Genomic DNA, 115,343 nt, shown 5'->3' with positions numbered 1-115,343 from the left:
GCCGTAAACACCGCTCTGTTCCTGTAACATTGTATGAGAATGGTACCAATAGGTGCCGTTTTGCTTTATTGCAAATTCATATTTTAGTGTTTTACCGGGTTCTATGGGCGGTGTAGAAAGGTAGGGTACCCCATCATAAAAATTGGGCAACAACAAGCCGTGCCAATGGATGGATGTCTCCACGCTCATTTCATTTTTTACATAGATTACTGCGTACTCCCCTTCGGTAAATTCGAGCGTTGGCCCTGGAATACCTCCGTTTACCGTCATCCCTTTAACTTCTTTACCTGCTTTGTTAACCATTTCTTCCTTTAGAGTTAATGTGTATTCGTGAACGGGTAGATTATCGACATTACCTTCCACGGACTGTGCAGATGCTGTATAGGTACACAGTAACAAAAGAATAAATGCATAGTTTATTTTTTTCATAAGATTACTTTTTTTTAAAATTAATATTGATTACGAGAAGTTTGTGTCATAATTATGGTTGTTATCTACCTTATTTGATCTAAAGGGTTTCTAATACTTTTTTGATTATTCTTATAATTAGTCAGACTCATACCAGTTTCACTTTTAAACAGCCTACTTAAATGATTTACATTACTGTAATCAAGCAGCTGACTTATCTCCGTAAAATTACCCTCTTGTAATTGAATCAGCTCTTTCACTTTTTCTATCTTGAGTTTTATAAAGTATTTTTCTATGGTAATATGCTCCGTAACAGAAAATATTTTACTGATTTTTGAGTACTCAAGGTTTAATTTACTTTCCAAATGCTTGGACAGCGTTTTATTTAATTGAAGTGGTAATTTTTGTAATAATTTAATAAGTTCAATTTTAACTTGCTCTACTAATTGCTGGTCTTGCGCCAGTAAAATTTCGAAACCATTGTTTTCTAAAACATTTTTTATATTTTCAAAATCATCTATAGATTTCTCTTCGTAAATAATAGAACCCAATTCAATATGCTTTAAGTGAATCCCTAAAGTTTCAAGATCACTCTGGATTGTTTTAATACAGCGATTACACACCATATTTTTTATAAATAATTTCTTTTCCATCCGGTTAGTTGATTAGGTAATTAACAATTGCAGATTGTGTGTAATACTTCTGTATCGATTCCACTTGATTTAACTGAAATTTGAGCTGTAACTCTTGGATATCCAGCACATCATTAAAATCAATGGTGCCCGTTTCATAGTTTTTAATGAGAATTTCTTCAGCATCTTCTGCTTGTTTCAGATTGTTCTCTTGTGTATTATATGCTATTCGTGCTTGGTTGCGTTGCGATATTGCTTTTGCGAAAGCGGATTCCAAAACATTCAATCGTTGTGCTTTTTGAGTCTCGATTTCTTGTTGGCGCAAGTCATTTTGCCTTGAAATAGATTTATACCGATTATTAAAAATGGGAATGGAAACTGAAACCATAGGCATTAGTATATCCTTTCCATTGTCTATTGGATTCATATCCGCTCGCTCGCTCACTGGTAGATAATCAACGCCAAAACCAAACATAGGTAATGCCTCACGCTGGTTGAGCAATTCAGATTGTGCTATAGATTCGTAGAGTTTATCATATTTAAGCAGTTCAGGATTAAGTGATAGTGCATCTCTACCAGATACGGCGTTTTCACTTGGAATTTCCATTAATGTGACCACATCAACCATCATAGTTCCATCACGATTGAGTAGCTTATTGAAGGTGATTTGTTCTGACCCAAATTCCTCTTCGAGCACCTCTTTTTGCTGTTGCAATTCATTTTGACGAATCTGTAATCTCAAAACGTCAACAGAAGATGCCTTGCCTACTTCAACCGATGTAAGGGCAAGACGCTCATAGGTTTCTAATAATTTAATGTTCTTATCGAGCACCCTTTGCTTTGCTTGTATTTCATACAAACGATAATAGGATTGAGCTACAGAAAGTGCCAGTTTTCTTTTGGCAATTATGATTTCCACATATTCAGCTTCAGCCATTGAGGCTGCATAATTTTCCCTTGCCGTTATGGTCCCGAACCAAGGCAACATTTGCTTAAAGCCAATACGTGCTCTCTGCGCCCCAACACGGGTCTCGGGCTCACTGACAAAGTACCCAGCACTCACTTCAGTATTAGGCAGCCAGTTTGCTTCGTTCACTTTTTCTTCGGCGATGTTATAGCGCAGTTCAAAGGCTTGAATCTCGGGGTTGTTAGATTGTGCCTCTTCAATGTATGATTGTAGTTGTTGCGCTTTCGCGAAAGCGGAAACAAACAAAAGACAGGTAATAATTTTTATATTTTTCATTTGTTTGCTCGTTTAAGTTGGTACTCTTTTTTCCAGCTATATAATACTGGTACTAAAAAGTAGGATGTAATATCTATAATCATCCCACCGAAAATGGGGATTGCCATAGGTATCATAATATCGCTTCCTTTTCCCGTAGAAGTAAGTACAGGTAAGAGTGCAAGCACGGTGGTAACAGTAGTCATCAAACACGGACGAATTCGCTTTCCAGCAGCTTCTAATGTGGCAAGTCGGATTCCTTTTTTATCATTGGGATTCTCTCTGTCAAAAGTTTGTGTGAGGTAGGTAGCCATAACTACACCATCATCTGTTGCGATACCAAAAAGCGCAATAAAGCCAACCCAGACAGCAACACTTAGATTGATGGTTTTCATATTGAACAAATCCCGCATATTCTCACCAAAAAAGCTGAAATTGAAGAACCAGTCCTGACCGTAAAGCCAAATCATTATAAAGCCACCTGCAAAGGCAACTGCGATTCCTGTAAATACCATTAACGAGGTGGAAACAGAACGGAACTGGAAATACAGAATCAAGAAAATAATAAGCAATGCCAAAGGCACAACTACGGAAAGTGTTTTTTCTGCGCGCAGCTGATTTTCATACGTACCCGTAAAACGGTAATTAATACCTTGTGGCACAATCAAATCACCATTGTCTATTTTTTGTTGAATGAGCGCTTGGGCATTTTCGACCACATCAACTTCGGCAAAACCATCGAGTTTATCAAACAGTACATACCCTATCAAGAAGGTGTCCTCACTTTTTATGACCTGTGGACCTTGTTCATAACGTATGTCTACCAATTCGCTCAGTGGAACCGGACTTCCTTTCTCAACCGGAACATAAATATCTTTTAAATCTTCTGGGTTTGCTCGCAACTCACGCGGATAGCGCACTCTTACTCCATACCGCTCACGACCTTCTACCGTTTGAGTAAGCGGCATACCGCCCACAGCTACCTGAAGTACTTCCTGAACATCCATTATGGAAATTCCGTACCGCGCCAATTGCTCTCTTTTTATATCAATTAACAAATAAGGTTTACCTACAATACGGTCTGCAAAGACAGCTTGCTCCTTTACACCTTCGGCTTGTTTTAAAATGTCTTCGAGCTGTAGGCCAAAAGCTTCTATTGTTTTCAAGTCTGGCCCTTTAACTTTTATACCCATAGGCGCACGCATACCTGTTTGAAGCATTACGAGCCTTGTCTCGATAGGTTGTAGTTTTGGTGCAGAAGTCACCCCTGGAAATTTGGTCACTTTCACAATCTCATTCCAGATATCGTCTGGGCTGTCGATTTCTGGCCGCCAGTTTCGGTAATATTCACCGCTGCCGTCTTCAATTAAATCGCTATGGGTTGCATTTGTTTTTAGTTGCGACGCCTCATAATTAGCGTCATCATCGATTTCATTATTTGGATTAATAATGAATTTATCATTTTTCAGAACAAATAAACCATCATCGTTTACGCGGTAGCGTTGTCTCTCACCATTCTTGTTTCGCATATATTCAGACTTATACTGAATCACATTTTCATACATCGAGAGTGGCGCAGGGTCAAGAGCAGATTCTGTTCTACCCGATTTACCTACTACCGTCTCAATTTCAGGAATACTGGCTACGGCCATATCAAGCTGCTGTAACACACGCTTGTTTTCTTCAACACCTGCGTGTGGCAAAGAGGTAGGCATCAAAAGAAATGAACCTTCGTTGAGCGATGGCATAAATTCTTTACCCGTGTTGCGCATTATTATGGTCCCTAAAATCAACACTGTGGTCGGAATTATTAAAAACAGTAATCGGTTTTGAAGTGCCCAACGTAATATAGTGTCGTAATATTTTTGGAAAATTGAAAACGCCCCCAGTAATCCGAAACAGATAATCGCAACAAAAATCAAGTTCATTATAATACCGCGGTCAAAACCTAGTGGTCGCCAGTATTCGGCTAGAAGGAAAACAATAGCAATACAAGAAATAACGATATGTATTAGATTGGCTCTTTTTGCCGTGATAATATCGCGTACACTCAAAATTGCAACGATTCCATAGGCAATTAATATAATACCCAACCAATAACCATAGAAGATGGCTGTGATACCAAGGACGATGAGAACAGCATTAATAATATATTTAGCGTGCTCCCTAATAGTACTCTTTTTGAAAAGGAATGCGGCAAATGGTGGTATCAAGAAAAGGGCGATAACCAAAGACGCCGTGAGCGCCATTGTCTTTGTAAATGCGAGTGGACGAAACAACTTTCCTTCAGCACCTATCATAGTGAATACAGGAATAAAACTGATAATGGTTGTTAATACTGCCGTTAAAATTGCACCAGAAACTTCAGCAGTTGCATTGTAGATGATTTCATTTGTGGTGTACTCGATTCCGCTTTCGCGAAAGCGTAATTTTTCATCTTCCAAATGCCGAATCATATTTTCGGCCAGTATAACGCCCACATCCACCATTGTACCTATAGCAATGGCAATCCCTGACAATGCTACAATATTTGCATCTACATCAAAAAGTTTCATTGCAATGAAAACCATTAATACTGCAACGGGTAACAAACCTGAAATTAAGATGGATGCGCGTAGGTTGAACACCATTACGATAATGACCAGAATGGTTATTAAGATTTCAAGCGTGAGTGCTTCATTAAGCGTGTGTAGGGTCTCTTGAATAAGCTGGGTACGGTCGTAAAAGGGGACAATGGTCACTTGTGAGGTGCGGCCATCTGCCAGAACTTTTGTTGGAAGCCCAGATGACAGTTCAGCGATTTGCTCTTTTACATTATTGATAACTTCCATAGGGTTGGCGCCATATCGCGCTACCACAACACCACCAACAACTTCGGCACCTTCTTTATCTAAAATACCACGACGAGTTTGCGGTCCCAAATGAACAGTTGCGATGTCTTTTATTCGGATAGACGTAAAATTCTCTGAAGTGACCACGGCATTTTCAATATCTGCAACGGATTTTACATAGCCCAAACCACGAACCAGATATTCGGCCTGATTGATTTCCAATGTTTGTGCACCAATATCTTGGTTGCTCTGCTTAACGGCTTTGACAATGGCACTTAATCCAATATTGTATTGGCGCATTTTCTCCGGGTCCACATCTACTTGATATTCCTGAACATAACCGCCGATAGACGCTACTTCGGAAACACCACTTGCTGATGACAATCCGTATTTCACATAATAATCCTGTATACTACGCAGTTCCTGTAAATCCCAACCACCGGTTACATTACCATCCTTGTCACGACCTTCTAGGGTGTACCAGAATATTTGTCCTAAACCTGTGGCATCAGGGCCCAAAGCTGGGTTAACGCCATCTGGCAGCAAGTTGGAAGGAAGCGAATTGAGTTTTTCGAGAATGCGACTACGTGACCAGTAAAACTCCACATCTTCTTCAAAAATGATATAGATACTGGAAAACCCAAACATAGAGGAACTACGAATAGTTTTCACGCCTGGAATACCTAGAAGCGAAGTTGTAAGTGGATACGTAATTTGGTCTTCAATATCCTGTGGCGAGCGCCCTTGCCATTTGGTAAAAACAATTTGTTGGTTTTCACCAATATCGGGAATGGCATCCACAGCTACAGGGTCAGTAGGCAAAATACCGGTCTCCCAATTAAAAGGTGCGTTTACAACGCCCCAACCGACGAACAAAGCTAATAGTAAAACAGCTACTAATTTATTTTCTATTAGAAATTTGATGCTTTTATTCAGCATAGAAATGATTATTAAGTAATTATAAATCTTGTTTAAAAGTGACAAACAAGCAGAAATGTCCAAAACAAATTAATGCAGGACTACAGTTCTAATTACTTAAAAATCAAATAAGGAAAGTCTGGTCTAAAACTTGAATATCCCTGACCAAGGGAGGAGGCGTATAATCTCTGTATGAATTTAAATCTTCTTGAGATTCGAAAAATAAGTGTATATAGGTATGGATAAAAGCAGCAACAAATAGTTGTTGGTCTTTATCTAATTTGTCGAACGATGTTTTTAAAGTATCTTGCCCTTCAACAATCACTTGTTCATCACTACAGCAATCTTTTTTAGAAATATCACACTCTGATGACTGCGATTGCTGTTGAACATCCATACCGCAAGTTTGAGCGTGACCAAATAATGAAGAGTCCACAAAAATATCTCCACAATAATGACTATCTACCGTAAATGATACGGTTGACAACAACACTAACAGTGCCATAGAGAATGTTGATATTTTAAAAAAGATTTTCTTCATTAAGCTTACAAAAATACAAAATTTCAAGTAAATTTTCTTTATTTAACAAATAATTTTGATTTCATATGCAACATATTCTCCTAAATCTATATGAAAGATTATCGAATTTCTAGAAAAATGCCGAATACAAACCTGTTTTAAATTTATTATTAAGAATTGTTCTAAATAAGTTTGTTTTTTAAATTTTCATTTCTATTTTTGTCGCTGAAATAATCACTTACTTATATTAAGTCTAAATAAATTTAATGATGAAAAAAATGTTTTTTACCGCAATTATAGGAAGCCTTATTTTTGCCTCGTGTTCTTCTGATGATGAGCCGATTACTGAAACCTCAAACATTGAGGTGCCTTCAAACTACACCTTCGAAAGAGATGGACAATCCACAGTGGATTTTAGTGGCCAGACCACCCGAATTTTAATGGCTGAAGAAATCCTGAATTCCTTTACAGATTTCGAAAACACGACTGTGATATCCTTGCAGGCAATGTATGCACATCAGGAAGGGGACCTAGATTTTTCAGACCCCGCTTTAAATACATCGGATAAAAGCGTACGCAGCAAAACAGCAGCGTCCCAAGATTATTTTAGTGCGAATACCACAGAAGCGGCAGCTATTAGAAACCTATTCGATAGCTATATTACCGGTCAGATCAATGAGGTATTCCCTAACAAGGATGTCCTAGCAGTCGCTGGCAGTGCCGGTCAACTTGCCGATGGCACCAAAACGCGTTACGTTAACGGCAAAGGGCTTGTGTACAACCAAATGTTTGCAAAAAGTCTTATAGGCGCCTTAATGGCAGATCAGATGCTCAACAACTATTTAAGTGTTTCTGTTCTTGACGATGCTAATAAAGTAGCGGACAACGACAATGGAATTACAGAAGATGGAGAGACATTTACCACGATGGAACATAATTGGGACGAGGCCTATGGATACCTCTACGGAACATCCGTTAATGCGGCCAACCCGAATGCAACCATTGGGAGCGATGATAGTTTTTTGAACAATTATTTAGGCTCGGTAAACGCAGACCCGGATTTTTCTACCATTGCCGCCGATATTTTTAATGCATTCAAATTGGGCCGTGCCGCGATAGTGGCAAAAGATTATGCCGTGCGGGATGCCCAGGCTGCCATTATACGTCAAAAAATATCGGAAGTCATTGCCATCCGTTCCATATATTATCTGCAACAAGGTAAAAACAGACTTGCAAATGCCGAGTATGGGGCCGCTTTCCAAAACCTTTCCGAAGGCTATGGGTTTGTTTCCAGTTTACGCTTCACTAGAAATCAAGACACAGGTAGTTCTTTCTTCAGCCGAAGCGAGGTCGATGGTTTTACATCTGCTCTCTTGGCGGATGGACCCAATGGTTTTTGGGACCTTGAACCTTCAACACTGGACAGTATTGCCGAAGCTATTGCCGCTAAGTTCGACTTCACGGTCGCACAGGCAGCCAGCGCAAATTAAATAAAAATTGAATTAGCCACATCAACCGATTTACCGCCGATGGACAAATCGGTTGATTTTAAAAAAAATAGTTATGAAACACTGGAAACTTTGGAGTTTTATTAGTATCGGACTGCTGATTGTAGCGTGTTCAAAAGATAATGGGAACGAAAACTTGCCACCGGCTAACAATAATTTTGATCGTGGCGCAATGCTTGTAAATTGGGCAGATAATATCATTGTCCCTGCATATACTTCTTTTAAAACAGAGGCCGAAAACCTGAACACTGCTGCAACGGTCTTTGCAAATGAGCCTACAGAGGCAAACCTTCAGGATTTGCGAGCTTCGTGGGCCGCATCCTATATTGCCTTTCAAAAGGTCTCTATGTTTGAAATTGGCAAAGCCGAAGAAGTAAGGTATAGGAACCGACTGAATATTTACCCCTCTGACACCCAAAGAATAGAAAATTTTATAGAAACTGGCAGTTATGACCTGGCTTTGCCATCTAAAATAGATGTACAGGGTTTCCCTGCTATAGATTATCTGATCAACGGCCTTGGCGCAACAGATACCGAAATTGTAAGCTTCTATACCGTCAACGGCAATGCCCAGGGATATAAAAATTATCTCGGCACCCTTACGGAAACTATCCTGCAATTGACCACAACAGTACTCGACGATTGGAATGCCAACTTTAGGGATGTTTTTGTTGCAAATACCAGTTCTTCGGCTACTGGATCTGTTGACAAACTAACGAACGACTATATATTCTATTTTGAAAAATCGTTGCGGGCGGGCAAAGTAGGGATACCCGCAGGTGTTTTCTCTGAACAACCACTACCCGAAAATGTAGAGGCGCGCTATAAAAAAGATTTTTCCAAACAATTGCTGCTAACAGCAGTTAAGGCAAGCCAGGATTTTTTCAATGGAAAATATTTTAACAACAATGCGACTGGAGAAAGTTTTAATACTTACCTCAATTTTTTGAATAGCATTAAAAATGGGGAAGACCTTAGCAGTCTTATCAACGCTCAATTCAATGCTGCAGAAACCCAGGCAAATGAACTGAACAATAATTTTGCTCTACAGATTGAAACTGACAATACCAAAATGCTAAGTACCTATGATGAGCTACAACGCAACGTTATCCTCTTAAAAGTGGATATGTTGCAGGCATTGGGCATAAATGTGGATTATGTAGATGCCGATGGCGATTAGTCAATGGTTTCGCGTTTAAATACATATCGAAATAAAACTACCGAGGCCGCCCCGTTGGCGGTCTTTCGTATTTTTTTCGGTCTTATGATGTTTATTAGTATTGTCCGTTTTTGGAGCAATGGCTGGATTGACAAATTGTATATTCAGCCTAAATTATTTTTTTCATACTATGGATTTGAATGGGTGCAGCCTTTGGGCGTTTATACCTATTTATTATTCTTTATTTGTGCTATGGCGGCAATCTGTATTGCGTTGGGGTATCGATACAGGATAGCGATCATAATTTTTTTTTTAAGCTTTACCTATATCGAATTGATGGATAAGACCACCTATCTTAACCATTATTATTTTATTAGCTGCCTTAGTTTTTTAATGATCTTCCTCCCGGCAAATGCCTATTATTCAATGGATGCCCAAAGGGATAGGGATAAGGCCTATAAACAGATCCCCAAATGGACCGTTGATGCCATAAAATTATTGATCGCACTAGTCTATCTCTACGCCGGTCTGGCAAAGCTCAACAGCGACTGGCTCGTTGCGGCAATGCCGCTTAAGATATGGTTGCCGGCCCAATATGACCTGCCACTCCTAGGGAATTTAATGCAGCAACAATGGCTTCACTATGCCTTTAGCTGGGGTGGTGCTGCCTATGATCTGGCGATACCGTTTTTGTTGTTTTATAGACCCACCCGTTGGGCAGCTTTCGGTCTGGTGGTGATTTTTCATTTGATGACCCGAATCCTCTTTCCCATAGGGATGTTCCCCTATGTGATGATCGTGAGCGCACTCGTTTTTTTCGATGCGGGAGTCCACCATAAAATATTGAAAACGATTTCGACTATTTTTAGGATTAAAAAGGAAAAGACAGATGCTGGGATACGCCATAAAACCTATCGCAACAAAACCGTCGCCCCAATGCTTATCGTGGGTTTGTTTATTGCCTTTCAGTTACTTTTTCCTTGGCGTTATCTGCTCTATAAAAATGAGCTTTTTTGGACCGAGGAGGGATACCGCTTTTCTTGGCGGGTAATGCTAATGGAAAAAGCCGGATATGCACAATTTAAGATTGTGGATAAAAAAAAGGGAACGGCTTTCCTTGTTGACAATACCGATTTTCTGTCAACATTTCAGGAAAAACAGATGAGCACCCAACCCGACTTTATCCTTCAGTACGCCCAGTTCCTCGGAAAACATTTTACAGCCCAAGGCCATAAAAATATAGCGGTCTATGTAGAAAGTTATGTGGCCCTGAATGGCAGGTTGAGCCAACCTTATATTGACCCAAAAGTAAATTTACTGGAGCAGGAAGAGTCGTTTGGGACCAAGGACTGGATATTGGAATTTAAGGATGAAATCAAAGGTTTTTAAACAAAAAAATGTATTTAAAAAAAGAACATATAATCGCAACCCTATTTTTTGCCTTCACAAGTTCTGCAATGTTTGCACAATATGTGGTTCAGGGAAAAGTAGTTTCTGCAGCTTCCAACGAACCTGTCCCAAATGCCGAAGTGTTTCTCACTACTCTAAGAAAATCAACCATCACGAATGATTATGGGGATTTCAAATTTCTGGACATTCCAAAAGGGACCTATAATTTTACCGTATTTGCCTACGAGTATGCTATACTGGATCACGAGGTTAGCATTTCCGATGATACGTCACTGAACTTAGAACTTGAATCTTTGGGCATAGAACTTTCTGAAGTAGTGGTAACCCAAAGAAAAGAACGCCTTTTCGCCCTAAAACGATTAAGGGACGTTGAGGGAACTGCCATTTATGCGGGCAAGAAGAGCGAAGTGGTATTGGTAAGCAACCTTACCGCTAACCTTGCCGGCGGTAATGCCAGGCAGATATACTCCCAAGTAGTCGGGCTCAATATCTACGAAAACAACGATGCCGGACTGCAATTGAATATTGGTGGGCGTGGCCTCAATCCCAACCGCAGTGCAAACTTCAATACAAGACAAAATGGTTATGACATCTCCGCAGATGTACTGGGATATCCCGAAAGTTACTATACACCGCCGGCTGAATCCATTTCAGAGATCGAAGTGGTACGCGGTGCGGCATCTTTGCAGTATGGGACACAATTTGGAGGCCTTATCAATTTTAAACTGAAACAACCCGATCCCAACAAGAAAATAGAGTGGATATCCCGGCAATCCTTGGGTTCTTACAACTTGTTCACCAGTTTTAACAGTTTAGGCGGGACCTTGGGCAAGGTAGGTTATTATACTTTTTTCAACTATAAAAAAGGAAATAGTTTTCGTCCCAACTCCCAGTTTGAATCCTTCAATGGCTACGTACATTTGGATTATTCGCCTACAGAAAGGACCAAAATTTCCTTTGAGGTAAGCTATTTAAACTATTTGGCACAGCAACCGGGCGGTCTTACCGATGAACAGTTTGAGGAAGACCCCACGTTTAGCAACCGAACCCGAAACTGGTTTAATGTAGATTGGAAATTATATGCTATGCGATTGGAACACGCTTTGAGCAATAAAACCGATTTTAGCCTCAACCTCTTTGCCTTGGATGCCTATAGGAAATCGGTTGGTTTTCGCGAAAACAGGGTTTCACAGGAGGATGATCTGGAGGCTCCAAGGGAATTGATAGTAGGTGATTTTAACAACTGGGGGGCAGAGGCCCGTTTGTTGACGCGGTATAATTTCTTCGGAAAAGAGAATACGGTGCTTTTTGGCGGAAAATACTATCAATCCAATAATACAGAACGGCAAGGACCCGGCAGCAACGGCAGCAATGCCAATTTTAACTTTGAAGAACAGACCTATCCCAACTACCCAAGGCAAAGCGATTTTAGGTTTCCGAACTTGAACCTTGCCCTGTTTTCCGAAAATGTCTTTAAGTTCTCCGAAAAATTTTCGGTAACTCCTGGGCTACGGTTTGAATATATAAAGACTAGAAGTAGGGGCGCATTTAAACGAATCAACTTTGATATTGCAGGTAACCCCATCTTAAACGAAGATGTGGCGGATAACCGTGATCTTGAACGATCTTTTATTTTATTGGGTGTTGGGTTAAGTTATAAACCTCATAAAACGGTTGAACTATATGGGAATATAAGCCAGAATTACCGCTCGGTTACTTTTAATGATATTAGAATTACCAATCCGTCATTGACCGTAGATCCCAACATCAAAGATGAGCAAGGATATGCTTTTGATATAGGGGCTCGCGGGCGGATAAAGAAATACATTTCCTATGATGTGGGAGCATTCTTTTTAAGTTACAAAGACCGTTTGGGAGTGATATTACGGGAAGTAAGTGATATCCAACAGGAGCGGTTTAGAGGGAACATAGGGAATGCCATTACCTATGGCGTTGAAAGTTTTGTGGACTGGAATATATGGGAAACCCTATCCACAGAAAAAAACGATATCAAGCTCGGTACTTTTGTCAATCTGGCCCTAACAGATTCAAAATATACCTCTTCCCAAGAAAACAATGTGAAGGGCAAAAAAGTGGAGTTCATTCCCGGCATTAACCTAAAAACAGGATTAAATTTTGGGTATAAAGACTTTTTGGGGAGTCTGCAATATACTTATTTGGGCCAACAGTTTACCGATGCCACCAATTCGCCCAGGGATTTTCAAAGCCAGAGTGGTATTGTAGGTGAAATACCTGCCTATAATATTATGGATCTTTCTTTTTCCTATACCTATAATCGGTTTAAACTGGAAGCGGGGGTCAACAATGTTTTGAACGAAAGTTATTTTACACGCCGTGCGACGGGCTATCCGGGCCCAGGGATCATACCAAGTTTACCACGAACCATATATGTGCTCTTACAACTTAAATTTTGAGTTAATCTGCATTAATGACAAAAATCATATTTCTGTTGAACCTTTAAAATTATCTTCGCATTAATTAATTTTGCTGTTAATTCATAAAAATTTGATAACAAGCTTGTTAAACAGCAGCATTTAATTTACGAAAACATTTAATGTTAGACAAAATTTATTAATACTGTGAAATCTTTTTTTTACCAAAATACTATCTTTTTTTTTAGCAGTTTTTATACTGTTTTCTACTTCTTCTTTCACGGTGGATATGCACTTTTGCTGTAATAAATTGGTGGATATGGCTTTTTTTAGTAAGGCAGAATCCTGTATGGAGATTGTACAAAAAAAAGATAATAATTCCAAGCAATGTACTTCCATACAAGAGAAAAGTTGTTGCGATAATCAAACCATTGTAAAAGAAGGAGATGACACCTTTAAGAAGTCCAATACAATTTTAGAGATTGATACTTTAGTTTTCATAAATACTTTTTTTAATACTTATATTAATCTGTTCGAGGGGCTAGAAGAAAACGTCATTTCTTTTAAAACCTACAGGTCGCCTTTATTATCTACAGATATTATAATTCTCAACGAGACCTTCTTAATTTGATTTTCTACATCGCAGATTGACTTTAATCTGCATTCCCTCTATAGCCAAAGTTTCACTTCTGGCTAACATTTGTTGTACTCTATTTTCAGCATCACAAAATATTATTAACCCTGTAAGATATAGACTTTTCAAACCATTAACTTAAAACTCAATGATAATTTTATTTACTATAAGCAATTAAAAAGCATTTTGGATTATGAGTATGGTACGTAATCGCTGCCTAAAAGTAATTAAGCAGAAGTCACAGGAGCATCAAAGTGACTGTTCTTCCTTAATATTAGGAAGATCATTGGTTGAGCACTTATAAAACCCGTGAATAAAATTGTAGGTATCTTGAAAAAAGTACCTGACCTACGGTAGCAAAAATCAACATTAAGGCCTATGCCTTGGGAATTCGCATTAAGCAACTCAATTATACTGTTAACGAGAAATTAAATGCACAAGGTCTATTGACCTTTCAAAAATTTACCGAAGAAGACAACAGTTATTTTACAATGACTTATAAATAAAAATAAATGAAAAATTATGACACCCTTTCAGAAGCTATTAACGATTTACAGGCAAACGAATACCCTTATGATTTCAACTTAAAACCTGAATGTCTGGAATGTGCTTCCCTGAAAATTGAGATTCGACCAGAAGATTTTAATGTGGATAAAATATATCGCTTTGAAGGAATGAGCAGTACCGATGATAACAGCATTTTATATGCAATATCTTCCAAAAAAGGGCTTAAAGGTCTTTTAGTTGATGCTTATGGCGTCTATGCCGAAAACATATCGGAAGCAATGAGAAAAAAATTACGATAACACTTAAACAATACTATAATGGAAAATCACGAGCAGCACAAAAACAACGAAATGGACCATTCGAAAATGGATCATTCTAAAATGAACCACGAAAAAGAAGATCATTCCAAAATGGATCATTCCAAAATGAAAAATGGAGATGGAGACCATTCGGGTCATAATCCGGGTCACGGACAAATGGGTCACGACCATCATAAAATGATGATTGCAGACTTTAGAAAACGGTTTTGGGTAACGCTAGTACTTACTATTCCAATATTGTTCTTCTCGCCAATGATTCAAGATTTTTTTGGGTATGAATTTTTACTTCCCGGAAATTCTTATATTCTTTTTGCGCTTTCTACCATTGTATATTTCTATGGCGGATGGCCTTTTCTTAAAGGATTTGTTTCCGAAATAAAGAATGGTGCACCTGGGATGATGACACTTATATCTATGGCAATAAGTGTCGCCTATTTCTACAGTTCTGCAACTGTCTTTGGTTTACGAGGAGTTGACTTTTTCTGGGAGCTGTCAACCCTAATTGCTATTATGCTTGTTGGTCATTGGATAGAAATGAAAAGTGTATTAGGCGCTTCAAAAGCATTACAACTTTTAGTTAGTATGATGCCTGCCGAAGCTCACAGGGTAAAAGGCGACACTATTGAAGATATACCACTTGAAGATTTGTTAAAAAATGACGTGATTTTGGTAAAGCCTGGAGAGAAAGTTCCAGCTGATGGTATCATAGTAGAAGGTTCAAGTTATTTAAACGAATCAATGCTTACAGGGGAGTCCAAGCCTGTGAAAAAAGAAGAAAAGGATAAGGTAATAGGTGGTTCAGTAAATGGCAATAGCACTTTGAAGGTAAAGGTGGAACATACAGGAAAAGACAGCTATCTCAATAAGGTTATTACGATGGTTGAGGAAGCACAAAAGACCAAATCTAAAATGCAAAACCTTTCCGATAGGGCAGCAAAATGGTTGACTTATATAGCTTTGGCTATTGGTTTTGGTACGTTGGCAGTTTGGCTGATTTTAGGCTTTCCGTTTGTGTATGCATTAGAAAGAATGGTTACCGTTATGGTCATCGCTTGTCCACACGCATTGGGTCTTGCAATTCCTCTTGTAGTTGCCATTTCTACTGCTGTATCTGCACAAAATGGATTATTAATCCGTAATAGAACTGCCTTTGAAGAATCACGTAAGATATCCGCCTTACTATTTGACAAAACAGGGACTTTGACCAAAGGGGACTTTGGCGTTACTCGAATCAAATCTGTAAATGCGTCCTATTCAAACGATGAAATCTTAAGACTGTCAAGTGCGTTGGAACAAAGTTCAGAACATCCAATTGCTGTTGGGATTATTAAAAAAGTTAAAGAAGACAATATTACAATCCCAAAGCCTGAAAACTTTAATGCGATCACTGGTAAAGGTGTAGAGGCAAATGTAGAAGGAAAGCAAGTAAAAGTGGTTAGTCCTGGTTATTTAAGGGATGAAAAAATAACTATTCCTGAAGATGCTTATAGTGACGCTGCTGAAACTGTTGTATTTGTATTAATTGAAGGACAACTAGCAGGATACATTGCGCTTGCTGATGAAATAAGACCTGAATCTGCGGAAGCTATAAAAATATTTAAAAAGAATAATATCAAAGTTTTGATGGCAACTGGGGATAACGAAAAAACAGCCAAAGCTGTGAGTGAAAAATTAGGGTTGGATGGCTATTATGCCGAAGTGCTACCACACCAAAAAGTAGAAATTGTAGAAGAGTTGCAAAACAAAGGAGAGTTTGTGGCTATGACTGGAGATGGCGTAAACGATGCGCCCGCACTTGCCAAAGCTGATGTAGGAATCGCTGTTGGTTCTGGTACTGATGTAGCCGCCGAAACAGCCGATATTATATTGGTAAATAGCAATCCACAAGATATTGCAAACCTAATTTTGTTCGGAAAGGCTACATACAATAAAATGATTCAGAACCTAATATGGGCAACTGGGTATAATGTGGTGGCCATTCCATTAGCTGCAGGTGTTCTATACTCTTCCGGCTTTGTTTTGGGACCAGCTGTAGGAGCGGTATTTATGAGTTTGAGTACAATTATAGTGGCTATTAATGCGCAATTATTGAAGCGAAAAATCGGTAAAAAATAAATGGATAGAAAAGAAAAACTCAACAGGATATTTTTAATTCTATTGAGTTTGTTTGTAGTGATGTTGGGCTATGGCATTTTATTACCTACCCTTCCCTATTATACCGAACGATTAGCGTTAAAGGACAATCTTGATACTGTGACCTTATCAATTTCCATATTGGATTGCTTACGAGCATTTATCCATTTTTTCAGTTATTATTTGTGGTGGTTTGGGGAAAGCTTTCAGACAAATACGGTCGTAAACCCATTATTATTTGTGGACTAATCGGTTTTGTAATTATGCAATTACTTACTGGTCTGGCCACATCCTTGACAATGCTCTATATCGCTCGAATCTTTGGTGGTATTTTCACGTCTTCAGTTATTCCAGTTAACAACGCATATTTAAGCGATATTACTTCTGAAAAACGGAGAACAAAAATAATGGCTTGGTCTGGCGTTGCCATTAGCTCTGGGGTTATTTTCGGCCCTGTCATTGGTGGCTTTTTATCCCAAACTGACATTCATATAAGATATTCTATAGGTCTGCTGCATTTAGACCGATTTTCAGTCCCCTTTTTATTCGTTGCCATACTAGGATTAATTGTCCTTTTCGTTGTGATGAAATGGCTAAAGAACACCGCTCGTGTAGATAAGTTCACTACAAAAAAAGTAAGCTTGCGTTTCACATTTACTAAATATTTTATCGTATTACTGGTATTATCCTTTGTCATTCAATTTGTAGTGACTTTGTTTGAAACTGCTTTTTCAATCTATGGTAAAGATGAATTAGGGTTTAACAGTAATCAAGTCGGTATTGGTTTTATGCTATGTGGTTCAATAATGGCTGTTTTACAACCCGTGTTCGCTACTTACGGAGAGAGGTTTTTATCCACAAAGAAACAAATTGCTCTAGGGCTATTTATATCTGGATTATCCTTAATAGCCTTTCCATTTTTTAATAATGAAATTTTGGTATATGCATTAATCATTGTATTTGCTGCTGGAGGTGCTATGGTAACACCAAATTTGCTATCGGCCGTATCACTGATATCAAACAAAGATACTGGCAGGAACATATCTATCCAGAGCTCGACCAATAGCATTGGTCAGATTCTAGGCCCCGTTTTAGGAACGTGGCTGATTACAGGTGGTTTTTACTATCCTTTCATTATTGCCGGAATCATTGTTTTGGTTGCTATTAGCACTCTATTTTTTCTTAAAAATCCGCCATAAAATACATACGTATTACTTATAGATGTTTAACCCAAATCCAAAGCCCCAATAATACTATGCACAAGCTAATTCATATAATACTAGACAATTATAAAGAGGAAATAAAAATAGTTGAGGAATCTAACCTTGGCGATTTCAATAATGTTGAAAAAGGTATTTCCATTTCAAGACGATATTTACAAAAGTTACGAATATGTGTTAGGGAAAATGAATTCGTGGATCAACAGAACGAAATAATATTCTTTAAAAAACATAAGCCTTACATCTACAGCAGATTAAAATTTTATGCCCAACTCTATAATTTTTTAATAAATAGGCCTGCGGGAACAATAAAATCCCAAGAAGAATTTATAGATTCAGAAATAAATAGGCTTCAAGAAAGCAATAGACGAAATATAGACTTTATCAAATATTACAGAGAGGATTCTGAACTTTTAGATGAATTTTATTTTTTACGCGGACACGACAAAATTAGCTTGGTTTCTGACACATCACACTTTTATACTGATGCAGAATTTTCTACAAGCCACGATAGCGCTATTGCAAAAATTATGGCATATGACCTTCTAATTAGCCACTACGTTGGGGAATTAAGTTATTTAAGAGACCTCTCCTACAGTAAACCCAATAAATTGAACACTTTATCAAATGGTGAGCGACTTGGTTGGACAGCCTCAAAAACAGACCTCATTGAATTGATTTATGCCTTACAGGCATCTGGGGCAATAAAAAGTGGTACCGCTGGCATTAAAGAAATGGCTTCAGCTTGTGAGGATATATTTGAACTCAAACTCGGAAATGTATATAGAACTTTTCTAGAAATTAGAGAACGAAAAATTGACCAAACCAAGTTTATCGATAGACTAAAATCAACACTTTTAAGGCGAATGGAAGAAACGGACGGATAATTTTTTTAAAATTCAAAACGTTAAAATTTTTCCCAAGTTGGGTTGAACTTGGGAAAAAGTAAAATTAATTTTATTTATCGTCATTTGGTATAGATGATTTAAAGAACAAACCCCAAATAGAACTAATCTAAACCATTGAAAATGAACAAATAAAAACACCCTACTTGGGTGCAACTTGGGATTAAAATCCAATAAACCATCCCAAATTTGTAGAACGAAAGTCAAATCAGATCAGGGGCTATCAAATTAGTTGAAATCGAAACGATAGTCCCTTTCTTTAAAATCGTTCTATTATGCCAGCAAATATTATTACCACCGACGACCTTCGAGAATTCAAAATGGAATTGCTTGATGACATTAAGAATCTTCTATCTAAACAAGCAACTGGAAAACTTAAGAAATATCTAAAATCTTCCGAAGTAATGGATTTGCTTCAAGTCAGTCCAGGGACATTACAGAATCTTCGCATAAACGGAACATTGCCATACACAAAAGTTGGGGGTATTATCTACTACGATGCCGAGGAAATTCAAGGCGTGATGACATCAAATCGTGTACAGCACGGTTTAAATTCTTAAGCGATGAACTACATAAAGCTACTTAATGCGGCATTTGAAAAATTCTATTTCGATGACCGCCTAAATCCCACGCACATAACCCTTTATATGGCGCTATTTCAGGAATGGAATAGTAGTCGGTTTGCAGATGAATTTTATGTGAATCGAAGGGATTTGATGCGAGCTGCCAAAATAGGCTCAAAATCTACGTATCATCGATGCGTTACAAATTTAGACTCGTGGCTTTACCTATGCTATTTCCCATCCAACAATCCATACAAGGGCAGTAAAATCAAGATGTCCATAATTGGGACTAGTGATGAACCTGTTTCGGGACAGTACAATCCCATATTAGAACAACTTGCGGAACAGTACCATCCCAGAGTTGTACCGCTTGAGGGACACCACCATCCCAAAAATGGACAAGTTGTGGACTTGCACCATCCCACCAGTGGACAAGCATTGGTATCTACTATAAACAATACCAAACAAATAAACAATATAAAACAACCAAAGGGCTGGCAGGTCGTTATTGATTTTTTTATTGAAAAAGGTTTTATTGCCGATGAAGGAAAAAAATTCTTCGAGCATTACGAAACTCGGAACTGGAAAACGAGTGATGGAAATGAAATTAGAGATTGGCGTGCTTTGGCCACGAACTGGATGGACAGAACAGAGCTATATACCGAGGAAAACAAACCAAACAAAAAACAACCGTCCCAAATCAAGGACAACTTGCGAACCACTAAAAACAAAGATTATGGACAACCCCTCTAAAATTACCGAAGGTGGCGTGGAATACTCGCTCGGAAAGTTTGATGGTAAAAGCGTTCTCTACGATTTTGACAAAATCTTGATTTACTTGGATGCAAAGGGAAAGTTGCTCTTTGGCAAACAATTTAGAATCTATGATGAGGACACGGTTATCATCCGCAAACTATGCCATTATTTCATCAATGATGAAGAAAATTGTCTGAAAGATGATATCGATCCTGACAAGGGCATACTTCTTTCAGGGCCTGTAGGGTGTGGAAAGACCACTTTGATGAAACTACTGCGATACATTGTGCCAATGCAACGACCATATGAAATGATTCCCTGCCGAAATGTAGCGTTTAGTTTTAATCACTTGGGATTTAAGACTATCGAGGAATATGGTAATACAAAATTTTTCTGCTTTGATGATTTAGGCGTCGAGCCTGCTGGAAGGTTTTATGGCAAGGATCTGAACGTAATGGGCGAAGTGCTCTTGTCTCGTTACGAATTATATCTGCAAACCAAAAAGAAAATTAAAACCCACGCCACCACTAATCTGAACGCTGAAGAACTGGAAGAACGCTACGGAAATCGTGTTCGAAGCAGAATGCGTGAGCTGTTTAATTTGATTGCTTTTGATAAGCGGGCTAGGGATAAAAGGAAATAATCGCAGTAATAGTTAAACATTGGCAAATATTTGGTATTCTGCCAAAACTTAATTTAAATAATTAGAAGCAACACTTATCATCCAGACTAGATTTACGAGTTTAATAATAGGGAATAACTCAACCTCTGAAAGATTTATATAATAAAATCACTTCTGAAATAAACTGCTCTATTATAGCTTTCAAGCTTTTGGTCAACTCTAAAAAAATATCTTTCATAATTCTAATGATTTTGAATGGATAACAGAATGGATAATGCGATGCGCTGAATATTTATGAAATCTGAAATATAGCTGCCTTCATCTATATTACTCAAAAACCCCAATTCAAAAAGGACAGAGGGACAATATCCAACCGTTTCCCGTAGAACTTGAAAATTTGCAAACTTCACACCCCTACTTTCAAAACCCAATTCTTTATTAAGCACAGCTTGCAATTGAAAAGCTAACCAAGTGGCATCTTTTGTATATTGTGAATTAGCTTTTGCTACATATACTTCCACTCCTCTAGCGTTCGGATTATCGGAATGATTGGAATGCAACGAAATAAATACATCTGCTTCCAAAACTTTGGACAATTTGCTTCTATCGGTTAAAGAAATAAGCGTATCGCTATATCTCGTCAAGTAAATATCCATTGGATTTTTAGACTGTTCATTGAGCTTCAAAAGTTCCAATGCAATATCCAGTACAACATCCTTTTCTTTGACGCCATTTATTCCAATAGCACCAGAATCTTTTCCACCGTGTCCAACATCAATTACAATTTGTTTTTGAGTAGAAATTTCCTGCCCAAAAATGATGCGCATTTTTGAGAGCAAAAACACAAAACTGACGTTTTTGAGCACTTTTTTCATTTTCAATTTTCAGGTTATCAACAACCTCCTTGCAAAAATCCATAGAATTTGATGCTAAATAATAACAACGGAATTCAAACTAAATCAAATAATATTTTATTCACAAATATTTGATTATCAGTTATTTATGTTCAAATATATGTAAATTTCCAATAACGAAAATGAACTAAAAATTTAAACTTTTCCGTTATGAAAAAATCACACTATTTAGCATCCATTCTTTCGCTCTTATCCACTTCGCTTTTTGCTCAAATTGGTGGCATAGAAGATTCAGTTAACGATGTGGGCGACACTATCCGAATTATTTTTCCAATACTACTCGGTGTAATCTTCCTTGTAGGTTTCCTGTTCAACGCAGGACATTTTTTTGGGGAAAATGCAGATTTAAAAAAGGGGATTACCCGAGTTTTAGTATTTGTATTGATTGCAGGTGCCGTCGTAGGCATATTTACTTACCTCATAGGAATTGTTGTATAACGATGAAGAAGTTTGAGGTCTATAAAAACATCAGGAAAAGGGCGGTCATTTTTGGGCTGCCCATTTCCCTGTTTGCCTTAATGATGGTTTCCGTTTTGGCTTCCTTGCTCATCATCATCTTCTCTTTCAGCTTTGGGATAATAATAGGTGTACTGGTATTCAATGCTGCATTATATGTCGCCTTGACTCGAATAAACCACAATCCGCAGCTTTTCCAAATGGCAAAAGCATTTCCACAAATCATCAGTAACAAAAGAAATTCAGGCTTCGATTATGAACAAGATTAATCTTTCGGCATATCAACCCATTACGGATATTCAAGATAATATCGTATTTGCCAATAATGGCAATGTGGTATTATGTTTTGAAGGAAACCTACCCGAAATCTATTCTTTGTCCGAAAAGGATTTTGAAGATATGCACGGTGCTTGGTTTCAGGCTTTAAAATCTTTGCCTGTTGGAACAGTGGTTCACAAACAGGATATCTACCTGAAAAAATCCTATTCCTCGGAACAGCTTCCGAATAAAACCTTTTTAGAAAAAGCAACCCACGAACATTTTAAAGGCCGTACACACATAGAGCATAAATGTTATCTGTTCTTCATCCTGACCAAAAACAAGGCCCTCAACAATCCAAAATACGTCAATCCCTTCCGAAAGGTTTCAAAAGGAATTGTACAAGAACTGGATGACAATATCAAAAGCTTCGTCAATTCGGTAAGCGACTCTGTTTCCTTTATAAACAATAGCAGAAAAATGGCGTTCCTTCCGCTTAAAGCGGAAGAGATTCAGAAGCTCACTAGTTCCTATTTCAATGGATTCAACGAAGGCTTTGATACTGACATAATACTGGAAAAGAAAAGCGTCAATATTGGCGAAAACCATTTTGATGCCCTTGCCATCAATAGCGAACTGTGCTTTGGCGAAAGTGTACAGAGTAGCAAAACCAATGAGAAATTCACATCAGATGATTTTGTGTTTCATCAAGGGTTTATTGATGGTCTTGGGCTTACGCTTAATGAAAATCATATCGTCAACCAGATAATCTATCTCGATGATAAACAAAAGTGGCGCAAGCTGCTCGACAAGAAGATTGAGGAACTGAACAAGAGTTCCAATTTTGGTTCTCAAAACAAAGTGGTACTAGGCAAAATTCAGCATATTCTAGACCAAATCAATGCGGATGACAATGCACGGATTATACGTGGTCATCTCAATATTGTTTATTGGGCAAAAGAAGGCAAAGAGCTCGACAAGATAACCTCAAAAATAAAGACCGAATTTAAGGAATTGGATATCATCCCGTATTATCCAAGAGGCGAAGAACGTAAGAATTACATCCTAAATAGTTACTGCTGTTTCTCTTCCAACTTCTCAAATAATGATTTGTATGTGACAGATTTGAAGCACGCACTTTGCCTGTTCATCAACAATACAAACTATAAATCTGATAACACCGGAATCATCTTTAATGACCGTGAACATAACATTCCTGTCCTGAAGGATGTTTGGGATGAAAAGAAGAAACGCATCAAGGCAAGAAACTTTGCCATTTTTGCGCCAACAGGCGAAGGCAAATCCTTTTTGGCCAATAACATCCTGCGCCAATATTTTGAAAGTGGTGTTCGTCTCGTTATTATCGACTTGGGTGGCTCATACACCAAGTTTGCTAAACTCTATCCTGAAAAATATACAGTACTGCGTTATGAGAGCGGGAAGAATTTGGGCATTAATCCATTTTACATTAGTCATCAAGATGACCTCACTCCAGAACGTTTGGAAGATTTATCAGTTTTCCTATTCGAGCTGTTTGCTTCAGATTTAAAAGTTACAAAAGCTCAATCAGTTTCGGTCAAAAAGATACTGCGTCATTATTACGATAACATTCCAGAAAATCACTCTTTAGATGGTTTTTACAGCTTTATAGAAAGGAATCAGAAAGACCTTCTGGACACCTTAAAAATCCATCCCGATTACTTTAACGTCACGAGTTTTTTGCACGTAATGTCCGAGTATGTCGGTGATGGTCTATATAGTTTCCTTTTTGAAGTGAGCGAAGACCAGACGTACAAAATCGAGGACAAACGCTTGATAGTTTTTGAACTGGATGAAGTAAAGGACAATAAGGAAATCTTGTCTGTAATGTTGAAGCTGATAAAGTCAGCCATCCAAAGAACTATTTGGAAAAACCGTGCTGAAAAAGGTATCATCCTTTTCGACGAGTTTGCCAAGCAACTGAAGTTTGAAAATGTTCTGGAAAGCGTAGAATTCTACTATCAAGCCATACGTAAACAAAACGGTGCGATTGGGATTATTCTACAATCCATTAATCAATTGCCTAACAATTCAACTTCAGCCAGCATATTGGAAAATACGCAGGTCATTTACAGCCTTAACAATGAAAAAGGTTATGACGAACTGGTTAAAAGACTCAACCTTTCAAGCCACGATTTAAACCAATTAAAGTCCATCAAAAACAACCTTTCCGGACCACGGAAGTACACCGAAATGTTTATTAAAATCGGTAGGGAAAGTAACATATTCCGTCTTGAAGTTCCGAAGGAAGTCTATGCGGCTTACTTAACCGATGGTCAGGAAAACGAAGAAATAATGAAGCTCTACAACGAGCATCACGATATGGAAAAAGCAATAATTCAATTCACATCTAAAACATAATATTATGAAGACAAAAATCAAAATTTTACTAATGACAGTAGCATTGACCTTATTTATGTCGGGTAACGCTACTGCACAGGGAATGCCCACTTATGACAATACCAATTTTATCAGCTTGGTAAAACAACTCTTAGAATCTGGCAAGCAGACAGCTCAAATGATTAAGTCTGTAAAATTTTTAAAAGATGCAAAAGAGGCCATCGAAAAGGTTTCAAGTGTGGTTCAGCAACTTAGAGCAGTTCAAGAAATTGCAGACAACAATCAACGCCTTATCAATGTAATGCAAAATGATTTACAGGATATTTTAAACTCGCCTTACATCAAACCAGATGAAGTTTCAAGAGTTGTGGAATCATTCGATGCCATAGTTCAAAATTCATTGGACACGGTGGATTTTATTGATAAAATCCTGTCCAGCGACTATCTAAAAATGAGCGATGCCGAACGTGCCGAAATTCTTAAAGCAAAAGAGTTGGAATCAAAGCAAATGGTTTCCAGCATAACCACTAAAACAAAACGCTATCGTGATATCATTTCCTTCAGAAAAATGCAGGATAAGGTAAATAACCGCGAAACAGGATATTAAAATGACCGCAACTATACTTTTAGGGATTGGGTTGGAATACATAGATGCGGTGTTCCAGACCATACAGAGCAGCAACTTCTCGCAATACACTATTGCAGGGATGAAAACACTTGCTGTTCTGTTTTTTCTGGTCAACATTCTTAAAAAATACAATGAGGGTATTGCAGACAAAGACGGTTACACTTGGGGATTGAGTCCGGGCGAATTGGCCAAGAATTTTGCGGTCATTCTCTTGGTCATTTTCTCTACACAGGTTTTAGGTTTCTTCGATGGTATTTTGGTTGCTATCGAAGGTCAGTATCGAGGTACTGCACCAACATTATTGCCTTTACAAATGCAGGATATTCCCATTGAAGAAGATGTAAGCCTTATTGATGCTGCAAAAAACGCAATGACATTGCTTTACGAAGCATTGGTTACACCGCTCTATGGATTCAAGATATTTTCATTCATCATCGGTATCTTCCTTTGGATTCTTGACCTTTTTATTTATCCGTTGTTTTTGGCTGAACGCTTTTTCCTTTTGGGAATTATGCAGGCATTTTTTCCATTAATCATCAGTCTGGCAGTATTCGAAAAATTCCGTTCGCTCGCCTATAATTTTTTCAAATTGTATGCAGCGGTCTATATGCTCGTTCCTGCTTTTTTTCTGGTCAACGTTTTTGTAAATGCACTCTACACGGAAATAGACACAAACTTTTGGAATAATCTTTTTGGCACCGATGTGGGCGAAGGATTCTTCGCTCCTGTTGTACAGCTTGGTTCGGTTGGCTTTATCGTATTTCTGAAATTTAAACTATACAGACGTGCAACATCTTTCACATTAAGGCTATTTACCAATTAATCCAATCGAAATGAAAACACCTTATAAGAATATTTACAATGTCCTAAAGTTGAATAGGTTTATCGTTTTAGCAGTCGTGGTATGTGCCTTTTTGGCTAGCACATTTTCCGTTTGGATGGCATTTACTACTCATAAAAGTGCGATAAACAGTGCCTTTGCCATCAATACCGACGGTAGTATAATTCCGCTTAAACTCGTTACCCAAAAAGAAAATTTCAGGGTTGAAGCTTTGGCACATTTAGAACTATTCCATAACTATTTCTACAATATCGATGCGAGCAACTATGAACGTAATTTGGAAAAAGCGCTTTGGTTGGGCAATAGTTCAGTTGACAACCTTTATCGCCAAAAGAAAGCGGATGGTGTTTATAACCGATTGTTGCAATATTCCTTGGTTCAGAAAGTGTTGAGTATTGATTCAAAGATAATTGAAAATAATGGTTCATATAGTTTCACTACGACCACCATTTTTGAAATCAATAGAGGTTCCATTATTGACACCTACGAACTGGTTTCAACTGGAAACCTCATAATGGTCAATCGGAACTTCCCAAACAATCCACACGGATTATTGATAACCGATTATTTTGAAAACACCTTAAAAAAACTTAACAATGAAAATTGAGCCGATAATCGGCATTTATAAACCACGATTATGAAATGAGCCATAACTGTTTTTGATACTAATCGAAATATTGGTTGGCGAATTACATCTGACCTTTAAAAACAAATAAATATCAACAGATGAGAGTAGAAAAGAACAAAATAGTATTTGCAGCGGTTTTGGCAGTAATCTTCATTTTCCTGATATCATACTCTATAATGGTTATGGGCGATGATGAAAGTGAAAATGAAAACCTTGAACAGACCTTGATACCCGATTTGGAAGAAAATCAAAAAGAATACGATTCCAAACTGGATGCCATCAATGATTTAAAGGAAGTACGTGAAAACAATGCACCGAGCATCTATGATGAAAAACTGATTGATTCCTTGGGATTCTACGACCCAGATTTACCAGAACGCGAAAAAGAGCGTATTGTAGATAGCATCTATGAAGCTGGCAAAATTCAATATTCATCGAAACGATACCAAAACTTAGGACATAAAAGAACTGTTCGCAAAGCGGTATCAAAAATTGATTCTACTGAAGTAAAAAGAGAACAAAAAATTGAAGCCAAAGAATTAGGCTTAGAACATCAATTGTTCTTTGCCGCATCGCCAAAACCCAACGAGTTTTCAATCATCGGTAATACTGATGAAACCATATATGTAGTTGTCGATGGCGACCAAGTTGTGAAAGTAAATACCAGATTACGAATGCGCCTTACCAAACCTGCAACAATAAACGGTAAGCAGATGCCTAAAAACACACCAATTTTTGGTTTTATAAGCTTTCAGCCCAACCGTGCATTGATAGATATTGAGAACATTAAACATCATCCTACTAAACTCAAAGCATTCGATTTGTCAGATGGTAGTGAGGGCATTTATGTCGAGAACAATTTTAGAGCTGAAGCCACCACCGAAGTCTTGGACGATATTATTGGCGACATCAACATTCCAACCGTACCACAAGTTGGTGGTATATCCAAAGTACTCAGACGTAACAACCGAAACGTAAAAGTTACGGTATTGAATAATTATAAATTAATTCTAAAACCTAAATTATGAGCCCATAATGGGCATTTAAAAACACATTCTTATGAAAAAGTATATCATAATTTCCACTCTTGTTTTAAGTTTCGCTTTCGCGAAAGCGCAAACAACTACAATCCTCGATACCATATATGCTAACGACACCAAAAACGTTGCATTATTCTTCCCTGAACCTATTCGGCAAGGTATAACCGGTTCAGATAATTTTGTTTTTACCTACAATCGTGAAAAAGAACAGTATTTTGGACTTCTACAAGCAAAGCCTGGTAAAGAAAGTAATCTACTGGTAGTCAATAGAAATGGTTCAATTTTTTCGTATATTGTAAGATATAAAAAACAGCTGTCTAAGCTCAATTATTTCATTTCGTTATCCAATAGTATAGGGAATGAGAAACCGATTAAAGTCGATTCTATTCTTGCTGAATCCTCTGAAGAACGTGTAGATAATAGAACATATTACTATCAAAAATTCTGCTCGTATCTTCTTAACAGAAACCAGCGTATAGGTCGAATTAAAAAGCGAAATGAAGGTATCGTTTTGAGTGTTGAGAATATTGTTTTTGATAAGGAAGAACTCTACTTCGTTATCCAGATTGAGAATAATTCTACGTTGGATTATGATTTGAATTTCTTAAAACTCTCTGTTGAAACAAGACAGAAGGGGAAAAAGAAATCGTTACAACGACTGTATCAAGAACCGATTTTCAAACATAATATGCCTTCTAAAATCACAGAAAACGAAACGGTTCGGTTTGTTTATGTCTTGCCGAAGTTTTCGCTATCCAATGACCGCAGAGCAATTTTTGAACTGCACGAAAAAGATGGCGAACGTAATATTGAACTGAAAATATCACATAGTTATATCAATAACCCAAATTAGTAACGTTATGAAAAATTTAGTCATTTGCTCGCTCGTATTGTTGTTCTTCTCGTGTTCAGAAAAAAAGAACCTTTCCCCTTCTGAAACCGCTAAAGTTGTTGCCGAAAGTTTTTATCAAGGTGATGAAGCTACCTTGAAAAAATTTACCACTTCGGAAGGCTATGCAAACCTTTCAAGCATTCAAGCAATGTTTACTGAAGATAAAGATTCAGAAGCTAATTTTAAAGTGGTGGATGAGGCTATGGATGGCGAGGTGGCTTGGGTAAAATATGCAACAGCTTATGACCCAAAACCGGGTGTTTTTAAACTGGTTCAAAAAGATGGCCAATGGAAGGTAACCCATAATGGACCGAGGGATAAAGGGCCTTTTTAAGATAAACAGACTATTTTCGGAATTTATGTGGCTTAAATAAAACATCATTCTGTTCCGCTTGACAAAACAAATACAATTTATCTTATGGATGGTCTATTAAAACTTCTATTTTTGTGTAAATAAATTTTTGATTTCTAATCGAGCCATTAAATAACATATTAAATCAATTAGGGCTAATTGAGCACCGAGCTGTCTATTTTATGGATAGAGCAGATGGTATTTCCTATGATGGATTTGCCCCTGAAGTTAAGCAGAAATTAGAAATAATTAATCCTGATGCTTATTACGTTTTTAATCAGCAACCCTTATTGCTTTTTTTTTATCTTGATGAAAATCATCTGTCAACTCGTGAATTAGATATTCATAAACAAGTATGGTCGTTTGACAATTCGCCTGTGATTTTTATTGTTAAAAATCAAGATGTAAAAGTTTACAATGCTCTTAATTACCATAAAAAAGAAAGAACTCTGGAAGAAATTCCCTTAAATGCAGAGGAAAGACAATCAAAATTTTCTTTTTGGAATTTACAAAGCGGACTTACTTGGAAATGGTTGCAATATGAATATTTCGAAAATACAAAGAAAAATAATTTTCGGAAACGGGTAAATGATCGATTGTTTCAAAATATAAGCTCTGTTAGACAAATTTTAATAAGTAAGCCTGATGGACTTACTGAAAACGAAGCAAATTCCTTAATCCTCCGATTAATTTTTATTCGTTATTTGATTGATAGAGGGGTTAAAATTGACGATGATGAAATCACAGGAAATAGCATTGATGAGAAAAGATTTAGCTTTAGTAAAATAATTCAGGATCCTGCCAAATTGGACAGCTTGTTTATTAAGTTAAATAAAAATTTCAATGGGGTTCTATTTAAAGAATTCGATATAAAATTAACCTCAAGCCAATCTCAATTTCTAGCAGATGTTTTTAAAGGAGAAGTCCAAGAACAAGGAACCTTGTTTGATGGATATTATTTTCACATATTTGACTTTTCAATTATTCCTGTAGAAGTAATTTCTGGTATTTATGAGTCATTAATTGATGAGGAAAAAAGAAAGTTAGATGCTGCGGTATATACACCTCCTTTTTTGGTGGAATATATTTTAAATGATACCATAGATAAGTATTTAGAAAACAGTCATACATCTTCCTGCAAGATTTTTGAGGTTGCGGTGGGTTCTGGAATATTTTTAGTCCAGTCTTTAAGAAAGATGATTGAAAAAGAAATTAACTTAAATGGCAAAGAGAACAATAAGGATTTCAGTACATCTATCAGGAATATAGCTAAAAACAATCTTTTTGGTATTGATATTAATCCGGAGGCTTTAAAAGTAACTTGCTTTTCAATATATATCGCTCTCTTAGATTACCAAAATCCAAAGGATATAGAAAAATATCCTTTCCCGAATTTCTTAGGAGAAAATTTATTTGAAGCAGATTTTTTTGATCTTGACCACAAATTCAACGAGATTGTTATAGGACAAAAACCTAATTTTATTTTAGGAAATCCGCCTTGGAAAAAAGATAAATCGTATAAACACTTAGAATGGGTCAATTCCAGTAATACTTATAGCAAAAAAATTAAGGGCAAATTAGAAATTGCACAATCCTTTTTATTGCGTTCGAATGATTTTATGCAAGTTGATACTGTTACAGCCTTAATAGTAACCAGCACCGTTTTTTATAATGTTTCAACTACAACCAGAGAATTTAAGCATAAATTTTTAACTTCCTTCTGCTTAAATAAGTTTTTAGATTTATCAGCTGTCAAACAATCTCTTTTCGAGCAGCAAGAGAGCCCAACTTCGATAGTCTTTTATCGCCAAGCGAAAAGTGAAAATCATCTCGAAAATTCTGTCGAACATTTGAGTATAAAGGTGAACTCATTTTTAAAGTATTTTAAAATGTTGGTCATTGAAAAATACGACAACAAGAAAATTGCTCAAAAACATTTTGTTGAAAATGATTGGATGTTTAAAGTCGCATTATATGGAAATATTTTAGATTTTGGATTTATAAAAAGGTTAGAGTCTCAAAATACATTAAAAATATTAGATTTAATAGATGAGAAAACTACTTTCAAAGGAGCTGGTATAGAAAGGGGGCTGGATGCAAAACCATATCCAAACTTAATTGGACTGCCAATAGTTGAAAATAGTGAAATAAATGAATACTATACACAGGTAAATAAGGCCAAAACTTTAGGAGAAGCAGATGTCAAACTCTCAAGAGGGAGAAAAATAGAGATTTTTAAAGGGAGTAAAATTCTATTAAAGGAGCAGAGTAAGAATTGGAATAAACCAGTCATTTCTTATTGCGAATCGGACTCGGTATTTAGAAAGGGTACTTTTGCAATCTCTTCATTTAATAAAAATATAATCAAGCCTATTTATGGTTTATTGATTTCAGAAATGGCTACTTATTATATGTTTTTAATTGCGAGCGCTTGGGGTGTTGGTACAAGGCCCGCTATTCGATTTGTAGACGAATTTTTGAACATTCCTTTTAATAAGCCAGATAATTCATTGAATGAGGAGCTTATTAAATTGGTAGATGAATTTTTGAATTCTTTCCGAAAGCATTATTCAGATTTTAATCTAGGAGAGCCTGAATTTGATGACAAGATTTTCTTAAAAATAAATGGGTTAATTGCTGAAATTTACGAAATTAAAGACTATGAAAAAGATTTAATAGATTATGCCCTTAATGTCTCGAGATACCAATTCCAAGAAAGCAAGCAAGATTTGGTTACGGATTTCACTCACTTTAATTTTAATCATTACAGAAACCAAGATTTCGTTCTACAAAAATATGCAGAAGTTTACCTAAATGAAATTGGGAACCTTTACGAGGATGAATTTATTCAAATAGAGATTTACATTTTAGATTATTTCATTGCAATGAACTTTGTTCTTTTAAATGTAGAACCGGAAGAAAAAATTATATACCCAAAAGATAAATTTGATGAAAAAGAAGTATTGCAAAGGTTGGCAGACAATTTAAGTATATCTCAAATTACAAATACGCGTGATCCTCTAAAAAACTTGTATCTACAAAAGGACATTAAGGGATTTGAAAATAATTCATTTTATATAATTAAACCAAATGAGTATAAATGTTGGCATCGCGCCATCGCTTGGTATGACGCAGCAGAATTTAGAAACACTATTGAGCAAGCAGAGTTTAATGACTTAAGTAATGAAGTTAATGATTTCTGATGCATCCCAATTCATACAACATAGGAAAAATACTTTTTCTATAACTAATAAAAGAATACAGCAAATAATTTCTTACGTATGCGAATGTTACGGGATTTGTCTAAAGGAAAAAACAAAAAATCCATACTCTATTAATGCAGTCAAAGAGAATAGTACATTATCATTTGAGGGCTATTTGAAATTTGATTTAGTAGATAATTATCTCAACGTTAAAAAACACCTATTAAAAGATAAAATCTCAAAATTAGAAGATATTCATTTTGCTGCTGAAACCCAAGAAAGATATATAGACCTTGTTGATTCTAAACAGAAACCCGATAAAATTGATATATACGTGGATAGATTAGGACTTCAAAGCGAATGGATGTCCAAAAATAATCAGGTCTATTTTGCAATAGAATGTAAACGAATCAGAATTTTATCGGACACAAAAGCTTATATAGGTGACATTAGAAAAGTAGCAAATAGAAATCACACCAATTTAAGGCTTCCTTTTGAGGGACAAATAGCCTTCATTGAGAATTTGAATATAGACCATCACAAAGTAATGACAAAAGCCAATAGTATTTTAAAAAAAGATATAGAAATCAATACTCTTCAATATTTAAAATTCCAAAGTTTTCACAGTTTTTTTCAAAATACCTACAGTTCAGTTCACACAAAAAATTTTGGGGGAAAAGAATCATTTTATGTTTACCATCTACTATTTGACTATAGTCAGATAGTAATGAATTAATCGGCGAATAAGTTTTAATGATACGGTTTTTGGAATACTATAGATGATTCATTCCATCCTTTTTCTCAATATAGATGCAGAAAAGCTCAATGATATTTAGGTTAACGAAGAAAGTGAGGTCTTTTTTCCTTACTATTCAAATATAGACCTCGCTTCCTCAAAAATCCTCTCAAAATTAGCCTCCAAATCCGCCTGAGAATATTGCTTCGATTCTTTTGGAAACTCTCTTTTTATGTTGGCCAATTTAAACTGCACCTTCTTATCTTTCCCATCAGCATACGTGATAAACTCGCCCTGTTTTAATCTGAAAAACACATCTGCTCTAATTTCGGGATTTCCTTTTCGCCTGTAGTAATACGTGTATCAAAATCCAAGTTATGCCCACGACTTATACTTTTTGTTGGGTCTTTGATAATCTCAAAAAAGCGTTCATAGTATTTGGCTGTATCTGGGTCGTTGACCTTGCCAAAAAACTGATAGGAAAGATTGCTCAAAATTGCCTTGCTTGCCTTATCGCCATACATCATATCGTTTTGGATTTTGTCCTGCATTACGTAAATCGTAGAAATGTTATAGCTCCGCAGGGTTGCTGGGATGCGGTGCATATTCAAAAGACGAATAGTGGGGGCTTCTTCCATCATAAGAAATGAAGGGTTTGCATTGCGCACACTCATTTGTTTTGTAATGGTATGGATAATGGTGGCGATTACAGGCGAATACGAAGTTTCAAATTTGGGATTGTTCACAACCGAAATCACGGTAGGATTTTCAGGACTATTTATATTGAGTGGTACTTCATCCGCAGACAATGCCATAAAAATCCGTTGGGTGCTGATTCTTTTAAGCGCATTTGCCAAGGTGCTTTTCACACCTGCAGTTTGCCTTTCGGAATCCTTTCCGCTAATAAATGCATCCGCCATTGCCCTCGATGTGGTATTGGTTTCCAAAAACTGGATAAGGCTTTCTGTATCCAGATATTGATAAATGGCAATCAAGTGTGGAAGGGTACAGAATTGTGGATAGGTAGTTTTTAATTTCCAAATCAATCCACCAATCAAGCCTTCCGCAGCATCATTAAAAAATTTTGTAGTTCCAGTTGTTCCTGATTCCCTTTGTTCCAGAAGGTTTTCAATTAACACCCTTGAAACCTCATTTACGCTTTCCTCGTTCTCTAAATAGCGTGGCGCAATAGGATTTACCCTATGTATGATTTTATCAAAGGAAATGACCTTAAATGGGATATCGCCATCCTTAAAGAGTGGATAAGCCATTTCGGTCAGTTCAAAATCTTTGTAATCGTGAATAATTCCGCAAAATCCTTCTTTTTGAAAGTGTTTCAGGAATCCATACACAACACTCTCGGTCTTTCCACTTCCGGCAGAACCTATTATGGATGCACCTCGTTTGATGTTATCCAGTTTAAAATTTCCTTTCGTGGTGGCAAAATTGACTTGATATTTGGCATTTCCACTTTTAGGCTCGTCCGTTTTATGCAAGAATACATACATTCCTATATTAATTAATGTCAGAGGACAAACCAAATAAAGTGCTATTTGAAACAATGGTAATTGTTCATTTAAATAATACACAAAAGCACCAATCAATAGAAAATTGACGACAAATGCATATCTGCTTATCCGAAATATTCCATAAAAAACACTACTGGCCAAACCAATAATAAAAAGTACCGTTACGAGATTGTCCATTTGCATAATTTTAAATTAGATTCCTATGGAACTTGATTTAATGGCCACCTCTGCACCACGTCGTAGCCTATTAAAAATTTTCATCGCCAATTGTACCTTCGTAACAGGAATACTCGGCATCATAGGAATGCCACTTTTTTCCATTATTTTGAACGCTAATGCTTTTTCATTGGTGGGCAGTTTCATCAATGATGCAAAATAGATTTTCGGATTCTTAATGAAATCCTTTCTTGCCTTATAAGTTTCAGCGAAGTTCCTTTGATAGCCAAAAGTCTTATCAAAAGTCTTTTCTGCTTTCTCAAAAAACCCATCTCTATCAAATCCCCGTTTTACCGTTTTACCATTTAATTCAACGTCGGAAGCTTTATATTTACTTCCAGGTGACAAACTGAATCGGTTTGATGCATCCTTGCGGCTAACGATAATATGTATATGGCTTTGGTCTCCTGCTTTTGGCATTCCTTGTACTATTCGTTTTCCGTTCTGTTGGTGCGGTGCTTCTCTTTCTAGTTTCCCGATTTCTTTTTCCAATTTTTTCACATTTCCTTCTGCTCGCCCCTCTTGCACATTTCGGACTTCAGTTTTTAATTGAAGTATTTTTGTGGCAAAAGGCTGGTTTTCCTGCACCTGTTTATCTGTTCCTTTAAAGGTTCTTTGGTGTTCAATTTTTGCGTAGTATTTTATATCATCGATATTGACCGGTCGCCCATTTATTTCACGGTTGAATGAAGCCACATAATCCTTCATAATCTCCCGGGTATATTTTTGCAAATCTTTACTATGGTTTTGCAACCGTTTTAGTTCGTATTTTGAAGGGCTTACGGTAATGGAATAAAACCGTGGCTCGTGCTTTTCGAGTTTTGCCGTATTGCCATCAATTTCCCTGACCACTTCCTCTGCTGAAATCTCGTCGCCATTTTGATTAAAAAAATGCTCCATATCCTGCTGTTCCAGTCCTTGGTTTTCCTTCTCCAGATAACCCACAAAATCAGCCGAACTTTTAGAATAATTGCCACCCATTTTTTGGGGTGTAATTGTTATATACATAGCTTAAAATTTTAGAGGTCGTTATTAAGATTTTGCTTTTCTCGAAAGCGTACTTCCTTTTTTTCTTCGGCATATTTCTTTTCCACTATCAAAGGTTTTTTGCTTGGCTGTTCTGTCTCAAATAGAGATTGAATCATTGCAACTGTAGGCTTGGTTTGGGTCTTTTCAACGTCCCTCATTATAGCGATTACGGCATTGATTCTTTTTAATAGTTTGGCTTCGATGGTTCGCCCTGTCGGACCTAATTTTTCTTTTGGCGATATCTCGTTGTAGAAGAAAAAATCAAGTATAGCTTCCATCGTTTCGGTATGCGTCTTGAAGTGCTTTTTTGAAAATTCTTGAAAACGTTTGGCGGTTTTCCTTTTGAACCTGATAGTGATGAATGAATCCATTTTCTTTCGCTTTTTTGTGTGTTTGACGTAAATCCATCCCTATTTACAAGCTGTTTGGGGGCATTTGACGCAAATCGAAGAAACTTATATAATCCATTAATTTTCAATTACTTGAAATTCAATGGTTTATGCGCTAAAAGGAATATGTAACGTGGCTCTGCCCGTTACCCTCTTGCTATTCCTTTTCGTCACGCCAAAGCGTGACAAAAATTTCATACAATCTGGCTAAAAAGCCAATTGCCCTTTTAGGAATTCGGAAATTCCAATATGTAAAATATAGATGGATACAGCTACCAGCGAAAGTTAAAAATGGGATAACTATATGAATTTATGTGTGCTGAATTTCAGCGAAATAAAGATACGCTTTTTTCTCGACTTGAAATTAATTGCATACAAAAACACCTCCAAAAATTTAGAGGTGCTTGACTATAAAGTTTAGAAAATTAGATGTTGAAAATAAACGTATAGGAATATAAATTTCGCAATGCTTCTTCCTCTATCATCGTTTCAAAACAGGTATAATTTTCTCTTACGTATTTGCGAATATCATCGCCAAATTTTCGTTCCACATCCTTTTTGGAATCTTCCAAAAGACGGTTTTGAGTTTCCTCGCTCAAGTCTGTAAAATTCAGATAAACCATAGCTTTAAAATTTAGTATTCGCTTGGTAACATCAGCGTATCATTTACAAAAAATAACCGCAGTTCATCGAGTGGAAAATCGGTTGCCCGATAACCGTGTTTTTCCAAAATATTATCATTGCCATCGCTGTAAATTATCTCGGCTTCATAACCCGAATAATCCTGTTTTTCTTCGGGCAATCTTTTGAAGTCTATGGTTATAAATTCGCTTCGGTTCATCAGACTTTTTGCAATCACGGAAGTGTCCGTAATGAGCCAAAAACAATCTGCCACATTAGCAAGATATTTTAGTCCGTCCGTAAAACGTGTTCTTAATAATGGGATTTGATAGAACATTTCCGTTCCGTGAAAATGTTGCAATCCTTCTTTGATTTCGTTAACTTGTGCTTTCATTGTTCATTTATTTTAAGTGAATAATTAAAAGAGGGCACGAACTAATTGAAAACTGGTATCTGTGCCCTCTTGGATTTTTATGGTTACTTACCATTTTTAGACCCGAGCAAAAGAATTTCTCTTGCTACAACTTCGGTATAGTATCGTTTTTCGCCTTCCTTGGTTTCATAAGAGCGTTGCGCCAATTTGCCCGCAATGGCAATTTGTTTTCCTACTACTGCATATTTCTCAATGATTGAAGCAAGTTTTCCCCAAGCCACAATACTATGCCAATGGGTTTCCGATTGCTTCTGCCCTTTTGAGTCTTCGTAATTTTCATTTGTAGCCATTGAGAACTGCGCCACAATTTTTCCATTTTCAAGATTTGTAACCTGTGGGTCTTGCCCAATGTTTCCAATTAACTGAACGTGATTTTTAATAGTTTTCATAATAAAAGTTTTAAAGATTATTAATAAAAAAAGGGCGCAACGTTTGAGAGGTACGCCCTCTAAAATTTCAATGATTACTTATCATTTTTGCTTCCAAGCAAAAGGATTTCATTTGCTTCGATTTCGGTAACATATCGCTTGATACCCTCTTTATCCTCGTAGCTTCGGGATTTCAGTTTTCCCGTAACACCTACTTCCTTGCCTTTATCAACATATTTTTTAATAATTTCGGCAGTCTTGCCCCAAGCTACAACGGTATGCCAATTAGTTTCGGTTTGCTTTTCGCCTTTGGCATCCTTGTAATACTCGTTTGTTGCGATTGAAAAACGGGCTACTTTTTTTCCGCTTTCAAGGTTCGTGATTGTTGGCTCTTGTCCAACGTTTCCGATTAACTGTACGTGATTTTTTAAAGTACTCATAATAAAATATTTAAAGATTAATTAAAATGCTATCTGAACCATTCAGACAGTTTGCGTTTATATTTTTTTGAAGTGATTTACTTATTATATCTTGAGCGTTTTCCTTTTTTGTTTTTTTTGGTGTCGCTTCCCTTTGTATGTTTTTGTAAGATTTCATAAGTTTTATTTTAGATTTACTTCCCATAGCGCCCTCGCTGTTACCTTTTTTTGTTGCTGATACAGTTTCAAGATTTTGAAATGATAAGGACTTATAAAAAGTGAAGCGCAGCGTAACGGTTTATGCAGTCTGTTCAAGTTCAAAATGTTGGTATTTTGCTGGCAAAAAAAGGTTAGGGCAGCGAGGGTGCGGAAGTATTTCTAAAGACTTTGTGAAGTACAATAACATAGGAAGTGGCACCAAATGATTAAATGGAATTCCGATTTGGCGGACTCCGTTCACGATTTTGGATTGGGAATGAAGCGTTCCGCTCCAGCGCAGCGGATCGGGTTAGCGGAATGGAAAGTAGAAATTGGGGATGGTGTCCAAGACCTATTTAGAGAAGCTCTTTTCCCGCAATGTAGCTTTTCGCGAAATGCAGGGGAATGTGCTGAACGGGTTATGAAATTCGTATTCAATAAAAGGTTAATATTACTTTGGTGAGTAGTTATCTCATTCTACAAAAGGTTCTTTCTGATTTTCAGATTAAACATTACTTAATACTTGGTAGTAAAGGGGATGCTTTTCTCTGTAGTAAGCTAAATGACTCTCCGCACTTTCAATAGTGTAATTTTCACTACTCAATTGATAATGTTCTTCTGCTTCTTGCAATGAAATGTCGGATTTTACAGTTGTATTTTTCATAATGTTAAAATTTTTGGTTAAACAATATTTGAGCAGAAACCAAACGGAAGCTAAAATCTTGGCTCAAAAGGAAACGGAATAAATAAGCAAGGGAAGAAGAGATGGCTTTATGCCGTAGTCTTTTGATGAAAGTATTTTACGAGTTTACCTTGCGTGTATATTGTATGATAATTAACTTCCTTTTTTAAACGGACTTGATTCACGATTTTGGCAAGGGAATGTAGTGTTACTTTCCAGCATAGCGGAAGGGTTAACGGAATGGAAAGTCGAAATTGGGGATTGTGTCCAAGACCTGTCCAGAGAAGCTCTTTTCCCGGAATGTAGCTTTTCGCGAAATGCAGGGGACTGGGCTGAACGAATTATGAAAACTGTATATCCTTTTGAAGTAGAACGTCAAGCGGACTTAACTTGAAAGGTGTAGGTTGAAATGGAGTTTGACCACTTCCCGATTTTCTTGGGAATGAGTGGGCAAGTGGAAAGGAAATCGGAAGCTTTATAGTTGTGTCCAAGACTTGTTTTAATGAAGCGCTTTGCCTGAAATATAGCTTTTCGCGGAATGTAGGGGAATGGGCTGAATGGCCGTATTATTATCGATTCAATTCATCATCAATATTTAGGTTTCCATTTCCAATTACATTTAGGTGCAAACAATTCTGGACTGAAATAGATTTTGCTAATTAAATCAAGAAACTTATTACTTCTTAAAAGTCCACCGCAATGTTCTGGTTCTGTTGCGATAGTAAATCCTTTTAAACGTTCAAAAATCCAATGAATTAATGGATTGTCCTTATCTAACATTGTACGTATTTCTTGTTCCTGTAGATAGGTAAATTCAAAAGAACCATCACTTAAGCCATTCTTTATCGAAAAGAAGTCCAAGTCTATATCAAAAAATACAGATGTTTCTGATGAATTCAATAAATCATCCTGTAATGTGTCAAAAGTTTTGAATTTTTTGATAGTATGTTTGTTGCCGTACTTATCTATCAATTCTTCATCTTTCCAAGCATCTGGAAAGGAAGCTTGCCTGCAATGCACATAGATATCCCCAATCAAATTGAGATAGGCAGCACATAGAATATGACCGTCATTATTTCCAGCCAGTTTTGCCCAAGAGAATAAAGACACTTCTGCATCACTCGTTAAATCTAATTTATCTAACCATTCTTTTTCTGTTTCACAAGGGTAGCATAAATCCTGATGCCAGTCTAGCGAAACCAAACAAGGTGGATTAGCACTTTCATTCTTACGCATCCATTTGTTCCAATAGAAAAATGCGTATCGATGTTCTTGAAATACTGCAAGTTCTATTGCTTCAGTTTCATTTGTTGGATGCGATAATATTTGTCGTGAAACACCTGGTGGTTCTATGTGATATGGGTTTCTGAATTCAATCATTTTCAATGGTCTTGAAAGGAACAATATCGCTTAAATCATTTTTGATGCCTTGTTCACGTAGTGGCGAAGTGATATTCAACTGAACGACATCTCTATTTTGTCTCCAAATAATCTCTGCGATGAATGCAATTGTTAATTGTACAGATTCCGCTGGATTTTGATTTTCATTTGTGTTCCAGCGTTGTCTCAACTCACTATTCTCATCAAGATTCAAGTCGATTACAGAGGCATATACGTTTCTGTCTGGTATAATTGGTTCAAGACGCAGTTCTTTAATCTCATCAGCTTTGAGGTCTGGATGATTAATTCTCGGAAGGTCAGTCTTTGGCAGAACGAATAGTACATTTGAAAAAACTGGCGAAGTCAACCTAATCATATCCTCAAAGAAATCAGGTATTTCGACTAAACCATTGTCGAAAAAACCAAACCCTACAATTAGATGTTTCTCTTTATCGTACTTTAATCTTTTAAACGCATCTTCAAAGTTTTCTCTGTCTATTAAGTATCTACGTGTTCTCGCTCCGAGGAAAGAGTTTGGAATATATCGATTGATTTGGTCATAAATGATTTGTTGTGCAAATATCGAATCATAATTTAGATGTGGTATGTCTCCTTCTGTAAAACCTTCTTTTCGGAAAAGTATGGAACCTCCATTTAGACCGAATCGCATCACAGGTTCATCATTTGCAAAATCATCTTTATTTATTATGAGGCTGTACTGATTAAATGCATCATCTATCATCGTTGCACTGCTGGCCAAAAATTGACTGATTTTATTATCAGATAATGGTGCATTTGTTCTATTCTGTTGAATTTGCTCTTCAATTCTAATTCGTAATTCAGGCTCAAAACCTTCTATATCCTCCAAAATAGCATCTGACAAATTATAGCCCAGTAAATCCAATAAGTCTTTATTCTCTAATATTTTGTTTAAACAAAACTTGAAATAGTCCAAAGCATCTTTCCATTTAAGTAATTCAAGTACTTTATTTGGCAATCTTGGTTGTTCGGTAAATTGATGAAACGTATAATAGGGTTGCAAGAAAAATTGTCTTATAAAAAGCAAACATACATATTGACAAATCCAAAAGGTTATTTGTCGTGAGAGGCCTAAATTATCAATGTCTGGAAATGGGTATTTAAAATCTGTAGGCGTAACTCTGTTTACATACCCTTCTTTAAAATAGGCAAACCAGTAGAATATGTCATACATAGAGTTAGGCAATAGGTAATAATCTGGCGGCTGACTTTGTGTGAAATTTAGAATTCGTTTTAGTCCATTATTGTTTTGACGATACAATAACAAGCCACCCAATGCATAGTGAAACTCTAAAAATCTTATCTGTTCACTTTCTCTTATTTCAATTTCCTCCTTGTTCTCATAATCTCTAATATCGATGTTGTATTTGCCAGTTTTCCTCCCTAATTGAAATCTATAATATTGGTGTGCAGTGCTCCAATGCTCCTTTATAAACTTTGCATTGTCGGAAATCTGATAGATATTGCCCCACATACTATCATACGTTTTTTCTGATATTGGAATCTCCTGAAAATCCTGTCCCAACAACCACCAATTTGATACTGCGGGAGATGTCAATCTATCCAATTCAGAAACTTCTTTCCGAAGCAATTTTTTAATTAGCTTACGGGTTACATCATAAAAATAAAATGGATATTCTAAAGCTTCGCTTGAATTATGATTATGACGAATTTTAATAAACTCTTCAGTATAAAACTTACTCAATTCCTCTTGTAAATGGATATCCTCCTTTTCTACAGCGAAATAGGCTATCTCGTTAAGTGAATTGATAAGGTTTTCTTTATATCTACTTTCTTTTGAAATTGATTGATATTTCGCAATCAGATATTTCAATAGGCGAGCTGGTTTTCCGTTGTATAAAGCTATTTTGTCAAGCCAGATTATAAAGGATATTACAAGAAAAAAGGTAAGAGTTAATGTCAATAATTTTGCAGAATTTTGCATCCATATTGAGTTTTTCCAAAATAATGGTTCGGCACCTGCAATCAAAAAGGCAAATGATGCGATAGTGAAGAACAACAGCCATTCGAAAGTGGTAACTTTCCTGCTCCGAAATGGCAAAATGCGACCATATGCCCTTTGTGGAAATTCTTGTTCAAAAACTTCGGAAAGATAATTTGAGTCATACCTATTTCCAATATTCGATATTTTATCAATTATTATAGGATAAGCGATACCAATAATGGCAATATCAATCCCAATGCATATTTCTATTATATATTTTAGATTCATTTCTTCATATTTATAGTAATTCCACCGCCTTAAACCAATAATAAAAAATGCTTTTATCTGGCTGTCTTTTCAGTTTATTTAAAAATGCCCAATCTGCTTTTTCAATGTTAAGTTTACTTATGTCTTGTCCTTTGTAATATTCAATTTCTGTTATCTCATCTTGCAACAATATAGCATTCAAATAAGCTAACCTGGCCGAAGCTGCAAGGGCTTCCTCTATTCTGAAATTTCCCGTCATCAAAAACGCACTTCCAAAACTGCGTATGCCACGGTTTAATTCGTCAAACTTCTTTTTTGTTTCCTTGGTTGGGTTACGTTCCCTTTTGGCGATGATGGCACAGGTGTCTATGGCATCCCAAAGCACATCTGTTTCTTTGAGGTTTCTGCCGCTGAAATCTTTATCCGAACTGCGATATGATAGTTCCGCTTTCGCAAAAGCTGAAAAGCTTTTTTTAACCATTGCCATAGCCGTAATGTTTTCAAATAGCTTTCCTAAATCGAACAATTGCTTACAGATTTCCATTGTAAATAACTGGTCGCCCTTATAATATGGAATACCGATGGTCTCTGGCGCAAAAGCAGTAAGCTTGTCGCCACAGATGGAATTTACCGAAGGTGTGGTAATTGATATTATAGGCTCATTAACCGATAGCCAAGGAATTTCAATGGAAGATTCTATGAGCTCTGGATAATGCGGGCTGTCAAAAAGAATATCCAACAGAATGGTTCCTGGAACGTTTGGGTTGTAAACCGAATCAAATTCAAAAGTATAATGTGCCTTTGGCACGCCTTCTTTGTAGCTTCTGCGTTCATTCAAAGTGTGGCTTTTAAAATGTGAGTTGGCAACAACTGTATCAAGGATTTTTTCCAATGCGTCACGTTTTAGACTCGAAATAATATCAATATCGATTGAGAACCGATTGCCTTCTTCAAGCAAAAGTACGAGTGATGTGCCACCCTTGAAAACAAAATCAAGCCCCTCTATTTTAAGATGTTCCAATAACGAAAACGCGTGAACCATTTTTTCCAGAATGGTCACATTAATACCTTTATGTTCTTTTTTTGCTCGGAAAACATCCAACCATTCTTTTGTAAAACTTTTGTTTTCAATCATTGATTATGTCCTCTAAAATATTCGGTATGTGGTTATTCATAAATTGCTTGATTTCCTGTTCTTTCTTTCGTCTTTTCGCATAGCTAAAGAGCTTTGTGAAATTAATACTGTATCGCTCAAGTATCTTTTCATAAATATTTATGAGTTCAGAGCCTTGGTAAAAATGGTACAGGTTTTCATCGGCAAACAAGTCCACCATTATTTTTTCAAGCGTGGCGACTGGAACTACATTTTTTTTATCTTTCAATTTACTTATCGGTGCTCTTGTGACGAGACGTTTTATGACCACGGGGACAGCACTCTCGGAAATGTAGAATTCAATTTCCTTGTCATCGGGATTCAAGAAAAAATCCATTTTCAACGAATCGTTGAGATAATAGTATAGTGATTCTGTAAATTCTTTTTCCACTTCTACTACAATCATTTGATTGGATACTTGATGCAGAGTAAATTCATTTAGCCATTGGTTTTCCCATATAGCATATTGGATTTCCTCAAACCGTTCATTGGTCTTACTTGCTATTTTTAGAACACTATCAGACAGTACTGGTCTATACTTGGGTTTATGGGATATAACATACAATCCACGACCAATAGTTTTGATGATGTCTTTTTTCTTCAGGTCGTAAATGCGCCAACTAAATGTACTTTCCTTCAAATCCGGTTCAAGGTCCAAATAAAACTGAAATAGCTGGTCCCTATCAAAGGAACTTTGCTCTTTAAACGCTTCTATAAGCTTGTTTTCTATAATTTTTGGCATAATACAATATCAAAACTTTGCCAAAAATACAAAAAAGTGGCGAATATTTGAAAACTAATTATCGCCACTATGTCAATAAAGTGGTAAATATTTGAAATGGTTATTTCTAATAGAAATTATTGGGATTTGCCAAAAGAACATCATATTGAAATGAAAAAAAATCCAGTTTAAGGTACTGGATGAACCTTTATTGATGTTATGCCATCGCATAAACTTCATCGAACAGTTTCTTGTCCAATCGTTCCTGTTGACCGAAACTTTTCTTTAAGACATTATGAAGTACTGAATTGAACGCATTGTAACCTAACCACAGATTTGGTTCTTCATTGAGCAACAAGGCTTCATAGTTCAAGATTTCTATGACCTCACGAGATTTTTTCGACGGGTCGCTGTTCTTGTCGCTACACTCGTATCGGAACAGTTTCGTTCTGTCAAGAATCGCCTTCACAAATTCCTGTGTATCGATGATTTTAAATTCTTTCATCTTGTCGAATTTCTTGGTAATGGTATAGAATTCATTGTCCAGAAATTTATCGAATAGATTGTTCAGCCTCGGCATAATCAAGTGCGTATTGTTCTTATTGTGCTTTATGGAAAACTCGATTTCAGCCTGTGACACGTGCAGACCATTTGAGCATACTTCTCTATAAAAACCGAAGTGTCCAGAGGTCTTTTCACTTCCGTCATACGAATTCTTGAACCGAAGCATCGGCAATATCAAGTCCTTATGGTTCTTGACTGTAAACTGGCTTTTGTCGTCGATAATAAAGTCAGTAATGAACGACCTATCATTTTTGTTGATGGTGCGTTTGTGGAAGTTCAGTTGTGCATCAGTCAGCATTTCTTCAGCTTTCTTGAAGAACAGTTGATTTGGAATGTGACCGTAGCTGTTCGATACGACGTTAACGATTTTGCCATTTGAGATAATGGCATTTTCAAGCCCTCTTCGGGATTCCATCTGTGTCAGACTTTTTAAGGATTTCATTTCTGATGACACGAAAATTTCATCCTGTTGCAAATTTTGTAAATACATAGCTTTTGAATTTAGATTAAACAATATTTGAGCAGTACCCAAACGGAAGCTAAAATCACAGCTCAAAAGGAAACGGAATAAATAAGCGTAGGATGTTGCGTTGGCTTTATGCCGTAGTCTTTTGATGGGTGTATTTTACGAGTTTACCTTTGCTCTGATATTGATTGATACCCCCTTCCTTATGAACCCATCTTTCAAAACATTATCATAAAAAAGAAAAAGGGGCCAGCACGAATGCCGACCCTTCTTCAAACAACAAAAGCTAATCGTTGAGTTCCTCAATTTGCTTTTCAAGAACTGTGATGCGCTCTTTCAAACGTGCTTCACGCTTGTCCCTCTTTTCGGTATATTCTTTTTCAATGTCGGCAATCTTGGATTTTTAATATCCTTGCATTGCTTTGTAGAATGAAATGTTGGTCAGATTATTGACGTGATTGCTTTCGCTAAAATGCACTTGCTTTGTGAGCATATAGCGTATTAACTTGTGAAAGATTTCCTTTTTGAACTTCTTCTTGAAATTCTCAACCATTTCAACTTTTGTCATCTTTGAAGTGTCGCACAAGAACTTTGAGAAATACTTTTGCTGGCTCATATAGTCCACATTATTTTCAAAGAGCGATATCGAGAATGCGACCATTTCGTCTGTTGAAAGTGTCTTCTTCGTATCAATGTATTTTGTTTCTCGAATCATCTGGACAACTTCTTCAAACTGCTTGTTGTTCTCTATTTGCTTCTTGCGGATTTCCCTTTCGTTGATTTTAATGATTTGCTCTTCAGGCGTGCAGTCCGCCATTTTTCTATTCGCCAATGGTGCCGAGTATTCCATAGAATCGTTCTTAGATTTTTCGACAATCTTTACAAAGATTTCCTTGTGCTGGAATGAATCGGGATGGAATACGATGCCGTTTTTAAATCCATTTTCTTTTGCTGAATTGAATTTTTCCAATTCTTCTGTATAATTCTGTAACGCCTCGCTCAACTCTGCTTTGATTTCATCTTCGGAATAATCATAGTGTTGATATTCTTTCTGAATCGCCTCTAGGGTAGGTTCAATAGGATTTTCTATGATTTCAACATCGTCCAGTAGATAGACTTTCAATCCGTTCTTTTCCAATTGTGATATTATGAGCTGATTACTTTCGTCATCTGCCCAATATTGTCGTATTTCAGGGATTAAAAGGATATTCTCTTTCTTGGACTTTTCAATCAGGTTCAAGAACGATTTGCTTTTCTTCGTTTCAAAACAAGCTGCTTTCGTACAGACCATTTTACCATCGCCGAACAGATTGCCTTGATTGGCTGCATTGAACGGACATTCTACACAAGACCCAGCTTTCGAAACCAATTTTTTATCAGCTACATCAAAAGACGCTTTTTCCAAATCATAGGTCTGGTCTTTAATCATCCTGTTTATCTGATGTGCGTTAAAATCTTCGCCCATTGTTTCCAACATCATTTGTTGTTCTTCCGGTTCAAAGAGCGCTACACCGACACCCAATGATATGGTCATTTCGCCATTGCGTACAAATTGCTTGAAACCGTCAATCAATCCAGCTAATTTTAGACGCTGTCTGATGAAGTTATCTGTCCTACCCAATCGCTTTGCAATTTCGGTAGGCTCATATTTCTCACTTAGGTAAGCAATCGCCTCAGCTTCTTCGGTCGGTTCGACATCCTGTCTTTGCAGGTTTTCGATAATCTGAACTTCAAGCACATCATTGTTCTCATAAGCACTAACGATACAGGGCATCGTTTTCTTTCCTGCCAATTTACTGGCACGATATCGACGTTCGCCCATCACGATGATGAAATGGCCATTTTGTTGTCTTACCGTGATTGGCTGTAACACACCGTGCTTTTCGATACTCTCAGAAAGCTGCTTTAATGCATTCTCGTTAAAAGTCTTTCTTGGCTGTTCCGGGTCAGGCTTGATTTTGCCCAATTGTAAGTTCTGAATTTGAAGAATGGATGATTTCTTTCCGTTTACTTCTTTCTTGACAGTAGATTTCGCTCTACTGCGCTGCTTTGTGGTACTCGCTTTTGTTGTCATAATACTCAAATTTTTGATTAAACAATATTTGAGCAGAAACCAAACGGAAGATAAAATCTTGGCTCAAAAGGAAACGGAATAAATAAGCGTTGGAAAGAGCATTGGCTTTATGCCGTAGTCTTTTGATGGAAGTATTTTACGAGTTTAAATTGCGGTTATATTGTATGATAATAAACTCCCCCTTACGAAGTAATAAGGTTGCTATTTAGCAGAATTTATTATTTTACCAGAAAATTAATAGGGTTTAATAACAAATAGAAATATTTGACATCAATACAAATGTTGCCCTGAAATTAGCAAAATGTTGTACCTATGTTGTACCTGACATTTTTTTCGACATTTTTTTAAATGGAAAAAGCCGAAGATTTCTCTTCGGCTTTTGTACGGGCGGGGAGACTCGAACTCCCACACCTCGCGGCATCAGATCCTAAGTCTGACGTGTCTACCAATTCCACCACGCCCGCATTTTAATATTTTAACACTTTATATTTCGCTATGTCCTAAGTCTAGCGTGTCTACCAATTCCACCACGCCTGCAAACTACCTTTAACATACTTAGGACTTCTGCTAAAAGCTTGCACTTCCATATCTGAAAATGCGAGTGCAAATATAGAAAAGATTTTTAATATGAATTGTATTTTTTGAGATAAATTTTACAATCATATTCTTATTTTTACTCAAACACGATTTTGACACTATGAAAGACGCTAAAAACTACGTAGATAAACACCAACAAAGATTTTTAAACGAACTGATAGATTTATTAAAAATTCCATCTATTAGTGCAGATAAATCATATAGAGACGATGTTTTTAATACCGCAGATGCGGTTGCAGAACGTCTTAAGGAAGCAGGTTGTGATACTGTTAAAGTTTGCGAGACACCGGGTTACCCTATTGTTTATGGGGAGAAAATAATTGATAAAAATCTACCTACAATTCTGGTTTACGGTCATTATGATGTGCAGCCACCAGATCCTCTAAATTTATGGGACAGTGCTCCATTTGAGCCTGTTATCAAAAAAACAGATTTACATCCTGAAGGTGCAATTTTTGCCAGAGGAGCTTGTGATGATAAAGGGCAGATGTATATGCACGTTAAGGCTCTTGAATATATGACTCAAAACGACGACTTGCCCTGCAATGTAAAATTTATGATAGAGGGTGAAGAAGAAGTAGGCAGTGAAAATCTTGGCTGGTTTATATCCCGCAATCAAACAAAACTTGCAAATGATGTAATTCTTATCTCTGATACAGGTATGATTGCAAAAGATACGCCTAGTATTACAACCGGGCTTCGTGGTTTAAGTTATGTAGAAGTAGAAGTTACAGGTCCCAACCGCGATTTACACAGTGGATTGTATGGTGGTGCTGTGGCAAATCCTATTAATGTGCTTACAAAGATGATCGCGTCACTTCACGATGAGGACAATCATATTACTATACCCGGGTTTTACGACGATGTTGAAGAATTAAGTGCAGATGAGCGCAATAAAATGGCAGAAGCACCCTTCTTATTAGAAAATTATCAGAAAGCTTTAGATATTGAATCTGTTTATGGAGAGGCGGGTTATTCCACCAATGAGCGCAATAGTATACGCCCTACTCTAGATGTAAATGGTATCTGGGGCGGTTATATAGGTGAAGGCGCAAAAACCGTGATTGCCAGCAAAGCATTTGCTAAAATAAGCATGCGGTTAGTACCTGATCAAGATTGGAAAAAAATTACCGATTTGTTTAAAAACCATTTTGAAAGTATCGCTCCAAAAGGGGTTCGTGTTAAAGTGACTCCACATCACGGCGGACAAGCTTACGTGACACCCATAGATCATATAGGATACAAAGCAGCAGAAAAAGCTTATGAAAAAACCTTTGGAAAAACTCCAATACCACAACGTAGTGGAGGAAGCATACCTATCGTTTCTCTTTTTGAGAAAGAATTAAATAGTAAAACTATTTTAATGGGATTTGGCCTCGACAGTGACGCAATTCACTCTCCCAATGAACATTTCGGAGTTTGGAATTTCTTAAAAGGTATTGAGACAATTCCTCATTTTTATCATGAGTTTACAAAATTAAAATCTGAAGAGAAGTAATCTAATAGTAATGGCGTGACCCCTATTAAAATTGGGGTCGGGCTTTACGCTATATCTTTATAAAGACTAAGTAGTCTTCACAAAGGATGCCGCTGCAATCCCTCACGCAAAATTTTATTATTAGACATAAAAAAAGAGCCTTAAGGCTCTTTTTCTACTTAGGATATATAAGATTAAATTTTAATCTGTGCATATTTAGCTTGTATAAACATAAATACAGCGTAAACGACAAGTCCTAAAGCCACAACACCCATAGCCACTCCACCTAGTGTATCTTGTAAAAAATCAAACGCTGCTACCTTACTACCTGAGGATCCAGAATTGCCTAAGGCAACTTTACATAATAGGAATGCCACTATTCCAGATACAATTCCGCGTGCGGTAAAGCCTATCTCCCCCGCTCGTATTAATATTTTCTTTCCTTTGGGACCTAATTTGCTTTCATTCACGTCATCTCTAAACTCACCAGAGTAGGCTTTATACGTTTGAAATATAGCTTTTCCGGCGATACATAATGCTACAAAACCTAATAAGTAGGGACCGTATGAATTAGACATAATGGTGGAAATTAAAGAGTCGCCACCAGAGCCCGAATTACCTACAAGAACCATTTTTAAGGCAGTTATACCTAAGGCACCATAAAAAATTCCGCTAATAAGATATCCGCTTCTTTTTACAAAACCTTTGTAATTACTCCAAGGTTCTTCAGCACCCTTTAGTGCCTCAAACCATCTATAAAAGGTGTATCCAAACAAACCTATAGCCAGAATTATAAGTAATACTTTACCAAAGGGTTGCTCCCGTATGAACTGAAGCGCATTTTGCTGTCCGCTTTTTGAACCTCCTAAATTAAATGCTGCCATCGCTGTAAGCATACCTATTATAGCATATACCATACCTTTCGCTACCATACCAAACCGGGCTAGTTTTTCCTTTTTCTGATCCATTTTAGAAAGATACTATGCTTAATACACATCACATCTTAAGGAGTTGTTATTTTATTTACGTAAACAAAAGTCAGGCATTTAAGTGTAATCTATTATTAAAAATTACGTTTACAGCTTCTTTACATAATCAGTAATTAAAACAATTTGTTGACCATCTACTTTGCCTTCTATGTATTTATCATTTTCGTGATCTAATGATATACGGCGCACCGCTGTACCTTGCTTAGCAACCATACTGCTACCTTTTACTTTAAGATCTTTAATCAATACTACAGAGTCTCCCGCTTCAAGAATAACCCCATTGCTGTCACGGTGAATCAACCCTTTTGAAGAATCGTCTGCAATACCAGCTTGAGCCCATTCTTTAACCTCATCTTCCATATACATCATATCAAGCAAATCTTGAGGCCATCCCTGAGCCTTTAATTGATTAAGCATACGATAAGCAACCACTTGTACCGCTGGGATCTGGCTCCACATACTATCATTAAGACATCGCCAGTGATTTGCTGCTATTTGTTCTGCATCTTGTAATTGAGTTCTGCATGTTCCGCAAGCAAAAATATGCGTGTCTGCTGTTATGTTTTCTGGAGAATCTGGTACTGTGTATATATCTAAATCGGTTGTACTGTTGCATAATTCGCATACATTACCACTACGATCTCTTAAGTTTTGTTCTAGGCTCATTGTTAATTTATTTAGAACGCAAAGATAGATTTATTGATTTATTGATTAGCTATTATTAATTAAACGCAATATCACTAAACCTAACTCCTAGAGTTAAGCATCAATGCGATAGGTATTGAGGTTTTGTTGAAGCTCTATTTGCCTTTCTGCAAAGAAACGACTGCCGGAAGCCCGGTTTTTTAAGGGCTCCTTCTTAACCGAAAAAATTTGAGAAAATTTTAAAAATAAAAAAGATTGCTCTACACTTGTAGAATTAAAATTTATTTCTACATTTGTAGAACACAATCTCAATTTGTAGAATATGACACTTTCAAATGCCGAAGAACAATTAATGCAACTGCTTTGGAAAAAAGAAAAAGCATTTATGAAAGATCTCATCGATGCGTATCCAGATCCTAAGCCGGCGACTACTACGATTGCTACGTTGCTAAAACGTATGCAGGATAAAAATTTTGTTGACTATGTGCAATATGGCAGGTCGCGAGAATATTTTCCGCTGGTTAAAAAGAAGGTGTATTTCTCAAAACAAGTAAACGGGATGATTAAAAATTTCTTTAATGACTCTGCAGCACAGTTTGCATCGTTTTTTACCAAGGAAACAGATTTGTCGCAAGAAGAGCTTGAAGATCTCAAAAAACTGATTGATCAACGCTTAAAAGAGGAAAGAAAATGATAGCCTATATTATAAAATCGGTATTGTGTTTGTTAATTCTCTGGGGGTTTTACAAGATCGCTTTAGAGCAACAAGCCGTACATCAATTGAAGCGTTTTTATTTGTTGGGATGCTTGGTTATAGCGCTTGTATTACCTCTAATTACCTTAAGCTACTCTGTAGAAGTTGAACCGCAACCAGCAGTTGAGCAGATAGCATTTGATACTATTGCAGTTACAGACGAAGTTAATACATCGATTGAAGAAACTATACATTGGACACCTATACTAATAGGCTCAATTTACGCGGCAGGTGTATTGCTTTTTGGCTTTAGATTCTTAGGTAATCTATATCGCCTACGCGAAAAAGTAACTCACAATGAGCGCGTAAAATCTAAATCGCATATTAATGTGCTCCTTCTTGAAAAGATAGTCCCACACTCGTTCTTAAACTATATTTTCCTACCCAAAAATGACTTTAAAAATAATGCGATCGCTCTAGAAGTTCTAGCGCATGAGCAAGCACATGTAAGTCAGAAGCACAGCTGGGACATTCTTTTTATAGAGATTTTACAGGTAGTCTTTTGGTTTAATCCGCTATTTATTTTAATCAAAAATAGCATTCGGCTTAACCACGAATTTCTCGCTGATAAGACCGCATTAAAAGAAGAAGCTGATATTAAAAATTACACAAATCTTTTATTTACCTATTCGGGTGGTAGTCATCAAACCGCGTTATCAAGCCCGATTAATTATTCATTAACTAAAAAACGAATCATTATGTTATCAAAAACCCGCTCAGTCAAAAAACTGACCGCCCGTCTCGCACTATTTGTGCCCGTTTTCACACTCTGCGTGTATTTCTTTAATCAGGAAATTGTGGCGAAGCCAGTTTCAGACGAGGGAATCCAGCCAAACGAAACATCAGTAGTTGCTGAGCAAAAAAATGAACCAACAGCTTCACCTATTCAAACTTGGAAAAACCAAGAACTTATGACTTTAACTATACGTGTTGAAGATGAATTGGTATGGGTAAATGGGGTATCTACTTCCATAGAAAATTTCGTTAAAACTATAAACGAGGTCACAAAAGACTGGACGAATTCTGACATGATGAACTATTCTACCCGTTTACAAGCTAAAAACGGAGTTGATAACGTTATAAGTGCGCTTTCAAAAGAATTCAAAAAAACCAAGCTTTATAAAACCAATCCTACACGGGAGTTGATCCCGCCTCCACCACCGCCAGCTCCGGCTGTGCCTCAGGGTCAACTTCCACCGCCACCGCCACCGCCAACACCAGCAGATCCCGCAGCATTTGCTAATGACAAATACAATTTATTAAATATAAAATTATCAAATACAGAAGCTATAGAAATAGAAGGTCAAAAAACAACGATTTCTAAAGCAAAAGATTTTATTAAAAGTAACTTCAAAGACTGGACTCAGGACACGAATGAGAAACCACGCGGTGTACTATTTCATTTACCAGAGGGTGTTTCTGAAAGTCAGGCACACAAAGTATTTAAAAAGATACAAGATTTTAAAATCAATAGAATTACTTTTAAAAAGGAAACGCCAGCGCCACCTGCTCCTCCTAAAATTGGTGAACTTCCTCAAGCTTCAGGACCTACAGCTATGATTAATACGCTAAAAGAAAACAACGGAACCGCTTACTACAACGGTAAAAAGGTTTCTTATGAAACAGCGCTTTCTGTTATGAAACAGAAGAAAAATTTACAAATACTTCTCAATGAAAATAAAGGGAAAGGAACTCCTGATCTTATCATAAAAGACAATTAGATAAAAAAAGGCTCAAATAAGCTTAAAGCTTATTTGAGCCTTTTTTTATCTTAATTCTACTTAATTGAAACATTTTCTGAAAACACTATTAAATCATCATCTCCACTTCCTGTAAGTCGGCGTACAAAAACTTCTATATAATTACCCGCATCTAGATTCACTACACTAGATAAAGCCACATTTTGTATTTGAGAATTGCTATCTATATAAACTACCGCATTGGATTCTGTAATTACCCCTCCATTTTTAGCGAAAACAAATGCATAATAATCTCCTGCAGCATTGTTCACCCGTACAGATAATGATGCGGTTAATTGAAAATTACGACCTTTTCTTCCGGTATACGTAAGACGATTATTACCTCCACTAGCTGTAAACCTAAAAAGATTCTGAGCCGAAAAACCATTATTTGTAGCATCATCATATTCGACTTCTACTGCTGTATTGTTATCAATTTTTTTAACGAACCCAGTGGTTAAACCACTAGTAGAATAAAAATTTGCAGATGCATTGCCGTCTGTTTCAACAGGAATACCCTCACAATTCACATCCCATTGCTTTGAAAAATTATACCCCGAGAAAGTATTAGCTGCGGTATAACCATTTACCAATCTTCCATCACCTACAAAACTTAAGCCACTCAGTAAAGCTGAATTAGTCACGGTAGGATTTGCATTTACATTTAAACCAGTTTCCCCCGTGTCTGCTACCACACGACCATTTGCCATTTGCAAATTACTGAATGTTCCGGTCAAGGTCATAAATGTTCCTTGATTAGTAGCTGTCCAGAACGTATTGTTCATAAAAAAAGAACCAATATTAGACACTGCAAAACCGGTCGTATTATTTACATACTGTGAAATACTAAAAAAAACCAGGTCTAATCCGGTTAGTCTACCTAAGGAGGAAGCGTTGCTAAAAATAACATTGTTAGCAACGAGCGTACCTCCAGTTAAATTAAAAATTTGTTTCTTATTTCCATTAATGGTAAGGTTTCTTATACTGCCACCTCCAGATCCGGTAAATAAGGAGCCAGAGGTATTGTTTACAAATATATCGCTCCCTGTGTCTACCCCTTCGACATATGCTCCATTTAGATTTATAGGAAAATTTACAGTTACATTTCCGTTAATCTCATATAGGAAATTAGTTTTTAATAAATATTGAGATCCTCCACCTAATGTAAGTTCGTCAGAAAGATCTGCAATTGTTTTTACTAGTTTGTAATTATCTCTTTTGACGGCACCTTCAAGCTCTACCCAGACGCTCCCATCATTATAATAATAGCTGTTTGTTACAGAGTTAAAAATAGTAAGTCCTTTCGTGGGGCTACTAATAGCGTTCATTTGAGCAGTGGTCATTCTAGGAAACAGAACACCTTGTGTTGTAGATGTAACATCTAGTATACTTGCAGGATCTGGTGAAGTTGTACCAATACCTATTTGAGCAGCTAGTAAACTTGGTAAAAAAAGTATAAAAAATAGGTAATTTTTAAGCATAATAGTAGGGATTTGGATATTCATAGACCTTCAAAAGTACTCAACTAAAACGATAAAATACGTTTTTTATCGATCATATACACAAATAAAGAAGCAACTCATATATTTTACAAGTTATAAGCTACAATCTCAGCACATGTAATCTTTGTTGCATACTATATATTAATGTTTTACGTTTAGGATAATTCATCAATCATCACATTATGCTTAAAAAATTCTTCATCCTTTGTTCTGGTGCTGATCACGTCTTGCTAGATACTTGTGCTCCCGGAGAGCAAAATAAATATGCTGGTATAGGAGCTACGGTTTTCTTTACTGCTTTAATGGCATTTGTAGCATCGGGCTATGCGCTTTATACTGTATTTGATTCAATACCCATTGCTGTAGGTTTTGGTTTTATCTGGGGCCTTTTAATATTTAATTTAGATCGCTTTATTGTTTCAACAATAAAAAAACGCGAGAGCATTTTAGACGAATTTTTGCAGGCATTGCCCCGATTAATTCTAGCATTAATTATTGCAATTGTAATCTCAAAACCTCTTGAATTAAAAATATTTGAGAAAGAAATTGATCGCGTTCTACTTGAACAAAAAAATGATCTAACCCTTGCAAATCAAATTCAAATTGGAGAACAGTTTATTCCGGCAGTTACGCTCTTAGATAATCAAATAAAAGAACTTAAAAATCAAATTGTAGCGAAGGAACAAGAAGTAAATGATCTTTACACAACTTATATAACAGAAGCTGAAGGTACAGCAGGTACAAACCGATTAGGGAAAGGACCTGTTTACAAGGAAAAAAGAGATAAACACGATGCTGCTTTAGCAGATTTAAAATTGTTGAAAGAATCAAATGCAGACAAGATTTCGGCCATAGAAATTGAAAAAAACGATCTTGTTGCAACCTATGAAACACGTGTTGCAGAAACACAGCCTATAATAGACAATTTTGATGGCCTTATGGCACGCATCGAAGCTTTGAATGAATTACCATGGATCCCTTCATTTTTCATTTTTCTACTTTTTCTAGCTATTGAAACAACTCCTATTTTTGCTAAGCTTATTTCTCCAAGAGGCGAATATGATTTGAGACTGGCCGATTCAGAGGGCGAACTAACCTCATGGGTAACCCAAAAAGCAAATCAGCGTAAGAATTTAATTGATGCAGATAATGTGGTAAATGATAAGGTTTATGGCGATCTGGCTCAAGAAGACGAACTCTACAACTACAAAAAGAAAATGGCACGAGATCTTATGCAAAAACAGCAGGATGCCTTCTATAAAAAACAAAGTAAATTACTCTAATTAATTGCTACTTATTCAATTTCCCTTCTCCTAGAGAAGGGAAATTCCAGCTTTAAAATTTCCTGTCGGGATTGTAGACACTGAGATCTAGAGAAGGTTTTTGGGCATCAATAATTTCAGAAACTAAAAGCCCGGTAGCTGGTCCCAGACTCCATCCCATCATCGCGTGACCAGTTGCAAGTGTAAGGTTTTTCCATTTTGAAGTTTTACCTATATAGGGCAATCCGTCTGGCGTTACAGGTCTCAAACCACACTGCGCTTCTGCTTTTTCTTGCTTAGTTATCAAAACATTTTTAAAATATTTAGGCACTGCTTCTGCAAGGGCTTCAACGCGGGTTTTATTGATCTTATGATTGATACCAGCGATTTCCATAGTACCTGCAAAACGTGTAAAGCCGTTCATAGGAGTAACTGCAACTTTAGCCTCACATAAAATCGATGGTAATGTGATCCCATTTTCTACTGTTGAATTAATGCGATATCCTTTACCGGCTTGCATCAAAATATTCAGATTTAGTTTCTTGTTTAAAAAACCCGCCCAGGCGCCGGTTGCGAGCACCACCTCATCTGCTTTTACACTTTTCCCGTTAAGCGTTTTGACGATATTTATTTTATTTTCACTCAGTTCAAAATCAATTACCTGCTCATTCTTTAAAAAAGTAACTCCTTTCTTTTCAAGCAAACTTTTTAACTCTGTCATAAATTCGCCGGGTGTAGTATGTTGATCACACTCGTAAAATACGGCACCTTTTATATTAAGCGTTGCATTTGGCATTTTTTGCTGTACTTCTTCCGCAGAAAGCAATCTTGCCGGTAAACCTTCCCGAGTTGCTAATTCTAAAATATGAGCTTCCTTTTCTAGCATATAATCTGTTTGACACAGCATCAACAAGCCTTTTTTCTCTAATTGAAATGAAAAATTTTCTACCTGTTTTATGTCTGAATACAAATCTGTCGACAGCAAATTAATATCGCGAATCGCAGGTATCGCTTTGTTTACATTAACTGCTGAGCACGACTTATTAAACGCTACAGACCATTTTAGAAATTCAGGATCTAAACGCGGCTTGATATACAACGGACTTTTACTGCTAAACATCCATTTTATACCTTGCTTCATCACACCCGGTGCTGCAAGTGGAATAATATGACTAGGTGTCAAATATCCAGCATTCACGTAAGATGCTCCACCTTCCATGTTATCTTGATCAATAACAGTAACCTCGTGACCTGCTCTCTGTAAATAATACGCACAAGAAAGTCCAATAATTCCCCCACCAACAATCACACATTTTTTACTCATATTAATTGATTTTTGAGTTTAAATTACCTGGAACCCCAACGCATAGGGATCTTCGGTATCTATAGTCAATGTATTTTGCCCGTAAATACGCGCCCATCTTTTTATACTGGGAATTATTGCTGGAAAAGTACCTAAAGTAATTACTGTCTCTACCCTCCCTATAAATTTTGAACCTATTATACTTTCGTGAACATAATCGGTTTGCGGTTGTAAGAGACCGCGCGCATGAAGTTGTGCCATACGTGCTGAAGTTCCCGTACCACAAGGTGATCGGTCTATTGCTTTGTCTCCATAAAAAACTGCATTTCTACCCGATGAGGCAGGATCTATAGGAGTTCCTGTCCATAATATATGACTCACATCTCGTATGGTTGTATTTTCAGGATGTATAAAATGATCAGGATATTTAAGATTTATTCGCTGGCGCAACTCCTGACTTAATTGAATAATTTTTGAAGCTGAAAAATCCTGAATTCCGCTAAAATTTTTCTGTGGATCAACAATCGCGTAGTAATTTCCACCATACGCAACATCAAATTTTAGTTCGCCTAACACAGGACAAATAATTGTCAAATCTCGAGCTGCCAGATAACTTTTTACATTGGTTAGCTTTACCCAATCTACCTTATCTGCAGTCTGTTGATATTCAATTTCTACGAGTCCTGCAGGGGCTTCCATTCGTATTTTTCCCGGGATTTTGGGTGTAATCAATCCCTTCTCAATGGCAATTGTTATGGTGCCTATTGTACCGTGACCACACATAGGTAAACATCCGCTGGTTTCAATAAATAAAATGGCAAAGTCATTTTTAGAATCATGAGGCGGAAACAAAATACTACCGCTCATCATGTCATGACCGCGAGGCTCAAACATCAACCCTTTACGAATCCAATCATACTCTTTTAAAAAGTGTAGCCTTTTTTCGCTTATGGTCTCGCCTATTAAAGAAGGACCTCCTGATCTTACCACCCGCACGGGATTACCACAGGTATGTGCATCTATACATTCAAATGTATGTATGGCCATTGACAGTCAATTTAAATGATTGTTTGAAAAGTGTATTAATCTGCTCAATGAGCAGACATATCTACTCTTTGCAAGTATTTCGAATAAGTCTGTTTAACTTTTTATGGTCTTATCGATGTACGCATCAACCTGCTCTTCAAGAATAGGCAGTGTTACGGTACCAGCACCTAAAATCACCTCGTGGAAATCCCGAATGTTGAACTTTTCTCCTAATTCTTTTTTAGTGCGCTCTCGCAATTCGCGTATTTTAAGTTCGCCTATTTTATAACTTAACGCTTGCCCCGGCCAGCCAATGTAACGATCTGTTTCGGTATTAATCTCATGAATAGAAAGTGCTGTGTTTTGTGACATATAATCTACCACCTCTTGTCGTGACCAGCCCATTGCATGTATACCGGTATCAACTACGAGTCGGCAAGCCCGCCACATCTCATAAGTAAGCTGACCAAATTTCTCATACGGAGTTCTGTAAATCCCCATCTCATCTGCTAAAAATTCAGCGTATAAACCCCACCCTTCTCCGTATGCAGAGAGGTATAAGTTTTTTCTAAACTGCGGAATGCTATCACCTAATTCCTGATTAAGTGCTCCTTGCAAATGATGACCTGGCACGGCCTCATGTGCAGTTAGTGCTGGTAATGTATAAAGAGTTCTACTATCAAGTTTATAGGTGTTTACCAAATAATGACCTGCCTGAGTACCGTTAATAGAGCTTCCGCTATAACGGCCGGTTGTATATTTTGGAGCAATAGCATCGGGCACTTTGATCACTCCGTACGGTTGACGAGGAAGTTTTTTAAAATAAGTCGGCAACTCATTATCAATACGTTTCGCAATATCACGGGCGTGCATTAAAAGCGCATCTCCGGTAGTTACATAAAATTGCTTATCGGTACGTAAAAACTGAAGAAATTCTGCAAATGAGCCTGTAAAACCAACTTCCTTAATTATTTCCTTCATTTGCGTTTTTATACGCGCCACTTCTTGAAGCCCCAACTCGTGAATAGATTTTGCTGTGTATGCTTTTGACGTGGTGTAAAAATTTATTCGATTTTGATAGAAATCTGCTCCACCGGGTTGTGCTGAAACTCCAATCTTCTCACGGCTAATAGGAAGATATTCAGTTTCAAAAAAGGTTTTAATTTTTTTAAAACTTGGTATTACATCATTACTAATTACTTGCTCAGCAGCTATTAATAAAGAGTCCTTTCGCTTTTGCGAAAAACTATCTGGTAAATTTAGAAAAGGCGAATAAAAATAACTTTCTAACGGATTATCTACAATATGCGTGTCGTATGAAGCCTCGTATCCTTTAAAAATTATTAGAGGCTGAACGATGCCTTGCTCCAGACCTTTTCGCATTAGTTTAAACTGACTATCGGTAAAATATGGGATAGCTTTTAACCGATCTAGATATTCTTTTGCCTGCTTATAACTACGTATAGGACGTACTTGATAATTAAGATCTAAATGAAAACCCTGATCTGCTTGCAACGGATTAAGATACATTTTATAGCTGTATTCATCAATCTGATCTTGTAATACAAAACGCAGTAATTTAAAGGAAATCGTCTCCCCTTTACTTAAGTCTGAAACCGTAATTTTATCGAGCTTGCTAAGTAAGCCTGTTGCAAAATCAGCACGTTCTTTTGGTAATTGTTCATCGTTCCTTCCTAATGGGAATTCGTTTCTATCGAAATCACGATGCTGCTGATACTCACTAATTATACTATCTAAAGAAATAGCTTGCTGCGCCCTTGAAGTTGCAAAACTTAAAACAAGAATAGCAAGTACAATGTATTGTTTCATAGGCTTATGGGTTTTAAAAAGTAATTTCTCAATAGATTTATCCAGAGCTTTTCAAAGACTCTGGCAGGCTCAGTCTCACCTATAAAATTTATGCTTTAGTATAAAATCCATTTACTTTGCGTAAAATTCCTAATGGGTTATCATCTTGTAAGGCTGCTGGTAAAATCTCTTGTGGCCAATCTTGATAAGAAACAGGACGCACCCATCGATAGATAGCGTCATTACCTACAGAGGTAAATTTAGAATCTGAAGAAGCAGGAAAAGGGCCACCATGATGCATTGCGGGGCATACCTCAACACCCGTGGGAACGCCGTTAAAAAGTATTCTTCCTACTCGGGAGCGTAACGCATCAATAACTTTACTGTATTTGGCAACCTCAGAACTATCACCTATCAAGGAACCTGTTAACTGCCCTTCTAATTGATTTAAGACTTCTACTAACTGGGTTTGTGAATCACAAGCAACCAGCATCGAAAAAGGTCCAAAAACCTCAGTATGCAAATCTTTATTTTCTAAAAAAGCCTCTCCACTTACTTTTACAAGTGTAGGCTTCCCATCGTTTGCACCATTTGTAGCCAGTTTTACTGCGAGAACTTCGGTTTCTGAAGCATCAAGCATATTTTGTTTACCGGTCTCGTAAGCCGAATGAATATTAGGATGTAGCATACAGCTTGCTATCTGCTCGTCTATATACGAAGCTAAATGCTTCCCAAAGTTATCTAACTCAGTACTTGCAATACCCAGAATAAGTCCGGGATTTGTACAAAACTGACCTGCTCCCATATTGATACTCGCTGCATATTTTTGAGCCCAGGATTCTCCTCTTGCTTTTAGTGCTTCAGGTAAGAGAACTACTGGATTAATACTTCCCATTTCTGCATAAACCGAAATAGGTTCTTCTCGGTTTGCAGCAATTTTGCACAATGCTTTACCTGCTTTTATACTTCCTGTAAAACCAACACCTTTAATTGCCGCGTGTTTTACAAGTTGTTCGCCTACAGTTATTCCTTTACTATTTAAATTAGAAAACACTCCCTCCGGCATTCCGGTTTTTTGAGCTGCCTTAATAATCGCCAAAGCAACTAACTCACCTGTAGCAGCGTGCATAGGATGGCTTTTTACAATTACCGGGCAACCCGCTGCAAGTGCACTTGCCGTATCACCTCCTGCTGTTGAAAATGCAAACGGAAAATTACTCGCACCAAAAACAGCAACGGGACCTATCGCAATCTGCATTTTACGTAAATCGGGTTTAGGTGCAGGTGTACGTTTAGGATCTGCTAAATCTAATGTTGCCTGTACCCAGTCACCTTGTTCTAAAAGCGATGCAAACGCATTTAATTGGCCTATTGTGCGACCACGCTCTCCCATTGCTCTACCTTCTGGAAGACCAGATTCTGTAGTGTATGCGTTGATAAGTTGTTGACCCAAGTCTTCAATCTCTAGGGCTATTTGACGTAAAAAAAGAGCACGTTCGGCATCGGTTTTATTTTTATAAACTTCAAAAGCTTCAGCAGCTAATGTAGCAGCAGCATCAACTTCGGCTTCGGTAGCTTCAGTAAATACCCACTCGTTTTCAGTATTTAATTTTGGGTTTATCGTAGTATATGTCACGTTACCTTCCGCAGAAATTTTACTCCCTATATAATTTTTACCTGTGATCATTGTGTTCAATTTCTTTTAGCTCTATTTTTTTGTTTAATCAAGTATTTGATTAAAATCTTATAATTCAATTCTATATAATTCGTGTAGATGAATTTTATGGGCCATATACCTGTGCTTTTAGTTAAGAACCTCTCGGGTTATTAATAGCTGATCATAAAATTATGTCATTCACTTCAAATTCATTTGTTTACCAATTTAGGTTACGCAATTGTTATATAGAAGCACTTGTACTTAAATTTTTGTAATCTGGCAATTTAGGCCGGCTCGCTAACCCAAGACTAATAATTTTAAGTACTTCTTCACGACGTGCTCCAGACAAAGGAAGACGCGGTGCACGCACGTGTTCAGAACCTATATTTGTATGCACTTCAGCAAGTTTAATATTTTGTACGAGTTGGGCATCTATATCTAATTCTAAAAGCGGTAAAAACCATCGGTAAATCTCTAAAGCTTCTGCAATACGTCCTGCTTTTTGCAATTCATAAATAGCAACCGTCTCTGCCGGAAATGCACAAACCAAGCCGGCAACCCAGCCATCTGCTCCCATCAATAAACTCTCGAGAGCCAGTGTATCTACACCGGTCATAATTTTTAAACGATCACCAAAACGATTTTTAATTCGCGTTACATTAGAAATATCGCGGGTAGACTCTTTAACAGCAACAATATTTGCTTCTTGTAGTAAGTCTTCAAACATATCAAGTGTTACTTCTATCTTGTAATCTATAGGATTATTATAAACCATTATAGGCAAGCTAGTACTTTGCGCAACTGCTTTAAAATAAGCCACAGTTTCTGCATCATTTGCTTTGTAGCGCATAGGAGGCAACATCATTAAACCATTTGCACCATCTTTTTTTGCCTGAGCTGCTGCTGCAATTGCTCCTTTTGTAGTTTGCTCGGCAATATTCATCATCACAGGTACTCTGTCAGCTACGATCTCTACAGTTTTGCGTGTTAAGATGCTCTTTTCTTCATCTGTTAATGTACTTGCTTCACCAAGCGTACCACCTAGAACAATACCGTGCACACCGGCGTCAAGTTGTGCTTTAATATTAATCTCAAATAAATCAAGATCTAATTTATCGTCTGCTGTAAACTTTGTGGTTACTGCCGGCATCACGCCTTCCCAATTAATTTGCATAGTTTCTGATGTTTGTTACTTAAACAAAAGTAACAGCCTTTCTAAGAATTGATTTTGTAGTTTTTAGCCAGAAGTTTGCATATATTAACCTAATTACTCATTTTGAACAGAATTTCACGTCAAATATTACGAATTGAAAGTTTTACCTTTTAAAATACCTAAATCGGATAATAACGCGCTCATCTTTCAAGAAGATCGTGAACCCTCGTTTTACGATCAATTACATCAACATCCCGAAATACAGATAAGTTATATTGTTTCTGGCAGTGGTAAACTGCTTGTAGGCGATACTATATCTCGCTTTAACAGGGGTGATATTTTAGTTTTCGGCGGAAACTTACCTCACGTATTTAGAAGCGATGCACATACTGAGCACCTTTCTCATATGCTTACTGTATTTTTTAACCGGGAAGGTTTCGGCACTTCGTTTTTTGAAACTGAAGAATTAAAAGATTTTAATTCTTTCTTTAAAAAGGCTGCCTCAGGGTTTAGAGTTTTAGATATAAACGATCGATTACTGAAAGAGTTTCTAATCTTAAAGAATACTGCTCACCTCAAACGTTTTATGAGTTTTATGCGTTTGCTTTACCATTTAAATAATGCTAAAAAAGAACTCCTTTCTAATTTTACCAAAAACTCCAACTATACAGATACCGAAGGGCAGCGTATGAGCAGCGTATTTGATTATTGCTTAACTTATTTTAGAGAACGCATTAGCCTTTCAGAAATTTCTGAGATCGCCGCAATGAGTCCAACTGCTTTTTGTAGGTTTTTTAAAGAGCGAACTAATAAAACCTTCAATCAGTTTTTGCTCGAGTTGCGTATAGAACACGCTTGTCAAATGCTACGCACTACTAGAGATCTAGAGGCTATTGCAACTATCGCTTACAGTTGTGGTTTTAATTCGGTTTCTAATTTTAATCGTTATTTCAAAAAACAAAAAGGTATAAGTCCGCGAGCCTATAAAAAACGTGTTGCCTAATTGGAATACTTTTTGATCCTGATTTTTAAACTTCTACCATGAACTACTTATTTCTTGTTGCTTTCATCTTTACGAGCTATTGTGCTCAAGCTCAAAATTTTTCAGGAAACTACAATCAAATTATTAATATTGATGATGGTGGAGTAATCGTTTATGAGTTAACACTCAATCCTTCCGGTAGATTTGAATTTCATTTTTACCGCAAACTTATTTGTAAAATTTGCAAGGAAGAAAACCAGTATGGTAAAGGAACGTGGCGACAAGAAGGTAAGTATATCTTTTTTACTACCGAATCTACAGACTTAAATGAAAACTACACTCTTGATTTTACCAACTCCAAAGCGCGTTTTCATAAAAGTGAAACCAATTTACTTTTTACAGAATCTAATATTTATTGGATTGAAAAGAAGCAGTTAGCTAAACTCTAATCCTAGCAGCTAATTAGGTATTAACAGCTATCGGTTTTAATATTCTATTTATTTACAAGCTACTTAGTAAACCACCGTCTATAGGAATTTGCGTTCCTGTGATATAAGAAGCCTGTTCTGAAGCTAAAAAGGAAACTAAAAAGCCATATTCCTCCGGTTTACCGATACGGCGTACCGGTACTTTTGCTTCCATTTGCTTTAAGACTTCCTCTTCTGAAACACCTTGTTCCTGAGCTTTTTGTGCATTGAGCGATGTGATACGTTCGGTATCAAAATATCCGGTAAGAATACTGTTTACTGTGATTTGGTCTTGACCTACTTCCGAAGCGAGACTTTTTGCCCAAGTAACAACTGCAGCTCGTATGCTATTAGACAAAACTAAATACGATAAAGGCTCTTTTACAGATACCGAAGCTACATTAATCACACGACCCCATTGCGCGTTGCGCATTCCGTTTAAAGCTAATTCTGTAGTTAAAACAACGGTTTTGAATAACAAATCAAAAGCCTGCTGATAATCTGAGACCTCTTTATCTAGTGCAGTTCCCGAGGCAGGACCTTGTGTATTATTTACCAGAATATCTATGTGATTATTCTCAAAGTATTTTGCGATATTTTTTTTATACGATTCAAAGTCTGTAAAATCTACGACTAAAATCTGGTGATTTTGACCTTTAATTGATGGCAATAGTTCCTTTACCATTTCTAGCTTTTCTTTAGATCTAGACATCAGTGTTACATTAGCACCACTCGCTGCTAATTGTAATGCAATGGCTTTTCCTATTCCGGAAGTACTCCCACCTACTAGTGCATTTTTACCGCTTAAATCTATAATCATGATCTGGTCGTTTTAATTGCTTATCTACTTATCAAAATTTCTAGAATAAATTTTAATCCTTATCTGTATTCTTCTCGGGTAGGACTAAATACATCCATAAGTTTACAAGGAGTAAGGGCCTTACCGCTATGCTTTAAATGTGGAGCAATCACTACGATATCTCCAGGATAATACACCTTTGTTTCTCCGTTTAAAGTAAATTCAAATTCACCCTCTATAACATGCATTATTTGTTCATTCATATGACTATGCTCAGGAACCTCAGCACCTTCCTGTACATCCCAAAAAGCCAACGATGTGTTTCGTGTATGAACCAATTTACCGTTATATCCCGGCATTATTTCTTTTGATGCGATTTCAGATAATTTGTAGTGCATAATTGTATGTATTTATTTTAAGTGCTCACAATTTTAATTTCCCCATATTCTAGACCAGAGACCCGTTAAGACTTCTTTCATAGCCTCCGGATCGCGCTCTGCTTCTTTTATTTTGAGTGCTCCATTTGAGTTTGAAATCAATTTATAGCTGAATACAAACTTTAAATCTTTTGCTTTCAGATCATAAGTTCCAAAACGTAAATCATTAAAGTAAAAATCTCTATTTCTCACTTCGATGGCATACCAGTTTTCGGCAATTTTTGCAAGACGTTTTACGGTTTTAGATGCTGCAAGTTCTCCAAGCAAATTGTGGTTTTTAGGTATTTCTCTAAAAGTTATGGGTTGTGTATCAAAAAAGGAATAATCTGCTAAGAGATACTTGTCTCCGGCATCAATATTAGCATACCATAATATGGTATTGAAAGCTGCAGGCCGTGTATCTAGTTCTGCATATTGTATATTTTTATCTGCTAAAGCCTGCTCAAACTTGCCAAAACTTATCCATTTTAATAGTAAGGTGAGAACCATATAAGACGTACTTACAATAAGACCGAGAAGGTTCCACTTTCTGCGTTTTTCTGATGTTTTAGGGAGCCGTAAAGCCAAGATTAAAAAAATTAGAAAAGGAACTGTATAAAGTGGATCTATCACAAAAATATTTTGATAAGCGAGTCGCAAATCAAATGGCCAAAACAACTGAGTTCCCCAAGTTGTGTGCGCATCGAGTAATGGATGCGTTACTAAACCCCAGAAAAACAACCAAGACCAATTTTGCCAGGTAGCAATTTCTTTTCTGTGAATTTTTGCTACAATCCACCCCAATATGGGTGCCATAAATAGACTAAAGACAATAGAATGACTAATTCCCCTATGAATCTCAATAGCTGTCAAGGGATCAAGAAATTCACCTACGATCGTATCTAGATCTGGAATCGTACCTGCAATTGCTCCATAAAGCATAGCTTTATTCCCCACTTTTTTCCCTAAAACCGCCTCACCCACTGCAGCTCCTAAAACAATTTGAGTTAATGAATCCATATTAAGCGTCTATAATATTCATCTTCCGAAGGAGAAAGGAAGCATTCATATTTTGACAAATACCCTTCTTAAATGTATAATCAAAGAATAGTTCGTCATCTTTAATCTGCGCATCAAAGTAATAGTTTTTTACCTGATCCAGATCATCTGCTGCCTCGCAAAGACTGAGATCATGAGTTGCAATTATACCTGTAGAATGCGAACCTACAAGCTTTTCGATAAATTTACGGGAGCCTATAGCTTTATCGGTGCTATTTGTTCCTTTTAAAATTTCATCTAGAATGATAAAGTAGGTATCGCTTTTAATTGCATTTACTATGAATTGAAGCCTCTTTAATTCTGAAAAGAAATAGGATTCATCATCGGTAAGTGAATCGCTGGTACGCATACTTGTTATCAATTTTATGGGAGTATATGTCACAGAATCCGCACATATTGGAAGTCCCACATTGCTCATTACAATACTTAGAGATACGGTGCGTAGAAAGGTGCTCTTACCTGCCATATTAGCTCCTGTGATGATAAAGAATTGCTTATTATCAATTTCAAAATCATTTGTAACAGCTTTTTTAGGGTCTAATAGCGGATGTGCTAAACCAGTTGTTTTAAAAGTCGTCCTCGTATTTGTAATTTTTGCATATGTATATTGTGGATGATTGAAACTAAAATTTCCCAGACTGTTTTGAGAGTCAAAGAAGGCAATTACATCAAACCATTCTTCTACCTTATCTGCATTTGTTTTTATCCATTGTTCTATCTTATAAACTTGTCTTAGATCTGATAAAAAAAACGCATTCATAAAAGTTCCTACCAGTAAATTAGAACGCTGATCTAATGTTCCCAGCATTTTTGAAAACTGCTTAATAACTCCAGATGCATTAGCTTTCTCAGATTTAATCTTCTGCTGTTGCGCTTTTAGGTATTCTGATTTAAACTCGTGCTTTTCTAAAAGAAGCATCAATTTATAATACTGCTCAAATGTAGATTGTGCTTTGCCCGAATTATCCCATAAGCTGTTTACTTTTTTTACATAAATACCGGTGATAATAAGACCTATAAAAAACCATCCTATCAATACACTTTCTGGTATAAAATCGAAATAAATTAAAATAAATAATACCAGAGATACAGCCGAAAAAAGGTTAGGCAACCATTTCATCATACATGGTGCAAAGCCAGTATAATTTTTCAACCACCTGATAATTGATTCTGAAGATGTAGTAGTTTTTACCAGAGCTGCAGTGGCCAGATAATTTTGGCGCCACTCTAGATTATCTGCAAGTTCGCGTATGGCCTCTTGTTTTTGCTCTATATTAGATATACTATTTGCAGTAAGTAGTTCTACCAACTTCCGTTCGCCACTTTTTAAGCCGCTTCTATTGATATATTGATAAAAAGAGCCCCGACCAAATAAATCAATATCAAGACTAAATGGATGTAGTGGATTGTTATGATTTCCCCCATCTGGGAGATCGTGAAATTGCCTATCTAAAACCTTCATTTCGGTTTCATTAATCTGAATTAATTGCTGAAAAAAGTCACGCTTATATTGAAGATTAGAGTGTCTTGAAACTAGAATTAGAAACAAGATTATCACTGCTATTACTATTCCAATTACTATTTGTGAATTAGACCAGAAAAAATAAACTGCAAATGCTGCTGCAAGAAATATTGCAAGCCTCAACATGCTGCTTTGAATTAATTTTGATTTTATTTTTTCTAATTGACCTGTATAGGTTTTTATGAGGTCTAAATATGATTCTTTAGGATTTTGCATAGGTTTGGAAGCTTGTACAAATCACAGCTTCAAGATTTTTATTATTTATTTTGCGTTCTGGCAGCTCGTTATTAATATCTATATAATCAAGATAACTAAGCTCCTAATCACCACTTTTTAATTCTTCTCTAAGTTTTTTCCTTAGACTGCTAATGATTAGCGTGTAGCTATCATCTATAAATTCTTTTAATTGTTTTGGGTTTAGTTCTCCATTCATTACAATTGTGTTCCAGTGCACTTTACTCATATGATATCCCGGAAAAATACTATCCGGGTAATCTGTACGTAATTGCAATGCTTTTTCTGGGTCACATTTTAAGTTAATCCGTGGTTGACCTTCTTCCCAACTGGCGAGACTACTTAAGGCAAACATCTTGCCCATTACCTTAAAGACAAGCGTATTCTCATCAAATGGAAATACCTCTGATGCGCCTTTTTTATTGATGCAATATTCGCGATAGCTTTCTACATCCATCCTCATTCAGCATATATTAAATAAAAGGATGATACATTACATAGTCTTCCATCAGGTAGCCATCACCAATATTTATATCCTCGCTATACGCGATATTAAAACCGTAATGCTCATAAAAACCTGTTGCTTTATTATATCGATTAACATTTAAAAAAACTCCAGAGCTTTTGTATCGTCGTGCTTCATCCAGAGCAAAATCCATAAGAAATCTCCCTGCTCCGGTACCGTGGTAGGCAGGTAATACATAAATCTTATGCACTTTTGTTAGATCTGTTTTTTGTAGGCGAGAAGTTCCTGTCTCGTGCTCTAAAGACAAGTAACCTATAGGCTCATCGTCTGCAGAAAGAATATAGAGTCTGCAGCCTTTCTCCTGCTGCTGTTTTAAAGAATCTATGCTATACATCAACTCAAGCATATAGCTTATTTGCGCCGGCTTTAAAATATCTTTAAATGTAATTGGCCATATAATATGAGCCAGTTTATTGAGGGTGGCAATACCTGCTTCATCAGCGAGTTGCACACTCCATTTTCTAGTATTCATTTTTTGATGCTATTTTAGGTTGCTCTACGGAATTCTGAAGCGCATTGTAGTCGAGCTTCCAGCCTATGGTTTGTACTAGGTTTTCCATTAGGGCAACAGTACTTAAAGCTTGCTTTGATGCCTCAGCAAAAAGTCCGCTTTGCGGTACTTTATCTACAATCTGCTTTTTTGCTTCTCTATTTATTTCAGTTAAATCTGTTGAAGTAAAAGGATTTGCCCAACCTTCCTTTTTATCATAGTACTTAAAATCTGTTTCTATACTTAATAATTCGGGTTGTGGAAAGTCTGTTAATATAATCGTCCTGTTTGCAATATCTGGATGCATTTTAATTTTGGTAAGATCAAAACCAATATATGCTTTAGCATCTATAAGCACGAGTGCTTTTTTACTTCCGAGAAAAAGATTTAACCACTTATCTTTTACATTTTGGTAATGATAGATTTCTGAAAAATCACCCTCAACTGTTATGAATTTACAGACGTTGCGTATCTTTTCTATCAAAACAACCGACTGTTGCTGGGCATCCTGCTTACGCTGACCTTTATTAAAGCGATTAAAAACGAAATAGGCGATTACACTTCCTAAAGCTAATCCAATGAATAAATATTCCATAAAAACAAAGATAAGGCTAGTTTGTAATTTAGCTTAGACGCATTTTCTTAAAACCTATTTAGACTATTTGAACGTCTTTAACCTCTAGTGAAATTATTCATTATTCCAGAGCATACAATACCGGTTTACTAGGTGCTGCGTCATTTTCAAAAGATGCTATCTGCAGGTTAAGCAAGTAGGAACCATCAGACACGGTGTGCGGCACAAAAATCATCTCTGTGATTGTTGCATCCATTCGCAATGTTCCATTTACATCCCAAAATGCCTTATGAGAAGCGAGTGCCCCGTCATCTTTTTCTCTATCTACACTAGGCAAGTCTAAAAGCAAGTGCTTAATCCCACATTCCCTAAGATAACCCATCGCCTCATCTAGAAGGTAAGGCCAGTTTGTATTTGACCATTTTCTGCTTTTTTTACTAGACGTATTGGGCAAGGTACGCAGCACTAAGGCTTGAGGTCGTTTGCTGCCAAGAGTTTTTGCCACTTGCATTTTTGTAAAAACAAGATCTTCTCCCTGAGCTTCTGGAATTAATGTGATCACTTCTGCACTAAACATAAATGTCTTTAAACTTTGATTAATGCTGTGAACATTTTCGGTTATGTGACCCACACATTCGGTATGCGTTCCATGTCCATGCGGGTTAAAATAAATATTATTAAAATTAACAACAGCTCCCTGCGCTACAGCAGCTATCCATTTACCTTCTTTTACAGGTTCTATTTTAGGAGCATCCAGATACCAGGCAACAGGATTTATAGCTCCGTTTACTAACGGAATGCTTATGTCTATGGGTTTTGAAAAATCTACCGCATATTCTCTATTATCAATTTCTACTTTTGCCCGCATATGTTCTGAATAAATAGTACTACTTATAAGTTTCCAATAAAGTTAGGAAAGGTTAATTAAAAACAAGTCACTTGCCAAACCATCGCTTAAAAATTTCCCTTTTTTAGTAACAAGTATACGCTCTCCATCAACAAATAATAAATGCGCTTCTATGTGTTTTTTTGCCTGCTCTACTGCATACTCCTTGTATTTTATTCCGAAGTTTATTTTGATGTGATCAAGAGAAATGCCCCAGATCGTACGCAAACCAGTCATTACATACTCGTTATATTTATCTGTGACTGATAATGATTCGCGCTCGATAGGTAATTTATTAGACTGAATTTCCTTTATATACTTTGGGTTGTTATTTATGTTCCAACTACGCACAGAACCATCATAACTGTGTGCCGAAGGTCCTATACCTAAATATGATTTCCCGGTCCAATAGGCCGTGTTGTTCTGAGAGAAATAACCTTGTCTTCCAAAATTTGAAAATTCATAATTCTCGAAACCTTCCAGCTGCATGCGATCGATTAAAATTTCAAAATGAGCTTGAGCTACAGCGTCATCTACTGGTTTGACAACTCCTTTTTCAATAAACTTATAAAGTGCAGTATTAGGCTCTACGGTAAGCGCATAGCTGGAGATGTGAGGAATAGCTAGAGCAATAGCTTGATCTAGATTTTTTTTCCAGCGGTCGTCACTCATTTCTGGCATACCATAAATGAGATCTATTGAAATATTATCAAAGTATTTTTTTGCAAGTTCAAGCGATTTTACGGCTTCAGTCGCGTTGTGTGCACGATTCATCAATTTTAAATCTTCTTCAAAAAAGGACTGCACACCTATGCTTAGTCGGTTGATTTTTGAATTAGCAAGGACCACTAGCTTCTCTTCGGTTAAATCATCTGGATTTGCCTCTAATGTAATTTCAGGATTGTTTCCTATATTAAAATTGGCGGCTATTGTTGTGAAGATTTGTTCTAGCTCTTCAGCATTTAATAAACTAGGAGTGCCCCCTCCAAAGTAAATGGTTTGTACGACTCCTGCAATTTCATCTTTTCTCAAAACGAGTTCTTTACAAAGAGCATCAACAAGATCCTTCTTTTTGCCTAATGAAGTAGAAAAATGAAAATCACAATAATGACACGCCTGTTTGCAAAAGGGAATATGAATATAGAGCCCTAACTGCTTAGACTCAGGAGTTGCATTACCAGTTTCTTTTACAAAAACTTTATCCATACATTAGTGTTAAAGACCTTTTGCCGGCTTAGCAGAAACCACACGTTTTTCATTTTGCTTTACAAAGGCATCCCACCCTGTGTAGCTTTTACCAACCTCAACTCGACCTGAATTAAAATGATGACAAACAGCTGCTGCGAGACCATCTGTACTATCCAGATTTTTGGGCAGTGTTTTAAGGCCTAGCAAACTCTGAAGCATTTTTGCTACTTGCTCTTTACTGGCATTTCCATTACCGGTAATTGCCATTTTAATCTTTTTAGGTAAATATTCGGTTACCGGTATTTGTCGTGACAATCCCGCAGCCATAGCAACTCCCTGAGCGCGTCCCAGCTTTAGCATAGATTGTACATTTTTTCCGAAAAACGGAGCTTCAAGAGCCATCTCATCAGGGTGATAAGTGTCTATTAATTCTATAGTACGTTCAAAAATAAGTTTGAGCTTAACGTAAGGATCATCATACTTTTTTAACATCAACTCGTTGAGTTGCATAAACTCCATTTTTTTATTTACCACGCGTATAAGACCAAACCCCATAATTGTGGTTCCCGGATCGATACCTAAAATGATTTTTTCTGATTTCAAACTTATTTTTTTACATCTTTGAAGCAAACACAAAGCTAAACATAATAAGCGTGATCCTTCTAGAAGCTTGCCTAATCCTCTATGTTATTCTTATAGCATTCTTCTGCTACGGATTTTTAATCCTCCCTACATATACGATTTCAGACCATAACATAGATAATAAACCTTTTACTGGGTTTACTATAGTAACCCCATTTAGAAATGAAGCTGAAAATCTGGAGCGACTTCTCAATTCTCTTTCTGCACTCGATTACCCGAAGTCTTTATACGAGATTCTATTAGTTAATGATGACTCGAGCGATCAATCACTACAGGTTATTCAAAAATTTATAGAGTGTCATTCTCTAAATTTAAAAGTAGTAGATAGTGTACGCTTTTCAGGATCACCCAAGAAAGATGCACTTACCAAAGGCATTTCCTTATCTGTTTTTGACTGGATTGTTACCACAGATGCAGATTGTAGCGTTCCTAAAAACTGGTTACATGCAATCGACTTTAAGGCTAAGCAACCATTAATAAAATTTATAGCGGGACCAGTAACATTATTTCCACAACAAGGATTTCTCAATGTGTTTCAGCAATTAGACTTTTTAAGTTTACAGGGAGCCACGATAGGTAGTTTTGGTCTCAACAAACCATTTATGTGCAATGGCGCGAATCTGGCTTTCTCGAAACACGAATTTTTAAAACTTAATGGTTATCAAAACACCAATCACATTGCGAGTGGAGATGATTTGTTTCTCCTTCAGAAATTTGCAGATAGCAGCGTAGACTCAGTTGTTTATATGAATAGTAAGGATGCCTTAGTTTACTCAAACGCACAAACTACATTTAGCCAACTCTCACAGCAACGTAAGCGCTGGGCATCAAAAGCATCGGCTTATACAAGTGTCTTTGCAATAGGCACTTCTCTTCTTGTATTAACAGGAAATATTGCCGGTATCGCAAGTCTGTTTTTTTTTAAAGACATTGGGTATTTAGTCCTAATAAAATTATTCATAGACTTTTGTCTAATCTATTTAACTGCAACTCTTTTTAGACAAACTAAATCCTTAAAATATTATTTGGTAGTGCTTTTTTTACATCCTTTTTTCACCGTCTATATTGCAGTTTGGAGTCAGTTTGGGAAATTTGAATGGAAGGGTAGATCCTTTAAGAAGTAAAAACTAATCTACTTTAACTAAAACAGGCATTTTAAATGCTGTCTTTACGGGGATACTGCGCTTATTAGCAGGTGTAATTCGAGGTAACGAGTCTAGACTATCCTTTAGCCAAAGTTCTAGTTCAGGAAGTTGCAGTGCAATTGTATCTGGAATTTCGACACGCTCTATCTTTAAATCCCCTAATTCACTTATACTAAGATACAGCCAGATTGTATCATTTAATTCGGTTTCTACAATAATAGGTTTATTTGAAAGCTGGCGTTGAAAATTAAGTGCTAACTGTGTTTTAAAGCATTGATATCGTAATTCTTGATTTTTAAGCGAATCACAAATGGCAAAAGAAGGGTATTCTTCTACCTCATTCATTTTAATTGTTTTGAGCTCTTCCTGCACTAATTCATCTGAAGAAACTTTCTGGGTTTCCAGATCTTTACAGCTTGTGAAGCACAAAACAAACGCTAAAAGAAGTCTTAATTTCACCATCATGTATTAACTGTGAAAATACAATTTTAGACCGAAATACCTAAGTTGCACCTAGTTAGTTTAAAATCGATATCCTACACTAAATTCGACACCTTCTGCTTTTGCGCCGTGAGCTTTTACAGTAACAGAAGCAAACACATCTTCAGAAAAATAGCGCTTTAGTCCCAGTCGATTATATAAACGATTCTCAAATTCATAAGGATAATAAATATAGTAGCCTAAGTGAGATACAAATGCTATTTTATTAAAGCGCAACTCGTGACCTACAAACAAACCTACACGTTTCCAATCTTCATCACCGTCTACTTCAAGTTCTGGAAAAGACGCTGCCTGCAACTTTATAAGCTCCTTGAAAAAATAAGCAAAAAACACATCTGTACCAGCCACTAAAGTACTCTTGTGATTAATACGTTTGTCTGCAAATGCCGAAACAACAAAAAACGGAAATCTACCTTGTCCTATAATGTCACTTTCATTGACACCTCCTCTAAGTACCAAGTTATAATGAACAGGTTCTGTATATTTTGTGCGTTCGCCCTCAGGGATGTATTCCGGAAACTCCTCGTGATCTAAATTGTAGTTTGCTCCAACATTAAAAGCAAACGTATTTGTACTGTTATTTGGCGCTCGTAAATTCGCATTACTATAATGAACCACGGTAAATCCCGCATTTACACCAAAACCTTTATATATATTCTGCTTATTATATTGAAGCGCTATATATGTCGAACTCAACAATTTTGTGCCGTATGCGTTATTTTGGTAATTGGTTTCGGCATCATAAGGCTTTCCAGCTAATGCCACACCTTGTCCTATTCTAAAATAGGCATTTCGGTTTAGGAAATAGAAATTAAAATGACCGTAAAGACTCAGATTTTCTCCCAGAAACTCATTATCCAAATCTTGGTAAATCATTGAAAAACCATAATCGGGATAATTATAGCGACGCTCCCATTCATTAAAACCATATGTTTTATGGTTGTAACTTAAAATCATTCCGGTAGGATGCCCAGTGATGAGGTGATTTATATCTGGATTGTGTTCTAGAATTGTTCCGTAGAAATAAGAAGCATCTAAAGTAATGGGTTTTTTCTCTCCTGTAAAATCAAGATCCTGAGCTTGAAGCCCTAAATTAAATATACATAAGCAACCCAATAAAATGTGTTTCATAAAGTGAAGTTAGTCTTCAAAAATAAGACGGCCGGTATAAAGTTCTTCTACCTCAACAACAGGTGGTCTGTTGACAGAAATAACATCTCCTGTACCAAAAATTCTTCCTTTAATACTGGCCTGCGGATTAACAATCATTTTATTTGCAGATGTTTGAGAGAATACAAAATTTTGAATTAGTAAATCTCTAGATTCTAATCTAGGACCTTCATTAGCAAAATTTGCGTTTAAATTTTGAGTGCTTCCGCTTAGGTAGAAAACACTTTTACCATTAGCGCGTATGACCATATTTGTAGACTCTAGCTCTAAATGAAAATTACCACTTTTTTGCGCAGGACCACCTTCAGAATCAAAAGATGTATCACTAAGTAATGTTAAAGAAGGAAACTCAAGAACTCCCTCTCCTATAATATCTTGACCAGACGCATTACGTATCTCCGTAAGGTTAGGAGTTGTTACATATACTATAAAATTCTCGTAATCTCGCACAAGATTACATCGCTTATTGTTTTTAAGTCTTAAAAGATCGCCATCAATCACTTCTATTTGTGCATCGCTAAGCATATTTTCTCCTGTTTTCAACACCACTTTTTGAACAGGACCTTGTTTTAAATAGACAATGACATCAGTTTCACTTCGTAATCGGGTAAATGCGGGTAACTCGTAAGTAACTTCTACAATATCACCTTGTGAATCAAAACAGTCACCTATATTATCTGAACCGCAGGAAACAAGTACTAAAACCAAGAGCCCAATGAAAAATCTCATAACTAAAACTTTTAAGATAAAATGTGTCTTTAATTTTATCGTGCGGCAAATTACGCTAAATGCAGTAGGTAGCCTAAATTTTATCAAATGTACAAGTGTACTAAAATCGTATCTCCCTAATTTATCAATCTCTTTTTTAGTAAAACCGATAAAAAATTACAATTTTGAGGCATCTTAAAATACGATTTTGAAAAAGTCATTTTACCTTATTCTTCTTATACTATTTTGCGTTTTAAATTTGGGTCAAGGAAGTTGGGGACTTACAGAAAGTAGTGAAGCCAGATATGCCGAGATAGGCAGAGAGATGGCAATAAGCAATAATTATCTTCATCCTTCTTTACTTAATATAGGGCATTATCACAAGCCACCTATTACCTATGCGATTACAGCCGTAGGGTATAAAATTTTTGGCTTTAATGAATATGGTGCTCGCTTCTTCCTAAGTGTAGCGCTCCTGTTTCAAATTATACTTATATACAAAATAGTATTGCTATGGTTTAAAGATGAAAAAGTAGCCATAACCTCAGCACTTATCTATTTTAGTTTTCCTATTGTTCTTATCGCCGCACGCAACCTCACCACAGATATTTATTTAAACACTTTTATAATTTGGAGTATATATTTCTGGCTTCAGTTTAAACTTAAGGAAAAGAAAATACGGCTTTATCTGTTTTACATAGTTTTAGGATTGGCATTTTTGACAAAAGGACCTGTAGCTTTCTTACCTGTTATGCTATTTGTAATCTGCTACAAAATCATTAATAAAGAAAAACCTGCCTTTTCAATACATTCCGTTCTGGGGCTAATTACCTTGGTTATCGTTTCGGGATCTTGGTTTGCGCTAATAATTTACCATAAACCAGAACTGTGGGATTACTTTGTTCAGGAACAGATTATAAATCGAAGTATAAATGCTGAAACTTTTCACAGAGCAAAACCTTTTTGGTTTTATGCACTTATTGCACCTGCACTAGCATTACCTTGGATTGTGCCTGTGGTTATTACTATTTGCAAAAAAAGGAAAACCTTACAAGTTGATAAACCTTCTAAAGTTGCAGGTTTTACAGCACTTTCAATATTAATTACATTCTCTTTATTTTCTTCAAAGCTGCTTTTATACATACTCCCTTTATATCCATTTCTGGCTATGTACTTCGGAAGCATTTTTATTAATCATTCCCGTACAGATAAAATAGAGTATTACTACGTATTCATAGTATCACTTTCTATCCTGTTAGTAGCTGTAATCGTTTTTCCTTTTATTCCTCTATTGGATTTCAGTTGGTTTTCTTCAATCAGTTTATTATTAAGTATTCTGGCATTTGGCTATTTTATGATTTATAGATTTAAAGCTAATCCTACTACACAATCTCTTTATTTAATCACAGGGACGCTCTGTTTTCTTGTGCTTATTTATACCGCTTTTAGTAGTCAAAATAGCTTTATTATTAATGCTCTAAAACCAGAATATACATTTATTAACAAGCAGCGCACTAATGAAGATTATAAAGTGCTCGTTTATGACAATTTACTTTCCTCTGCTCCTTTTTATCTTGGAGAACAAGTAATAACTATTTACGATTCTAATTTTGAAGCGCAACGAGACATACGATTTGAGACAACTCAAAAATGGAAAGAAAATTATTTGCCTATAAATGAATCAGGGCAGCTAGAACGTTTTAAGTCACTTATGAAGGACACAAACAACGTTTTACTTATAAAAAATAAAAAGAAACTGGCAGATAGTTTAACCTATCTTCTTAAAGATTTTAAATCTCAGAAATTTAAGAAGTGGACTGTTTATTATTAAATTAAGGTCTAATACCTATTCCAAATTCTACAGCTTCCGCTTTAGCACCGTGAGATTTTAAGGTGACAGCCCCAAATATCTTTGGAGTAAAATAACGCTTTAAACCGCCTCTAAAATAAACTCTTCCTTCAAAATCATAATCGTAATACGCATAATAACCTAGCTGAGTGACAAAAGCATTTTTATTAAGACGCAGCTCGTGACCTGCAAACACCCCTACGCGTTTCCAATCTTCATCTCCCTGCGTATTATATTGCTTCAACGCAATACTCTCATACTCAATTTGATCTTTCAAAAACGGACTCAAAAAAAGATCTGCTCCTAGTTGTAAAGTGCTTTTATGCGACACTCTTTTATCAATAAACGAGGAAACTATTAAAAAAGGTTGCTGTCCAAGGCCTATATAATCGCTCTCATTTACCCCACTTCGTAAAACAAGATTCCACTTAATAGGTTCAGAATACCTGCTTTTTACTTTTGGGATATATCCAGGAAACGCCTCTTCATCAGACAACTGATAGTTAAGACCTAGATTAAATGTAAACGAATTTGTACTGGCATTAGGAGATTTCACATTAGCATTAGAATAATGAATTAAAGAAATCCCGGTTTGCAATCCTATTTTATCTATGATGTTAGGCTGTTTGTAGTTCATCATAATATAAGTCGAACTTAACAATGTAGAGCCGTATGCATTATTCCTAAAATTCTTATCGATATCAAAAGGTTTTGTAGTGACTGCCACCCCTTGACCTACACGCAACATTAATTTTCTATTAAGTGCATAAAAATTAAAATGACCGTATAAACCGTAATTCTCTCCTAAAAATTCATTTTTTTGATCTTGAGCTATAAAAGAAAAACCGTAATCAGGATAATTGTAACGCGCTTCCCAGTCATTAAAACCATACGTTCTGCGGTTGTAGCTTAGAATAACACCGGTAGGATGTCCTGTAATTAAATGAGCTAGATCTTTATTGTGCTGTAAAATTGTACCGTAAAAAAAATTGGCATCTAAACTATAGGGTTTCTGTTCTATCTCTTGGCTAAATGCCGAAAAAGAACATACTAACAAAAACAGTAATTTATATTTCATTGAAAAATAGAATGTCGGCAAAAGTATGCATTTATTTAAGATTTGGAGTCACTTAAAAAAGTGCAGAAGCAATTGCATGTACATTATCACTTTTACCCATAGAATAGTAATGAAGTACAGGAGCGCCGCCATCCATAAGCTCTTTAGATTGTTGTATGGCCCATTCAATCCCTACTTGTCTCACCTCTGTATTTGACTTGCAATCGTCTACTGCATCTATCAAATCCTGCGGAAGATCAATTTTAAAAACCTGCGGTAATAATTGAAGGTGACGCTTAACAGCAATAGGTTTAATTCCAGGAATTATAGGGATATCTATACCTTCTGCCCGTACCAGATCTACAAATTCAAAATACTTTTTATTATCAAAAAACATCTGTGTAACAACATAATCTGCACCTGCTTCTACTTTTTGAATCAGTCGCTTCAAATCTGTTTTTAATGATGGAGCTTCTAGGTGTTTTTCTGGATAACCAGCAACACCTATACAAAAATTAGAACAGTCTGATGTTTCAACAACATTGTTTAAGTAACGCCCCTTATTCATTTCTGCAATCTGCTCTACAAGTCCTAGCGCATACTCGTGACCACCATCTGTAGCTTCAAAATATTGCTGCTCTTTCATTGCATCACCGCGTAAGGCCATAACATTATGAATTCCTAAGAAATGACAGTCTACCAGCAAATATTCGGTCTCCTCTTTTGTAAAGCCACCACACAATACATGCGGCACGGTATCTACATTATACTTATGTTTAATAGAAGCACAAATACCTAAAGTACCCGGACGCATACGCGTTACTTTCTTATCTAAAAGTCCATCTTTTTCTATATAAATATATTCTTCACGAGACGTAGTCACATCAATAAATGGAGGCTTAAACTCCATTAATGGATCGATGTTATTATAAAGCTCCTGGATACTTTTACCCTTACGAGGTGGAATTAATTCAAAAGAAAATAAGGTTTTTCCATTTGCTGCTTTAATGTGTTCTGTAATTTTCATGATATTCCCTAATTCGTTTTACAGAATTTCTCAGGTATTTTTAATTGAACAATTATTTTTTTTTTTGGGCGCTAGCCGTTGGGTCGGGCTTTCGCTCGTCGCTGTATTCGCTTCCGCTTCAACGAGCTCCGGCAAGAGCTCAATCCCTAGCGCATTCTAATCATCAGAAATATTAGGATTTAACCATTTTTCTGCCATTCTTACTTCAATATTTTTCCGCTCTGCAAAATCTTTAACCTGATCCATTTTAATTTTTCCTAAGCCAAAATAACGTGCTTCAGGATTTGCAAAATAATAACCACTCACCGAAGCTGCAGGCCACATAGCCAAACTTTCGGTAAGCTCTACGCCTATATTTTTATGAACATCTAGAACATCCCAAATCGTGAGTTTTTCTAAGTGATCTGGGCACGCAGGATATCCCGGGGCAGGCCGTATACCTTTGTATTGTTCCTTAATTAATTCGGCATTGCTCAACGCCTCCTCACTAGCATATCCCCAGTGTTTAGTACGTACTTCTTTATGTAGATATTCTGCAAAAGCCTCTGCAAAACGATCTGCCAGTGCTTTTACCATAATGCTGTTATAATCATCGTGCTCTGCTTCATATTTTGCAGCTAACTCTTGTGTTCCAAAACCAGCCGTTACACAAAAGCATCCCATATAGTCTTGCTTGCCGGTTTCTTTTGGAGCTATAAAATCTGAAAGTGCAATATTGGGTTTACCCGATGCTTTTTTGCTTTGTTGACGCAGGGTTCTAAAAATAAACTCGTGTTGCTCCCCGCTTAAATTTGATGTGACAATCTCAATATCATCATCATTTACAGTATTTGCTTTAAAAAGACCAAACACCGCTTTGGCAGTGAGCAATTTCTCGCTTAGAATTTTTTCTAATATCTTCTTGGCATCTGCAAAAAGTTCTTGTGCTTGTGCGCCCACCACTTCATCATCAAGAATTTCAGGGTATTTACCGTGCAGATCCCAACTTCTAAAAAATGGAGACCAGTCAATATAATCCACAAGCTTATTGAGATCAAATTCTTCTACTACCTGTATACCTAATTCATTGGGCGTATAAGCTTCAAAATTCTCCCAGTTAAGTTTCCATTTGTTAGCTCTGGCTTGCTCTATACTTAGAAAGTCACGTTTTTTTCCGCGGGTAAGAAAGCGTGTTCTAAAAAGTGCATAATCTTCTTTAATGTCAGACTTATACTTTAATCTGGATTCGGGATTCAGTAAATCTCCAACTACAGTTACCGCTCTGGACGCATCATTAACATGCACCACAGCTTCAGGGTATTCGGGATCGATTTTTACGGCTGTATGCGCTTTACTCGTCGTTGCACCACCTATTAAAAGCGGTACCGTAAAATTTTGTCTCTTCATTTCTTTAGCCAAAAACACCATCTCGTCCAGAGAAGGCGTAATTAGACCACTAAGACCTATAATATCTACGTTACGCTCTTTTGCCGTTGCGATAATTTTCTCTGGAGGCACCATCACGCCCATATCTATTATCTCGTAATTATTACACGCTAAAACGACGCTCACAATATTTTTCCCTATGTCGTGTACATCCCCTTTCACGGTTGCCATCAATACCAGATTAGATTTTGCTTTCTCATCTGCTGGCGGCGGATTTTTAAGTTTTTCTTCTTCGATATACGGCAATAAATAAGCAACTGCTTTTTTCATCACTCGTGCAGACTTTACAACCTGCGGAAGAAACATCTTTCCGCTTCCAAATAAATCTCCCACAACGTTCATTCCGGTCATTAAATGTCCTTCTATCACGTGTAGCGGTTTTTCTGATGCCAATCGTGCCTCCTCAATATCTTCAAGAATATACGCGTCTATCCCCTTAACTAATGCTCGAGTAATTCTATTTTGCAGTGGTTCTTCTCGCCAGGCAAGATCAACAACTTTCTCTTTTGAAGTTCCCTTTACGCTTTCTGCAAAATCTAAAAGTCGCTCTGTGGCGTCATCCCTCCTGTTTAAAATAACATCTTCAACGTGAGTAAGTAATTCTTTAGGAATATCATCATAAATCTCTAGCATAGACGGATTTACAATCCCGATATTCATTCCTGCTTTTATTGCGTGATATAAAAATACCGAGTGCATAGCTTCACGCACCGTATCATTTCCTCTAAAACTAAAGGATACATTACTTACACCACCACTCACACTTGCGTAAGGCAGATTATTCTTCACCCAGCGCGTAGCCTCTATAAAATCTATTGCATTGAGTTTATGCTCGTCCATCCCCGTAGCGACGGGAAAAATATTAAGATCAAAAATGATATCTTCTGGAGGAAAATTAACCTTGTTTACTAAAATATCATAACTACGTTTGGTTATTTCAAGGCGTCTATCATAATTATCTGCCTGTCCCACCTCATCAAACGCCATAACTACTACTGCAGCACCATATCGCTTAATCTTTTTTGCATGTGCTATAAATTCGGATTCTCCTTCTTTTAAGCTTATTGAATTAACAACGCACTTTCCTTGCACCACTTGTAGACCTGCTTCGATAATATCCCACTTTGAGCTATCTATCATAATAGGAACTCTTGAAATGTCTGGCTCTGCAGCAATTAAATTTAGAAACGTCACCATTGCTTTCTTTCCGTCAATAAGACCATCGTCCATATTAACATCAATGATTTGAGCTCCATTATCTACCTGCTCTCTTGCAATAGCCAGAGCTTCATCAAACTTATCTTCATTTATAAGACGTAAAAACTTACGGGATCCAGCAACATTCGTACGTTCTCCTACATTTACAAAATTGCTTTCGGGAGTAATAATCAAGGGTTCGAGACCACTTAGTTTTAATGGTCTAAACTCAATATTATCCGTTGCTTCTGGTGTATTAATCATAGGATATATTATAATGCTGCTTCACGTTTTGCAAAAGCCGGAAGTGGTCTGGGTTTATAATCTTTTACTAGATTGGCAATTGCTCGTATATGCTCTGGAGTGGTACCACAACAGCCACCCACGATATTAACAAGTTGTTTGTCTAGGTATGTTTTAATTTGAGAAGCCATCTCTTCTGCTGTTTCATCATATTCTCCAAAAGCATTGGGTAGTCCCGCATTAGGATATGCAGAGATAGCAAAGTCAGACTTACCAGAAACGATCTCGAGATAAGGAGTTAATTGCTCTGCTCCTAAAGCACAATTGAAACCTACAGAAAGTAATGGCATATGACCTATAGATATTAAAAAAGCTTCGGCTGTTTGTCCAGACAAAGTACGCCCTGAAGCATCGGTAATCGTACCACTCACCATCACCGGAATTTCAATATCTCGTTCTTCTTTTAGTTCTTCAATTGCAAATAAAGCAGCTTTAGCGTTAAGTGTATCAAATATGGTTTCTACTAGAAGTATATCAACACCCCCATCAACCAGTGCTTCGGCTTGTTGTTTATAAGCTATACGTAATTCATCAAAAGAAATAGCTCTATATCCAGGATCATTAACATCTGGAGACATACTTGCTGTCTTATTTGTAGGTCCCATTGCTCCTGCTACAAACCGGGGTTTGTGAGGCTCACTCGCCGTAAACTTATCTGCTACTGATTTGGCTATTTTAGCTGATTCATAATTTAAATCATACACAAGAGATTCCATCCCATAATCTGCCATGGCTATAGTTGTACCGCTAAAGGTGTTTGTCTCTACGATATCTGCACCTGCTTCAAAATATTTAGCGTGTACAGCTGCAATGGCTTCGGGCTGTGTTAAGGTTAGCAAGTCATTGTTGCCTTGAACCGGACTTTCCCAATCTTTAAATCGTTCTCCCCGAAAATCTTCTTCTGAAAATTTGTAGCGCTGTAACATAGTGCCCATGGCACCATCAAGAACTAGAATTCTCTCTTGTAAAACGGTATATAGTTTATTCTGACTCATACTTTTTTAAACTTTAAAAAAGCTCATTGATCAATCGCCCTCTGAATAGAAAGACCTGCAATAAAAAAGTATCAAGAATATAAAACGGAAAGCCAGAATGGCTTGTTTTTTTGTTATCTATCCCTTAATCAAAAGAGTAGAACGTAGCACCTTCTCCAGGGGAGGGTTGCTAAGGCTTCAATGGGTCTAATCCCTCTGCCTTTCTTGATAACTTAAATAAATAATGAACTCGGCTGCAAAGATTATAAAACAACTTGAGAATACATAAATTTTAAACAACTAATATTCATCTTTAATTAAAATAACGAAATAATAACTGCGCTAAAGAGAGTTATTTAGCAGTTTAAATGTCATAAACGAGGAGTTAATATTTTCTAAAATTATACATTTTATTGATAATCAAGATTGTATAAGCACTATTTTAAACTAATTTTGTGACCCCAAATTACTATCTTAATAAAACCATTTACCCATCTATGATTAGCAACAATACGCTCTCAAATTCCCGCTTTAAAATTGTGTCTTATGAGGAGGCTTCAGAAGAAGTTAAAGCTATATATGACGATACAAAAAGAACGCTACAAATACCATTTGTACTCAACTGGATTAAATGTCAGGGTGCCAATCCACTTTTACTAAAAGGAAATTGGGCTAAGTTAAAATCTACTTTAATGCAGGGAGATATTCCTAATGTATTGAAGCAATTAATCATCTACAACGTATCTAAAGAACGTAACTGTGAATACTGCGCTAAAGCTCACGGTATTTTTGCAGACAGTATGAGCGCGATGATTAGTGAAAACGAAAACTTTAGGGTTACTAATGATTTAGAAAGTCCGTTAATACCAGAAAGTTACCGTACGGCAATTAAAATTGTAACCAAAGCTGCTTTAAACCACGATCAAATTACCGATCAGGATTTTGAACAACTGCGTCAGGCTGGTTTTGATGATTCAGAAATACAGGAGTTAATGGCTCAAGCAGATCTTGTAAATATGCTTAATACTCTGGCAGATGTTGCAGGAATTAAGATTGACAATGAGTTGATGGAAACTCAAGCCTAATACTGTTTTTTTGAATCTAGCTGCCGCAAAGTACCGCATTGCCTACGAGGCCTTTTCTAAATTTTCTGGAAGTCTCAGCAGGGTTGATAACCTTGAAGATTTGAGTACTGTGGTAAGCAAGAATTTAAAGTATCTTTTCAATTTCAAAATATTCAGAATTATCCTTCTCGACAAAGATACTGTTACAGGCTACACATTTATAAAAAATGAAATCTGGGCTCATAAGAATCAAGAAGATATTTTAGATTATGAAAAGAAATTGCTTCAGGATCAAATTCCTTTTTCTTACGCAATCTCATCTGAAGAATTACCTGGTTACATCAATCACGTTCCTTTAAAGAACGGTCAACTTTGGGGATGGTATTTACCCTATACAAATTATAAAGTTTGCGTATCTCTTATTGCTGATGACCAAACGCAATTTAGTTATAGTGATGTAGATATCTTGCATTTACTTGTAGACACATTAACTTCAAAGTATAGGCAGATTTGTTTAAATCAAGAGATAATTCTCAAAAACAAAAGACTTGAAGAGGCCGTAGGGCAGATAGCGCTCAAAAACAAAGAAATTGAGCAGATAAACAGTAACCAGCAGAATGTCATAGAATTACGCACACGTGAGTTGCGTTTTAAAAATAAAAAAATCCTAGAGTTATCACGGCTTAATGCGCATAATCTTAGGGAACCACTGTGTAGAATACTTGGTCTTCTTGAAATAGCAGATTATTATGATGAGCAAGGGTTACGCAATGAGATATTACCAAAATTATGTGAGTCTTCATTAGAACTTGACGCTATTTTTAAAAATGTCGTTGCTAAGAGTGAAAAAGAAATTGAATACTACGGAAAAACTATAGGGAATAACGATGAGTGATTCTTTTAAAATAATGCTCGTAGATGATCAACAAATGGCGAATTTCATAAATAAAAAACTTATTGAAATAACCCAACTGGCAACAGATGTTGTCGATTACACATTACCTGAAAAAGCATTAGTAGAGCTTGAAGAGCATCAGCCAGATATCATTTTCTTAGATTTAAATATGCCAAAAATTAGTGGCTGGGAATTTCTTGATTCTTTAACTCAAAGTCACAACACCACCAAGGTGGTAATCGTAACCTCAAGTACAAGTGAGCTAGATAAGCAAAAGGCTCAGAATTATATTCAGGTAGTCGACTTTTTAATAAAGCCATTAACCAAAAATACAATGCTGAGCCTTAAATCTAAATTGCGTAGCGCTTCTTAATCTATCGCTTGTACAACTGCTTTCTCTGCTTCCTTACGTGTACCATCAAAACCATCAATACCACTTACAGTAGTATATTTCATCACATAGCGCTTACCAGGATTTACAATCTGGTATGCTGCTTGGCACATCATAGTCGCTTCGTGAAAACCACAAAGAATTAATTTTAATTTTCCGGGGTACGTATTAACGTCACCTATTGCAAAAACACCAGGAATATTTGTTTGATAGTCCAGTGCATTATTAACTTTTATAGCATTCTTCTCAATTTCTAATCCCCAATCTCCAATAGGACCTAGTTTAGGAGAAAGACCGAATAAAGGAATAAATGCATCTGCTTCAAGAGTAACCTCACCATCTGGAGTTTCTACTACCACCTGATCAAGTTTTTCAATACCTGCAAGACCTACAACTTCTCCCGGAGTGATTAAGTTTATTTTACCGAGTAACTTTAATTCTCTAACTTTTTCAACAGAATCTAGTGCACCTCTAAATTCATTACGACGATGAATAAGGGTTACCTCTTTTGCGATATCAGCCAGATAAATACTCCAGTCAAGAGCAGAATCTCCACCACCGGCAATAACAACTTTCTTATCTCGGTAAACTTCAGGATCCTTAATCATATAAGCAACACCCTTATCTTCAAATTCATGAATATTAGGAATTAAGGGTTTACGAGGCTCGAAGCTTCCCAGACCTCCAGCAATTGCAACCACCTTAGTATGATGCTGAGTGCCTTTATTTGTAGTTACAATAAAACTACCATCATCTTGTTTTTCTATTGTTTCAGCACGTTCGCCTAGAGTAAATCCAGGTTGAAACTGTTTTCCTTGTTCAATAAGATTATCTATAAGTTTTCCTGCCATTACCTCAGGGAAACCCGGAATATCGTAAATAGGTTTCTTAGGGTAAATCTCTGATAATTGTCCGCCAGGTTGTGCAAGAGCATCAATAATGTGACACTTCAATTTTAATAAACCTGCTTCAAAAACGGTAAATAATCCTGTAGGTCCAGCTCCAATTATAAGTATATCTGTTTTTATCATCTTCTTAATTCTTTGAGCTTAAGCAGCTCATCATTCAACTTTATCTTTAATTTTTGGAAATCAATCCTTTTGTAAACTCATTCAAGGTTTCTACCTTTTCTTCAAAATCTCCTTTAATGGTTTTTCTATATTCATTGAGATTTTGAACCAGATCATCAATGTTTTCTGGTATAACCTCTTCAAAAAACTGTCTCAAACGCTTAGCAGTAGTGGGTGACTTCCCATTTGTAGAAATAGCTATTTTCACATTTCCCTTGGTTACAATACCACCCATATAAAAATCACACAGCTCTGGCACATCTGCAATATTACAAAGTAAAAAGCGCTTTCTAGCCGCTCTGTAAATTCTCTTATTTACTGCCGGGCTATCTGTAGTTGCAATTACTACATGTCGCTTTTTTAGCATCGATCGGGTAAATCGCTTACGAGTAACCTTTACATTATACCTATTTGCTAATTCTAAAGTTTCTGGTCTAAAGAATGGTGCTACCATCTCCACAACCGCATCGGGGCTTGATTTTGTAAGAAATGTAAGCTTCTCAAAAGCCACATTACCACCACCTACTATAAGAATCTGTAAATTTCTAACTTTAAGAAAAACCGGATATAACGTGTTATTTTCCTGGGAATCAATTATCATACTGCATTATATTCTAACTGCAAATTTAGCAATTGTGCACGATGTCTCACCACCTCTCCTATCACAATAATTGATGGATTTGTAAGTTTTAACGCTTCTACAACAGATTGTATTGTTTCAATTGTTCCTATTCCTATGCGCTCTTCTGCGGTAGTTCCATTTTGAATTATAGCCACAGGAACCTCCCTTTTACCACTGGCGGTAAAAAGATTTACGATTTCACCTAGTTTACTCATTCCCATCAAAATTACCACGGTGGCCGAAGATTGAGAAGCAAGAGTTACATCATTAGATAGTTTATGATCTTTTGTGGTCCCGGTAATTACCCAAAAACTTTCAGCACTACCCCTTTTTGTAAGTGGTATATTTTGATACGCAGGAACAGCTAATGACGATGAAATACCCGGTACCATCGCAACTTCTAATCCGGCGGCAGCAGCGATTTCCATCTCTTCTGCTCCACGCCCAAAAATAAACGGGTCTCCACCTTTTAATCGTACTACGTGACCGTGGCTATTCGCTCGAGAAATAATTAAATCATTTATTTGCTCCTGTTGATAAGCGTAACATCCTTTACGCTTCCCTACAAAGATAAGTTCTGCATCTTGGGCATAATCGAGAAGCTCTGGATTTACTAAAGCGTCGTACAAAACTACATTTGCACTTTGTAAGGCTTTTACACCCTTTAAAGTAAATAGCTCAATATCCCCGGGTCCTGCTCCTACAACTGTTAATTTTGGATTATTAATTAGCATGTGCAAGTTGGTTTTTTCTAAAAAGATCTGCTCTTTCAAAAAATGCATTTGCATCAGAAAGGTAAGATTCTGCAAACTCTTTAGAGGGTTCGTTATTTTGAATTTGATAAACCAAATCGGCAAAAGATCCAGCTACGGAAAGTGTCGAATTATCTTCAAAAATTTCGTCAAATTCAGCGATAATATTTGCTTGTGTATTTGTTTTTACGTTTTCAGAAAGTAAAATTGCTTTTGCGCCATTTACTAAGCTCGCATAGGTATGGTAGATACTATCTGCCCATCTCTTTTCTTCAAAAGACTCTATTGCGCTTCCTAATTTATCTTTTGCCTCGAGTAATAAAGTTTGAACTAGATCGATTACTACACCCGCGCACTCACCTACACCTACTTCCTGAATATACTTTTCATCATTTCCCCAGTCTATAAAATCTGAGGGTACAAGGTTATCTGTATCTGAAAATGACTTTAGAAAATCATAAAAATAGCGCTGTCCTTTCTCGTCATAATAGCTTAAAAAGTCTAAGTTCCCAGCATTTTCTTTATAATCATCAAGTATAGCGCGTAATGCCTGCGGACCTCTTTTGCTGGGTATTTTGATAACTTTATCTGCAAAGCGCCCTTGACCATTACCTAAAACTCCTCCTCCTAATAAAACCTGAAGAGCCGGTGCCACTAGCTTGTCTGGCGTACGCACAGACATCCCCTGAAAACCTATATGTGCCATATTGTGCTGCCCACATGCATTCATACAACCACTTATTTTTATGGTGATTTCTTTGTTGTTTAAATATTCGGGGTATTCTGCTACTAAAACATCTTCCAGTTTATCTGCAATACCGGTACTACTTGCAATCCCTAAATTACACGTGTCTGTACCGGGACAGGCAGTAATATCTGTTGTGGTCTCGTATCCCGGGCGAGCAAAACCAAGTTTATCTAATTCGGTATAGAAAAAAGATAAGGCTGCTTCAGGAATATGTCTTAATAAGATATTTTGACGCAAGGTAAATCGCATTTCATCACCTGCATATTTCTTAATTAAACCTGCCAGAGCACGCGCTTTTTCAGTAGAGAAATCTCCTAATCTAACTTTAATACCTATAGCTACTAAGCCATTTTGCTTTTGCTTAAATACATTTGTTGCTTTCCAGGCTTCAAAGGCTTTAGTGTCTTCAATAATTATCTGTGGAGCCTCGGCTAGAGGTACTGCAATTGCGTGTTCAAATTCGGTAGTGTCAATCTCAAATGTTCTGTATGAAAGTGCCTTTTGCTCTTCTGCTACAAGATTCATAAACCCTTCAACCCCCAAATCTTTGATTAGAAATTTCATCCTAGCTTTGAGACGTCTTGCACGTTCACCGTGACGATCAAATACACGTAAAACACCTTCGATAAGCGGTATCAACTCATTTACAGGTAAAAATTCGTGAAGCGTATCTGCGTGTCGCGGTTGCGATCCCAAGCCACCGCCAAGCATTACCTTAAAGCCACGTGCGCCGTCTTTAATTTTAGGTATAAAACCCAGATCGTGTATAAATGCTAAAGCGGAGTCATCATCTGTTGATGAAAAAGACATTTTAAATTTTCTACCCATTTCTTGAGAAATAGGATTTCTAAGAAAAAACTGAAAGGTAGCGTGTGCATAAGGCGAGACATCAAAAGCCTCATTAGGATTAATCCCCGCATCTGGACTTGCCGTCACGTTACGCACGGTGTTTCCGCAAGCCTCACGCAATGTAACATCACTTTTTTCAAGTTCTGCCCAAAGTTCTGGAGTGCGGTCTAGACTCACATAATGAATTTGAATATCCTGGCGTGTAGTGATATGCAATTTCCCTCTTGAATATTCATCAGAAACATCAGAAATTCTGAAAAGCTGTTCACTTGTAACTTTACCATACGGTAGTTTTATACGTATCATTTGAACACCTTCCTGACGTTGACCATAAACGCCACGAGCAAGACGAAGACTTCTAAAACGCTCTTCATCAATTTTACCATCTTTAAAAAGCCTTATTTTTCTCTCTAGCTCTATAATGTCTTTCTCGACAATTGGATTTTCAATTTCTGTTCTGAAGCTTTGCATAGCACAATTTTTATATTCATTTAAATCCTATGGGTTTTATAGGATTTTAGTAAAAAAGAGGGCGACAAGTCGCCTTCAATTATAGTATTGTAAATTAACCGATAAAACCTACTCCGGCCGTGGTATTGCTTTGTGTATCAATTAATATAAAAGAACCGCCGGCTTTATTATCTGCATAATTATCGTAGAATAAATTTTTGCTCAATTTAAAATTAACCTTACCAATCTCATTTAATGAAAGTTGGTTTTTACTGGTATCCTCCCCAGAATAATCAGTTGCAATAATACCTTCGATACTATCTATTTTAGCTAAAATTCTATTTGAGTTATGTTGAATTTCATATTTCGCTCCTGGCACTAGCACTTTTCCATCCATCCAGCACACTGCAGCTTTTAAGGTTTTAGATGATTGAGGAACCTCGTCAGATTTTACTAATATGTCTCCCCGGGTAACATTAATTTCATCTTCTAGTGTAATAGATACTGAACTTCCTGCAACTGCCTCTTCATAGTGATTATCAAAAAACTCAATGGTTTTAATTTTTGATGAAGTTAGCGAAGGCAAAACTGTTACCGCATCGCCAACTTTGAGGCTACTTCCATAAATTTTACCCGCATAACCCCGGTAATCATGAAATTCATCTTTTTTAGGACGTATTACCGTTTGTACAGGAAAACGAGCAGCTGTTAGTTCATCATATTCCGGTTTAAGATCCTCTAAATAATCCAGAACACTTACTCCTTCATACCAGGACATTGTATTTGTCTTTTTAGCAACATTATCCCCTTTTAATGCGCTAATGGGAATAAATGTAATTTGCTGTTCATCATAGCTACTTTGAGCATTAAGCTTTTCAAAATCTGCTTTGATGTTTTCAAAAACCTGTTGATCATAATCAACGAGATCCATTTTATTTACAGCCACAATCACGTGTTTTACACGCAACAAATTATTTATAAAAAAATGGCGGTAGGTCTGTTCAATAACTCCTTTACGCGCATCAATTAATATAATCGATGCTTGAGCCTGTGACGCTCCCGTTACCATGTTACGCGTATATTCTACGTGACCAGGTGTATCTGCTATAATGTAACTTTTCTTCTTTGTAGAAAAATAAATATGAGCCACATCAATTGTTATTCCCTGCTCGCGTTCTGCTACCAGACCATCTGTCGCAAGAGAAAAATCAAGGTAATCGTATCCTTTCTTTTTACTATTACGCTCAATGGCTTCTAATTTATCATCGGTTAATGACTTAGTATCGTAAAGCAAGCGCCCTATCAAGGTACTTTTACCGTCATCTACACTTCCTGCTGTTGCTATTTTTAGAACTTCCACTTTGTAATTGTATTGTTATTGATATTGTTGTTTAGACTACCTTCTAAGGTCTAAAAATATCCTTGTTGTTTACGTTTTTCCATTGCAGCTTCAGAGCGTTTATCGTCTATACGCGCCCCACGTTCTGATATTGTAGAAACTTTAATCTCATTCACTATTCGTTCTATAGTATCTGCTTCAGACTCCACAGCCGCAGTACAAGTCATATCTCCTACAGTTCTAAAACGTACGATACGCTCTAATACTTCTTCATCTTCTTCTCGATAAACATACTTAGACGCACTCCAGATCAAGCCGTCACGTACAAAAGTTTTACGCTTATGCGAAAAGTATATAGATGGAATTTCAATTTGCTCCTGCTCAATATAGCTCCACACATCAAGTTCGGTCCAGTTTGATATAGGAAAAACACGTACATTTTGTCCTATTTCAATCTTTCCGTTTAAAAGATCAAAAAGCTCGGGACGCTGGTTTTTCTCATCCCATTGTCCAAAATCATCACGTACTGAAAATATGCGTTCTTTAGCCCGGGCTTTTTCTTCATCCCGACGTGCCCCACCTATACAAGCATCAAATTTAAATTCTTCTATTGCATCGAGAAGTGTTGTAGTCTGAAGCATATTTCGGCTTGAGTATTTACCGGTCTCTTCTGTCACTTTACCAGCATCTATAGCATCCTGTACATTACGTACAATAAGATTTAAACCCAACTCTTCTACAAGACGATCTCTAAATTCTATTGTTTCGGGAAAATTGTGTCCGGTGTCAACGTGTAGTAATGGAAAAGGAATTTTTCCGGGATAAAATGCTTTTTGCGCTAAACGCACTAATGTGATACTGTCTTTTCCTCCAGAAAATAACAATACCGGATTTTCAAACTGAGCTACAACTTCTCTAAAGATGAAAATAGCTTCGCTTTCTAGTGCATTTGTTTTTAAAATCTTACTCATTATATACTTGTTTTAGGCGTGTAAGCCACACTCCCGATTCTCCAAAACTTTTGTTGGATCAAAATATTTATGTTCGTTAGGCAAATTATTCTCCTCCAAAAAGATGTCTAACTCTTCATCGCTGTAATAATAAAACGGACTCACTTTTAAAATGCCGTCTGCTCCCTGACTTAATATGTCAAGATTATCACGATGGGCAGTTTGGCCTTTTCGTAAATTAGTAAACCAGACATCTGGTTTGTGATTTGCCATTGCTCGTTTAAAAGGTTCGAGTTTCACTTGCTCTGTAAACACTTTATGTAACGGATCGTCAATTTGCGGAATACCCATAACAACATCACGATGCGATGTGGTTTGCTTAGGCACGTATAAGTCAATATTTAATTTAAGTAGTTCAATGACTTCTTCAGCGTGTCTATAGGTATTAGGTGTGTTGTAACCCGTATCACACCATACCACAGGAATATCTTTTTTAGCCTCGCTTGCTACATATAAAATCGCAGCTTCATAAGGTCTAAAATTTGTTGTAACAACAGCATTTTGAGCATTTCTTACTGCCCATTTTGCAATCTCTAAAGGAGATTTATCTCCTAATTCTAAATTAAGCTGCTGTAATTTTTCAGTTGAATAACTCATTATTTTCCCCAGTTTATAGTGTTCCAAATACGTTCATGAAAGAAATACAATACCATTTTTGTCACAAGCTCTACAGCTCCTATCGAAAATGCCAGAGCTAACGTACCGGTTATCACCCAGGATATTAGAACAGTATCTATTGTACCCACAATTCTCCAACTAATAGATTTTACAATGCTGCGAGCCGGTTTCTCTGAAGAAACGTCTTTATTAAAAGAAGCCTTTTTTGGTTTTTCTTTATTAGTCTCGCTATATACCTGATCTAAAATCATAACTCAATTTCTAAAATCATCTTTTTATTTAAATCCTATCGGAATAGTAGGATTATAAAGCAAAAGTAGACCCCGCATTTATTATGACCAAATCTTTTAGGTAATTTTTTGAAACTTTTAAGTGATTTTCAGCTTTTAAGGAATAAAAAGAGAATTCTGCAACTATTCCTTGATGAGATCTGCTAAAGTGTTTTTATTTAAAACGGAAAGATTACTGTCGCGTAGCTGTACCATAAGGCTGTGCACAGAACAAGTAGTCTCATCTGGGCAATCATCGCAACGTTCATAAAAATTTAAACTCACACAGGGAACTAAAGAAACCGGACCTTCTAGGATACGCATAACTTCAACCATCTTAATATCTTCTGGTTGTCGTCTCAGGTAATATCCGCCACCTTTACCTTTTTTACTTCCAAGAAAACCGGCTTTACGTAGCGTAAGCATAATACTCTCCAGAAATTTTTGAGAGATATTTTCACTTTTTGCAATTGCTCCTATTTGCACAGGATCCTCTCCCTTATGCTTTGCAACATAGGCTAACGCCTTTAAACCGTACTTCGTCTTTTTTGATAACACAGCCTAAAAGTAGATAAAAAGTTAGAATTCTATGCTTTTAAGGCTTGATCTAAATCCGCAATTATGTCTTCTATATGCTCAAGACCTACTGAGCAGCGTACTAAACCATCTGTAATACCTACTTCAAGACGGTCTTCTTCTGCAAGTTTGCTATGCGTAGTAGATGCAGGATGCGTCACAATTGTACGTGTATCTCCTAAATTTGCCGAAAGCGAACACATTTTAATCGCATTTAAAAAATTACGACCGGCGTCTATTCCTCCTTTTACTTCAAAAGCCACAATATTACCTCCTAAACGCATTTGTTTTTTGGCGATTTCATATTGAGGGTGCGACTTTAAAAAGGGGTATTTTACCATATTTATATGCTCATGACTTTCTAAAAATTCAGCTACCTTCAAGGCATTTTCACAATGCCGATCTGCACGTACGTGCAACGTTTCTAAACTTTTTGAAAGAACCCAGGCATTAAACGGAGACAATGCCGGTCCTGTATTACGAGCAAATAAATAGATTTCACGAATTAAATCTGAGCGTCCTACGGTAACTCCGCCTAGAACCCGACCTTGACCATCAATCATTTTGGTCGCCGAATGAATCACCACATCTGCACCAAATTTTATAGGTTGCTGTAGATATGGTGTCGCAAAACAGTTATCGACAACAAAAATTAAATTGTGTTTTTTAGCTAAATCTCCTAGAAACTGAAGATCCAGCACATCGCACCCAGGATTTGTAGGTGATTCTACATAAAGAATTTTAGTTTCAGGCTTTATGAGGCTTTCTGCTTTATCAACTTCACTAACATTAAAATAGGAAGTTTCAATATTCCATTTTGGGAGGTACTTGGTAAATAGCGAATGTGTTGACCCAAAAACTGATCTAGCAGATACGATATGATCTCCGCTATCTAAAAGTGCTGCAAAAGTTGAAAAAACAGCAGCCATTCCCGTAGCAAATGCATAACCCGATTCGGCTCCCTCCAGCTTACAAATCTTATCTACAAATTCGCTAGTATTAGGGTTTGTAAACCTACTGTAAATATTGCGCTCCTTTTCTTCGGTAAATGATGCTCGCATATCTTCTGCATCTTCAAATACAAAACTGGAGGTTAAATATAAAGGCACAGAATGCTCTAAATATTCACTTCGGTTTAATTGGGTACGTATTGCTTCGGTTTCAAAATGCTTGCTCATTGTTCTTTTAGATATTAGGCTATAGCTGTGAGATTTATAACCCTCATAATGCTAATTAAATCTATTTTCTATAATCTGGTTGTCGTAGGATACTAACTCGTTGTCTCTGAAATATTAATCACTTTCACTAACTTCTTGCTTCTCCCTCTTTATACTCTTGGCTATTTAAAGTCTACGCAACTTCTTCACCATTCAGAAAAACTTTATAAGTGATATCAACACCTGCTTGTAAGGTTATTGAAACCGAACAGTATTTTTCAAAACTTAGCTTTGCCGCTCGCAATGCCTTTTCTGCCGGGATATCTCCTTCTAGATAAACTAAAACGCGCATAGCTTCAAAAGGTTTTGCACCTCCTACTTCTTTACGATCACCCTCTACCTCAACACGGTAGGAGTCAATCTCTAATTTTTGTTTTTTTAATATTGAAATAATATCAATAGCGCTGCATCCGCCTACTCCCATAAGGAGTAATTCCATCGGGCTACTACCATGTACTTCATCAACAGTTTTATTATCTATCATTACTGTATTTCCCGAAGCACCTTTGGCTTCAAACAGGTAATCGCTATTTTTTCTTTCAAGAATAACTTTCATACTAGATGTTTTATCTTTTAAACTTTTAATTGTTGCGCTCTGCAAGTTTCAATATATCACCAAAAACTCCTCTGGCAGTAACAGCAGCCCCAGCTCCTGCTCCCTGAATTACTAACGGATTTTCGCCATACGATTCTGTATAAATTTCAAAAATACTATCGCTGCCTTTCACCTGACCTAAAGCAGAATTTTTTGAAACAGTCACCAGCTTCACTTCGAGTGTACCGCCATCTTCTTTTGATAAATCTCCGTAAAGGTCGCCAACATACCGCAGAACCTCATCCTCTTTTAAAGCTTTTTTGCGCGATTCAAAAACAGCATCTAATTCTTTTAAACTGCCTAAGAAATCTGAAGCCGACCCATCCCGCAAATGATCTGGAATTAAATTCTCGATATTTACATCGCTGAGTTCTTTGTGTAAGTCGAGTTCTCTAGCTAAAATTAACAGTTTACGTCCTACATCATTGCCTCCCAAATCTTCTCGCGGATCAGGCTCTGTAAAACCTTTATCGATTGCTTCCTGGAGTACATTTGAAAAGCTTCGGTCTTCTATGGAAAATGTATTGAATAAGTAACTTAACGATCCACTAAACACTCCCTTTATACGCGTAATATTATCTCCAGAAAGATGCAATAAGCGTATTGTATCGATTAGCGGTAGCCCTGCACCTACATTAGTCTCATACAAGTAGCGTTTTTGATTTTCATCTAAAACCCTGCGTAACTTTTGATAAAAATCAAAACCTATTGTATTTGCAATTTTATTTGAGGAAACCAGATCAAAACCATTTTTAGCAAGATCAATATAATTTGCAATAAACTCAGCACTCGCTGTATTGTCTATTGCGATCAAATTAGCAAGGTGATTTGCCTTGGCAAAAGCGATAACTTCCTGGAATCCCCCATCTACTGCATGTGTATCAAAGTGTGATTTCCAATCTTCTGTAACCCCATTTTTGTCCAGTACTATTTTTTTAGAATTTGCTATAGCGAAGATATTTAATGAAATCCCTTTGCGCTCTTGAATGGTTGCTGCCGAAGCAAGTATCTGATTAATTAGAGTACCGCCAACTAATCCTTGTCCAAAAATGGCCACATTTATTTTCTTTGCAATGCCAAAAATTTCCCCGTGAACTACATTAATAGCTTTATTTAATTGGGGCTTACGCACAACAACACTCACATTTCTTCCGGTTACTGTATTATTAAAAAGTAACGGCACAATTCCGTTTTTTATAAGTTCGCTATACGGTTTGTGAAAGGTGCTTAAATCTTGCCCAATTATCGATATCACTGCAACCTCATCTATAATTTCAATACGGTTTACATCTTGATTTTGAAAATCTGCCTCAAATTCAAAACGCAACGCTGCGATAGCTTGCTGTGCCTGTTTAGATTCTACGACTAAACCTATACCACGTTCTGAAGAGCCCTGCGCAATAATACTCACACTCACGCCACTGTTACCCAAAGCTCTAAATATACGAGCATCAACGCCTACCTTACCTAACAGTCCGCGGCCTTCCAGATTGATTAACGCCATCTCACTCAATACAGAAAGTGATTTAATACCTTCCTGCTCAGTTTGTGCAGTGATTAATGTTCCGGTATCATCTGCATTAAAGGTGTTTAAAATACGTAAGGGTATATTCTTCTCGATTAAGGGAATTATGGTTTTTGCATGCAATACCGAAGTCCCAAAATTTGCTAGTTCGTTTGCTTCGCTATATGTCAAACGCTCAATTTTTTGAGCATCAGGTACCATATCAGGGTTGGCGGTAAAAATACCGTCGACGTGGGTATAATTTTGCAATTCGCCCGCGTCGAGATAATTTGCTAGCAGCGAAGCCGTATAATTACTCCCGTTTCTTCCTAAAGTGGTCGTTTGATTATCTTCATTACTTGCTATAAAACCCGTAACGACATGCACCGTATTCCCGTTGTACTTAGCGAAATGCTTTACTACTTGTTCTCTAGAACGCGTATCATTAGGTTGTGCATTGCCAAAAGTACCATTGGTTATTATAAGTTTTCTGGTGTCTGCAAAATGAGCATTAACACCTTGCTTTTGCAAAAGATGGGTAACCGTTTTTACTGAAATTAATTCTCCAAAAGACAACACCTCATCTTTTACCCTTCGGCTGTAATCGCCTAGTAATGTTACCCCTTCAAAAAGACGCTTTAATTCGGAAAATTCTGAAGATAAATCAACATCAAAGTCATGTTGTTGATAGGTTTCAAATGCTTCAAATCTATGCTCAATAGCTAAACCTGAAGCAGCAGCTTCTAAGATAGCTTCAAGCTCATCTGTTGCACCACCGCGTGCAGAAAGCACAACAGCAATACGCTCGTTATTAGCCACTTTTGACTGAATAATATCAAGAACAGTAGTTAAGCCGTTACCATTTGCTAACGACTTTCCGCCAAATTTTAAAATTTTCAGTTTTGCTGAATCTTCTTTAAAAACAGGATACAATAATTGCTCGAGCTGCTCAAATTCTATCAAAAAGGCATCGTGCCCGTGTACCGAATTTATTTCTCCGTATGTCACATTGTTTTTATGCTGGGCAAGTTGCTTGTAGGTTTCTCTGTTTTCGGCAGGTGTAAAAAATAGATCTGAGTCCACCCCGATGATATGAATATTTGCTTCAACCTTGCTCAAAATTTCGTTAAACTCTTCGCGACCTCGTGTCACGTCTATAGTTTTTAAAAGCTGATTCATTAAGCGGTAGGCTGCAACCTGAAAGCGATCTTTTAATTTATGACCGTGATGGTCTAACCAACTTTCGACATTAAAGATTTTCAAGTCTTCATTTGTGCTGCGCTGAAATTTGTTTTTAAAAGACTCAGGCGTTCGGTAGCACAACATCGCGTGCATACGTGCATCGTGAACCGGCTGCGATGAGTTTTTTAATATTTGTTCCTGAATCTGGCAATTTGCAATAAGCCAGTCTGTAGATTTCCAGTCTGATGCAACCGGGATTAAATGTTTTGTAATATCGGGTTGAAGCGCAATCATTTCCCACGCAATACCACCTCCCAGTGATCCTCCTATAATTGCAAAAAGCTCATTAATGTTAAGTAATTTGAGTCCTTCTAGAAAAGAACGCGCCACATCTTGCGCAACAAAATCTTTATAATTTTCTATTAAAAATCCGTCGTAACCATTCCCCGGAATATTAAAAGAAAGAATACTGTATGTATTTGTATCTATACATTTATTCTCTCCTATAATTTCATTCCACCAGCCCTCATCACCACTTACATGCGAATTTCCGGTTAGAGCGTGGTTCACTAAAATCACCGGTGCTGTCCCCAGTTCTTGACCAAACGTCTCATAACTCAATGGCAAGTTTAATTGATAACCGGATTGTGTTGTGAAATTGAGTACTTCAAGTTTGTGTAGCATTTTAGGGTATATTGTAGTATTAAAATCGCCTATCTATAAGACAGGCGATCTATAAATTAAAGCGGTGATTCTTATTTAATTTTAGCAAAAGCTGCCTTTAAATCGGCTTTCAAATCTTCTACATCCTCAAGACCCACAGAAAGACGAATTAAATCTTTAGTAACTCCGGTTGCTTCCTGTGCTTCATCATGTAATTGTTGATGGGTAGTACTCGCCGGATGAATAATTAATGATTTTGTATCTCCAATATTTGCTAGAAGCGAAAAAATTTCTGTTTTATCTGCAACTGTCTTTGCTCCTTCAAATCCACTGTTAAGACCAAAAGTTACAATCCCGCTTTGCCCGTGTGGAAGGTATTTTTTTGCTAGATCATTGTATTTGCTGCTTGCTAATCCTGGATAATTAACCCAAGCGACTTCAGGTTGTGCTTCTAACCAAGTTGCTAATTCCAGTGCATTTTCACTATGTTGCTTTATACGGACTTTTAAAGTTTCTAATCCCTGTATAATTTGAAAGGCATTAAACGGACTCAAAGCTGCACCATGATCCCGTAATCCTTCAATACGTGTTTTTGCAATGAAAGCTGCTGGTCCCAAGACATCATGATATACTAATCCATGATAGCCGGCAGAAGGTTCTGTAAATTCTGGGAATTTTCCGCTAGACCAGTCAAAAGTTCCTGCATCAATAATAACCCCTCCTAATGATGTTCCATTTCCATTGATGTATTTTGTGAGGGAATGAATTACAATATTTGCCCCGTGTGAAATAGGATTTAAAAGTGCAGGTGAAGCAACCGTATTATCTACAATTAAGGGAATTTTATGTTCTTTAGCTGTAGCAGAAATTTTTTCTAGATCTAAAACATCAAGCTTAGGATTTCCTAAAGATTCTACAAAAATAGCACGTGTGTTATCTTGTATAGCAGAATCAAAGTTTGAAACCTCATCAGGATTAACAAACGTGGTTGTTATACCAAATCTGGGAAGCGTAACATTCAATAAATTATAAGTTCCTCCATAGAGACTACTCGAAGCTACGATATGATCTCCTTGCTTTAAAAGTGTGAGCAATGCTGTGTTAATTGCAGCAGTTCCAGAAGCTGTCACTACAGCTGCAATACCACCTTCTAAAGCCGCTAGACGTTGCTCTAAAACATCATTTGTAGGATTATTTAAACGTGTATAAATAAAACCGGGTTGCGATAGATTAAATAATCCCGCAGCATGATCAGAATCATTAAAAACATAACTACTAGTCTGGTAAATAGGCACAGCTCGTGTACCTCCATTTGTAGTAGTGTCATGACCAGCATGTAAAGCTTGTGTTGAAAATTTTTGAGTACTCATCTTTCTTTTTTGAATTAAATAAATTAAACCAAAGTCAAATAATGCCGCTCTGGCACTAATTACAAGAAAAATGTTATTAAGAAAAATAAGCTATTCAGAAAAAATAGCTTGTTAGGTTATCTATCATCAGCACATTGCTGTTGTAGAATTTAGCACCTTCATCCCGTAGGAAGGGTTGCTAAGGCTTCATTGGGTCTATCCCTCCGCCTTTCTTGATAACATTTCAATACGTGTTTGAACTTTATGAGCGTAAAGATTGCAAAACCTTTTACAGATATGCAAGTAAACCCTATTAAATTTACAAAATGAAAAGTTTTCATAAGATTTTAATAGTCGTTTTGTAATACCTTCTAAATTTATACATTTGCGAACTCATTGAGGAAAGATTTGACTGATTGCAACCTCTTATACAAGTCTAAAACCCCTGTATAAAAAAATGCTAAAGGCAGTAAACAACTACCAGAAGTAGCCCTCGTCAAATCTTTTTTCGGTTTAAAACAATTCGCTGTGGGAGCACAGGAGTTATAAAAATCAAAACTAATTTTAAGTTTAGGTACGTGCTAAAACTTAATACCCCTAATTGGGAAAAATTTGCTTGAATGGCTTACTTATTTACCTCAGAAAGTGTGTCTGAAGGACACCCTGATAAGATTGCAGATCAAATTAGCGATACGCTTTTAGATAATTTTCTAGCTTTTGATCCAGAATCAAAAGTTGCTTGCGAGACACTTGTAACAACCGGGCAGGTTGTTCTGGCTGGAGAAGTCAAAAGTGACACCTATTTAGATGTTCAAAATATAGCGCGTGGTGTAATAAATGACATAGGCTATACAAAAGGTGCATATCAGTTTAGCGGTGACAGCTGTGGAGTAATCTCATTAATCCATGAGCAATCTAAAGATATTAATCAAGGAGTCGACAGGGCTTCTAAAGAAGAACAAGGTGCGGGAGATCAAGGAATGATGTTTGGCTATGCGACTAAAGAAACGGCTAATTATATGCCGCTAGCTTTAGATATATCGCATCGTATTATGATCGAACTTGCTAAACTGCGCCGTGAAGATAAAGATATTACCTACTTAAGGCCAGATGCAAAGGCACAGGTTACCATTGAGTATTCTGATGATAATATCCCTCAAAAAATCGTTGCGATTGTAGTTTCTACTCAACACGACGAATTTGATGAGGACGAAAAAATGCTAAATAAGATTAAAAAAGATATAATTTCTATTTTAATCCCTCGCGTTAAGGAAGGACTTACAGAAGACTTGGCAAAATTATTTAATGACGAGATCACCTATCATATAAACCCTACTGGGAAATTTGTAATAGGTGGACCACACGGTGATTCGGGACTTACCGGTCGTAAAATCATTGTAGACACCTATGGTGGAAAAGGCGCTCACGGCGGAGGCGCATTTTCAGGAAAAGACCCTAGTAAAGTTGACCGTTCTGCTGCATATGCAGCAAGACACATTGCAAAAAATCTTGTAGCTGCCGGTGTTGCTGACGAAGTTTTAGTTCAGGTTTCTTATGCTATAGGTGTAGTGGAGCCAACTTCAATTTTTGTTGATACCTACGGAACCAAAAAAGTGAGTATGAGTAATGGTGAGATTGCATCAAAAGTGCGTGAGCTTTTTGATATGCGACCTGCAGCCATCGAAGAGCGTTTAAAATTGCGCAATCCTATTTATAGAGAAACTGCAGCCTATGGTCACATGGGTAAAGATCCTCAGGTAATCACTAAAATATTTGAAAGTCCATACAGTGGTAGAGTGACTAAAGAAGTCGAACTCTTTACTTGGGAAAAACTGGATTATGTAGATAAAGTAAAAGAAGCTTTTGGCTTATAATATTTAAATACTTCACAACACTATCTAATGCCATTCAATTTGAATGGCATTTTTTAATTTTAGATAAAAAATAATGGCATTACTACTTATACGTAACGATAAAAATTATGAACCGTGGATCAAGGCTTTAAAAAAGGCCGATTCTTCAATCACCGTAGTAACTCCGGAGACGGTAGAAAATCCTGATGAGGTTACAATGGCTATTACCTGGAAAGCTCCACAAGGAAGTTTTGCAGATTACCCTAATCTAAAAGTGATAGGATCAATGGGTGCTGGTGTAGATCATTTGTTTGAGGATAAATCATTACCCGGCGATGTGACTCTTACTCGCGTAGTGGATGACAAACTCGCCAGTGATATGCAAGAATTTGTAAGTGCGCTATGCCTTAATCATATTAGAAATTTAAAAGTTTATTCGGCATTACAAGATCAATCAAACTGGAAACCTACTCCATACCGCAGAGCCAAAGAAGTTTGTGTAGGGATTTTAGGACTAGGAACACTAGGCCAAGCAGTGGGAACTATGCTAACTAATGTAGGCTTTAAAGTCACTGGCTGGTCACACTCAAAAAAGGAAATCGAAAATATAACTAGTTATTCTCAAAACGAACTTGATGCATTTTTATCGGAAGCAGAAATTCTTGTCTGCCTACTTCCTTTAACTGAAAAAACGCAAGGTATTTTAAATACTGAATTATTTTCTAAACTTCCTAAAGGCGCATATTTGATTAATGTAGCCCGAGGAGGACACCTAATAGAAAACGATTTAACTGAAGCATTAAAAACTGGTCAGTTAAGTAGTGCTGCAATAGATGTTTTTAATACAGAGCCTTTACCTGAAGATCATCCGTTCTGGAAAAATAAGAATATCATTATCACCCCACATATTGCAAGTATGAGTAATGCAGCTTCTGTATCATCGCAAATTGCCAAGAATTACAAAAGATTACAAAACGGTGAAGAATTAATGAATACAGTCTCCCACGATAGAGGATATTAATTAGCTCCAGCTAATTATTAAAACCGTTAAAAAGCCCCTAATTACATGTAAAGTGAGGTTAAAAGAGGCATTTTCAGGCTTCAATCCCTATATCTTTAATAAAAATTAAAAGATTATGGATCAAGTAAAGTATGATGAAATGGAAAAAATGCTTCACAAACTGGAGGATATTAAGAATAGCCAGGAAAGCATTATCGATAAAATAAATCATGTCATTACAGACCTTTTTCAACATCCTGATAAAGATCTTGAAAAAGCAATGGAAGCTGCTCATCAAAAGGCTTCAGATAATGTAGATAAAATAGCAGAGGCGATTGAAGCCTATGAGATGAAATTCAATAAAGCTCAGTTATAATTTAGCCTAACCTATTAAAAAGTAAAAACCCGTTTAGTTCTTTAGAACCTTACGGGTTTTTTTTAATCCTTGCTAACGCTAATTAATTAGGATTTACAGATTGTATTTTATGGATGCCATTAAAATTCTTGGCTGTACAAAATACTCTGTAGTTGTACTATAGGTCTCATTAAAACTATCATTGTTTAATGAGTCTACGTTAAGCAAATTAGTACCGTCTAAACGGAACTCCCATTTACTTTCCGGCTTTTGATAGCGCAATCCGGCTTCGATAAACGAATATTCGTTCTGCGTAGTATCGTCTTTATCATAATAATTATAATAACTCCAATCTGCGGTAAATGTAAAGCCGTTTAAAAATTTTACATCCACATTTGCAAACGGGCGATCTGTATAGAAAATACGCTCTAAACCACCGTTTTCGTAGTTATTTATACTTCGGTTATATCCAATTTCAAAGTTGGGAGCGTTTTTAAAATTAGTCTCTACACTCCCTTGATAATTTTGGGTAAAATTTTGAGATAATGTAGGCTGCGCATTTACAATATTATTAAGCTCGCTATATGAAACGCTACCGCTCAAATTTGCTTTCCATTTTCTAAAGGTCTTCTGAAATCGACCGTTGGCACTTAAAACCTCATCAACAAAATTACTATTAATAGGAGATGACGCTTGATTTATCTGGTCTATCGCTGTTTGACTTTTTATTGCATCTATACGCTTTGTATAGCTCAACCCTCCATTAATATTTGTAAAGTTGAACATATTGAAGTTGAAGTAATTTAATCGTGCAGAATGAAAAATAGCGTTTTCAATCTCTCTATTACCTCTAAACATTCGGTTATAATTATTAAACACATAACCTTCAGCAAAATTATTTACATCTGTATAATCTGCGGTCATCTGGTAATCCAGACGTAAACTTTCACTTTGTTTAAACTGTGCTATTGCATACAAATCTGGAAGTAATTTAAACTCGCTCTCACTGGTTTCAGTCCCTAATTGTTCTGACGATACCGTATAATTGTGCAAGGTTAATCCCGGAGTAAATGTAAATTTGCCTGTTTTAAATTTGTAATGTGCTCCTACAAATACATCACTAAATTTATAGGTAACATCGTTATTAAGACTATCTCCTACAAAATTGTTTAAACTCCCATTATCCAAAATTTGAAATATATTAGAGTTAAAATTTTGTCTGCTCAACGTGGTACCAAGAGTTAAATTAAGGTTGCTCTTATCATTTATCACGTAGTAATAATCAATCTTACTATCTATTTTATTGGTCTCAATCATTTTATCCTGATTGATATCAAAATCTGATTGATTTGTATCTAGCGGAAGGATCTGCGTAAAAGGCTGCTGCTGTACAGTGGCACTATAAAACGGATCTTCTTTTTGATATAAATGCTGTACAAATCCTGCGAAAATATTTTTCTCATCCAGGGTATAGTAAGCGTTAAGATTTTGATTTAAGCTGAAAGGATTATTATCCTTTTCTTCGGTAATAGGATTAGTTACCACATTGCCCGAATCTGTAAATATGGAAAGCGCATCGGTCATCTCGCTTTGTTCAGATTTTTTTGCAAGGATATCATAATCTAACTGAAGCTTATCATTTGGTTTATAAATCGAACTAAATTTTACCATCCCGAGTTGATTGCGCTGTTCACTCGTTTCGGTGTTTACTTCTGTGGCTTCTGTAGCAATATAATTACGTAAAGAACGCTGAATAAAATCTGTAGAGTTATCGCTAAACAATGCAAAACCACTTATATCCCAAACGTCTGATGCTTCATAGCTAAAGTTTGCAGCACCAAAGTTTGTAGAGATTTCACTTGCTCTATTATTTTGGGTAGTTAAAAAGCTTAATCCGCTATCTGCAATATTAAATGAGGTACCGCCACGCTGATTAAAATTTCTAAATCCTCCTGTAAAATTCAAGTAGTCTCTAAAAGTGAAAGGCACATCACCGGTATTATTTGTATTTCCGATCACATTAATACTTCCTTTAGGACTGTAGTAAAACAGCTTTGTACTCCCCAAGTAACGGGTTTTTTCGCCATCTCCTAAACCGCCTTGAATCTCTCCAAACCAAAAGTTCTTTTTACCTTCTTTTAATTTTAAATTTATTGCTACATTATCTTGATCATTTCCTAAACCTCTCATTTGATCAATCTCATTAAAGTTCTTTAAAACCTCCACTTTCTTTAATGCATCTGCAGGAATATTTTTTACAGCTAATTTTGAACTTCCATCAAAAAAATCTTTTCCTTCTATCATTACCTTAGATACCGTTTGACCTTCTACTTGTATTTCTCCATCGTCGCTAACTGTAACTCCGGGTAATTTTTTTAGAATGTCACCTAACTTCTGTTCGGTACCATTGGTAAAGCTATCAGTATTATATACAATGGTATCTCCTCGAACTACGACGGGCATCTCGTACACAATTTCCACATCGTCCAGTTGGTTTTCTGCAGGTAAAAGCACAAAATCGAGTGTAATATCATCTGCATCTTTCCCGATGTTGAGTTCGCGGGTAGTGGGTGCAAGTCCTAAAAAACTGGCAACCAGTGAATAGTTATATCCTGATGGTAGATTAAATTGAAATTTACCGGCAGTATTAGATATAGCATACGACTCCATTTCTCCTGTGTCGCTGTGGGTAGCTATTACGTTAGCCAATTCTAGGGGAGTTCCTGCATCGTCTTTAACTGTTCCTGAAATGCGTACGCTTTGAGCAGTTGTAGATAAAGTAATAAGCAGAAATAAGGCAATAAAATATTTCATTGATTGAGGTTGTTAATTGTACAAAATAAAGTTGGTTGATTGTTAGAAGTAAATTCTATTATCCGCGTCCTCCGGGACCATTACGTCTTCCATTGCCAAAACGCTCTGCCATTTCTTTAGTTTTTTCTGCAACTATTTTTTCATACTCTAATCTTGATACTTTATCTCCTTTTTTAGGAACATCAATTTCGATACCCTCTTTAGGGTTAATTACGATTTTATTACAAAGTATAACTGTACGTCCTGCTGTAACTTCTAGTACAAGACCGGGAAGACCCCAGAATTCATCGGGACCTTGACTTACCGGTATTTGGGGTGTATACCAGGCTGTAATTAATTCTTCTGTAGGTTCCTGAGTTTTTTCTTCCTCTTCTCTACCTCCTCTTCTTGGACGCATAGCTTCCCAAGGATTAGGGTCTGTTTTACGTATTGCAGTCGCTTTAAATGCTGCATATTGACCTATCATTTTACTTTCTTTCTCAAGTTTCCAATCTAATTTTGACAGCGTATCTTTTACAAGAAAGTTTTTACCCATCAAATCATTCTCGCGAGCATAGACATTCTCTGCTACATTTTTATAAACGCCTCCTTGTGAGAAACCACCACCAAAACGCATACCGCCACCACCCGCACCCGGGGTTTCTAATTTTTCTACCTCTTCATAGATAGACTCGTCTTTTGTAAAAGTCAGAGTAAAGGTTTTTTCTAATCTACTTTTAATACGTTCTGCAAACTGCTTTTTTTGTTGTTCACTAATTTCACGACCTCCAAAACCTTCCATATCAAAAGAAGTTTTGGATTGATAGGTAGCAATACCTCCATCAAATGTCTGTGCGCTAAGTGCAGTAGTTAAAATACTAAAGACAAAAGCGAGAACTAAAGATTGAATTTTCATAAGTCATATGGTTTATCGCTCTTTGACTTCTAAATTTCTTAAAGGTTTAACGGTATGAAAATTTATGTTAACTAACTCGTTGCAGTACTTGATTATTTAAAAGTTAGGACTTTCTATTTTTTTGTAATTTTCGCAAATGCGATTGCTCTTCATAATTTGTTTTTTTATCCCGGGATTTCTGATAGCACAAGACTCGCTCGTAGTCTCGGCATCTCAGTTAGGTAAGAAAATTTCACTTCAGGCAGACACCTTTGTGGGAGTAGATTCTTATCAAAGTTTATATTATATAAAGAATAAAACATTACATAAAGAATATGCAGGCACAACCATTCAGTTTAGTGATTTACAGTTAGGAACTATTAACAATGTCGATCTCCTAAACCCTTTAAGAATCACCCTTTTTTATGCTGAAACGAATACGGCAGTAATTCTTGATAATACCTTAAATGAAATAATCCGTATTCAATTTAACGAACTAGAAAACTTTAGAAATATTAGTCACGCTCGCACGGCCAGCGATCGTCGATTATGGGTATTTAATGTAGATGCTCAACGTCTTGAACTATATGATTACTTAAACAACACATTCATAACCGATTTTACTCCTCAGAATCAAAATGCCCTAGCACTTACAAACGATTATAATACCTGCTGGGTACGTACAACAGATACTCTATATCAATACAATCAATACGGTAGTTTACTCAGTAAACAGCCTATCGATAAATTGGTTGATTTTCAATATTCAAAAGGAGAAATGATAGCGGTTATAGATGATATACTCTCTATTAGGCCTATAAATAATAAGCACTGGTCACCCATTAAATACCTACCGGAAGATATAAAAGCATTTTATTTGAATGCAGGAATCCTGTATCTTTACCATTCTGATTTAATCTCAACCTACAAACTGAACCTACCTAAATTTTAACTCATGCACATAGCCATTGCAGGCAATATAGGCGCCGGAAAAACAACTCTTACACGACTACTTGCTAAACATTTTAACTGGCAAGCACAATTTGAAGATGTGGTTGACAATCCTTATCTAGATGATTTTTATAATTCGATGGAGCGCTGGTCATTCAATCTTCAGATTTACTTTTTAAATAGCCGATTTAGACAGCTACTTGAAATAAAAGATAGTGAAACTGCCATTATTCAGGATCGCACAATTTATGAGGATGCATTTATTTTTGCTCCTAACTTACATGCAATGGGTTTATTAACTAATCGCGATTTTAATAACTACAGATCATTATTTGATTTGATGGAAAGCGTTGTTGATCCGCCTGATTTACTTATTTATTTACGCAGCAGCATACCTAATTTAGTAGCTCAAATTCACAAGCGAGGTCGTGATTATGAAAATTCAATTTCTATAGACTACCTAAGTAGATTAAACGAACGTTATGAGGCGTGGATTCACGATTATACCAAAGGAAACCTACTCATTATTGATGTAGACGACATAAATTTTGTAGACAATCCAGAAGATCTGGGTGATATTATAAATAGAATAGATGCAGAATTAAATGGACTCTTCTAGAATCAATATCTTTTATCTGAAATTATTCTTTAGTCTATTCTTGGCAACTCTTTCATTCTTGAGCTGCAAAAGGAGTGATTTAAAAAACCAAATCCAACAGCCGAAAGCTCCTATATTAGGAGCAGATTTATCGTATGTTAATGAAATTGAAGATGCGAGCGCATTTTTCACTTCAGAAGGAGATACCATAGATCCTTATTCTTACTTCGCTGAAAAGGGTGCAAATATTATTCGTTTACGATTATGGCATAATCCAGAACATTCACCTTATTCTAATTTTGAAGATGTAAAACGGTCCATAAAACGTGCACACGATGCCGGAGTTGCTGTCTTGCTTGATTTCCATTATTCAGATTTTTGGGTAGATCCTCAAAAACAAGAACGCCCTAAAGCGTGGGATGAAATCCAGGATAATCAGGTAATGGCTGATAGTATTTATAACTACACGTATCAAACACTTATTAAATTAGCTAAAGAAAACCTGCAACCACAATGGGTTCAAGTTGGTAATGAAACTAATATTGAAATTCTTCAGGCTAAAAATTCTGAAAATAATGATACGATCAACTGGAGACGAAATGCATTGTTATTAAATAAAGGTGTCAAAGCTGTGAGAGATTTTTCTCAATCATCTAATTCGGCAATTAAGATTGTTCTTCATATAGCACAACCCGAAAATGCGCTTAATTGGTTTAAAGACGCACAAACAAACGACGTAACAGATTTTGACATCATAGGGCTTTCTTATTATTCAAAATGGTCAACTTATGCGTTAGGTGATTTGCATCGCGCTATTGATTCTCTAAAAACCACTTATAAAAAAGAGGTTGTAGTTGTAGAAACCGCTTACCCACATACACTTAAGAATATAGATGCTGCGGGGAATATTCTTGGAGAAGATGCTATAATTCCTAATTTTCCTGCAACTCCTCAAGGTCAGAAAAATTACTTAATAAAGCTTACAAATGAAGTTCTAAAAGCAGGAGGTCTTGGAGTTATTTATTGGGAACCAGCCTGGGTTACTTCCTCTTCAAGTACGCTATGGGGAACTGGATCTCACTGGGATAATGCAACATTTTTTGACGCGTTTAATTCCAATGAAGCATTGCCGGCATTTGATTTTTTTAATAAGGAAAATTATAAATACGCAGAAAAAGAATAGAATTAGATAATTAAACCTTGCTCTCTAGCGTGATCTTCGGCAGCGGTGCTATCTTTTACAAGTAGAGCTGGTGTTACTTCAAACTTTTCCAGTAGGCCACGTACTCTAAAAGCACGTTTTTCGTGAGTTACACTTCGCAAATAAATCGCTTTAATACGTTCTGGATATTCTTCGGCTATTTCTATATAGATATCAGCATCGTGCTCACCACTATCTCCTATAAGAACAAATTGTAAATCTGGATACGTCTTTAAAATATTCCGAATTTCATGTTGTTTATGTGGTTTTTCAGGCTTTGGCGTTCGATCAAAAGGAGTCCTAAAATCACGCAATAGGATGGCGCCTTTTGGGAAACTATTATTCTTGATGAATGCTTCCAGATAGTGGTACAAATTCCACGGACTGTTGCTCACATAAAACATAGGGTTTGATGCACTCCCAGATTTACCCAAATGTAATTTTTTATAGAAATCTGCAGCACCTGTAAAAGGCGTACGTTTACCCACACCTTTAAATAATGTATTTAAAATTACCCGCCATTTTAAAAGTGAGGTTACACCTGTCTTCAACATTGTATCATCGATATCACTAATAACACCGTATTCAGCTTTATCAGACGGGATAAGCATTTGAGCAGCAAACTTATTGTCATTGGTTACTAATCGCTTTTGATTTTCATCGTCATAAGCTAATTCCAATTGTAGCCAACCCTCTTCATTTGTAAGATCCTTTAAATTTGCTAATTTTTCATCAATCTTAAAATAACCCTCTTCATCTGTAATAGTATACAAAACGCGATTATCTGGCAATTTAACTTTGATCTTAGCGTGTGAGAGCTCATCGCTTCTAAACTGTCTGTAGGCATTTTTAAATGCATTTACAAAACCGGTTTTTTCTAAATTAACACCTTCATCTTCAAGCGCCCTACCTAACAAATAAATATGCTCATGGGTACCATAACTTTGATACCCATGTATTTGCAATGGGTCTTTTTCGTGAAGATTCAATCTTTGTAAAACTTCTTTAAACATAACTTTAAATTATAAAATCCCGACATGCTAGCCGGGATTTTAATGGTAAAGTTGTCTTAAGGATACGTTATTCTTTTATTTGAATTCTCGGTTTTTTAACTTCATTTTTAATAGATTCAAATACGTTATTTTCAAATCTCCTTCAGCTACATTTCAAGTGACTATTAAGGTTTTGCATTTAAAATATGTTCATCTGCTACTCCAGACTTTTCAGTTCGTACTAAATCGCTATTCGTTCGAGCTACATCTACTTCAGTATTAATCGGATTGGTATCAACCAAAACCTCATCATTTTCGGCAGCTAATAATGGAGCAATAACTAATCCTACTAGGCAGGTAAGTTTAATAAGTATATTCATTGAAGGGCCTGATGTATCCTTAAATGGATCACCAACCGTGTCACCAGTAACTGCTGCTTTATGTGCATCGCTACCTTTGTAAGACATTTTACCTTCAATTTCTACACCTGCTTCAAATGATTTTTTTGCATTATCCCAGGCACCTCCAGCATTATTCTGAAAAATCGCCCACATAACTCCAGAGACACAAACACCCGCCATATAACCTCCCAGTGGTTCAGCTCCAAATAAAAGCCCCATCAAAATGGGGGTAATTATTGTTATCAAACCAGGTAGAATCATCTCTCTTAAGGCAGCTTTAGTAGAAATCTCAACACACTTTCCATATTCAGGTTTTCCTGTACCTTCTAGTATTCCCGGAATTTCCCTAAACTGTCTGCGTACCTCCTGCACCATTTGCATCGCAGCTTTACCAACAGATTGCATTGCTAATGCAGAAAAAACAACAGGAATCATTCCGCCTACAAACAAAGCTGCTAGTACATCTGCTTTAAATATATTAATACCATCAATCCCGGTAAATGTAACGTACGCCGCAAAAAGTGCGAGTGCTGTGAGCGCTGCAGAGGCAATAGCAAAACCTTTACCTACTGCTGCAGTGGTATTACCTACAGAATCTAAAATATCGGTACGTTCACGCACATGATCATCGAGATTACTCATCTCTGCAACTCCGCCGGCATTATCTGCGATAGGTCCGAAGGCGTCTATAGCTAATTGCATTGCGGTAGTTGCCATCATTGCTGAAGCCGCTAAAGCTACACCGTAAAATCCTGCCAACTCATAAGACCCATAAATAGCAGCCGCAAATAGTAATACAGAAAGAAAAGTAGATTTCATACCCACAGCTAAACCAGCAATAATATTTGTTGCCGCTCCAGTAGAAGAATTTTTTACAATACTCATAACTGGCCCCTTCCCTAAACTTGTGTAATGCGCCGTAACAATAGAAATTAGAGCACCTACGGCAAGACCAATACAAGCTGACCAGAATACATTTAAAGAAGGAATATCTTTATACCCTTCTCCAAAAAATTGCATCGACATTGATTGTGGTAACATCCAGTCAATAAGAAAATAACTAGCAACCAAGGTTAAAAGTATAGCTACCCAATTACCGGCATCTAAGGCCCGTTGAACTTGGCTTTCTTTGGCATTATTATCTTTAATACCCACTAAAAATGTTGCGATGATTGAAGCTAAAATTCCTACTCCTGCAATAACAATTGGTAATAAAACCGGCCCCATATTATTAAAAGCATCTGTAAATTGACTATCTCTAGACATATCTCGTACTAGATAGTTACCCAAAACCATAGCTGCTAACACTGTTGCTACATAACTACCAAAAAGATCTGCCCCCATACCGGCAACATCACCTACGTTATCACCCACATTATCTGCAATTGTCGCGGGATTACGAGGATCATCTTCAGGAATTCCGGCTTCTACTTTACCCACCAGATCTGCTCCCACATCTGCGGCTTTTGTATAAATACCTCCTCCCACACGAGCAAAAAGCGCTATAGACTCTGCTCCCAAAGAAAACCCCGCCAGCGTTTCTAATACTACTGTCATTTCTTCATAAAAATCACCGCCTTCAGTTAAAAAGCTTTCCATTAAAAAAAGAAAAATTAGACTCAATCCTAAAACGGCTAGTCCTGCAACTCCAAGCCCCATAACCGTACCTCCTCCAAAACTTACTTTTAGAGCTTGAGGCAAACTTGTTTTTGCAGCCTCTGCTGTACGTGCATTTGCATCAGTAGCAATACGCATTCCTATATTTCCTGCAAGAGCAGAAAAAAAAGCACCAATAATAAAGGCCGGAACAATCATCCAGCTTGTTGTATCTACCATATACGACACCACAAACAGCAATCCGGAGGCAATAATAACAAAGATGAGTAACAGCCTATATTCGGCAGCTAAGAATGCAAGAGCTCCTTCTTTTATGCTTTTTGAAATATCCTGCATTTTTTCATTTCCGTTGGGTTGTCTCTTTACCCAAGCCATTTTGATAAACATAAAAAGCAGTCCAATGATCGCCAAAATGATTGGCACGTAGATAATGTTAGATTCCATAAATGAGCTTTTAAATTATTAATACAATAATACTAAAGTAGTAAAATTGCGATTAACATAATTAAATTGAATATTTATAGAGAATATACAATAAAAAAAGACCGCTTATTAGCGGTCTTTTATATAAGTTATTAAATTCTTGCGAACTTAATCTATACTCACATCTTCTTTAGGAATATCACTATTCTTATAACGATCTATACACTGAATGATAATTTCTTTTGCCTCGTTTACATCACCAAAACCACCTACATCCACTTTTTTCTTTTCAAGATCTTTATAAACTTGAAAGAAATGCTCGATTTCTTTGATTAAGTGTGGGTTTAATTCACTAAGATCTTTAGTGCTACTTGCGATAGGATCACTTACCGGTACACAAATAATTTTTTCATCTGGACCTTTTTCATCGGTCATATGAAATACACCAATAGGCTTAACTTCCATTACACAGCCTGGAAAAGTAGGCTCTGTAACTAAAACTAGAACATCTAAAGGATCACCATCTAGCGCTAATGTTTGTGGGATAAATCCGTAATCTGCAGGGT

General features: G+C 36.7%; 103 protein-coding genes, 1 tRNA gene, 2 pseudogenes and 2 riboswitches (2 of these 108 cut by a window edge). Of the genes and pseudogenes, 41 read left to right on the top strand and 65 right to left on the bottom strand.

All coding sequences use genetic code 11. The features are described 5' to 3' along the window. From DSM00_RS11910 to DSM00_RS11890, 5 genes are all read right to left on the bottom strand, one after another. Positions 1 to 429, bottom strand: partial view of a multicopper oxidase domain-containing protein gene (locus DSM00_RS11910; RefSeq protein WP_128758216.1) — the 5' end (the start) only. The gene continues 2,001 nt to the left of window position 1, outside the view; only the first 429 of its 2,430 coding nucleotides appear in the window; the start codon lies at positions 427 to 429; its stop codon lies off the left edge, out of view. A gap of 65 nt (positions 430 to 494) precedes the next feature. After that, positions 495 to 1,061, bottom strand: coding sequence for a helix-turn-helix domain-containing protein (locus DSM00_RS11905; RefSeq protein WP_128758215.1), 567 nt, complete (start codon positions 1,059 to 1,061; stop codon positions 495 to 497). 4 nt (positions 1,062 to 1,065) lie between these two features. After that, entirely contained in the window at positions 1,066 to 2,283 is a 1,218-nt protein-coding gene (locus DSM00_RS11900) for a TolC family protein (RefSeq protein WP_013073636.1), read from the bottom strand. Then, positions 2,280 to 6,032 (bottom strand): efflux RND transporter permease subunit, encoded by a 3,753-nt coding sequence (locus tag DSM00_RS11895; RefSeq protein ID WP_128758214.1) that lies wholly within the window; start codon positions 6,030 to 6,032, stop codon positions 2,280 to 2,282. The genes DSM00_RS11900 and DSM00_RS11895 overlap by 4 nt, the downstream gene beginning before the upstream one ends. Positions 6,033 to 6,135: 103 nt before the next feature. Continuing rightward, entirely contained in the window at positions 6,136 to 6,552 is a 417-nt protein-coding gene (locus tag DSM00_RS11890; RefSeq protein WP_013073638.1) for an HYC_CC_PP family protein, read from the bottom strand. 248 nt (positions 6,553 to 6,800) lie between these two features. Between DSM00_RS11890 and DSM00_RS11885 the strand changes: the two genes are divergently transcribed. From DSM00_RS11885 to DSM00_RS11830, 13 genes are all read left to right on the top strand, one after another. Next, a complete protein-coding gene (locus DSM00_RS11885) occupies positions 6,801 to 8,021 on the top strand; it encodes a DUF4856 domain-containing protein (RefSeq protein WP_164916335.1) in 1,221 nt (406 codons plus the stop codon). A 73-nt stretch (positions 8,022 to 8,094) separates the two neighbouring features. Then, positions 8,095 to 9,219 carry an imelysin family protein gene (locus tag DSM00_RS11880; protein ID WP_128758212.1) on the top strand — a complete coding sequence of 375 codons (1,125 nt, stop codon included), beginning with the start codon at positions 8,095 to 8,097 and terminating at the stop codon, positions 9,217 to 9,219. A 3-nt stretch (positions 9,220 to 9,222) separates the two neighbouring features. Beyond that, positions 9,223 to 10,587, top strand: a complete 1,365-nt coding sequence (locus tag DSM00_RS11875; RefSeq protein WP_128758211.1) for an HTTM domain-containing protein — start codon at positions 9,223 to 9,225, stop codon at positions 10,585 to 10,587. A gap of 8 nt (positions 10,588 to 10,595) precedes the next feature. Then, entirely contained in the window at positions 10,596 to 13,043 is a 2,448-nt protein-coding gene (locus DSM00_RS11870) for a TonB-dependent receptor (RefSeq protein WP_128758210.1), read from the top strand. A 187-nt stretch (positions 13,044 to 13,230) separates the two neighbouring features. Next, on the top strand, positions 13,231 to 13,632 hold the full coding sequence (locus tag DSM00_RS11865; RefSeq protein ID WP_128758209.1) for an HYC_CC_PP family protein: 402 nt from the start codon (positions 13,231 to 13,233) through the stop codon (positions 13,630 to 13,632). A gap of 515 nt (positions 13,633 to 14,147) precedes the next feature. Beyond that, positions 14,148 to 14,441, top strand: a complete 294-nt coding sequence (locus DSM00_RS11860) for a hypothetical protein (protein ID WP_031427471.1) — start codon at positions 14,148 to 14,150, stop codon at positions 14,439 to 14,441. Between the two features lie 18 nt (positions 14,442 to 14,459). Beyond that, positions 14,460 to 16,577 carry a copper-translocating P-type ATPase gene (locus tag DSM00_RS11855; protein ID WP_031427470.1) on the top strand — a complete coding sequence of 706 codons (2,118 nt, stop codon included), beginning with the start codon at positions 14,460 to 14,462 and terminating at the stop codon, positions 16,575 to 16,577. Continuing rightward, positions 16,578 to 16,844, top strand: coding sequence for a hypothetical protein (locus DSM00_RS15680; RefSeq protein ID WP_241077816.1), 267 nt, complete (start codon positions 16,578 to 16,580; stop codon positions 16,842 to 16,844). Beyond that, complete coding sequence (locus tag DSM00_RS11850; protein WP_317127842.1) at positions 16,781 to 17,794, top strand: MFS transporter; 1,014 nt, start codon at positions 16,781 to 16,783, stop codon at positions 17,792 to 17,794. The genes DSM00_RS15680 and DSM00_RS11850 overlap by 64 nt, the downstream gene beginning before the upstream one ends. Positions 17,795 to 18,009: 215 nt before the next feature. Beyond that, on the top strand, positions 18,010 to 18,702 hold the full coding sequence (locus DSM00_RS11845; RefSeq protein ID WP_241652408.1) for an RteC domain-containing protein: 693 nt from the start codon (positions 18,010 to 18,012) through the stop codon (positions 18,700 to 18,702). Between the two features lie 293 nt (positions 18,703 to 18,995). Further along, on the top strand, positions 18,996 to 19,280 hold the full coding sequence (locus DSM00_RS11840) for a helix-turn-helix domain-containing protein (protein ID WP_031427468.1): 285 nt from the start codon (positions 18,996 to 18,998) through the stop codon (positions 19,278 to 19,280). Between the two features lie 3 nt (positions 19,281 to 19,283). After that, positions 19,284 to 20,036 carry a hypothetical protein gene (locus tag DSM00_RS11835; protein ID WP_031427467.1) on the top strand — a complete coding sequence of 251 codons (753 nt, stop codon included), beginning with the start codon at positions 19,284 to 19,286 and terminating at the stop codon, positions 20,034 to 20,036. After that, a complete protein-coding gene (locus tag DSM00_RS11830) occupies positions 20,020 to 20,682 on the top strand; it encodes a P-loop NTPase family protein (protein ID WP_034886801.1) in 663 nt (220 codons plus the stop codon). Before DSM00_RS11835 ends, DSM00_RS11830 begins: the two co-directional genes overlap by 17 nt. Before the next feature lie 221 nt (positions 20,683 to 20,903). On the opposite strand, the gene DSM00_RS11825 is transcribed toward DSM00_RS11830, so the two are convergent. Continuing rightward, positions 20,904 to 21,536, bottom strand: coding sequence for an N-acetylmuramoyl-L-alanine amidase family protein (locus tag DSM00_RS11825; RefSeq protein WP_034886799.1), 633 nt, complete (start codon positions 21,534 to 21,536; stop codon positions 20,904 to 20,906). A gap of 189 nt (positions 21,537 to 21,725) precedes the next feature. Here DSM00_RS11825 and DSM00_RS11820 point away from each other — a divergent pair, with 189 nt between their 5' ends. The 11 genes from DSM00_RS11820 (at position 21,726) to DSM00_RS11770 (ending at position 32,988) form a co-directional block, all read left to right on the top strand. Then, on the top strand, positions 21,726 to 22,013 hold the full coding sequence (locus DSM00_RS11820; RefSeq protein WP_034886797.1) for a hypothetical protein: 288 nt from the start codon (positions 21,726 to 21,728) through the stop codon (positions 22,011 to 22,013). A 2-nt stretch (positions 22,014 to 22,015) separates the two neighbouring features. Beyond that, the gene (locus tag DSM00_RS11815) at positions 22,016 to 22,300 is read left to right on the top strand and encodes a hypothetical protein (protein WP_073100513.1); all 285 of its coding nucleotides are present in this window, start codon (positions 22,016 to 22,018) and stop codon (positions 22,298 to 22,300) included. Continuing rightward, positions 22,287 to 24,689, top strand: coding sequence for a TraG family conjugative transposon ATPase (locus DSM00_RS11810; protein WP_031427461.1), 2,403 nt, complete (start codon positions 22,287 to 22,289; stop codon positions 24,687 to 24,689). Before DSM00_RS11815 ends, DSM00_RS11810 begins: the two co-directional genes overlap by 14 nt. A gap of 4 nt (positions 24,690 to 24,693) precedes the next feature. Continuing rightward, the gene (locus tag DSM00_RS11805; protein WP_031427460.1) at positions 24,694 to 25,275 is read left to right on the top strand and encodes a hypothetical protein; all 582 of its coding nucleotides are present in this window, start codon (positions 24,694 to 24,696) and stop codon (positions 25,273 to 25,275) included. A 1-nt stretch (position 25,276) separates the two neighbouring features. Beyond that, positions 25,277 to 26,119 (top strand): hypothetical protein, encoded by an 843-nt coding sequence (locus DSM00_RS11800; RefSeq protein WP_031427459.1) that lies wholly within the window; start codon positions 25,277 to 25,279, stop codon positions 26,117 to 26,119. A gap of 10 nt (positions 26,120 to 26,129) precedes the next feature. Beyond that, entirely contained in the window at positions 26,130 to 26,744 is a 615-nt protein-coding gene (locus DSM00_RS11795; protein ID WP_031427458.1) for a conjugal transfer protein TraK, read from the top strand. Positions 26,745 to 26,863: 119 nt separating this feature from the next. Beyond that, entirely contained in the window at positions 26,864 to 27,793 is a 930-nt protein-coding gene (gene traM, locus DSM00_RS11790) for a conjugative transposon protein TraM (RefSeq protein WP_031427457.1), read from the top strand. Between the two features lie 31 nt (positions 27,794 to 27,824). Then, complete coding sequence (locus tag DSM00_RS11785; RefSeq protein WP_034886790.1) at positions 27,825 to 28,658, top strand: DUF4138 domain-containing protein; 834 nt, start codon at positions 27,825 to 27,827, stop codon at positions 28,656 to 28,658. Between the two features lie 7 nt (positions 28,659 to 28,665). Continuing rightward, complete coding sequence (locus DSM00_RS11780; RefSeq protein WP_031427455.1) at positions 28,666 to 29,031, top strand: hypothetical protein; 366 nt, start codon at positions 28,666 to 28,668, stop codon at positions 29,029 to 29,031. Between the two features lie 200 nt (positions 29,032 to 29,231). Next, a complete protein-coding gene (locus DSM00_RS11775; RefSeq protein ID WP_081868416.1) occupies positions 29,232 to 32,252 on the top strand; it encodes an Eco57I restriction-modification methylase domain-containing protein in 3,021 nt (1,006 codons plus the stop codon). Continuing rightward, on the top strand, positions 32,242 to 32,988 hold the full coding sequence (locus DSM00_RS11770) for a hypothetical protein (protein WP_128758208.1): 747 nt from the start codon (positions 32,242 to 32,244) through the stop codon (positions 32,986 to 32,988). The genes DSM00_RS11775 and DSM00_RS11770 overlap by 11 nt, the downstream gene beginning before the upstream one ends. A 132-nt stretch (positions 32,989 to 33,120) precedes the next feature. On the opposite strand, the pseudogene DSM00_RS11765 reads toward DSM00_RS11770, so the two are convergent. The 16 genes and pseudogenes from DSM00_RS11765 to DSM00_RS11700 all read right to left on the bottom strand — a co-directional run bounded on the left by DSM00_RS11765 (position 33,121) and on the right by DSM00_RS11700 (position 47,945). Next, positions 33,121 to 34,700: pseudogene (locus tag DSM00_RS11765) on the bottom strand (type IV secretory system conjugative DNA transfer family protein). Positions 34,701 to 34,709: 9 nt separating this feature from the next. Next, on the bottom strand, positions 34,710 to 35,741 hold the full coding sequence (mobB, locus tag DSM00_RS11760) for a MobB family relaxase (protein ID WP_034886784.1): 1,032 nt from the start codon (positions 35,739 to 35,741) through the stop codon (positions 34,710 to 34,712). An 11-nt stretch (positions 35,742 to 35,752) separates the two neighbouring features. Next, positions 35,753 to 36,133 (bottom strand): BfmA/BtgA family mobilization protein, encoded by a 381-nt coding sequence (locus DSM00_RS11755; protein WP_034886781.1) that lies wholly within the window; start codon positions 36,131 to 36,133, stop codon positions 35,753 to 35,755. Positions 36,134 to 36,576: 443 nt separating this feature from the next. Beyond that, on the bottom strand, positions 36,577 to 36,774 hold the full coding sequence (locus DSM00_RS11750; RefSeq protein WP_031427449.1) for a hypothetical protein: 198 nt from the start codon (positions 36,772 to 36,774) through the stop codon (positions 36,577 to 36,579). A gap of 11 nt (positions 36,775 to 36,785) precedes the next feature. Beyond that, positions 36,786 to 37,166 carry a DUF6876 family protein gene (locus DSM00_RS11745; protein ID WP_031427448.1) on the bottom strand — a complete coding sequence of 127 codons (381 nt, stop codon included), beginning with the start codon at positions 37,164 to 37,166 and terminating at the stop codon, positions 36,786 to 36,788. Between the two features lie 83 nt (positions 37,167 to 37,249). Further along, entirely contained in the window at positions 37,250 to 37,594 is a 345-nt protein-coding gene (locus tag DSM00_RS11740; protein ID WP_031427447.1) for a single-stranded DNA-binding protein, read from the bottom strand. Positions 37,595 to 37,668: 74 nt separating this feature from the next. Next, complete coding sequence (locus DSM00_RS11735) at positions 37,669 to 38,013, bottom strand: single-stranded DNA-binding protein (RefSeq protein ID WP_031427446.1); 345 nt, start codon at positions 38,011 to 38,013, stop codon at positions 37,669 to 37,671. Between the two features lie 682 nt (positions 38,014 to 38,695). Further along, positions 38,696 to 38,854: a hypothetical protein gene (locus DSM00_RS15565; RefSeq protein WP_164076249.1), complete on the bottom strand. Its 159-nt coding sequence runs from the start codon at positions 38,852 to 38,854 to the stop codon at positions 38,696 to 38,698. Between the two features lie 359 nt (positions 38,855 to 39,213). After that, positions 39,214 to 39,363 (bottom strand): hypothetical protein, encoded by a 150-nt coding sequence (locus DSM00_RS15560; protein ID WP_164916330.1) that lies wholly within the window; start codon positions 39,361 to 39,363, stop codon positions 39,214 to 39,216. Positions 39,364 to 39,460: 97 nt separating this feature from the next. After that, the gene (locus DSM00_RS11730) at positions 39,461 to 40,252 is read right to left on the bottom strand and encodes a UPF0489 family protein (RefSeq protein ID WP_034886778.1); all 792 of its coding nucleotides are present in this window, start codon (positions 40,250 to 40,252) and stop codon (positions 39,461 to 39,463) included. After that, positions 40,245 to 42,236, bottom strand: coding sequence for a hypothetical protein (locus DSM00_RS11725; RefSeq protein ID WP_128758207.1), 1,992 nt, complete (start codon positions 42,234 to 42,236; stop codon positions 40,245 to 40,247). The genes DSM00_RS11730 and DSM00_RS11725 overlap by 8 nt, the downstream gene beginning before the upstream one ends. A gap of 298 nt (positions 42,237 to 42,534) precedes the next feature. Further along, complete coding sequence (locus DSM00_RS11720) at positions 42,535 to 43,638, bottom strand: nucleotidyl transferase AbiEii/AbiGii toxin family protein (protein ID WP_128758206.1); 1,104 nt, start codon at positions 43,636 to 43,638, stop codon at positions 42,535 to 42,537. Then, positions 43,631 to 44,398 carry a DUF6577 family protein gene (locus tag DSM00_RS11715; protein ID WP_128758205.1) on the bottom strand — a complete coding sequence of 256 codons (768 nt, stop codon included), beginning with the start codon at positions 44,396 to 44,398 and terminating at the stop codon, positions 43,631 to 43,633. The genes DSM00_RS11720 and DSM00_RS11715 overlap by 8 nt, the downstream gene beginning before the upstream one ends. A 196-nt stretch (positions 44,399 to 44,594) precedes the next feature. Further along, a complete protein-coding gene (locus DSM00_RS11710; protein WP_031427439.1) occupies positions 44,595 to 45,431 on the bottom strand; it encodes a DUF932 domain-containing protein in 837 nt (278 codons plus the stop codon). Between the two features lie 379 nt (positions 45,432 to 45,810). Further along, positions 45,811 to 47,481, bottom strand: coding sequence for a ParB/RepB/Spo0J family partition protein (locus DSM00_RS11705; protein WP_241652407.1), 1,671 nt, complete (start codon positions 47,479 to 47,481; stop codon positions 45,811 to 45,813). Between the two features lie 382 nt (positions 47,482 to 47,863). Further along, positions 47,864 to 47,945 (bottom strand) — tRNA-Leu (locus DSM00_RS11700). A gap of 233 nt (positions 47,946 to 48,178) precedes the next feature. On the opposite strand from DSM00_RS11700, the gene DSM00_RS11695 reads away from it, so the two are divergent. Further along, positions 48,179 to 49,576: a dipeptidase gene (locus DSM00_RS11695; RefSeq protein ID WP_128758204.1), complete on the top strand. Its 1,398-nt coding sequence runs from the start codon at positions 48,179 to 48,181 to the stop codon at positions 49,574 to 49,576. Positions 49,577 to 49,749: 173 nt separating this feature from the next. Here the strand turns inward: DSM00_RS11695 and DSM00_RS11690 are convergent, their stop codons facing one another. Then, the gene (locus DSM00_RS11690) at positions 49,750 to 50,523 is read right to left on the bottom strand and encodes a DUF1206 domain-containing protein (RefSeq protein ID WP_128758203.1); all 774 of its coding nucleotides are present in this window, start codon (positions 50,521 to 50,523) and stop codon (positions 49,750 to 49,752) included. Positions 50,524 to 50,631: 108 nt separating this feature from the next. Then, the gene (locus DSM00_RS11685; RefSeq protein ID WP_128758202.1) at positions 50,632 to 51,210 is read right to left on the bottom strand and encodes a PhnA domain-containing protein; all 579 of its coding nucleotides are present in this window, start codon (positions 51,208 to 51,210) and stop codon (positions 50,632 to 50,634) included. Positions 51,211 to 51,511: 301 nt separating this feature from the next. Here DSM00_RS11685 and DSM00_RS11680 point away from each other — a divergent pair, with 301 nt between their 5' ends. Both DSM00_RS11680 and DSM00_RS11675 read left to right on the top strand, forming a co-directional pair. After that, on the top strand, positions 51,512 to 51,883 hold the full coding sequence (locus DSM00_RS11680; RefSeq protein WP_128758201.1) for a BlaI/MecI/CopY family transcriptional regulator: 372 nt from the start codon (positions 51,512 to 51,514) through the stop codon (positions 51,881 to 51,883). A gap of 29 nt (positions 51,884 to 51,912) precedes the next feature. After that, positions 51,913 to 53,664, top strand: coding sequence for a M56 family metallopeptidase (locus DSM00_RS11675; protein WP_164916329.1), 1,752 nt, complete (start codon positions 51,913 to 51,915; stop codon positions 53,662 to 53,664). Between the two features lie 56 nt (positions 53,665 to 53,720). Here DSM00_RS11675 and DSM00_RS11670 read toward each other — a convergent pair whose 3' ends face one another. Then, positions 53,721 to 55,163: a cell wall anchor protein gene (locus DSM00_RS11670; RefSeq protein WP_128758199.1), complete on the bottom strand. Its 1,443-nt coding sequence runs from the start codon at positions 55,161 to 55,163 to the stop codon at positions 53,721 to 53,723. 203 nt (positions 55,164 to 55,366) lie between these two features. Here DSM00_RS11670 and DSM00_RS11665 point away from each other — a divergent pair, with 203 nt between their 5' ends. After that, complete coding sequence (locus DSM00_RS11665) at positions 55,367 to 56,467, top strand: DUF4407 domain-containing protein (RefSeq protein WP_128758198.1); 1,101 nt, start codon at positions 55,367 to 55,369, stop codon at positions 56,465 to 56,467. A 52-nt stretch (positions 56,468 to 56,519) separates the two neighbouring features. Here the strand turns inward: DSM00_RS11665 and DSM00_RS11660 are convergent, their stop codons facing one another. The 5 genes from DSM00_RS11660 to DSM00_RS11640 all read right to left on the bottom strand — a co-directional run bounded on the left by DSM00_RS11660 (position 56,520) and on the right by DSM00_RS11640 (position 63,415). Further along, complete coding sequence (locus DSM00_RS11660) at positions 56,520 to 57,770, bottom strand: NAD(P)/FAD-dependent oxidoreductase (protein ID WP_128758197.1); 1,251 nt, start codon at positions 57,768 to 57,770, stop codon at positions 56,520 to 56,522. 18 nt (positions 57,771 to 57,788) lie between these two features. After that, positions 57,789 to 58,796 (bottom strand): 4-hydroxyproline epimerase, encoded by a 1,008-nt coding sequence (locus tag DSM00_RS11655; RefSeq protein WP_128758196.1) that lies wholly within the window; start codon positions 58,794 to 58,796, stop codon positions 57,789 to 57,791. Positions 58,797 to 58,889: 93 nt separating this feature from the next. Further along, positions 58,890 to 60,605, bottom strand: coding sequence for a DUF885 domain-containing protein (locus tag DSM00_RS11650; protein ID WP_128758195.1), 1,716 nt, complete (start codon positions 60,603 to 60,605; stop codon positions 58,890 to 58,892). 88 nt (positions 60,606 to 60,693) lie between these two features. Beyond that, positions 60,694 to 62,271 carry an aldehyde dehydrogenase (NADP(+)) gene (locus tag DSM00_RS11645; protein ID WP_128758194.1) on the bottom strand — a complete coding sequence of 526 codons (1,578 nt, stop codon included), beginning with the start codon at positions 62,269 to 62,271 and terminating at the stop codon, positions 60,694 to 60,696. Between the two features lie 211 nt (positions 62,272 to 62,482). Continuing rightward, positions 62,483 to 63,415 carry a dihydrodipicolinate synthase family protein gene (locus DSM00_RS11640; protein WP_128758193.1) on the bottom strand — a complete coding sequence of 311 codons (933 nt, stop codon included), beginning with the start codon at positions 63,413 to 63,415 and terminating at the stop codon, positions 62,483 to 62,485. Positions 63,416 to 63,548: 133 nt separating this feature from the next. Between DSM00_RS11640 and DSM00_RS11635 the strand changes: the two genes are divergently transcribed. Both DSM00_RS11635 and DSM00_RS11630 read left to right on the top strand, forming a co-directional pair. Next, positions 63,549 to 64,397 carry an AraC family transcriptional regulator gene (locus DSM00_RS11635; RefSeq protein ID WP_128758192.1) on the top strand — a complete coding sequence of 283 codons (849 nt, stop codon included), beginning with the start codon at positions 63,549 to 63,551 and terminating at the stop codon, positions 64,395 to 64,397. Between the two features lie 38 nt (positions 64,398 to 64,435). Beyond that, positions 64,436 to 64,825 carry a hypothetical protein gene (locus tag DSM00_RS11630; protein WP_128758191.1) on the top strand — a complete coding sequence of 130 codons (390 nt, stop codon included), beginning with the start codon at positions 64,436 to 64,438 and terminating at the stop codon, positions 64,823 to 64,825. Between the two features lie 52 nt (positions 64,826 to 64,877). Here DSM00_RS11630 and DSM00_RS11625 read toward each other — a convergent pair whose 3' ends face one another. The 10 genes from DSM00_RS11625 to ruvC all read right to left on the bottom strand — a co-directional run bounded on the left by DSM00_RS11625 (position 64,878) and on the right by ruvC (position 73,140). Then, positions 64,878 to 65,663 carry an SDR family oxidoreductase gene (locus tag DSM00_RS11625; protein WP_128758190.1) on the bottom strand — a complete coding sequence of 262 codons (786 nt, stop codon included), beginning with the start codon at positions 65,661 to 65,663 and terminating at the stop codon, positions 64,878 to 64,880. 59 nt (positions 65,664 to 65,722) lie between these two features. Further along, entirely contained in the window at positions 65,723 to 66,040 is a 318-nt protein-coding gene (locus DSM00_RS11620) for a cupin domain-containing protein (RefSeq protein WP_128758189.1), read from the bottom strand. 33 nt (positions 66,041 to 66,073) lie between these two features. Continuing rightward, the gene (locus DSM00_RS11615) at positions 66,074 to 67,078 is read right to left on the bottom strand and encodes a metal-dependent hydrolase (RefSeq protein WP_128758188.1); all 1,005 of its coding nucleotides are present in this window, start codon (positions 67,076 to 67,078) and stop codon (positions 66,074 to 66,076) included. 1 nt (position 67,079) lies between these two features. Further along, positions 67,080 to 68,855, bottom strand: a complete 1,776-nt coding sequence (locus DSM00_RS11610; protein ID WP_128758187.1) for a MutS-related protein — start codon at positions 68,853 to 68,855, stop codon at positions 67,080 to 67,082. A 103-nt stretch (positions 68,856 to 68,958) separates the two neighbouring features. Continuing rightward, positions 68,959 to 69,330 carry an MmcQ/YjbR family DNA-binding protein gene (locus DSM00_RS11605; protein WP_128758300.1) on the bottom strand — a complete coding sequence of 124 codons (372 nt, stop codon included), beginning with the start codon at positions 69,328 to 69,330 and terminating at the stop codon, positions 68,959 to 68,961. 16 nt (positions 69,331 to 69,346) lie between these two features. Then, positions 69,347 to 69,871, bottom strand: coding sequence for a GNAT family N-acetyltransferase (locus DSM00_RS11600; protein WP_128758186.1), 525 nt, complete (start codon positions 69,869 to 69,871; stop codon positions 69,347 to 69,349). Further along, positions 69,861 to 70,484, bottom strand: a complete 624-nt coding sequence (locus tag DSM00_RS11595) for a DUF4230 domain-containing protein (RefSeq protein ID WP_128758185.1) — start codon at positions 70,482 to 70,484, stop codon at positions 69,861 to 69,863. Before DSM00_RS11595 ends, DSM00_RS11600 begins: the two co-directional genes overlap by 11 nt. Positions 70,485 to 70,584: 100 nt before the next feature. Next, the gene (locus DSM00_RS11590; protein WP_128758184.1) at positions 70,585 to 71,331 is read right to left on the bottom strand and encodes a cyclase family protein; all 747 of its coding nucleotides are present in this window, start codon (positions 71,329 to 71,331) and stop codon (positions 70,585 to 70,587) included. A gap of 42 nt (positions 71,332 to 71,373) precedes the next feature. After that, entirely contained in the window at positions 71,374 to 72,555 is a 1,182-nt protein-coding gene (gene hemW, locus DSM00_RS11585; RefSeq protein ID WP_128758183.1) for a radical SAM family heme chaperone HemW, read from the bottom strand. Between the two features lie 9 nt (positions 72,556 to 72,564). Beyond that, positions 72,565 to 73,140: a crossover junction endodeoxyribonuclease RuvC gene (gene ruvC, locus DSM00_RS11580; protein ID WP_128758182.1), complete on the bottom strand. Its 576-nt coding sequence runs from the start codon at positions 73,138 to 73,140 to the stop codon at positions 72,565 to 72,567. A 50-nt stretch (positions 73,141 to 73,190) separates the two neighbouring features. Between ruvC and DSM00_RS11575 the strand changes: the two genes are divergently transcribed. After that, the gene (locus DSM00_RS11575; protein ID WP_164916328.1) at positions 73,191 to 74,303 is read left to right on the top strand and encodes a glycosyltransferase family 2 protein; all 1,113 of its coding nucleotides are present in this window, start codon (positions 73,191 to 73,193) and stop codon (positions 74,301 to 74,303) included. Positions 74,304 to 74,306: 3 nt separating this feature from the next. Here DSM00_RS11575 and DSM00_RS11570 read toward each other — a convergent pair whose 3' ends face one another. Genes DSM00_RS11570 through DSM00_RS11560 form a run of 3 tightly spaced genes read right to left on the bottom strand, consistent with a single transcriptional unit; the run spans position 74,307 to position 76,724 of the window. Beyond that, positions 74,307 to 74,789, bottom strand: a complete 483-nt coding sequence (locus DSM00_RS11570) for a hypothetical protein (RefSeq protein ID WP_206633807.1) — start codon at positions 74,787 to 74,789, stop codon at positions 74,307 to 74,309. A gap of 57 nt (positions 74,790 to 74,846) precedes the next feature. Next, on the bottom strand, positions 74,847 to 75,956 hold the full coding sequence (locus DSM00_RS11565; RefSeq protein ID WP_128758179.1) for an acyloxyacyl hydrolase: 1,110 nt from the start codon (positions 75,954 to 75,956) through the stop codon (positions 74,847 to 74,849). A gap of 9 nt (positions 75,957 to 75,965) precedes the next feature. Continuing rightward, a complete protein-coding gene (locus DSM00_RS11560; RefSeq protein ID WP_128758178.1) occupies positions 75,966 to 76,724 on the bottom strand; it encodes a head GIN domain-containing protein in 759 nt (252 codons plus the stop codon). A 187-nt stretch (positions 76,725 to 76,911) separates the two neighbouring features. On the opposite strand from DSM00_RS11560, the gene DSM00_RS11555 reads away from it, so the two are divergent. Next, a complete protein-coding gene (locus tag DSM00_RS11555; RefSeq protein ID WP_164916326.1) occupies positions 76,912 to 78,534 on the top strand; it encodes an ArnT family glycosyltransferase in 1,623 nt (540 codons plus the stop codon). A 1-nt stretch (position 78,535) separates the two neighbouring features. Here the strand turns inward: DSM00_RS11555 and DSM00_RS11550 are convergent, their stop codons facing one another. The 4 genes from DSM00_RS11550 to DSM00_RS11535 form a co-directional block, all read right to left on the bottom strand. Beyond that, complete coding sequence (locus DSM00_RS11550) at positions 78,536 to 79,630, bottom strand: acyloxyacyl hydrolase (RefSeq protein ID WP_128758176.1); 1,095 nt, start codon at positions 79,628 to 79,630, stop codon at positions 78,536 to 78,538. Between the two features lie 52 nt (positions 79,631 to 79,682). Then, positions 79,683 to 80,636, bottom strand: coding sequence for a methylenetetrahydrofolate reductase [NAD(P)H] (gene metF / locus DSM00_RS11545; protein ID WP_128758175.1), 954 nt, complete (start codon positions 80,634 to 80,636; stop codon positions 79,683 to 79,685). 156 nt (positions 80,637 to 80,792) lie between these two features. After that, positions 80,793 to 83,522 carry a methionine synthase gene (metH, locus tag DSM00_RS11540; RefSeq protein ID WP_128758174.1) on the bottom strand — a complete coding sequence of 910 codons (2,730 nt, stop codon included), beginning with the start codon at positions 83,520 to 83,522 and terminating at the stop codon, positions 80,793 to 80,795. Positions 83,523 to 83,530: 8 nt separating this feature from the next. Beyond that, on the bottom strand, positions 83,531 to 84,556 hold the full coding sequence (locus DSM00_RS11535; protein WP_128758173.1) for a homocysteine S-methyltransferase family protein: 1,026 nt from the start codon (positions 84,554 to 84,556) through the stop codon (positions 83,531 to 83,533). A 110-nt stretch (positions 84,557 to 84,666) separates the two neighbouring features. Then, positions 84,667 to 84,770: riboswitch (SAM riboswitch) on the bottom strand. Between the two features lie 262 nt (positions 84,771 to 85,032). Between DSM00_RS11535 and DSM00_RS11530 the strand changes: the two genes are divergently transcribed. The 3 genes from DSM00_RS11530 to DSM00_RS11520 are packed head-to-tail and all read left to right on the top strand — an operon-like array spanning position 85,033 to position 86,867. Continuing rightward, a complete protein-coding gene (locus tag DSM00_RS11530; RefSeq protein WP_128758172.1) occupies positions 85,033 to 85,620 on the top strand; it encodes a carboxymuconolactone decarboxylase family protein in 588 nt (195 codons plus the stop codon). Positions 85,621 to 85,630: 10 nt separating this feature from the next. Next, positions 85,631 to 86,494: a phytochrome family protein gene (locus DSM00_RS11525; protein WP_128758171.1), complete on the top strand. Its 864-nt coding sequence runs from the start codon at positions 85,631 to 85,633 to the stop codon at positions 86,492 to 86,494. Further along, positions 86,487 to 86,867, top strand: coding sequence for a response regulator (locus tag DSM00_RS11520; RefSeq protein ID WP_128758170.1), 381 nt, complete (start codon positions 86,487 to 86,489; stop codon positions 86,865 to 86,867). Before DSM00_RS11525 ends, DSM00_RS11520 begins: the two co-directional genes overlap by 8 nt. On the opposite strand, the gene DSM00_RS11515 is transcribed toward DSM00_RS11520, so the two are convergent. The 13 genes from DSM00_RS11515 to DSM00_RS11455 form a co-directional block, all read right to left on the bottom strand. Then, positions 86,864 to 87,916: an NAD(P)/FAD-dependent oxidoreductase gene (locus DSM00_RS11515; protein ID WP_128758169.1), complete on the bottom strand. Its 1,053-nt coding sequence runs from the start codon at positions 87,914 to 87,916 to the stop codon at positions 86,864 to 86,866. The two genes, DSM00_RS11520 and DSM00_RS11515, sit on opposite strands and share 4 nt — an antisense overlap. Before the next feature lie 46 nt (positions 87,917 to 87,962). After that, complete coding sequence (locus DSM00_RS11510) at positions 87,963 to 88,556, bottom strand: precorrin-2 dehydrogenase/sirohydrochlorin ferrochelatase family protein (RefSeq protein WP_128758168.1); 594 nt, start codon at positions 88,554 to 88,556, stop codon at positions 87,963 to 87,965. Further along, entirely contained in the window at positions 88,553 to 89,311 is a 759-nt protein-coding gene (cobA, locus tag DSM00_RS11505; RefSeq protein WP_206633806.1) for a uroporphyrinogen-III C-methyltransferase, read from the bottom strand. Before cobA ends, DSM00_RS11510 begins: the two co-directional genes overlap by 4 nt. Then, positions 89,301 to 91,397: a HEPN domain-containing protein gene (locus DSM00_RS11500; RefSeq protein WP_128758166.1), complete on the bottom strand. Its 2,097-nt coding sequence runs from the start codon at positions 91,395 to 91,397 to the stop codon at positions 89,301 to 89,303. The genes cobA and DSM00_RS11500 overlap by 11 nt, the downstream gene beginning before the upstream one ends. Positions 91,398 to 91,491: 94 nt before the next feature. Next, on the bottom strand, positions 91,492 to 92,736 hold the full coding sequence (locus tag DSM00_RS11495; protein ID WP_128758165.1) for a sulfate adenylyltransferase subunit 1: 1,245 nt from the start codon (positions 92,734 to 92,736) through the stop codon (positions 91,492 to 91,494). Between the two features lie 50 nt (positions 92,737 to 92,786). Further along, positions 92,787 to 93,686, bottom strand: a complete 900-nt coding sequence (gene cysD, locus DSM00_RS11490) for a sulfate adenylyltransferase subunit CysD (protein WP_128758164.1) — start codon at positions 93,684 to 93,686, stop codon at positions 92,787 to 92,789. A gap of 12 nt (positions 93,687 to 93,698) precedes the next feature. Then, positions 93,699 to 94,322: a phosphoadenosine phosphosulfate reductase domain-containing protein gene (locus DSM00_RS11485; RefSeq protein WP_128758163.1), complete on the bottom strand. Its 624-nt coding sequence runs from the start codon at positions 94,320 to 94,322 to the stop codon at positions 93,699 to 93,701. Continuing rightward, the gene (locus tag DSM00_RS11480; protein WP_128758162.1) at positions 94,322 to 94,594 is read right to left on the bottom strand and encodes a DUF2061 domain-containing protein; all 273 of its coding nucleotides are present in this window, start codon (positions 94,592 to 94,594) and stop codon (positions 94,322 to 94,324) included. The genes DSM00_RS11485 and DSM00_RS11480 overlap by 1 nt, the downstream gene beginning before the upstream one ends. Positions 94,595 to 94,756: 162 nt before the next feature. Next, entirely contained in the window at positions 94,757 to 95,170 is a 414-nt protein-coding gene (locus DSM00_RS11475) for an RrF2 family transcriptional regulator (protein WP_128758161.1), read from the bottom strand. A 29-nt stretch (positions 95,171 to 95,199) separates the two neighbouring features. Then, complete coding sequence (locus DSM00_RS11470; RefSeq protein ID WP_128758160.1) at positions 95,200 to 96,366, bottom strand: trans-sulfuration enzyme family protein; 1,167 nt, start codon at positions 96,364 to 96,366, stop codon at positions 95,200 to 95,202. Positions 96,367 to 96,538: 172 nt separating this feature from the next. Next, complete coding sequence (locus tag DSM00_RS11465) at positions 96,539 to 96,961, bottom strand: OsmC family protein (RefSeq protein WP_128758159.1); 423 nt, start codon at positions 96,959 to 96,961, stop codon at positions 96,539 to 96,541. Between the two features lie 25 nt (positions 96,962 to 96,986). Beyond that, positions 96,987 to 100,370, bottom strand: coding sequence for a bifunctional aspartate kinase/homoserine dehydrogenase I (thrA, locus tag DSM00_RS11460; RefSeq protein WP_128758158.1), 3,384 nt, complete (start codon positions 100,368 to 100,370; stop codon positions 96,987 to 96,989). A gap of 71 nt (positions 100,371 to 100,441) precedes the next feature. Beyond that, positions 100,442 to 101,719 (bottom strand): O-acetylhomoserine aminocarboxypropyltransferase/cysteine synthase family protein, encoded by a 1,278-nt coding sequence (locus tag DSM00_RS11455; RefSeq protein ID WP_128758157.1) that lies wholly within the window; start codon positions 101,717 to 101,719, stop codon positions 100,442 to 100,444. A gap of 113 nt (positions 101,720 to 101,832) precedes the next feature. Next, positions 101,833 to 101,941, bottom strand: a riboswitch (SAM riboswitch). Positions 101,942 to 102,318: 377 nt separating this feature from the next. Here DSM00_RS11455 and metK point away from each other — a divergent pair. The 3 genes from metK to DSM00_RS11440 all read left to right on the top strand — a co-directional run bounded on the left by metK (position 102,319) and on the right by DSM00_RS11440 (position 104,927). Next, positions 102,319 to 103,572, top strand: coding sequence for a methionine adenosyltransferase (gene metK / locus DSM00_RS11450; protein WP_128758156.1), 1,254 nt, complete (start codon positions 102,319 to 102,321; stop codon positions 103,570 to 103,572). Between the two features lie 73 nt (positions 103,573 to 103,645). Further along, entirely contained in the window at positions 103,646 to 104,572 is a 927-nt protein-coding gene (locus tag DSM00_RS11445; RefSeq protein ID WP_128758155.1) for a 2-hydroxyacid dehydrogenase, read from the top strand. 115 nt (positions 104,573 to 104,687) lie between these two features. Next, positions 104,688 to 104,927 (top strand): hypothetical protein, encoded by a 240-nt coding sequence (locus DSM00_RS11440; RefSeq protein ID WP_128758154.1) that lies wholly within the window; start codon positions 104,688 to 104,690, stop codon positions 104,925 to 104,927. A 93-nt stretch (positions 104,928 to 105,020) separates the two neighbouring features. Here the strand turns inward: DSM00_RS11440 and DSM00_RS11435 are convergent, their stop codons facing one another. Together DSM00_RS11435 and DSM00_RS11430 are read right to left on the bottom strand one after the other, a co-directional pair. Then, a complete protein-coding gene (locus DSM00_RS11435) occupies positions 105,021 to 107,720 on the bottom strand; it encodes a carboxypeptidase-like regulatory domain-containing protein (RefSeq protein ID WP_128758153.1) in 2,700 nt (899 codons plus the stop codon). Between the two features lie 58 nt (positions 107,721 to 107,778). Next, positions 107,779 to 108,615 (bottom strand): GLPGLI family protein, encoded by an 837-nt coding sequence (locus DSM00_RS11430; protein WP_128758152.1) that lies wholly within the window; start codon positions 108,613 to 108,615, stop codon positions 107,779 to 107,781. Between the two features lie 136 nt (positions 108,616 to 108,751). Here DSM00_RS11430 and DSM00_RS11425 point away from each other — a divergent pair, with 136 nt between their 5' ends. The 3 genes from DSM00_RS11425 to DSM00_RS11415 are packed head-to-tail and all read left to right on the top strand — an operon-like array spanning position 108,752 to position 111,326. Then, positions 108,752 to 109,546 carry a hypothetical protein gene (locus tag DSM00_RS11425; RefSeq protein ID WP_128758151.1) on the top strand — a complete coding sequence of 265 codons (795 nt, stop codon included), beginning with the start codon at positions 108,752 to 108,754 and terminating at the stop codon, positions 109,544 to 109,546. 3 nt (positions 109,547 to 109,549) lie between these two features. Next, the gene (locus tag DSM00_RS11420) at positions 109,550 to 110,164 is read left to right on the top strand and encodes a deoxynucleoside kinase (protein WP_128758150.1); all 615 of its coding nucleotides are present in this window, start codon (positions 109,550 to 109,552) and stop codon (positions 110,162 to 110,164) included. Positions 110,165 to 110,222: 58 nt separating this feature from the next. Then, entirely contained in the window at positions 110,223 to 111,326 is a 1,104-nt protein-coding gene (locus DSM00_RS11415; RefSeq protein ID WP_206633805.1) for a glycoside hydrolase family 53 protein, read from the top strand. 2 nt (positions 111,327 to 111,328) lie between these two features. Here DSM00_RS11415 and DSM00_RS11410 read toward each other — a convergent pair whose 3' ends face one another. The 3 genes and pseudogenes from DSM00_RS11410 to DSM00_RS11400 form a co-directional block, all read right to left on the bottom strand. After that, a complete protein-coding gene (locus DSM00_RS11410; protein WP_128758149.1) occupies positions 111,329 to 112,357 on the bottom strand; it encodes an App1 family protein in 1,029 nt (342 codons plus the stop codon). Positions 112,358 to 112,611: 254 nt separating this feature from the next. Then, a pseudogene (locus DSM00_RS11405) lies at positions 112,612 to 114,798 on the bottom strand (sodium-translocating pyrophosphatase); the annotation flags it as partial. A 147-nt stretch (positions 114,799 to 114,945) separates the two neighbouring features. After that, a protein-coding gene (locus DSM00_RS11400) for an inorganic diphosphatase (protein ID WP_128758147.1) crosses the window boundary here: on the bottom strand, positions 114,946 to 115,343 show its 3' portion. The gene runs 130 nt beyond the window's last position; the window shows 398 of its 528 coding nt (coding positions 131-528); the start codon falls outside the window, past its right edge — the gene reads right to left on this strand; its stop codon occupies positions 114,946 to 114,948.

This window comes from Leeuwenhoekiella aequorea, from assembly GCF_004104375.1.
Classification (GTDB): Bacteria; Bacteroidota; Bacteroidia; order Flavobacteriales; family Flavobacteriaceae; genus Leeuwenhoekiella; species Leeuwenhoekiella aequorea.
The sequence above is the reverse complement of the archived record's forward strand: the minus strand, read 5'-3'. Positions and strand labels throughout refer to the sequence as shown.

Excerpts from the sequence above, each read along its gene's own strand:
- DSM00_RS11535 (WP_128758173.1), bottom strand. The coding sequence starts at position 84,556 with ATGAGTCAGAATAAACTATATACCGTTTTACAAGAGAGAATTCTAGTT.
- DSM00_RS11870 (WP_128758210.1), top strand. The coding sequence starts at position 10,596 with ATGTATTTAAAAAAAGAACATATAATCGCAACCCTATTTTTTGCCTTC.
- DSM00_RS11810 (WP_031427461.1), top strand. The coding sequence starts at position 22,287 with ATGAACAAGATTAATCTTTCGGCATATCAACCCATTACGGATATTCAA.
- DSM00_RS11610 (WP_128758187.1), bottom strand. The coding sequence starts at position 68,855 with ATGCAAAATCCTAAAGAATCATATTTAGACCTCATAAAAACCTATACA.
- DSM00_RS11895 (WP_128758214.1), bottom strand. The coding sequence starts at position 6,032 with ATGCTGAATAAAAGCATCAAATTTCTAATAGAAAATAAATTAGTAGCT.
- DSM00_RS11680 (WP_128758201.1), top strand. The coding sequence starts at position 51,512 with ATGACACTTTCAAATGCCGAAGAACAATTAATGCAACTGCTTTGGAAA.
- metF (WP_128758175.1), bottom strand. The coding sequence starts at position 80,636 with ATGAAAATTACAGAACACATTAAAGCAGCAAATGGAAAAACCTTATTT.
- DSM00_RS11710 (WP_031427439.1), bottom strand. The coding sequence starts at position 45,431 with ATGTATTTACAAAATTTGCAACAGGATGAAATTTTCGTGTCATCAGAA.
- DSM00_RS11515 (WP_128758169.1), bottom strand. The coding sequence starts at position 87,916 with ATGATAAAAACAGATATACTTATAATTGGAGCTGGACCTACAGGATTA.
- DSM00_RS11410 (WP_128758149.1), bottom strand. The coding sequence starts at position 112,357 with ATGTTTAAAGAAGTTTTACAAAGATTGAATCTTCACGAAAAAGACCCA.
- DSM00_RS11905 (WP_128758215.1), bottom strand. The coding sequence starts at position 1,061 with ATGGAAAAGAAATTATTTATAAAAAATATGGTGTGTAATCGCTGTATT.
- DSM00_RS11625 (WP_128758190.1), bottom strand. The coding sequence starts at position 65,663 with ATGATTATAGATTTAAGCGGTAAAAATGCACTAGTAGGTGGGAGTACT.
- DSM00_RS11690 (WP_128758203.1), bottom strand. The coding sequence starts at position 50,523 with ATGGATCAGAAAAAGGAAAAACTAGCCCGGTTTGGTATGGTAGCGAAA.
- DSM00_RS11440 (WP_128758154.1), top strand. The coding sequence starts at position 104,688 with ATGGATCAAGTAAAGTATGATGAAATGGAAAAAATGCTTCACAAACTG.
- hemW (WP_128758183.1), bottom strand. The coding sequence starts at position 72,555 with ATGGATAAAGTTTTTGTAAAAGAAACTGGTAATGCAACTCCTGAGTCT.
- mobB (WP_034886784.1), bottom strand. The coding sequence starts at position 35,741 with ATGTATATAACAATTACACCCCAAAAAATGGGTGGCAATTATTCTAAA.
- DSM00_RS11725 (WP_128758207.1), bottom strand. The coding sequence starts at position 42,236 with ATGCAAAATTCTGCAAAATTATTGACATTAACTCTTACCTTTTTTCTT.
- DSM00_RS15680 (WP_241077816.1), top strand. The coding sequence starts at position 16,578 with ATGGATAGAAAAGAAAAACTCAACAGGATATTTTTAATTCTATTGAGT.
- DSM00_RS11840 (WP_031427468.1), top strand. The coding sequence starts at position 18,996 with ATGCCAGCAAATATTATTACCACCGACGACCTTCGAGAATTCAAAATG.
- DSM00_RS11595 (WP_128758185.1), bottom strand. The coding sequence starts at position 70,484 with ATGGAATATTTATTCATTGGATTAGCTTTAGGAAGTGTAATCGCCTAT.
- DSM00_RS11670 (WP_128758199.1), bottom strand. The coding sequence starts at position 55,163 with ATGCTTAAAAATTACCTATTTTTTATACTTTTTTTACCAAGTTTACTA.
- DSM00_RS11785 (WP_034886790.1), top strand. The coding sequence starts at position 27,825 with ATGAAAAAGTATATCATAATTTCCACTCTTGTTTTAAGTTTCGCTTTC.
- DSM00_RS11860 (WP_031427471.1), top strand. The coding sequence starts at position 14,148 with ATGAAAAATTATGACACCCTTTCAGAAGCTATTAACGATTTACAGGCA.
- DSM00_RS11445 (WP_128758155.1), top strand. The coding sequence starts at position 103,646 with ATGGCATTACTACTTATACGTAACGATAAAAATTATGAACCGTGGATC.
- DSM00_RS11485 (WP_128758163.1), bottom strand. The coding sequence starts at position 94,322 with ATGAGTTATTCAACTGAAAAATTACAGCAGCTTAATTTAGAATTAGGA.
- DSM00_RS11775 (WP_081868416.1), top strand. The coding sequence starts at position 29,232 with ATGGATAGAGCAGATGGTATTTCCTATGATGGATTTGCCCCTGAAGTT.
- DSM00_RS11835 (WP_031427467.1), top strand. The coding sequence starts at position 19,284 with ATGAACTACATAAAGCTACTTAATGCGGCATTTGAAAAATTCTATTTC.
- DSM00_RS11855 (WP_031427470.1), top strand. The coding sequence starts at position 14,460 with ATGGAAAATCACGAGCAGCACAAAAACAACGAAATGGACCATTCGAAA.
- DSM00_RS11665 (WP_128758198.1), top strand. The coding sequence starts at position 55,367 with ATGCTTAAAAAATTCTTCATCCTTTGTTCTGGTGCTGATCACGTCTTG.
- DSM00_RS11735 (WP_031427446.1), bottom strand. The coding sequence starts at position 38,013 with ATGAGTACTTTAAAAAATCACGTACAGTTAATCGGAAACGTTGGACAA.
- DSM00_RS11800 (WP_031427459.1), top strand. The coding sequence starts at position 25,277 with ATGACCGCAACTATACTTTTAGGGATTGGGTTGGAATACATAGATGCG.
- DSM00_RS11770 (WP_128758208.1), top strand. The coding sequence starts at position 32,242 with ATGATTTCTGATGCATCCCAATTCATACAACATAGGAAAAATACTTTT.
- DSM00_RS11875 (WP_128758211.1), top strand. The coding sequence starts at position 9,223 with ATGGTTTCGCGTTTAAATACATATCGAAATAAAACTACCGAGGCCGCC.
- DSM00_RS11815 (WP_073100513.1), top strand. The coding sequence starts at position 22,016 with ATGAAGAAGTTTGAGGTCTATAAAAACATCAGGAAAAGGGCGGTCATT.
- DSM00_RS11615 (WP_128758188.1), bottom strand. The coding sequence starts at position 67,078 with ATGGATTCATTAACTCAAATTGTTTTAGGAGCTGCAGTGGGTGAGGCG.
- DSM00_RS11590 (WP_128758184.1), bottom strand. The coding sequence starts at position 71,331 with ATGCGGGCAAAAGTAGAAATTGATAATAGAGAATATGCGGTAGATTTT.
- DSM00_RS11740 (WP_031427447.1), bottom strand. The coding sequence starts at position 37,594 with ATGAAAACTATTAAAAATCACGTTCAGTTAATTGGAAACATTGGGCAA.
- DSM00_RS11795 (WP_031427458.1), top strand. The coding sequence starts at position 26,130 with ATGAAAACACCTTATAAGAATATTTACAATGTCCTAAAGTTGAATAGG.
- DSM00_RS11890 (WP_013073638.1), bottom strand. The coding sequence starts at position 6,552 with ATGAAGAAAATCTTTTTTAAAATATCAACATTCTCTATGGCACTGTTA.
- DSM00_RS11695 (WP_128758204.1), top strand. The coding sequence starts at position 48,179 with ATGAAAGACGCTAAAAACTACGTAGATAAACACCAACAAAGATTTTTA.
- DSM00_RS11880 (WP_128758212.1), top strand. The coding sequence starts at position 8,095 with ATGAAACACTGGAAACTTTGGAGTTTTATTAGTATCGGACTGCTGATT.
- metH (WP_128758174.1), bottom strand. The coding sequence starts at position 83,522 with ATGATTAATACACCAGAAGCAACGGATAATATTGAGTTTAGACCATTA.
- DSM00_RS11600 (WP_128758186.1), bottom strand. The coding sequence starts at position 69,871 with ATGAATACTAGAAAATGGAGTGTGCAACTCGCTGATGAAGCAGGTATT.
- DSM00_RS11900 (WP_013073636.1), bottom strand. The coding sequence starts at position 2,283 with ATGAAAAATATAAAAATTATTACCTGTCTTTTGTTTGTTTCCGCTTTC.
- DSM00_RS11520 (WP_128758170.1), top strand. The coding sequence starts at position 86,487 with ATGAGTGATTCTTTTAAAATAATGCTCGTAGATGATCAACAAATGGCG.
- DSM00_RS11825 (WP_034886799.1), bottom strand. The coding sequence starts at position 21,536 with ATGAAAAAAGTGCTCAAAAACGTCAGTTTTGTGTTTTTGCTCTCAAAA.
- DSM00_RS11645 (WP_128758194.1), bottom strand. The coding sequence starts at position 62,271 with ATGATCACAGGTAAAAATTATATAGGGAGTAAAATTTCTGCGGAAGGT.
- metK (WP_128758156.1), top strand. The coding sequence starts at position 102,319 with ATGGCTTACTTATTTACCTCAGAAAGTGTGTCTGAAGGACACCCTGAT.
- DSM00_RS11640 (WP_128758193.1), bottom strand. The coding sequence starts at position 63,415 with ATGCAAATTAATTGGGAAGGCGTGATGCCGGCAGTAACCACAAAGTTT.
- DSM00_RS11630 (WP_128758191.1), top strand. The coding sequence starts at position 64,436 with ATGAACTACTTATTTCTTGTTGCTTTCATCTTTACGAGCTATTGTGCT.
- cobA (WP_206633806.1), bottom strand. The coding sequence starts at position 89,311 with ATGCTAATTAATAATCCAAAATTAACAGTTGTAGGAGCAGGACCCGGG.
- DSM00_RS11550 (WP_128758176.1), bottom strand. The coding sequence starts at position 79,630 with ATGAAATATAAATTACTGTTTTTGTTAGTATGTTCTTTTTCGGCATTT.
- DSM00_RS11480 (WP_128758162.1), bottom strand. The coding sequence starts at position 94,594 with ATGATTTTAGATCAGGTATATAGCGAGACTAATAAAGAAAAACCAAAA.
- DSM00_RS11780 (WP_031427455.1), top strand. The coding sequence starts at position 28,666 with ATGAAAAATTTAGTCATTTGCTCGCTCGTATTGTTGTTCTTCTCGTGT.
- DSM00_RS11470 (WP_128758160.1), bottom strand. The coding sequence starts at position 96,366 with ATGAGCAAGCATTTTGAAACCGAAGCAATACGTACCCAATTAAACCGA.
- DSM00_RS11685 (WP_128758202.1), bottom strand. The coding sequence starts at position 51,210 with ATGAGCCTAGAACAAAACTTAAGAGATCGTAGTGGTAATGTATGCGAA.
- DSM00_RS11510 (WP_128758168.1), bottom strand. The coding sequence starts at position 88,556 with ATGATAATTGATTCCCAGGAAAATAACACGTTATATCCGGTTTTTCTT.
- DSM00_RS11530 (WP_128758172.1), top strand. The coding sequence starts at position 85,033 with ATGATTAGCAACAATACGCTCTCAAATTCCCGCTTTAAAATTGTGTCT.
- DSM00_RS11730 (WP_034886778.1), bottom strand. The coding sequence starts at position 40,252 with ATGATTGAATTCAGAAACCCATATCACATAGAACCACCAGGTGTTTCA.
- traM (WP_031427457.1), top strand. The coding sequence starts at position 26,864 with ATGAGAGTAGAAAAGAACAAAATAGTATTTGCAGCGGTTTTGGCAGTA.
- DSM00_RS11820 (WP_034886797.1), top strand. The coding sequence starts at position 21,726 with ATGAAAAAATCACACTATTTAGCATCCATTCTTTCGCTCTTATCCACT.
- DSM00_RS11745 (WP_031427448.1), bottom strand. The coding sequence starts at position 37,166 with ATGAAAGCACAAGTTAACGAAATCAAAGAAGGATTGCAACATTTTCAC.
- DSM00_RS11455 (WP_128758157.1), bottom strand. The coding sequence starts at position 101,719 with ATGAGTACTCAAAAATTTTCAACACAAGCTTTACATGCTGGTCATGAC.
- DSM00_RS11650 (WP_128758195.1), bottom strand. The coding sequence starts at position 60,605 with ATGAAACAATACATTGTACTTGCTATTCTTGTTTTAAGTTTTGCAACT.
- DSM00_RS11830 (WP_034886801.1), top strand. The coding sequence starts at position 20,020 with ATGGACAACCCCTCTAAAATTACCGAAGGTGGCGTGGAATACTCGCTC.
- DSM00_RS11885 (WP_164916335.1), top strand. The coding sequence starts at position 6,801 with ATGAAAAAAATGTTTTTTACCGCAATTATAGGAAGCCTTATTTTTGCC.
- DSM00_RS11465 (WP_128758159.1), bottom strand. The coding sequence starts at position 96,961 with ATGAAAGTTATTCTTGAAAGAAAAAATAGCGATTACCTGTTTGAAGCC.
- DSM00_RS11500 (WP_128758166.1), bottom strand. The coding sequence starts at position 91,397 with ATGCAAAGCTTCAGAACAGAAATTGAAAATCCAATTGTCGAGAAAGAC.
- DSM00_RS11565 (WP_128758179.1), bottom strand. The coding sequence starts at position 75,956 with ATGAAACACATTTTATTGGGTTGCTTATGTATATTTAATTTAGGGCTT.
- DSM00_RS11560 (WP_128758178.1), bottom strand. The coding sequence starts at position 76,724 with ATGAGATTTTTCATTGGGCTCTTGGTTTTAGTACTTGTTTCCTGCGGT.
- DSM00_RS11570 (WP_206633807.1), bottom strand. The coding sequence starts at position 74,789 with ATGATGGTGAAATTAAGACTTCTTTTAGCGTTTGTTTTGTGCTTCACA.
- DSM00_RS11425 (WP_128758151.1), top strand. The coding sequence starts at position 108,752 with ATGCGATTGCTCTTCATAATTTGTTTTTTTATCCCGGGATTTCTGATA.
- DSM00_RS11705 (WP_241652407.1), bottom strand. The coding sequence starts at position 47,481 with ATGACAACAAAAGCGAGTACCACAAAGCAGCGCAGTAGAGCGAAATCT.
- DSM00_RS11755 (WP_034886781.1), bottom strand. The coding sequence starts at position 36,133 with ATGGATTCATTCATCACTATCAGGTTCAAAAGGAAAACCGCCAAACGT.
- DSM00_RS11420 (WP_128758150.1), top strand. The coding sequence starts at position 109,550 with ATGCACATAGCCATTGCAGGCAATATAGGCGCCGGAAAAACAACTCTT.
- DSM00_RS11805 (WP_031427460.1), top strand. The coding sequence starts at position 24,694 with ATGAAGACAAAAATCAAAATTTTACTAATGACAGTAGCATTGACCTTA.
- DSM00_RS11660 (WP_128758197.1), bottom strand. The coding sequence starts at position 57,770 with ATGAGTAAAAAATGTGTGATTGTTGGTGGGGGAATTATTGGACTTTCT.
- DSM00_RS11605 (WP_128758300.1), bottom strand. The coding sequence starts at position 69,330 with ATGGATGTAGAAAGCTATCGCGAATATTGCATCAATAAAAAAGGCGCA.
- DSM00_RS11720 (WP_128758206.1), bottom strand. The coding sequence starts at position 43,638 with ATGATTGAAAACAAAAGTTTTACAAAAGAATGGTTGGATGTTTTCCGA.
- DSM00_RS15565 (WP_164076249.1), bottom strand. The coding sequence starts at position 38,854 with ATGAAAAATACAACTGTAAAATCCGACATTTCATTGCAAGAAGCAGAA.
- DSM00_RS11620 (WP_128758189.1), bottom strand. The coding sequence starts at position 66,040 with ATGCACTACAAATTATCTGAAATCGCATCAAAAGAAATAATGCCGGGA.
- thrA (WP_128758158.1), bottom strand. The coding sequence starts at position 100,370 with ATGCTACACAAACTTGAAGTACTCAATTTCACAACACAATCCGGTTAT.
- DSM00_RS11655 (WP_128758196.1), bottom strand. The coding sequence starts at position 58,796 with ATGGCCATACATACATTTGAATGTATAGATGCACATACCTGTGGTAAT.
- cysD (WP_128758164.1), bottom strand. The coding sequence starts at position 93,686 with ATGAGTAAGATTTTAAAAACAAATGCACTAGAAAGCGAAGCTATTTTC.
- DSM00_RS11435 (WP_128758153.1), bottom strand. The coding sequence starts at position 107,720 with ATGAAATATTTTATTGCCTTATTTCTGCTTATTACTTTATCTACAACT.
- DSM00_RS11430 (WP_128758152.1), bottom strand. The coding sequence starts at position 108,615 with ATGAAAATTCAATCTTTAGTTCTCGCTTTTGTCTTTAGTATTTTAACT.
- DSM00_RS11715 (WP_128758205.1), bottom strand. The coding sequence starts at position 44,398 with ATGCCAAAAATTATAGAAAACAAGCTTATAGAAGCGTTTAAAGAGCAA.
- DSM00_RS11750 (WP_031427449.1), bottom strand. The coding sequence starts at position 36,774 with ATGGTTTATCTGAATTTTACAGACTTGAGCGAGGAAACTCAAAACCGT.